This is a genomic window from Sphingopyxis sp. (genome assembly GCF_965279725.1).
GTDB lineage: Bacteria > Pseudomonadota > Alphaproteobacteria > Sphingomonadales > Sphingomonadaceae > Sphingopyxis.
In genome coordinates, this window is sequence record NZ_CBDIIL010000001.1 from 1 (window position 1) to 114259 (window position 114259).

General features: G+C 63.7%; 104 protein-coding genes, 1 tRNA gene and 6 pseudogenes (1 of these 111 cut by a window edge). 55 read left to right on the forward strand and 56 right to left on the reverse strand.

Features of this window, described 5'->3' with window-relative positions; translation table 11 throughout:
- Together ACQY6T_RS00005 and ACQY6T_RS00010 are read right to left on the reverse strand one after the other, a co-directional pair.
- A pseudogene (locus tag ACQY6T_RS00005) lies at positions 1-852 on the reverse strand (tetratricopeptide repeat protein); the annotation flags it as partial.
- Positions 853-892: 40 nt separating this feature from the next.
- A pseudogene (locus tag ACQY6T_RS00010) lies at positions 893-2549 on the reverse strand (electron transfer flavoprotein-ubiquinone oxidoreductase).
- 120 nt (positions 2550-2669) lie between these two features.
- On the opposite strand from ACQY6T_RS00010, the gene ACQY6T_RS00015 reads away from it, so the two are divergent.
- From ACQY6T_RS00015 to ACQY6T_RS00030, 4 genes are all read left to right on the forward strand, one after another.
- Positions 2670-3458 (forward strand): uracil-DNA glycosylase family protein, encoded by a 789-nt coding sequence (locus tag ACQY6T_RS00015; RefSeq protein ID WP_428626989.1) that lies wholly within the window; start codon positions 2670-2672, stop codon positions 3456-3458.
- Positions 3459-3461: 3 nt separating this feature from the next.
- Positions 3462-5225, forward strand: a complete 1764-nt coding sequence (locus tag ACQY6T_RS00020) for a transglycosylase SLT domain-containing protein (protein WP_428626992.1) — start codon at positions 3462-3464, stop codon at positions 5223-5225.
- A 10-nt stretch (positions 5226-5235) separates the two neighbouring features.
- Positions 5236-5760 (forward strand): molybdenum cofactor biosynthesis protein B, encoded by a 525-nt coding sequence (moaB, locus tag ACQY6T_RS00025; protein ID WP_428626995.1) that lies wholly within the window; start codon positions 5236-5238, stop codon positions 5758-5760.
- 150 nt (positions 5761-5910) lie between these two features.
- Positions 5911-6999, forward strand: a complete 1089-nt coding sequence (locus ACQY6T_RS00030; protein WP_428626997.1) for a PA0069 family radical SAM protein — start codon at positions 5911-5913, stop codon at positions 6997-6999.
- An 81-nt stretch (positions 7000-7080) separates the two neighbouring features.
- On the opposite strand, the gene ACQY6T_RS00035 is transcribed toward ACQY6T_RS00030, so the two are convergent.
- From ACQY6T_RS00035 to tpiA, 9 genes are all read right to left on the reverse strand, one after another.
- The gene (locus tag ACQY6T_RS00035) at positions 7081-8679 is read right to left on the reverse strand and encodes a long-chain fatty acid--CoA ligase (RefSeq protein WP_428628788.1); all 1599 of its coding nucleotides are present in this window, start codon (positions 8677-8679) and stop codon (positions 7081-7083) included.
- A 78-nt stretch (positions 8680-8757) separates the two neighbouring features.
- The gene (gene dnaE, locus ACQY6T_RS00040; RefSeq protein WP_428627000.1) at positions 8758-12246 is read right to left on the reverse strand and encodes a DNA polymerase III subunit alpha; all 3489 of its coding nucleotides are present in this window, start codon (positions 12244-12246) and stop codon (positions 8758-8760) included.
- A 174-nt stretch (positions 12247-12420) separates the two neighbouring features.
- Positions 12421-12897 (reverse strand): glutathione peroxidase, encoded by a 477-nt coding sequence (locus ACQY6T_RS00045; protein WP_428627002.1) that lies wholly within the window; start codon positions 12895-12897, stop codon positions 12421-12423.
- Between the two features lie 31 nt (positions 12898-12928).
- The gene (locus ACQY6T_RS00050; protein ID WP_428627005.1) at positions 12929-13606 is read right to left on the reverse strand and encodes an ABC transporter ATP-binding protein; all 678 of its coding nucleotides are present in this window, start codon (positions 13604-13606) and stop codon (positions 12929-12931) included.
- Complete coding sequence (locus ACQY6T_RS00055; RefSeq protein WP_428627007.1) at positions 13599-14849, reverse strand: lipoprotein-releasing ABC transporter permease subunit; 1251 nt, start codon at positions 14847-14849, stop codon at positions 13599-13601. The genes ACQY6T_RS00050 and ACQY6T_RS00055 overlap by 8 nt, the downstream gene beginning before the upstream one ends.
- Before the next feature lie 475 nt (positions 14850-15324).
- Entirely contained in the window at positions 15325-16008 is a 684-nt protein-coding gene (locus ACQY6T_RS00060; RefSeq protein ID WP_428627010.1) for a Crp/Fnr family transcriptional regulator, read from the reverse strand.
- Between the two features lie 30 nt (positions 16009-16038).
- On the reverse strand, positions 16039-17670 hold the full coding sequence (locus ACQY6T_RS00065; protein ID WP_428627013.1) for a CTP synthase: 1632 nt from the start codon (positions 17668-17670) through the stop codon (positions 16039-16041).
- 107 nt (positions 17671-17777) lie between these two features.
- Positions 17778-18224, reverse strand: coding sequence for a preprotein translocase subunit SecG (secG, locus tag ACQY6T_RS00070; RefSeq protein ID WP_428628791.1), 447 nt, complete (start codon positions 18222-18224; stop codon positions 17778-17780).
- 199 nt (positions 18225-18423) lie between these two features.
- Positions 18424-19170 carry a triose-phosphate isomerase gene (tpiA, locus tag ACQY6T_RS00075; RefSeq protein ID WP_428627015.1) on the reverse strand — a complete coding sequence of 249 codons (747 nt, stop codon included), beginning with the start codon at positions 19168-19170 and terminating at the stop codon, positions 18424-18426.
- Positions 19171-19349: 179 nt separating this feature from the next.
- Between tpiA and ACQY6T_RS00080 the strand changes: the two genes are divergently transcribed.
- The 10 genes from ACQY6T_RS00080 (at position 19350) to lexA (ending at position 30206) form a co-directional block, all read left to right on the forward strand.
- Positions 19350-21296, forward strand: a complete 1947-nt coding sequence (locus ACQY6T_RS00080; RefSeq protein WP_428627018.1) for a SurA N-terminal domain-containing protein — start codon at positions 19350-19352, stop codon at positions 21294-21296.
- Between the two features lie 2 nt (positions 21297-21298).
- Positions 21299-22816 carry an anthranilate synthase component I gene (trpE, locus tag ACQY6T_RS00085; RefSeq protein WP_428627021.1) on the forward strand — a complete coding sequence of 506 codons (1518 nt, stop codon included), beginning with the start codon at positions 21299-21301 and terminating at the stop codon, positions 22814-22816.
- A gap of 36 nt (positions 22817-22852) precedes the next feature.
- Positions 22853-23914 (forward strand): alpha/beta fold hydrolase, encoded by a 1062-nt coding sequence (locus ACQY6T_RS00090; protein WP_428627024.1) that lies wholly within the window; start codon positions 22853-22855, stop codon positions 23912-23914.
- A gap of 151 nt (positions 23915-24065) precedes the next feature.
- Complete coding sequence (locus ACQY6T_RS00095; protein WP_428627027.1) at positions 24066-24656, forward strand: anthranilate synthase component II; 591 nt, start codon at positions 24066-24068, stop codon at positions 24654-24656.
- A complete protein-coding gene (gene trpD, locus ACQY6T_RS00100) occupies positions 24653-25651 on the forward strand; it encodes an anthranilate phosphoribosyltransferase (RefSeq protein ID WP_428627029.1) in 999 nt (332 codons plus the stop codon). The genes ACQY6T_RS00095 and trpD overlap by 4 nt, the downstream gene beginning before the upstream one ends.
- Entirely contained in the window at positions 25648-26433 is a 786-nt protein-coding gene (gene trpC, locus ACQY6T_RS00105; protein WP_428627032.1) for an indole-3-glycerol phosphate synthase TrpC, read from the forward strand. Before trpD ends, trpC begins: the two co-directional genes overlap by 4 nt.
- A 321-nt stretch (positions 26434-26754) precedes the next feature.
- Positions 26755-27693 carry a homocysteine S-methyltransferase family protein gene (locus tag ACQY6T_RS00110; protein WP_428627034.1) on the forward strand — a complete coding sequence of 313 codons (939 nt, stop codon included), beginning with the start codon at positions 26755-26757 and terminating at the stop codon, positions 27691-27693.
- Between the two features lie 104 nt (positions 27694-27797).
- Complete coding sequence (moaC, locus tag ACQY6T_RS00115; RefSeq protein WP_428627036.1) at positions 27798-28271, forward strand: cyclic pyranopterin monophosphate synthase MoaC; 474 nt, start codon at positions 27798-27800, stop codon at positions 28269-28271.
- Positions 28268-29401 (forward strand): molybdopterin molybdotransferase MoeA, encoded by a 1134-nt coding sequence (locus ACQY6T_RS00120; protein ID WP_428627039.1) that lies wholly within the window; start codon positions 28268-28270, stop codon positions 29399-29401. The genes moaC and ACQY6T_RS00120 overlap by 4 nt, the downstream gene beginning before the upstream one ends.
- 124 nt (positions 29402-29525) lie before the next feature.
- Positions 29526-30206, forward strand: coding sequence for a transcriptional repressor LexA (lexA, locus tag ACQY6T_RS00125; RefSeq protein WP_428627041.1), 681 nt, complete (start codon positions 29526-29528; stop codon positions 30204-30206).
- Here the strand turns inward: lexA and ACQY6T_RS00130 are convergent.
- Positions 30160-32319, reverse strand: a complete 2160-nt coding sequence (locus ACQY6T_RS00130; protein WP_428627043.1) for a ComEC/Rec2 family competence protein — start codon at positions 32317-32319, stop codon at positions 30160-30162. The genes lexA and ACQY6T_RS00130 overlap by 47 nt on opposite strands.
- Before the next feature lie 96 nt (positions 32320-32415).
- Here ACQY6T_RS00130 and gltX point away from each other — a divergent pair.
- Positions 32416-33857 (forward strand): annotated as a pseudogene (gene gltX, locus ACQY6T_RS00135) (glutamate--tRNA ligase).
- 36 nt (positions 33858-33893) lie between these two features.
- A complete protein-coding gene (locus tag ACQY6T_RS00140) occupies positions 33894-35180 on the forward strand; it encodes a citrate synthase (RefSeq protein WP_428627045.1) in 1287 nt (428 codons plus the stop codon).
- A gap of 217 nt (positions 35181-35397) precedes the next feature.
- Here ACQY6T_RS00140 and ACQY6T_RS00145 read toward each other — a convergent pair whose 3' ends face one another.
- The 3 genes from ACQY6T_RS00145 to ACQY6T_RS00155 are packed head-to-tail and all read right to left on the reverse strand — an operon-like array spanning position 35398 to position 38970.
- A complete protein-coding gene (locus ACQY6T_RS00145) occupies positions 35398-36777 on the reverse strand; it encodes a sensor histidine kinase (protein WP_428627047.1) in 1380 nt (459 codons plus the stop codon).
- Positions 36774-37697, reverse strand: a complete 924-nt coding sequence (locus ACQY6T_RS00150) for a hypothetical protein (RefSeq protein ID WP_428627050.1) — start codon at positions 37695-37697, stop codon at positions 36774-36776. Before ACQY6T_RS00150 ends, ACQY6T_RS00145 begins: the two co-directional genes overlap by 4 nt.
- A 58-nt stretch (positions 37698-37755) precedes the next feature.
- Positions 37756-38970, reverse strand: coding sequence for a hypothetical protein (locus tag ACQY6T_RS00155; protein WP_428627053.1), 1215 nt, complete (start codon positions 38968-38970; stop codon positions 37756-37758).
- A gap of 129 nt (positions 38971-39099) precedes the next feature.
- On the opposite strand from ACQY6T_RS00155, the gene ACQY6T_RS00160 reads away from it, so the two are divergent.
- From ACQY6T_RS00160 to ACQY6T_RS00170, 3 genes are all read left to right on the forward strand, one after another.
- Positions 39100-39786: an SDR family NAD(P)-dependent oxidoreductase gene (locus ACQY6T_RS00160; RefSeq protein WP_428627055.1), complete on the forward strand. Its 687-nt coding sequence runs from the start codon at positions 39100-39102 to the stop codon at positions 39784-39786.
- 82 nt (positions 39787-39868) lie between these two features.
- On the forward strand, positions 39869-42595 hold the full coding sequence (gene gyrA / locus ACQY6T_RS00165; protein WP_428627058.1) for a DNA gyrase subunit A: 2727 nt from the start codon (positions 39869-39871) through the stop codon (positions 42593-42595).
- Positions 42592-42900 (forward strand): DUF952 domain-containing protein, encoded by a 309-nt coding sequence (locus ACQY6T_RS00170; protein WP_428627060.1) that lies wholly within the window; start codon positions 42592-42594, stop codon positions 42898-42900. Before gyrA ends, ACQY6T_RS00170 begins: the two co-directional genes overlap by 4 nt.
- Positions 42901-43116: 216 nt before the next feature.
- Here the strand turns inward: ACQY6T_RS00170 and ACQY6T_RS00175 are convergent, their stop codons facing one another.
- The 4 genes from ACQY6T_RS00175 to ACQY6T_RS00190 all read right to left on the reverse strand — a co-directional run bounded on the left by ACQY6T_RS00175 (position 43117) and on the right by ACQY6T_RS00190 (position 47439).
- Positions 43117-44418, reverse strand: a complete 1302-nt coding sequence (locus ACQY6T_RS00175) for an Hsp70 family protein (RefSeq protein ID WP_428627063.1) — start codon at positions 44416-44418, stop codon at positions 43117-43119.
- A gap of 185 nt (positions 44419-44603) precedes the next feature.
- Complete coding sequence (locus ACQY6T_RS00180; RefSeq protein WP_428627066.1) at positions 44604-45995, reverse strand: SPOR domain-containing protein; 1392 nt, start codon at positions 45993-45995, stop codon at positions 44604-44606.
- Between the two features lie 23 nt (positions 45996-46018).
- Positions 46019-46699 carry a hypothetical protein gene (locus tag ACQY6T_RS00185; protein WP_428627069.1) on the reverse strand — a complete coding sequence of 227 codons (681 nt, stop codon included), beginning with the start codon at positions 46697-46699 and terminating at the stop codon, positions 46019-46021.
- Between the two features lie 17 nt (positions 46700-46716).
- A complete protein-coding gene (locus tag ACQY6T_RS00190; RefSeq protein WP_088443538.1) occupies positions 46717-47439 on the reverse strand; it encodes a ParA family protein in 723 nt (240 codons plus the stop codon).
- A gap of 242 nt (positions 47440-47681) precedes the next feature.
- On the opposite strand from ACQY6T_RS00190, the gene ACQY6T_RS00195 reads away from it, so the two are divergent.
- Positions 47682-48920: an SPOR domain-containing protein gene (locus ACQY6T_RS00195; protein ID WP_428627073.1), complete on the forward strand. Its 1239-nt coding sequence runs from the start codon at positions 47682-47684 to the stop codon at positions 48918-48920.
- Between the two features lie 149 nt (positions 48921-49069).
- Here ACQY6T_RS00195 and bla read toward each other — a convergent pair whose 3' ends face one another.
- Positions 49070-49945: a subclass B3 metallo-beta-lactamase gene (gene bla, locus ACQY6T_RS00200; RefSeq protein ID WP_428627076.1), complete on the reverse strand. Its 876-nt coding sequence runs from the start codon at positions 49943-49945 to the stop codon at positions 49070-49072.
- Positions 49946-50155: 210 nt separating this feature from the next.
- Between bla and ACQY6T_RS00205 the strand changes: the two genes are divergently transcribed.
- On the forward strand, positions 50156-51040 hold the full coding sequence (locus ACQY6T_RS00205; protein WP_428627079.1) for a LysR substrate-binding domain-containing protein: 885 nt from the start codon (positions 50156-50158) through the stop codon (positions 51038-51040).
- Between the two features lie 359 nt (positions 51041-51399).
- Here ACQY6T_RS00205 and ACQY6T_RS00210 read toward each other — a convergent pair whose 3' ends face one another.
- Together ACQY6T_RS00210 and ACQY6T_RS00215 are read right to left on the reverse strand one after the other, a co-directional pair.
- Positions 51400-51687: a hypothetical protein gene (locus ACQY6T_RS00210; RefSeq protein ID WP_428627082.1), complete on the reverse strand. Its 288-nt coding sequence runs from the start codon at positions 51685-51687 to the stop codon at positions 51400-51402.
- A 50-nt stretch (positions 51688-51737) separates the two neighbouring features.
- Positions 51738-52298 carry a peroxiredoxin gene (locus tag ACQY6T_RS00215; protein ID WP_428627085.1) on the reverse strand — a complete coding sequence of 187 codons (561 nt, stop codon included), beginning with the start codon at positions 52296-52298 and terminating at the stop codon, positions 51738-51740.
- A 166-nt stretch (positions 52299-52464) separates the two neighbouring features.
- Between ACQY6T_RS00215 and ACQY6T_RS00220 the strand changes: the two genes are divergently transcribed.
- Positions 52465-53319: a TauD/TfdA dioxygenase family protein gene (locus tag ACQY6T_RS00220; RefSeq protein ID WP_428627088.1), complete on the forward strand. Its 855-nt coding sequence runs from the start codon at positions 52465-52467 to the stop codon at positions 53317-53319.
- On the opposite strand, the gene ACQY6T_RS00225 is transcribed toward ACQY6T_RS00220, so the two are convergent.
- On the reverse strand, positions 53316-53987 hold the full coding sequence (locus ACQY6T_RS00225) for a lysoplasmalogenase (protein WP_428627091.1): 672 nt from the start codon (positions 53985-53987) through the stop codon (positions 53316-53318). The genes ACQY6T_RS00220 and ACQY6T_RS00225 overlap by 4 nt on opposite strands.
- Positions 53988-54097: 110 nt before the next feature.
- Here ACQY6T_RS00225 and trmFO point away from each other — a divergent pair, with 110 nt between their 5' ends.
- Complete coding sequence (trmFO, locus tag ACQY6T_RS00230; protein WP_428627094.1) at positions 54098-55447, forward strand: methylenetetrahydrofolate--tRNA-(uracil(54)-C(5))-methyltransferase (FADH(2)-oxidizing) TrmFO; 1350 nt, start codon at positions 54098-54100, stop codon at positions 55445-55447.
- Positions 55448-55554: 107 nt separating this feature from the next.
- Here the strand turns inward: trmFO and ACQY6T_RS00235 are convergent, their stop codons facing one another.
- On the reverse strand, positions 55555-56022 hold the full coding sequence (locus ACQY6T_RS00235) for an EF-hand domain-containing protein (RefSeq protein ID WP_428627096.1): 468 nt from the start codon (positions 56020-56022) through the stop codon (positions 55555-55557).
- A gap of 138 nt (positions 56023-56160) precedes the next feature.
- Between ACQY6T_RS00235 and ACQY6T_RS00240 the strand changes: the two are divergent.
- Positions 56161-57069, forward strand: a pseudogene (locus ACQY6T_RS00240) (hydrogen peroxide-inducible genes activator).
- A gap of 105 nt (positions 57070-57174) precedes the next feature.
- On the opposite strand, the gene ACQY6T_RS00245 reads toward ACQY6T_RS00240, so the two are convergent.
- Genes ACQY6T_RS00245 through pgsA form a run of 3 tightly spaced genes read right to left on the reverse strand, consistent with a single transcriptional unit; the run spans position 57175 to position 58448 of the window.
- Positions 57175-57615: a molybdenum cofactor biosynthesis protein MoaE gene (locus ACQY6T_RS00245; protein WP_428627098.1), complete on the reverse strand. Its 441-nt coding sequence runs from the start codon at positions 57613-57615 to the stop codon at positions 57175-57177.
- Complete coding sequence (locus ACQY6T_RS00250) at positions 57612-57869, reverse strand: MoaD/ThiS family protein (RefSeq protein ID WP_428627099.1); 258 nt, start codon at positions 57867-57869, stop codon at positions 57612-57614. The genes ACQY6T_RS00245 and ACQY6T_RS00250 overlap by 4 nt, the downstream gene beginning before the upstream one ends.
- A gap of 6 nt (positions 57870-57875) precedes the next feature.
- Positions 57876-58448, reverse strand: a complete 573-nt coding sequence (gene pgsA / locus ACQY6T_RS00255) for a CDP-diacylglycerol--glycerol-3-phosphate 3-phosphatidyltransferase (RefSeq protein WP_428627100.1) — start codon at positions 58446-58448, stop codon at positions 57876-57878.
- Positions 58449-58595: 147 nt separating this feature from the next.
- Here pgsA and ACQY6T_RS00260 point away from each other — a divergent pair, with 147 nt between their 5' ends.
- Positions 58596-59867, forward strand: a complete 1272-nt coding sequence (locus ACQY6T_RS00260; RefSeq protein ID WP_428627102.1) for an MFS transporter — start codon at positions 58596-58598, stop codon at positions 59865-59867.
- Here the strand turns inward: ACQY6T_RS00260 and ACQY6T_RS00265 are convergent.
- The 3 genes and pseudogenes from ACQY6T_RS00265 to nadC form a co-directional block, all read right to left on the reverse strand.
- Positions 59864-60085 carry a hypothetical protein gene (locus ACQY6T_RS00265; protein ID WP_428627104.1) on the reverse strand — a complete coding sequence of 74 codons (222 nt, stop codon included), beginning with the start codon at positions 60083-60085 and terminating at the stop codon, positions 59864-59866. The genes ACQY6T_RS00260 and ACQY6T_RS00265 overlap by 4 nt on opposite strands.
- An 82-nt stretch (positions 60086-60167) precedes the next feature.
- Positions 60168-60824 carry a ribonuclease T2 family protein gene (locus tag ACQY6T_RS00270; protein WP_428627105.1) on the reverse strand — a complete coding sequence of 219 codons (657 nt, stop codon included), beginning with the start codon at positions 60822-60824 and terminating at the stop codon, positions 60168-60170.
- 53 nt (positions 60825-60877) lie between these two features.
- Positions 60878-61727: pseudogene (gene nadC / locus ACQY6T_RS00275) on the reverse strand (carboxylating nicotinate-nucleotide diphosphorylase).
- 103 nt (positions 61728-61830) lie between these two features.
- Between nadC and ACQY6T_RS00280 the strand changes: the two are divergent.
- The gene (locus ACQY6T_RS00280) at positions 61831-62964 is read left to right on the forward strand and encodes an NAD(P)H-dependent flavin oxidoreductase (RefSeq protein ID WP_428627107.1); all 1134 of its coding nucleotides are present in this window, start codon (positions 61831-61833) and stop codon (positions 62962-62964) included.
- A gap of 35 nt (positions 62965-62999) precedes the next feature.
- On the opposite strand, the gene ACQY6T_RS00285 is transcribed toward ACQY6T_RS00280, so the two are convergent.
- Entirely contained in the window at positions 63000-63449 is a 450-nt protein-coding gene (locus ACQY6T_RS00285; protein ID WP_428627110.1) for a peptidylprolyl isomerase, read from the reverse strand.
- Positions 63450-63616: 167 nt separating this feature from the next.
- Here ACQY6T_RS00285 and mgtE point away from each other — a divergent pair, with 167 nt between their 5' ends.
- Both mgtE and ACQY6T_RS00295 read left to right on the forward strand, forming a co-directional pair.
- The gene (gene mgtE / locus ACQY6T_RS00290) at positions 63617-65071 is read left to right on the forward strand and encodes a magnesium transporter (protein WP_428627113.1); all 1455 of its coding nucleotides are present in this window, start codon (positions 63617-63619) and stop codon (positions 65069-65071) included.
- A gap of 233 nt (positions 65072-65304) precedes the next feature.
- Positions 65305-65433 carry an entericidin A/B family lipoprotein gene (locus ACQY6T_RS00295; protein WP_088440733.1) on the forward strand — a complete coding sequence of 43 codons (129 nt, stop codon included), beginning with the start codon at positions 65305-65307 and terminating at the stop codon, positions 65431-65433.
- 22 nt (positions 65434-65455) lie between these two features.
- Here the strand turns inward: ACQY6T_RS00295 and tatC are convergent, their stop codons facing one another.
- From tatC to ACQY6T_RS00340, 9 genes are all read right to left on the reverse strand, one after another.
- Positions 65456-66265, reverse strand: a complete 810-nt coding sequence (tatC, locus tag ACQY6T_RS00300) for a twin-arginine translocase subunit TatC (RefSeq protein WP_428627115.1) — start codon at positions 66263-66265, stop codon at positions 65456-65458.
- Positions 66262-66654: a Sec-independent protein translocase protein TatB gene (gene tatB / locus ACQY6T_RS00305; protein ID WP_428627116.1), complete on the reverse strand. Its 393-nt coding sequence runs from the start codon at positions 66652-66654 to the stop codon at positions 66262-66264. Before tatB ends, tatC begins: the two co-directional genes overlap by 4 nt.
- Positions 66655-66686: 32 nt before the next feature.
- Positions 66687-66917 (reverse strand): twin-arginine translocase TatA/TatE family subunit, encoded by a 231-nt coding sequence (locus tag ACQY6T_RS00310; protein ID WP_428627118.1) that lies wholly within the window; start codon positions 66915-66917, stop codon positions 66687-66689.
- Positions 66918-66941: 24 nt separating this feature from the next.
- The gene (scpB, locus tag ACQY6T_RS00315) at positions 66942-67541 is read right to left on the reverse strand and encodes an SMC-Scp complex subunit ScpB (protein WP_428627120.1); all 600 of its coding nucleotides are present in this window, start codon (positions 67539-67541) and stop codon (positions 66942-66944) included.
- Positions 67538-68326: a segregation and condensation protein A gene (locus tag ACQY6T_RS00320; protein WP_428627122.1), complete on the reverse strand. Its 789-nt coding sequence runs from the start codon at positions 68324-68326 to the stop codon at positions 67538-67540. Before ACQY6T_RS00320 ends, scpB begins: the two co-directional genes overlap by 4 nt.
- 7 nt (positions 68327-68333) lie before the next feature.
- Positions 68334-69341 (reverse strand): beta-N-acetylhexosaminidase, encoded by a 1008-nt coding sequence (nagZ, locus tag ACQY6T_RS00325; RefSeq protein WP_428627124.1) that lies wholly within the window; start codon positions 69339-69341, stop codon positions 68334-68336.
- Positions 69342-69449: 108 nt separating this feature from the next.
- A complete protein-coding gene (locus tag ACQY6T_RS00330; protein ID WP_428627127.1) occupies positions 69450-70229 on the reverse strand; it encodes an SPOR domain-containing protein in 780 nt (259 codons plus the stop codon).
- Positions 70229-71956 carry an arginine--tRNA ligase gene (gene argS / locus ACQY6T_RS00335; RefSeq protein ID WP_428627130.1) on the reverse strand — a complete coding sequence of 576 codons (1728 nt, stop codon included), beginning with the start codon at positions 71954-71956 and terminating at the stop codon, positions 70229-70231. The genes ACQY6T_RS00330 and argS overlap by 1 nt, the downstream gene beginning before the upstream one ends.
- Before the next feature lie 134 nt (positions 71957-72090).
- Positions 72091-72762: a hypothetical protein gene (locus tag ACQY6T_RS00340; protein WP_428627132.1), complete on the reverse strand. Its 672-nt coding sequence runs from the start codon at positions 72760-72762 to the stop codon at positions 72091-72093.
- 161 nt (positions 72763-72923) lie between these two features.
- On the opposite strand from ACQY6T_RS00340, the gene ispH reads away from it, so the two are divergent.
- The 3 genes from ispH to rnhA are packed head-to-tail and all read left to right on the forward strand — an operon-like array spanning position 72924 to position 75327.
- Positions 72924-73910 carry a 4-hydroxy-3-methylbut-2-enyl diphosphate reductase gene (ispH, locus tag ACQY6T_RS00345; RefSeq protein ID WP_428627134.1) on the forward strand — a complete coding sequence of 329 codons (987 nt, stop codon included), beginning with the start codon at positions 72924-72926 and terminating at the stop codon, positions 73908-73910.
- Positions 73910-74872 carry a homoserine kinase gene (gene thrB / locus ACQY6T_RS00350; RefSeq protein WP_428627136.1) on the forward strand — a complete coding sequence of 321 codons (963 nt, stop codon included), beginning with the start codon at positions 73910-73912 and terminating at the stop codon, positions 74870-74872. Before ispH ends, thrB begins: the two co-directional genes overlap by 1 nt.
- Complete coding sequence (rnhA, locus tag ACQY6T_RS00355) at positions 74869-75327, forward strand: ribonuclease HI (RefSeq protein ID WP_428627139.1); 459 nt, start codon at positions 74869-74871, stop codon at positions 75325-75327. The genes thrB and rnhA overlap by 4 nt, the downstream gene beginning before the upstream one ends.
- A 95-nt stretch (positions 75328-75422) precedes the next feature.
- Here the strand turns inward: rnhA and ACQY6T_RS00360 are convergent, their stop codons facing one another.
- Positions 75423-76553 (reverse strand): NAD(P)/FAD-dependent oxidoreductase, encoded by a 1131-nt coding sequence (locus ACQY6T_RS00360; protein ID WP_428627141.1) that lies wholly within the window; start codon positions 76551-76553, stop codon positions 75423-75425.
- Positions 76554-76650: 97 nt separating this feature from the next.
- On the opposite strand from ACQY6T_RS00360, the gene ACQY6T_RS00365 reads away from it, so the two are divergent.
- The 7 genes from ACQY6T_RS00365 to ACQY6T_RS00395 all read left to right on the forward strand — a co-directional run bounded on the left by ACQY6T_RS00365 (position 76651) and on the right by ACQY6T_RS00395 (position 83722).
- Positions 76651-77133, forward strand: a complete 483-nt coding sequence (locus ACQY6T_RS00365) for an A24 family peptidase (protein WP_428627143.1) — start codon at positions 76651-76653, stop codon at positions 77131-77133.
- 54 nt (positions 77134-77187) lie between these two features.
- On the forward strand, positions 77188-78225 hold the full coding sequence (cpaB, locus tag ACQY6T_RS00370) for a Flp pilus assembly protein CpaB (protein ID WP_428627145.1): 1038 nt from the start codon (positions 77188-77190) through the stop codon (positions 78223-78225).
- A gap of 1 nt (position 78226) precedes the next feature.
- Positions 78227-79708 carry a type II and III secretion system protein family protein gene (locus ACQY6T_RS00375; RefSeq protein ID WP_428627148.1) on the forward strand — a complete coding sequence of 494 codons (1482 nt, stop codon included), beginning with the start codon at positions 78227-78229 and terminating at the stop codon, positions 79706-79708.
- A 25-nt stretch (positions 79709-79733) separates the two neighbouring features.
- On the forward strand, positions 79734-80378 hold the full coding sequence (locus tag ACQY6T_RS00380; RefSeq protein WP_428627150.1) for a CpaD family pilus assembly protein: 645 nt from the start codon (positions 79734-79736) through the stop codon (positions 80376-80378).
- Entirely contained in the window at positions 80375-81649 is a 1275-nt protein-coding gene (locus ACQY6T_RS00385) for a P-loop NTPase (protein ID WP_428627153.1), read from the forward strand. The genes ACQY6T_RS00380 and ACQY6T_RS00385 overlap by 4 nt, the downstream gene beginning before the upstream one ends.
- A 56-nt stretch (positions 81650-81705) precedes the next feature.
- Positions 81706-82674, forward strand: coding sequence for a type II secretion system F family protein (locus ACQY6T_RS00390; protein ID WP_428627155.1), 969 nt, complete (start codon positions 81706-81708; stop codon positions 82672-82674).
- A gap of 70 nt (positions 82675-82744) precedes the next feature.
- Positions 82745-83722, forward strand: a complete 978-nt coding sequence (locus tag ACQY6T_RS00395; RefSeq protein ID WP_428628794.1) for a type II secretion system F family protein — start codon at positions 82745-82747, stop codon at positions 83720-83722.
- Between the two features lie 58 nt (positions 83723-83780).
- Here the strand turns inward: ACQY6T_RS00395 and ACQY6T_RS00400 are convergent, their stop codons facing one another.
- Complete coding sequence (locus ACQY6T_RS00400; RefSeq protein WP_428627158.1) at positions 83781-84782, reverse strand: fumarylacetoacetate hydrolase family protein; 1002 nt, start codon at positions 84780-84782, stop codon at positions 83781-83783.
- A 58-nt stretch (positions 84783-84840) separates the two neighbouring features.
- A complete protein-coding gene (locus ACQY6T_RS00405; RefSeq protein ID WP_428627160.1) occupies positions 84841-85254 on the reverse strand; it encodes a hypothetical protein in 414 nt (137 codons plus the stop codon).
- A 148-nt stretch (positions 85255-85402) separates the two neighbouring features.
- Between ACQY6T_RS00405 and ACQY6T_RS00410 the strand changes: the two genes are divergently transcribed.
- The 5 genes from ACQY6T_RS00410 (at position 85403) to ACQY6T_RS00430 (ending at position 87765) form a co-directional block, all read left to right on the forward strand.
- Complete coding sequence (locus ACQY6T_RS00410) at positions 85403-86635, forward strand: sensor histidine kinase (protein WP_428627163.1); 1233 nt, start codon at positions 85403-85405, stop codon at positions 86633-86635.
- Positions 86636-86822: 187 nt separating this feature from the next.
- The gene (locus tag ACQY6T_RS00415; RefSeq protein WP_428627165.1) at positions 86823-87029 is read left to right on the forward strand and encodes a cold-shock protein; all 207 of its coding nucleotides are present in this window, start codon (positions 86823-86825) and stop codon (positions 87027-87029) included.
- Positions 87030-87032: 3 nt separating this feature from the next.
- The gene (gene infA / locus ACQY6T_RS00420) at positions 87033-87296 is read left to right on the forward strand and encodes a translation initiation factor IF-1 (RefSeq protein WP_428627167.1); all 264 of its coding nucleotides are present in this window, start codon (positions 87033-87035) and stop codon (positions 87294-87296) included.
- Between the two features lie 38 nt (positions 87297-87334).
- Complete coding sequence (locus ACQY6T_RS00425; RefSeq protein ID WP_428627169.1) at positions 87335-87475, forward strand: hypothetical protein; 141 nt, start codon at positions 87335-87337, stop codon at positions 87473-87475.
- Between the two features lie 50 nt (positions 87476-87525).
- A complete protein-coding gene (locus ACQY6T_RS00430) occupies positions 87526-87765 on the forward strand; it encodes a hypothetical protein (protein WP_088440754.1) in 240 nt (79 codons plus the stop codon).
- Here the strand turns inward: ACQY6T_RS00430 and ACQY6T_RS00435 are convergent.
- Positions 87762-89078, reverse strand: a complete 1317-nt coding sequence (locus ACQY6T_RS00435; RefSeq protein ID WP_428627172.1) for an aspartate aminotransferase family protein — start codon at positions 89076-89078, stop codon at positions 87762-87764. The genes ACQY6T_RS00430 and ACQY6T_RS00435 overlap by 4 nt on opposite strands.
- Before the next feature lie 242 nt (positions 89079-89320).
- On the opposite strand from ACQY6T_RS00435, the gene ACQY6T_RS00440 reads away from it, so the two are divergent.
- From ACQY6T_RS00440 to ACQY6T_RS00475, 8 genes are all read left to right on the forward strand, one after another.
- Complete coding sequence (locus ACQY6T_RS00440; RefSeq protein WP_428627173.1) at positions 89321-90667, forward strand: glutamine synthetase family protein; 1347 nt, start codon at positions 89321-89323, stop codon at positions 90665-90667.
- A 14-nt stretch (positions 90668-90681) separates the two neighbouring features.
- The gene (locus ACQY6T_RS00445) at positions 90682-91950 is read left to right on the forward strand and encodes an NAD(P)/FAD-dependent oxidoreductase (RefSeq protein ID WP_428627175.1); all 1269 of its coding nucleotides are present in this window, start codon (positions 90682-90684) and stop codon (positions 91948-91950) included.
- Entirely contained in the window at positions 91947-93290 is a 1344-nt protein-coding gene (locus ACQY6T_RS00450; RefSeq protein ID WP_428627177.1) for an aspartate aminotransferase family protein, read from the forward strand. Before ACQY6T_RS00445 ends, ACQY6T_RS00450 begins: the two co-directional genes overlap by 4 nt.
- Before the next feature lie 7 nt (positions 93291-93297).
- Positions 93298-94689, forward strand: a complete 1392-nt coding sequence (locus tag ACQY6T_RS00455) for a glutamine synthetase family protein (protein ID WP_428627179.1) — start codon at positions 93298-93300, stop codon at positions 94687-94689.
- Between the two features lie 92 nt (positions 94690-94781).
- Complete coding sequence (locus ACQY6T_RS00460; protein ID WP_428627182.1) at positions 94782-95888, forward strand: ABC transporter substrate-binding protein; 1107 nt, start codon at positions 94782-94784, stop codon at positions 95886-95888.
- A gap of 26 nt (positions 95889-95914) precedes the next feature.
- Positions 95915-96820, forward strand: a complete 906-nt coding sequence (locus tag ACQY6T_RS00465) for an ABC transporter permease (RefSeq protein ID WP_428627185.1) — start codon at positions 95915-95917, stop codon at positions 96818-96820.
- 292 nt (positions 96821-97112) lie between these two features.
- Positions 97113-97661 carry an ABC transporter permease gene (locus ACQY6T_RS00470; RefSeq protein WP_428627188.1) on the forward strand — a complete coding sequence of 183 codons (549 nt, stop codon included), beginning with the start codon at positions 97113-97115 and terminating at the stop codon, positions 97659-97661.
- A 164-nt stretch (positions 97662-97825) separates the two neighbouring features.
- A complete protein-coding gene (locus ACQY6T_RS00475; protein WP_428627191.1) occupies positions 97826-98920 on the forward strand; it encodes an ABC transporter ATP-binding protein in 1095 nt (364 codons plus the stop codon).
- A 128-nt stretch (positions 98921-99048) separates the two neighbouring features.
- Here ACQY6T_RS00475 and ACQY6T_RS00480 read toward each other — a convergent pair.
- From ACQY6T_RS00480 to ACQY6T_RS00525, 10 genes and pseudogenes are all read right to left on the reverse strand, one after another.
- Positions 99049-99973, reverse strand: a pseudogene (locus ACQY6T_RS00480) (DUF808 domain-containing protein); the annotation flags it as partial.
- A 17-nt stretch (positions 99974-99990) separates the two neighbouring features.
- Positions 99991-101364 (reverse strand): aspartate aminotransferase family protein, encoded by a 1374-nt coding sequence (locus ACQY6T_RS00485; protein ID WP_428627194.1) that lies wholly within the window; start codon positions 101362-101364, stop codon positions 99991-99993.
- Positions 101365-101549: 185 nt separating this feature from the next.
- On the reverse strand, positions 101550-101843 hold the full coding sequence (locus ACQY6T_RS00490; protein ID WP_428627196.1) for a gamma-glutamyl-gamma-aminobutyrate hydrolase family protein: 294 nt from the start codon (positions 101841-101843) through the stop codon (positions 101550-101552).
- On the reverse strand, positions 101782-102291 hold the full coding sequence (locus ACQY6T_RS00495) for a gamma-glutamyl-gamma-aminobutyrate hydrolase family protein (RefSeq protein WP_428627198.1): 510 nt from the start codon (positions 102289-102291) through the stop codon (positions 101782-101784). The genes ACQY6T_RS00490 and ACQY6T_RS00495 overlap by 62 nt, the downstream gene beginning before the upstream one ends.
- Before the next feature lie 92 nt (positions 102292-102383).
- Positions 102384-102460, reverse strand: a tRNA-Arg gene (locus tag ACQY6T_RS00500).
- Positions 102461-102504: 44 nt separating this feature from the next.
- Positions 102505-103032 (reverse strand): DUF1254 domain-containing protein, encoded by a 528-nt coding sequence (locus tag ACQY6T_RS00505; protein WP_428627201.1) that lies wholly within the window; start codon positions 103030-103032, stop codon positions 102505-102507.
- Between the two features lies 1 nt (position 103033).
- Complete coding sequence (locus tag ACQY6T_RS00510) at positions 103034-103609, reverse strand: DUF1214 domain-containing protein (RefSeq protein WP_428627204.1); 576 nt, start codon at positions 103607-103609, stop codon at positions 103034-103036.
- Positions 103610-103613: 4 nt separating this feature from the next.
- The gene (gene ppdK, locus ACQY6T_RS00515) at positions 103614-106274 is read right to left on the reverse strand and encodes a pyruvate, phosphate dikinase (protein ID WP_428627207.1); all 2661 of its coding nucleotides are present in this window, start codon (positions 106272-106274) and stop codon (positions 103614-103616) included.
- Positions 106275-106499: 225 nt separating this feature from the next.
- Positions 106500-108833: a glycine--tRNA ligase subunit beta gene (glyS, locus tag ACQY6T_RS00520; protein ID WP_428627209.1), complete on the reverse strand. Its 2334-nt coding sequence runs from the start codon at positions 108831-108833 to the stop codon at positions 106500-106502.
- The gene (locus tag ACQY6T_RS00525; RefSeq protein WP_428628797.1) at positions 108830-109711 is read right to left on the reverse strand and encodes a glycine--tRNA ligase subunit alpha; all 882 of its coding nucleotides are present in this window, start codon (positions 109709-109711) and stop codon (positions 108830-108832) included. Before ACQY6T_RS00525 ends, glyS begins: the two co-directional genes overlap by 4 nt.
- Positions 109712-109966: 255 nt before the next feature.
- On the opposite strand from ACQY6T_RS00525, the gene ACQY6T_RS00530 reads away from it, so the two are divergent.
- The 4 genes from ACQY6T_RS00530 to ACQY6T_RS00545 are packed head-to-tail and all read left to right on the forward strand — an operon-like array spanning position 109967 to position 112523.
- Positions 109967-110179 (forward strand): helix-turn-helix transcriptional regulator, encoded by a 213-nt coding sequence (locus ACQY6T_RS00530; protein WP_428628800.1) that lies wholly within the window; start codon positions 109967-109969, stop codon positions 110177-110179.
- Positions 110172-110609, forward strand: a complete 438-nt coding sequence (locus ACQY6T_RS00535; protein WP_428627210.1) for a hypothetical protein — start codon at positions 110172-110174, stop codon at positions 110607-110609. The genes ACQY6T_RS00530 and ACQY6T_RS00535 overlap by 8 nt, the downstream gene beginning before the upstream one ends.
- A gap of 43 nt (positions 110610-110652) precedes the next feature.
- Positions 110653-111627, forward strand: coding sequence for a TraB/GumN family protein (locus tag ACQY6T_RS00540; RefSeq protein ID WP_428627211.1), 975 nt, complete (start codon positions 110653-110655; stop codon positions 111625-111627).
- Between the two features lie 53 nt (positions 111628-111680).
- Positions 111681-112523 carry a TraB/GumN family protein gene (locus ACQY6T_RS00545; RefSeq protein ID WP_428627214.1) on the forward strand — a complete coding sequence of 281 codons (843 nt, stop codon included), beginning with the start codon at positions 111681-111683 and terminating at the stop codon, positions 112521-112523.
- 370 nt (positions 112524-112893) lie between these two features.
- On the opposite strand, the gene ACQY6T_RS00550 is transcribed toward ACQY6T_RS00545, so the two are convergent.
- Together ACQY6T_RS00550 and ACQY6T_RS00555 are read right to left on the reverse strand one after the other, a co-directional pair.
- Complete coding sequence (locus tag ACQY6T_RS00550; RefSeq protein ID WP_428627216.1) at positions 112894-113814, reverse strand: lysostaphin resistance A-like protein; 921 nt, start codon at positions 113812-113814, stop codon at positions 112894-112896.
- Between the two features lie 31 nt (positions 113815-113845).
- A protein-coding gene (locus ACQY6T_RS00555; RefSeq protein WP_428627218.1) for an AraC family transcriptional regulator crosses the window boundary here: on the reverse strand, positions 113846-114259 show its 3' portion. 411 nt of this gene lie beyond the right edge of the window; the window shows 414 of its 825 coding nt (coding positions 412-825); its start codon lies off the right edge, out of view — the gene reads right to left on this strand; its stop codon occupies positions 113846-113848.

Consider the following 114259-nt stretch of genomic DNA (forward strand, 5'->3'; position numbering starts at 1 on the left):
CGCCTCGACCAGCGTCGCGCGAACCGCCCAGTCCTGATCGTTCAGCCAAAAGGCCGCGCGCGAAAACAACAGCGGCACTTTCGTATTGCCGTTCGGTGTCCGCGCAAGGCCATCGGCGAGCAGTCCGAGCCACTGGGCGGCGCCAGCGCGCGGGGTCGAAACCGGCTGATCGGGAAGCAGCAGCATCGGATCCTCGCGCTGCCCCGACGCGATCGCGATCCGCCCGCGCAGCCGCTGCGCCGTGGCGCTCTCGCCCGCCTTGTCGAGCGTTGCGGCGAGACGCAGGCCGACGAGCTGGCTCGTCCGATCGGTCAGGATGATGTCATCGGTCAGCGCCGCCGCGTCGGCGCTGCGCTGCGTCGCCAGTTGCACGAGCGCAACCTGCAAGGTCAGCGCCGGTTCGGGGCGGGCGCGGTTGTTCACCGCCAACAAATGCCGTTCGGGCAGCTTTTCGCGCGCGCCAACGTCGATCCACGCATTGATCGTCGGCAGGATCAGCCGCGCGATCGTATCGGCGCCGGTCTTGTCGTTCCGCCCCGCCACATAATCGCGCGCAGCTTTCCAATCGGACCACCGCATCGCATCGACCAGCAACACCAACTGGGCATCAAACCGACGATCGCCACTGGCCCACAACTGCAAAGCGGCGGTTCGCGCTGCGGCCAGATCGCCCGCCTGGATCGCCTGCTCCAAAATCCGCCCGCGCACCCCGGGCAGGCCCGGCGCCAGGCTCGACACGTCGGTCAGCGCCGCCAGCGCCGCGGCAGGCTCGCCGCCTTCTTCGGCCAGCCGCGCCCGGACCAACGCGTTCAACGCCGCGCCGCCATCGTCCGCGGCCTGCACAGGGGTCACCGCCGCAAGCGCGCTGACAGCCAGAAACGCCTGCGCGAGCTTACATATTCGGGTAATTGGGGCCTCCGCCGCCTTCGGGGGTGACCCAGTTGATATTCTGGGTCGGATCCTTGATGTCGCACGTCTTGCAATGGACGCAATTCTGCGCGTTGATCACGAATTTGGGATCGCCCGTTTCTTCACCGACAATCTCGTAAACCCCCGCCGGACAATAGCGCTGCGCGGGCTCATCATAGAGCGGCAGGTTGTACGCGACCGGGATCGACGGATCTTTCAGCTGCAAATGGACCGGCTGATCTTCCTCATGGTTGGTGTTCGATACGAACACCGAGGATAGCCGGTCAAAGGTCAGAAACCCCGTCGGGCTTCGGATAGTCGGGCTTGGGCATCATATCGGCCCGGTACAGGCTCTCATTGTCCGGATGATGCTTCATCGTGAAGGGGACTTTGATCTTCAACGTTTCGAGCCACATCGTGATCCCCGACAGGATCGTCCCGCCCAGATCGCCCCATTTTTCGACAAGCGGCAGCACGTTGCGCACCACGCTCAGCTCTTTCTTGACCCAGCTGTTGTCATACGCCGCCTGATAGGCATCGAGCGTGTCGCTGCCGCGTCCAGCAGTCACCGCCGCGAACGCCGCTTCGGCCGCCATCATCCCCGATTTCATCGCGGTGTGGGTGCCCTTGATGCGCGGGACGTTCAGGAAACCGGCGCTGTCGCCGATCAACGCGCCGCCCGGGAACGCCAGCTTCGGCACCGACTGATAGCCGCCGTCGCTGATCGCGCGCGCACCATAGGACACGCGCTTTCCGCCCTTAAGGATTTTCGCGATCTCGGGATGCGTCTTCCACTTCTGCATCTCCTGGAACGGGGAGATGTGCGGATTTCGGTAGTTGAGCCAGGTGACGAAGCCCAGCGCGACCTGTCCATTCGCTTGATGATAGAGGAAACCGCCGCCATTGGCGTTTTCATCGAGCGGCCAGCCCTGCGTGTGGATGACGCGACCTTCGGCGTGGTTTTCGGGTTTGACGTCCCACAATTCCTTGACGCCAAGCCCGTAAACTTGCGGCTCGCAATCGGCGTCGAGCGCGAATTGCGGCTTCAAAATCTTGGTCAGATGCCCGCGCACGCCTTCGCCAAAGAAGGTATATTTCGCGTGCAGCTCCAGCCCCGGGGCATAATCGGCCTTATGGCTGCCGTCGCGCGCGACGCCCATGTCGCCGGTCGCGACGCCTTTGACCGAACCATCGTCATTGTAGAGGATTTCGGCCGCCGGAAAGCCGGGGAAGATTTCGACCCCCAGCCCCTCGGCCTGCTCGGAGAGCCAGCGGCACAGATTGCCCAAGCTGCCGGTATAGGTGCCCTTGTTGTGCATGAAACCGGGGGTGATGATGTGCGGCACCCCAATCTTCTTGGTCTTGGTCAGCACCCAATGCTGGTTGTCGTTGACCGGCACCTCGGCCATCGGGCAGCCTTGGGTCCGCCATTCGGGCAGCAGTTCATCGAGCGACTTCGGATCGATCACCGCGCCCGACAAGATATGCGCGCCGACCTCGGACCCTTTTTCCAGGATACAGACCGACAGCTCGCGGCCCGCTTCATTCGCCAATTGTTTGAGGCGGATCGCCGCTGAAAGTCCCGCCGGCCCAGCACCGACGATAACCACGTCATAGGGCATCGATTCCCGTTCGCTCACTTGGCTTACCCTTTCTGCCGTCCCGGCGCCGATCGTTCATCGTAAGCGGCGCTCATTCTGTCACGAAATGCGATGCCCGCCAATTGACGTGTCCGTCAACAGGCTGTTTTAACAAATCACATGGGTGGGTCACAATCAGCCTTGCTGGCGGAAAGCATAAGCGACTGGTGGTCGCTGGCGGGCGTTGACGCGCTCGTTGGCGAGGAACCGGCGGGCTGGCTCGTCCTGCCACCGGCAAATGACGCTGCGTCACCGCGGCCCAAGCCGACCATCGCCCCAGACCCCGAAGCCGCGCCCCTCCCCGCCATATTGCAGCGCCAAGAGGCGCCGCAACCGGTCGAAACCAAGGGACCGGTTGTTTTTCCCGACGCCTGGGACGAATTTCAGCACTGGCTCGCGACAAGCGACGATGTGCCGGGCAGTCAGTGGGATGCGCGCCGCATTTTGCCCGTCGGCCAGGCAGAAGCGCCGCTGATGCTGCTCACCGCCTGGCCCGAAATCGACGATCAGCGCGACGGCGCGTTGTTCACTGGCGCCCCGGGCCAGCTGCTCGATGCGATGCTGCTCGCGATCGGGACGACCCGCGACGCCTGCTATATGGCCAGCCTCGCCATCACCCGCCCCGCGGGCGGGCGCTGCGACGGCGCCGAGTCTGCCGAGCTCGACCGCTTGCTCTGGCATCATCTGCGGCTCGCCCAGCCTGCAAAGCTGTTGCTGATCGGCAGCGACATCGTCCGGATGGCCGCGGCAAGCGAATTGCCCGAAACCCGCGGAAAGTTACTCGATATTAACCAAGATGGCGGCAAGGTGGAGACGGTGGCTGTGGCGCATCCCGCGATGCTCCTGGCCCGGCCCGCGCAAAAAGCGGCGGCCTGGGACAGCCTGAAACTGCTCAACCGGGGACGTTGACAGATGACGATGATGACCAAGACTTTTATCTCATGCGCCATTTTGGCCGCTGCGATCGGCGCGTCGCCCGCTTTGGCGGTCGATGCAAACAGCCGCGATCTGGTGTCTGCGCCGCAAACGGTGCCAGATACCTTGTCGTCGAAACAGAAACAGCTCTACACGCAGGTGCTAACTGCCATTCGCGGCCAGCGCTGGGCCGATGCCAAGTCGCTGCTCGACAGCGCCGGAAATGGTCCACTGACCGATTTTCTGCGCGCCGAACTGCTGACCGCACCGAACAGCCCGCGCGCCGAAGTCGCCGACATCATGCCGATACTCTCGCGGTCGCCTTACCTGCCGCAGGCCGAACAGCTTGGCCGACTGGCAACGAAACGCGGTGCGACCGAATTGCCGACGCTGCCTTTTCAAGCGCGCCTCGCTTGGGCCGGCAGCGCGCCCCGCCGCCTTGGCGCCGATGCCGTCAGCGGCGATCCGGCGGCCGCGGCGCTTGCTCGTTCTATTCCCGATCGGATCAAGAATGATGATCCCGCGGGTGCCGAGGCCCTGCTGAATGCGGCGGCCGATCGGCTGACCCCCGAATCTCGAGACGAATGGCGCCAAAAAGTCGCCTGGTCCTATTATATTGAAAATGACGATGCGAGCGCGCTCCGCCTCGCCCTCGCCTGTACATCGGGCAGCGGTGCCTGGGCGACGCAGGGTGCTTGGGTGCAGGGCCTCGCCGCTTGGCGGCTGCGTGACTATCCGACCGCGCTCGTCGCTTTCGATCGCGTCGCAAAGGAAGCCCCCGACAGCGAGCAGCGCGCCGCGGCCTATTACTGGTCGGCGCGCGCCGCGATCGCCTCCGGTCAGCCCGCGTCGGTACAACCGCGCCTGCGCGCCGCCGCAGCCAACGAGGAAACCTTCTACGGCCTCCTCGCTGCCGAAACACTCGGCGTCGAAACGACCAGCCAGCGAGAGAATGTCCGCGCCGACCGCAGCGCATGGCGCGCGCTCGAAGAACTGCCCAACGTGCGCGCCGCGATGGCGCTAGCCGAGATTGGCGAGGATAAATATGCCGACGCCGTTCTGCGCCACCAGGCGCTGATCGGCGACGTTCGCCAGCACGATCAATTGCTTGCCATTGCGGGCGCCTTGAGCCTGCCCGAAACGCAGCTCTATCTGGCGCACAACACGCCGCAGGGCCGCAAACCCGCCGCACAAGCTCGTTATCCCCAGCCGAAATGGGAACCCAATGGCGGTTGGAAAGTCGACCCGGCGCTGGTCTTTGCCCACACGCTTCAGGAATCGCGCTTCCAGCGCGCCGTCGTCAGCCCGGCGGGCGCCTTCGGCCTGATGCAGGTCCGTCCCGGAACCGCGCGCGACATAGCGCGCTGGCGCGGCGACAGCGGAACCGGCGATCTTCGTATCCCCGCCGTCAACATGGATATGGGGCAAAGCTATCTGCAATATCTGAGCAAGGATCCGTCGACCGGCGGCCAGCTGCCCAAGGTGATCGCCGCCTATAACGCCGGTCCCGCCCCAATCGCGCGCTGGCAGTCCGAAATTCGCGATGGCGGCGATCCGCTGCTCTATATGGAATCGATTCCTTATTGGGAAACGCGCGGCTATGTCGGCATCGTACTGCGCAATTATTGGATGTACGAAGCGCAGCAGGGCAAGCCGTCGGTCAGCCGTGCCGCGCTGGCGCAAGGCAAATGGCCGCGCTTTCCCGATGGCAAGGATCGCACGCGGCTGACCTATGCTGGCGGCCTTAGCAACGCCGATTGAGAAGACGCTGATGCCGATTGACGAGAGCCTGGTTTTCAAGCCCGTTCGGATCGCGCTATTGACGATTTCGGACAGCCGTAGCGCGGCAGAGGACCGGTCGGGCGACAAGCTGGAAGAGCTGCTGACCGATGCGGGCCATATTCTGGCGGCGCGCGCGATCATCAAGGACGAAACCTCGCTGATTGTCTCGCGCCTCCACAACTGGATCGATGACCCCGACGTCGACGTCGTCATCACCACCGGCGGCACCGGTCTTACCGGCCGTGACGTGACCCCCGAGGCGCTGCACCGCCTCGATGGCAAGGACATCCCCGGTTTCGGCGAACTGTTCCGCTGGCTCAGCTACCAAATGATCGGCACCTCGACGATCCAGTCGCGTGCTTGCGCCGTCGTTGCGCGCGGCACCTATATCTTCGCGCTGCCGGGTTCGACTGGCGCCGTGACCGACGCCTGGGAGGGCATTTTGTCGACCCAGTTCGACAGCCGGCACCGGCCCTGCAATTTTGTCGAGCTGATGCCGCGGTTGCTGGAATAGCCGAACCCTGAAAACTTCGTCACCCCGGACTTGATCCGGCATCCATCCAGCTGCGGTGCAATGGACCCCGGATCAAGTCCGGGGTGACGAGGAGAATATTGCCGACTATTTGTTCTTTATTTGTTCTCATCGAACAGATAAACTCGCCCGGTGGAACCCACCAAACCCCTCCCCCCGATCTCCGGGCGCGGCGCCCCCGCCAACCCGCGCCCGACGCGCACAGGATCGCTCGACCGCGAGCTCGACGGAGACTGGCTCGACACCGCCGAACTGATCGACGGCACCCCGCCGCCGCTGCGCACCACGGTTACAGTCGAACATCCCAAGACGATCATCGCGCGCAACACGTCCCCCGACATTGGCTTCGACCGTTCGATCAATCCCTATCGCGGCTGCGAGCATGGCTGCATCTATTGCTACGCGCGCCCGACCCACGCCTTTCACGACCTGTCGCCCGGTCTCGATTTCGAAAGCCGCTTGTTCGCCAAACCCGATGCCGCGAAACTGTTGCGACTTGAATTGGCGAAGCGGGGCTATACGGCCGCGCCGCTTGCGATCGGCACCAACACCGACGGTTACCAACCGATCGAGCGCGAATGGGGCATCACACGATCGGTGATCGAGGTGCTCGCCGAGACGCGTCACCCGCTGCTGATCACCACCAAGTCCGACCGGCTGCTCCGCGACATCGATCTGCTGGCGGCCATGGCGCGCGACAATCTGGTGGGCGTCGCGATATCGGTAACGACGCTCGACGCGGGACTAGCGCGCACCCTCGAACCCCGCGCCCCGCACCCGCGCCGCCGCCTCGCCGCGATCCGCAAGCTGATCGACGCCGGGGTACCGACGCAGGTCAATATCTCGCCGATCATCCCCGCGATCACCGATCACGAGATTGAGGCGATCATGGCCGCCGCCGCGCAGGCGGGCGCGATCCGCGCCTCGTACATCCTGATGCGTTTGCCTTATGAGGTCGCGCCGCTGTTCCGCGCGTGGTTGGCGGCGCATTACCCCGACCGCGCCGACAAGGTGATGCATATGGTGCAGGACGTCCGCGGCGGCCGCGACAATGACCCCGGTTTCTTTACCCGGATGAAAGGCCAAGGCGTCTGGGCGCAGCTGATCCGCACCCGCGTCAAACGCGCCGCGCGCGAACATGGCATGGACCGACGTTTTCCGGCGCTCCGGTCGGATTTATTCAGACCGCCCGAGAGGGATGGCCAGATAGAGATGTTTTGACAAGGACGTCATCCCAGCGAAAGCTGGGATCGTCCGCGTTTCGGTTTGACGATAGCGACCGCAGATTTCGCTGTCGCGACGTCAAGCCCCCACCAGCGACTTCAGCTTATAATCCTTATAATCGTCGCGGATCTGGCGTTTCAAAATCTTGCCGGTTGCGGTGTGCGGCAATTCATCGACAAACACGATCTCGTCGGGCAGCCACCATTTAGCGATCTTGTCCTTAAGATATTCGACGATGCTCGCCTCGCTCACCTCGGAGCCAGGTTTCTTCACGATCAGCAGGATCGGCCGCTCGTCCCATTTGGGGTGATAGACTCCGACCGCTGCCGCTTCCTGAACGCCCGGCGCGCCGACTGCGGCATTTTCCAGCTCGATCGAGCTGATCCATTCGCCGCCCGACTTGATGACATCCTTTGCGCGGTCAGTGATCTGCATGACGCCGTCTGGGTGGATCACCGACACGTCGCCGGTGTCGAACCAGTCATCGGCATCGGTCGCGTCGGCATCGGCCTTGAAATAGCGCTGGATGATCCACGGCCCGCGGCATTGCAGCCGCCCACTCGTCACCCCGTCGTGCGGCAGGACATTGTCTTCATCGTCGACGATGCGGAGTTCGACGCCAAAGGGCGGGCAGCCCTGGCGCGCGACGACGTCGACACGTTCGTCAAAGCTCATCTCGTCCCAGTTCCACGGGCGTTTGCCCATCGTTCCGATGGGGCTTGTTTCCGTCATCCCCCACGCATGAGCGACATCGATCCCCGCCTTCATGAACCGTTCGATCATCGCGCGCGGGCAGGCAGACCCGCCGATGATGACGCGGCCAAGCTTGCCATATCCGATGCCCGCCGCGTCCATATGCGCAAACATCGCGATCCACACCGTCGGCACCCCGGCGCTGTGCGTCACGCCCTCGTCGTGCATCAGGTCGCACAGAACCTGCGCGTCATTGGTGGCGGAAAACACGAGCTTCGCGCCCACCGTCGCCGCCGCAAACGGAATGCCCCAGCTATTCGCATGGAACATCGGCACGATCGGCAGGATCACGCTGCGGTTCGCCATGTCGAACACGTCGGGCTGGATCTCGGTAATCGCGTGGATCACGTTCGAGCGATGCTCGTACAACACGCCTTTGGGATTACCCGTGGTGCCGCTGGTATAGCAAAGTCCGACGGGGTCGCGCTCATCGAGTTCGACCCATTGAAAACTGCCGTCCGCGGCATCGATCAGGTCGCGGTACGACAGATAGCCGTCCTGCGCCGGGGCATCGAACAGGACAAAATGCTCGACCGTCGGCAATTGGCCCCGCAATCGCTCGACGATCGGCAGGAACATCGCATCGAACAGCAGCACCCGGTCCTCGGCATGGTTGATGATATAAACCAGCTGCTCGTCGAACAGCCGCGGGTTCACCGTATGCATCACCCCTCCGATGCCAGCGCTGCCGTACCAGCTGACCAGATGATGGCCGTGGTTCATCGCCAGCGTCGCGATGCGGTCGCCCTTGGTCATGCCCAGCCCCGCCATCGCCGCGGCAAAACGCCGCGCATCATGCCCGACCTCGCCCCACGTCGATCGGGTCACGCTACCGTCAGCCCAGCGCGAGACGATTTCGCGTCCCGCATGTTCACGCGCGGCATGATCGATCAGGCTGGTGACCAGCAGGGGCTGGCTTTGCATTCCGGACATTGGGGCATTCCTCTCATCTTTTCCCAAGGGATAAGGCGAGCCGGACACTTTACGCAAGCGTGAAGCGGGTCAACGAACCCGAAAATCGCGAGGTGTGAGCAACGACAAGGCAGCATCGGTGACCCCCGCGACCGTTTCAAAACGCGCAACGACATCGGGGCCGAGCACGAAGCGACGGCCAAGGCAGATGCGAAGTTCCTCGCCGGTGTCGGGATCGTCGGTCACGATCGTTACGCGGCCGCGCGCATCGTCGCGCGTTTCGAGCAGCCGCGCCATTTCATCGATCGCCCCCGGCAATGCGACGCGGCACGTCAATGCCAGCGCCGCGGTCGCGGCAATCTCGGCCAGCGGTTGCGCGCCGCGCACGGTGACGCGCGGCGTCTCTTCACCCTCCAGCAGATCGAGTTCCACCGACAGGATGGCGCAGCCGCCATCGACCGCCAACGCCTCCAGCAACTTGCACGTCTGTTCGTCGAAACAGCTCGACTGAAATTGCCCGCTGCGGTCGGACAGCGTCAGGTTGAGGAAGCGGTTGCCGCGCTGCGAAACCCGCGCCTTGGCGTTTTCGACCATGCCGGCCATGATCATCGGGATACGCGTTCCCGGCGTCATTTCCACTTGGGAGCAGATGTCGCCATAGGTTCGCGCGCCGCGCGCCGCGACGATCGCTTCATATTGCTCGACCGGGTGCGACGAAAAATAGAAACCGAACGCTTCCTTTTCGCGCGTCATTCGCTCGGCGAGCGTCCATGGTTCGGCAGTAGGCAACTGCAGCACCGGCGCGACGTCGATATCGCCGCCGAACAATCCGCCCTGCCCGGTCGACCGCTCGTGCGCAGACGAATTGGCGCAGGCGAGCAGGCTTTCGGCGGCCGCATAAGCGCGAGGCCGGTTGGGCTCGACGCCGTCGAAAGCGCCCGATCCCGCCAGCGCCTCGATCTGCCGCCGGTTGAGCTGCTTGGGATCGATCCGTGCCGCAAAATCGTCGAGACTGGCAAAGTCGCCCTTCGCCTGCCGTTCGGCGACCAATGCCTCCATCGCCTTTTCACCGACCCCCTTCAGCGCGCCCAGAGCAAAGCGCACCGTCAGGTCGTCACCGCTCTGCCCGACCGAAAAATCGGCCTCACTTTCGTTGATCGACGGCGGTGCCACCGCGACGCCCGACCGGCGCATATCATCGATGAAGATCGACAATTTGTCGGTCTGGTGGCTGTCGAACGACATCGACGCGGCGAAAAACTCGTGTGGATAATGCGCCTTAAGCCAGGCCGTCTGATACGACAGCAATGCATAGGCCGCAGCGTGGCTCTTGTTGAAGCCATAGCCCGCAAATTTATCGATCAAGTCGAACAGCTCGTTCGCTGCCTTGGGGGCGATCTGGTTATGCTCGCCGCAGCCCTTGACGAAAGTGTCGCGCTGCGCGTCCATTTCGGCCTGGACCTTCTTGCCCATCGCGCGGCGCAGCAGGTCGGCGCCGCCCAGGCTGTAGCCGGCGAGGATCTGCGCCGCCTGCATCACCTGTTCCTGATAGACAAAGATGCCATAGGTTTCGGCGAGAATGCCCTCGAGCAACGGGTGTGGATAGGCGATCGCCTCGCGCCCGTTCTTGCGCGCGCCAAACAGCGGAATATTGTCCATCGGGCCGGGTCGATAAAGCGCGACGAGCGCGATGATATCGCCAAAATTTGTCGGTTTCACCGCCGACAGCGTCCGCCGCATCCCTTCGGATTCCAGCTGGAACACCCCGACAGTCTCGCCGCGCTGCAGCAGTTCATAGACCGCCGGGTCTTCCCACGCGAGCGTATCGAGATCGACGTCGATCCCGCGCAGCGCCAGCAACCGCCGCGCCTCTTTCAGCACCGACAGCGTCTTGAGCCCAAGAAAGTCGAACTTTACCAGCCCGGCGCTCTCGACATATTTCATGTCGAACTGCGTCACTGGCATGTCCGAGCGCGGGTCGCGATAAAGCGGCACCAGCTGGTCGAGCGGGCGGTCGCCGATCACCACACCCGCGGCGTGGGTCGAGCTGTGGCGCGGCAGGCCTTCCAGCTGGCGCGCCATGTCGAACAGGCGGCGCACCCCGTCGTCCTGCTTATATTCGGTCATCAGCTCGGACACGCCGTTCAATGCGCGCTCAAGCGTCCACGGATCGGTCGGATGGTTCGGCACCAGCTTTGCGAGCCGGTCGACCTGGCCATAGCTCATCTGGAGCACGCGTCCGGTATCCTTGAGCACCGCGCGCGCCTTCAGTTTCCCGAAGGTGATGATCTGCGCGACGGTATCGCGGCCGTATTTTTCCTGCACATAGCGAATGACTTCGCCGCGCCGTGTTTCGCAAAAGTCGATGTCGAAATCGGGCATCGACACGCGCTCGGGGTTGAGGAATCGTTCGAACAGCAATCCCAGCTTGAGCGGATCGAGATCGGTGATCGTCAGCGCCCACGCGACCACCGAACCCGCACCCGAACCGCGCCCCGGACCCACCGGAATATCCTGCGCCTTCGCCCATTTAATGAAGTCGGCCACGATCAGGAAGTAGCCGGGGAAACCCATTTGGATGATCACCCCGACCTCGAAATCGAGCCGGTCGATGTAGGCCTGGCGCTCTTCGGCAGTGAGGTCGGCATAGAGCGCCAGCCGCACATCGAGCCCGTCACGGGCGTCACGCGCCAGCTGCGCCGCCTCGGCCTCGCGGTCTCCCGCCAGGCTCGGCAGGATCGGCGCGCGGTTCGGCGCCATGAACGCGCAACGCTGCGCGACGATCAGGCTGTTGCGCATCGCCTCGGGCAGGTCCGAAAACGCATCCTCCATCGCCTCGGCGGGCTTCAGCCATGCCTCGGGGCTGCTGACGCGCCGATCGGTGCTTTCGACATAGGCCGACTGCGCGATACACAGCATCGCGTCGTGCGCGGGGTGGAATTGCGGTTCGACAAAGCTCGCCGGATTCGTTGCGACGAGCGGCAGCGCGCGGGCATAAGCCATGTCAATCAGCGCCGCTTCCGCCGCCATCTCGGCAGCGTCGCCGCGCCGCGACAATTCGATATACAGCCGCCCTGCAAACAGGGCTTCGAGCTGTTCGATATAATCGCTCGCCGCCGTTGCCTGCTCGCCCGCCAGCAGCCGCGTCAGCGCACCCTCGCCGCCGGCGGTCAGACAGATCAAGCCATCACTCTTGCCCGCCAGATCAGCCAGGGTGACATGCGGGTCCAATTCGATCGGGCGATCAAGATGCGCGGCGGACACCAGCGCGCATAAATTGCCGTAACCGGCGGCGTCCTGTGCATAAAGCGCCAGCCAATCGATCAGCGGCGCGCCGTTCGCCAGCCGCTGCCCTGGCCGCGCGACGCTGAGCAGCGCGCCGATGATCGGCTGCACCCCCGCCGCCTTGCACGCATCGCCGAACGCCATCGCGCCATAAAGGCCATTGCGGTCGCAGATCGCGATCGCGGGGAAACCGCGGTCGCGCGCGGCTTTCGCAATCGCTTTCGGCTCGATCGCCCCTTCGAGCATCGTATAGCTGGAAAAGACGCGCAGGGGGGAAAAGGGGCTGAAGGCCATGGCGGGGACGCTAACGCCGCGCAGATGATTCGACCATGGCCTCGATTCACAAAAACGTCATTGCGAGGAGCCCCGGACTTGATCCGGGGCGACGCGGCAATCTCCAGCTATCGTGGCCAATAAACGATGGCTGGAGATTGCTTCGCTTCGCTCGCAATGACGAGTTTTGCGAAGTTACCCCAGCAATTCCTCAATCTCTTTTCTGAGCTGCTCCGGTTTCGTCGTCGGCGCGTGGCGCGACACCACCTTGCCGTCGCGCCCGACCAGGAACTTCGTGAAATTCCATTTGATCCCGCTGCCGAGCAAGCCGGTCTTTTCCTTCTTCAGATGCTTGAAGATCGGATCAGCGGCATCGCCATTCACGTCGATCTTCGCCATCACCGGAAAGCTGACGTCGTAGGTCAGCGAACAGAAATTCGCGATTTCAGCCGCATCGCCTGGCTCCTGAGCACCGAACTGGTTGCAAGGAAACGCCAGGATCTCGAGCCCGCGGTCTTTGTAATCGCGGTACAGTTCCTCCAGCCCCTCATATTGCGGGGTGAAACCGCATTTCGACGCGGTGTTGACGATCAGCAGCACCTTGCCGCGATAATCCGCCATCGACTGGCTCGCCCCACCGGGCAGCGGCGCCGAAAGATCGTAAAGTGCCATTAGTCCATCCCCTGTCGATCAAGGCCGCAGCCTACGCCTCTATCCGCCCGTCGTGCAAGCGCAGCACGCGATCCATCCGCGCCGCCAGCCGCTCGTTATGCGTCGCGACCAGCGCTGCCGAGCCATGATCGCGCACCAGACTGACGAACTGGTCGAATACCCGGTCAGCGGTCGCCTCATCCAGATTACCCGTCGGCTCGTCCGCCAGAACCAGCATCGGTCGGTTTGCCAGCGCGCGCGCCACCGCGACGCGCTGCTGCTCGCCGCCCGACAGCTTGCTGGGCTTGTGCTGCAATCGCTCGCCAAGTCCCAACCGGCCGAGAAGCTCAGCGGCGCGTTCCTCGGCGTCGCGCTGCGCCGTCCCTCGGATCAGCTGCGGCAAGATCACATTCTCGATCGCATTGAAATCAGGCAGCAAATGATGGAATTGATAGACAAAGCCGATCTTTTCGCGCCGCGTCTTCGTCCGCTCGCCTTGATCATATTGAGTCACGTCGGCGCCGTCGATGCGGATCGTCCCGTCGAACCCGCCTTCGAGCAGCCCGACCGCCTGCAACATCGTCGACTTGCCCGATCCCGACGGGCCGAGCAGCGCAACGATCTCGCCGCGCTTCAGATGCGCATCGACGCCGCGCAGGACGTCGATCGTCACCTCACCCTGCGTGAAGCTGCGCTTGAGCGCGGTCAGTTCCAGGATCATGTCACTCATACCGCAGCACCTGTACCGGATCGGTGTTCGCTGCCTTGAACGCCGGATACAGCGTCGCGAGGAAGCTGAAGACGACGGCCATCAACGCGATGCCGGTAATCTCGAACGGATCGGGTTTCGACGGCAATTCGGTCAGGAAACGGATCGACGGATCCCAGAGCGGCTGCCCGGTCAGGAACTCAACCCCGCGGAGTACGCCGGCGCGGAAATAAAGCAGGCCAAAACCGAACGCCATGCCCATCAACGTCCCCGCGATGCCAATCGACAGGCCGATCGCCATGAAGATGCGCAGCACCGCGTCGCGCGGCGCCCCCATCGTGCGGAGGATCGCCATGTCGCGCGTCTTGGCGCGCACCAGCATGATCAGCGACGACACGATGTTGAACGCGGCGACCAAAACGATCAGCGACAGGATCACGAACATCGCCACGCGCTCGATCGACAGCGCCTCGAACAGGCTGGCGTTCATCGACCGCCAGTCGGAAACGACCGCCTGCGCCGCCACCTTTTCGGCAAGCGGTTTCAATATCTCACCGACCTTGTCGGGGTCGGTCGTCTTGATCTCGATCATCTGGACCTGATCACCGGTCAGCAGCAACAGCTGCGCGTCCTCCATCGGCATCACGACATAGGCCTTATCGAAATCATAAACGCCGATCTCGAAAATCGCCGATATGCGATAGCTGATTTCGCGCGGCACGGTGCCGAATGGTGTCGACCGGCCTGCGGGATTGATGATCGTCAGGTTCGACCCGACGGTGGCCCCCAGGTTGCGCGCCAGCTCGCTACCGATCGCGATATTGCCCGATCCGGGGGTCAGCGTATTCAGGCTGCCTTGCAGCACCTTGCCATTCAGCGTCTCGTTCTTGCGGATGTCGGGCACCAGCATCCCGCGCACCAAAATTCCCTCGACGCGTCCGCTGAAGGTACCGAGCAGAGGCTGCTCGATCAGCGGCGTGGCCGAAACGACGCCGGGCGTTGCCCTCGCCTGTTTCAATACGTCCTGCCAGTTGTCGATCCGCCCGCCGAACCCCTGCACCACCGCATGGCCGTTCAGCCCGACGATCTTGTCGAACAGGTCGGCGCGGACCCCGTTCATCACGCTCATCACGATCACCAGCGCGGCAACGCCGAGCGTGACCGCCATAAAGCTGAACGCCGCCGCGACAAAGATGAACCCTTCGCCGCGCTGCGGAAGCATATAGCGTTTGAAGATGGTGCGTTCGTAAGGACGCAGGATCATGGGGCGATGGGCCTTTGCGGCGCATGGGAAATGACACGCATGGCGCCGCTTTAAGCAGCAGCGGCGCGGCTGGCAATGGCCGCTGGCATGACGTCATCTTGCGACCGAGTCGCAGAATATGTTGCCCATCGGCCACAGCAGCGGCCAAAACGGCCGCCGAACGGCTTCCACAGCGTGACAAACCGCGCCCTTGCGCCTAGCCCGATGACTTCTGGATCAAGCGGCCCAAGGCCCGGTTTCAGGGAGTGCAGGCCTTTCGCCGGGTTTGCAACAAAAGGGGATGGCGGTGTTCGTCAACACGCGCCCGGGTTTCGCAAGAGGCCCGGGCGTTGTGATTCCGACGCTAAGCGTCGCAAATGCCCTTAATCCCATTCGTCATCCCGGACTTGATCCGGGATCCACGACTTCAGCGCGGCAGTGGATCCCGGATCAAGTCCGGGATGACGATGAGGACAGGGTCGGCTTCGGCCGCCTTCTACCCCTCGCTCTCGCTGATATCCTCCAGCATATCGGTATCGAGCACCCGCACCCGTCCCTGTTCGAGCGAGATGACCCCCGATTCCTCCCAGCTCCTCAGCTGGCGGTTGATGTGCTCGCGGCTCATGCCTGCGAAATTGCCTAGCTCGGTCTGGCTCAGCTCGACGCGATGCGACGCCTCGACGTCCTTGCGAATCAAGCGTTTAAGATAGCGCGCGAGCCGCGGACCCGACGCATAGGCGCGGTCGCTTTCGATCGTCTGGTCGGCGGTGCGCAGCCGCCGTGCGAGCTGTTGCATCAGCGACCAGGCGAAGTCGGGATGGCTCGCGGCAAAATCGCGCAGCGCATTGCGGCCGAGCTGGAGCGCGACGCCGGCGCTGGTGGCGACCACCGATGCGGTGCGTTCGCCGCCGTCTAACAGCGCGATCTCGCCCAGCACCGCGCCGGGTTCGGCGTAAGCGAGCACAATCTCCCGCCCGCCCGCGGTCAGCATCGACACCCTCGCAGTGCCTTCGGTCAGGATCAACAGGCTGTCGCCCGCATCGCCTTGGCTCAAAATCTCTTTGCCCTTGGTGAAATTCACCTGCACTGCGCGGCCGGCGAGGTCGGCCCAATCCTGAATCGACAGGCCGGAAAAGATACTGTCAGGGCCCTGCAATTCGGCAAGTTTCGCGTGATCCATGCCCCTAAAACCCCTTTATGCGACCGCCGCTTAGACCAGCCGGCTCTGCTTGACCGCCGCTTCGATGAAGCCCGCGAACAACGGATGCGGGTCGAAGGGCTTTGATTTGAGCTCCGGATGGAACTGAACCCCGATAAACCACGGATGGTCCGGCCGCTCAACGATTTCCGGCAACATGCCATCGGGCGACATGCCTGAAAAGACCAGACCGCCCTTTTCGAGGCTTTCGCGATAGGCGCCATTGACCTCGTACCGGTGACGGTGGCGCTCGCTGATGTCGTTCGCGCCATAAACGCTCGCGACATGGCTGTTCGGCGACAGCTTGGCCTCATAGGCGCCCAGCCGCATCGTGCCGCCCATGTCGGTATTGGCGCCGCGCTGTTGCAACCCTTCGGCGCTCATCCATTCGGTGATCAGACCAACAACCGGCTCGTCTGTTTTGCCAAATTCGGTGCTTGACGCATCGGCAATGCCGCTCGTGTTCCGCGCGCCTTCGATGCATGCCATCTGCATCCCCAGACAGATGCCGAAAAATGGTACGTTGCGCTCACGGGCAAAGCGCACGCTTGAAATCTTGCCTTCGGACCCGCGCTCGCCGAACCCGCCGGGGACTAGAATGCCGTGCAGCGGTTCCAGATTGGCGGCCAGATCTTCGTCGCGCTCGAACATTTCGGCGTCGAGCCAGCGGATATTGACCTTCACACGGTGCGCCATGCCGCCATGGACCAGCGCTTCGTTCAGCGATTTATAGGCATCAGGCAGCGACACATATTTGCCGACGACGCCGATGGTCACCTCACCCTCGGGATGCTGTTTGCGATCCATGATGTCGTACCAGCGCGACAGGTCGGGTGCCGGAGCGTCAACGAGGCCAAAATGGCGCAGCACTTCGCCGTCGAGGCCTTCGCCATGATATTGCACCGGCACCGAATAGATGCTGTCGGCGTCGAGCGCGGGGATCACCGCTTCCTTTCGCACGTTGCAGAATTGCGCGATCTTGGCGCGCTCGCCATCGGGCAACGGGCGTTCGCAGCGGCACAGCAGAATGTCCGGCTGGACGCCAAGCGACGCGAGTTCGCGTACGCTATGCTGGGTGGGCTTGGTCTTCAGCTCACCTGCGGCGGCGATGTACGGCACCAACGTAACATGGACCGACAGCGTCTTGTCGCGGCCCTCCTCATTACGCAGTTGACGGATCGCCTCGATGAACGGGAGCGATTCGATGTCGCCGACCGTGCCGCCGATTTCGCACAGAACAAAGTCGAGATCGTCCAGCTCGGCGCGTGCAAACGCCTTGATCGCATCGGTGACGTGCGGAATGACCTGCACCGTTGCACCCAGATAGTCCCCGCGGCGTTCCTTGGTGATGATGTCGCGGTAAATGCGGCCCGACGTCACATTGTCGCTCTGCCGCGCCGCAACCCCGGTAAAGCGTTCATAATGGCCCAGATCGAGGTCGGTTTCGGCGCCGTCATCGGTCACATAGACCTCGCCATGCTGGTACGGCGACATCGTGCCGGGATCGACGTTCAGATAGGGATCGAACTTGCGAATCCGGACGCGATAGCCGCGCGCTTGCAACAAAGCCGCGAGGCTAGCTGCCATCAAACCTTTGCCAAGCGAGGAGACCACGCCGCCGGTGATAAAAATGAACCGCGCCATGGGAGGAAAGACTTACTCAACGGGAGGGGGACGGCGCAAGCCGTCGAATCGCAAACGGCGGAAAATATTTCCGCCGCGCGGGTTTTGCCGGATGCCGAAGCTTCCGATTATTGCTTGGCGGGTGCCTGAGCGGGCGGCGGCGCGGTTTCTTGCGTCGCGGCAGCGGCGGCAGCGGCCAACGGATCATCGCTCACCGGGGCAGGAGCGGCGGCGGGTGCGCCCTGTGCGGGCGCTGCCGGACCCGTCAGCGACGACGTCGGCGCCGCGCCGCTTGTCTGCGCAGCCTTCGACAGCGACGTGTCGATCGTGGACCCGCTGCGACCGACCGAGGCCATCGCGGCGAGCAGGATCGACAGGCCGACAAACAGCGTCGCCAGGATGGTTGTTGCCCGGGTCATGAAATCCGCCGCGCCGCGCGCCGAAAGCAGGCCTGCAGGGCTGCCCCCGACACCCAGGCCGCCACCTTCCGACTTTTGCATCAGAATGACGCCGATCATCGCCGCGGCAACAAGCGCCTGGACGACGAGCACGAAGGTGAAAAGGCTGGACATCATATTTTCCCGAACTTGCGCCGCCTCACACGGACCGCGCCCGCGGCGCACATAGAGATGAAGCGGCTTGGCTTCAAGCCAAAGCATGCTTTGCCCACGCCTCCTATCCCGTTCGCGTCGAGCGAAGTCGAGGCACCAGTCGGACCAGCGGAAAGTCGGGGGCATCTCGACTTGGCTCGATGCAAACGGAAATATCGGTCGATTAAAGGCCCGCAGCCGCCGCAACAATCGGGACGAACTTCGCCGCTGTCAGGCTCGCACCGCCGACCAGCGCCCCATCGACATCGCCCGCGCGCAGCAACTCGGCGGCGTTGTCGCCATTGACCGATCCGCCATACAGGATCCGCATATCGTCCGCCGCACCGCCAAAGCGCGCCGCCAGCGCGCCGCGGATCGCACCATGCAGCGCCGCGACGTCGCCTACCGTCGGGACCAGCCCCGTGCCGATCGCCCAGATCGGTTCATAGGCGATCGCCAGCCGGTCGGCGGCAAAATCATCGGGAACCGATCCCGCAATCTGCGCCAGCACATAATCGATCGCCCCGCCCGATTCGCGAATTTCGCGCGGCTCGCCGACGCACAATATGACCGACAATCCGGCGCTCAGTCCCGCCTCGGCTTTGGCGCGCACATCGGCATCGCCCTCGCCGCATCCTTCGCGCCGCTCGCTATGCCCGACGATCACCACGCTGGCGCCCAGATCGGCCAGCATCGACGCCGCAACCGATCCGGTAAAGGCGCCAGAATTCTCGCTGTGGCAATCCTGACCGCCGACCGCCGCACCCGGCGCCGCCGCGACCAGCGCGCCAACCAGCGTGAACGGTGGGCAAATTGCAACATCGACCGCGGCATGGTTGGCCGCCGCGGCGAAGATCGCCTGCGCGTCGGCGATCGACGCCTTCACGCCGTTCATTTTCCAGTTGCCGACCACATATTTACGCCGTGCCATTGCTATGCCTCCCCCACTCTCCGGTTGCTGGTGAAGCCCTAGCGGCGCGCAAGGGCGATAGGCAAGCGGTGTGACGTCGCCGTGAAAAGCCCTTATCGCGCCTTGATGCACCGCCATCGCGGCTCTAAAGCAACGCCGATCCGCGCATCCCTGCGCCCCGCCGAAAGACTGTACGCCCCATGATTACTGCCATCCGCCGCATGTTCTCGTCGACCATCGGCAAATTCCTCGCCCTGGCTTTCGTTGTGCTCGTTGGCCTCGCCTTTGCGCTCGGCGATGTCACCGGCAATTCGAACTTCGGCGGGATCGGCGGCGCCAACGTCGCCAAGGTCGGCAGCGAGGAAATCGGTGTTGGCGAGCTGCGCGATCGCGTTCGCATGGCCTATAATCAGGCGCGCCAAAACCAGCCCGGGATGACGATGGCGGCGTTCGTCGAATCGGGCGGCCTCGACCAGGTGCTCAACCAGATGGTCGAGGGGCTGGCGTTCGACCAATTGGCGACCGCGATGGGCTTTGGCGTCAGCAAGCGGCTGGTCGATGGCCGTATCGCCGACATCCCCGCCTTTGCCGGTGTGTCGGGCAGCTTCGATCAGACGCGGTTCGAATCCTTCCTGCGCGAAAATGGTATGACCGAGACACAGCTGCGCCGCGATTTGCGCCAGCAATTGCTGATCGAACAGCTTGCTGCACCGATCGGCGCGATGCCGCGTCTGGCAACGGGCATGGCGCAGCCCTATGCCGCGCTCCTGCTCGAACAGCGCCGCGGCCAGGCGACCTTCATCCCCGCCAGCCCATTTGCGCCCACCGCAGATCCCGGCGATGCGGCGCTGAAAACATATCTCACGCAAAATGCGGCCAAATTCACCGTGCCCGAGCGGCGGGTGATTCAATATGCGCAGTTCGATAGCGCCAGCGTGCCGGTTCCGGCCGTCACCGACGCCGAAATCGCCAAAGTTTATAAGGATAATGCCGCGCAATATGCCGCGAGCGAAACGCGCCGCTTTGCGCAGGTCATCGCCCCCGACCAGGCGACCGCGAACGCGCTCGCGGCAAAGGTGCGCGGCGGCACGTCGCTCGCCGCCGCCGCGCAAGCCGCCGGCCTGACAGCCTCGACCACCGGCGACCTTTCGCAGTCGGCCTATGCCGCAACCGCGACCGCCGCCGCCGCCAAGACCGCCTTCGCAGCCAAGCGCGGCGACTTGATCGGACCGATTCAGACCGGCCTCGGCTGGAGCGTGGCACGTGTCGAGGACGTCACCGCGCGGCCCGCCAAAACTCTCGCCGACGCCAGCCCCGACATCCGCACCGAGCTCGCCAAGAACAAGGCGAACGAGGCAATCGTCGATTATTACAATATGATTCAGGACGCCGTGAACAGCGGCGCGTCGATCGAAGAAATCGCCGCCGACCGCAAATTGACGCTCGGCACCACCCCGGCGCTGCTGCCCAGCGGCCGCGTTCCCGGCCAGCCCGCCTACACGCTGCCTCCCGAACTCGCACCGCTGGTCAGCCAGGCATTTCAGGGCAGCTCGGAAGGCGAAGGCCAGCTCGCGACGCTCGTCGAGAACGAGAAATTCGCGGTCTATGCGGTGAAATCGATCATCGCCGCGGCGCCGCCGCCGTTCGCGCAGATTCGCGCCGACCTGCTGTCCGACTGGCGCTTTGCCCAAGGGCAAAAGGTCGCCCGTGACAAAGCCCGCGCGATCGCCAAGGCTGTCGAAGGCGGCCAGACCCTTGGCGCCGCCGTGGCCGCCGCGGGACCCAATATCGGCAGTGTCCAGCTGATCGGTGGGCGCCGCGGCGAACTTGGCCAGAATGGTCAGCCGGTGCCGCCCGAACTCGCGTTGCTGTTCTCGATGGCAAAGAACAGCGTGAAGACGCTCGAAATCCCCGGCAATCGCGGCTGGATGGTGATCGCGCTCGCCGATGTCGAGCGCCCCGATCCGAAGTCGATCGAACCGCAACGGGTCGCCGCGATCGCCCAGCCGCTCGCCCCCGCCTTTGGCAATGAACTGATCGAACAACTCGCCGCCGAAGCCCGGCGCCGCGCCGGGGTGACGATCAACAAGGAACTGGTCGAACAGCTGCGCCAAGAACTCACCGGCACCGCGCCGGTCGCCGAATAGGCGTGAGCCTCGAAGGCAAAGCCGCTGCGCTCGAAGCCTTGGCTGGCGGGCGCGGCGCGGTCGTGTGGCAGCGGCTGATTGCCGATATCGAAACCCCGGTGTCGGCGGCGCTCAAGCTAATCGAGCCGGGGCGCGGCGACTGGGTCCTCGAATCGGTTGAAAGCGGCGAGACGCGCGGGCGTTACAGTCTGATCGGGCTCGACCCCGATCTGATGTTCGAAGTCACCGGCGACGCCGCGCGGATCAACCGCGACTGGCGCCAGGACCGCGAGGCTTTCGAACCCCTCGCCGCTCCTGCGCTCCAGGCGCTACGCGACCTCGTCGCCGAATGCCGGTTCGACGTCCCCGACGGTTTGCCCAAGGCGCTGGCGACGCTCGTCGGCTTTTTCGCTTATGAAACCATCGGCCTCGTCGAGCGCATCCCGCGCGCGCCCGGCGCCGGGCTCGGTCTCCCCGACATGGTGTTCGTGCGCCCGACGACGATCCTGGTGTTCGACCGCCTCGCCGACGAATTGTTCCTGATCGCGCCGATCTGGCCCGACGCCGATGGTGCGCTCGATCGTATGCTCGAGGCGGCGCAGGACCGCCTCGATACCATCGCTGCGCGCCTGACGAGCGCCAGCGCGCACGCCGACCGCGCCGTCACCGCCGCGCAGCCCGCCGACATCGGGCCGAACGCCGCAACAACCCCGGCGCAATTCGCGGCAATGGTCGCGGCGGCCAAGGATTATATCGCGGCAGGCGACATTTTTCAGGTCGTGCTGTCGCAGCGATTCTCGACCCCGTTCGACCTGCCGCCGTTCGACCTGTATCGCGCGCTTCGCCGCATCAATCCCTCGCCCTTCCTCTATTTTCTCGACCTCCCCGGCTTTGCCTTGATCGGATCGTCGCCCGAAATCCTCGTGCGTGTCCGCGATGGCGAGATCACGATCCGCCCCATCGCCGGAACCCGGCCGCGCGGCCGCACCAGCGCCGAAGATGTCGAGAACCGCGAATCGCTGCTCGCCGATCCCAAGGAACGCGCCGAACATCTGATGCTGCTAGATCTTGGTCGCAACGACGTCGGGCGAGCGGCTATCGGTGGCAGCGTCGTTGTGACCGACAGCTACACCGTCGAATTCTACAGCCACGTCATGCACATCGTGTCGAACGTCATCGGCCGCATCGCCCCCGACAAGGACGCGATCGACGCGCTGTTCGCGGGCTTTCCCGCCGGAACCGTCAGCGGCGCCCCAAAGGTGCGCGCCTGCCAGATCATCGCCGAACTCGAAGCCGACGCCCGCGGGCCTTATGCTGGCGGCGTCGGCTATTTTGCTCCCGACGGCAATATGGACAGCTGCATCGTGCTGCGTACCGCGATCGTCAAAGATGGCGAAATGCATGTCCAAGCCGGCGCGGGCATCGTCGCCGACAGCGACCCCGCCTATGAACAGCGCGAGTGCGAAGCCAAGGCCGGCGCGCTGTTCGCGGCAGCGCGCGAGGCGGTGCGGTTGGCCGTGACGCCGGGATATGGGCAATAGCTTGACCTGAACCGGGCGTGCGCTAGCCTTCCCGCCATGCACAAAGCTCTTGCCCCGCTCGCCCTGCTGCTTGCCAGCCTTCCTGCCCACGCCCAAACCCCTGCAGGCGCCGTCGAGGGCGATGCGATCCTCAAGGATTTCAGCTTCACTAGCGGCGAAAAACTGCCCGAACTCAAAATGCACTACACCACCCTCGGCACCCCGCAGCGCGACAAACAGGGCCATGTCACCAATGCGGTCATGATCCTCCACGGCACCGGCGGCACCGGCAAACAATTTTTCCAGCCGCAATTCGCCGGCGAGCTGTTCGGCCCCGGCCAGCTGCTCGATACCGCGAAATATTACATCATCCTGCCCGACAATATCGGCCACGGCGGCTCGTCGAAGCCCAGCGACGGGATGCGAATGGCATTCCCCAAATATGACTATGACGACATGGTCACCGCGCAGCACCGGATGCTCACGGAAAAGCTCGGGGTGAAAAAGCTCAAACTGATCCTTGGCACTTCCATGGGTTGCATGCATGCCTTCGTCTGGGGGGAGACCTACCCCGGTTTCGCCGAAAAACTCGCCCCTTTTGCATGCTTGCCGGTCGAGATTGCGGGGCAGAACCGGATGTGGCGCACGCTGTCGATCGACGCGATCAAGGCCGATCCGCTGTGGCAGGACGGCAATTATACCACAGCGCCCGCCGCGGGATTACGCACCGCCGCCGCGCTTTCGATGATCGCGGGCGCCAATCCCTATGCGTTGCAGGTCCAATATCCGACGCGCGCGGCGGCCGAGAAATACAAGGACGAAGCCTTTGCCCGCACCTTTGGTCGCAATGACGCCAATGACGTGATTTATCAGCTTGATAGCTCGCGAACCTATAATCCTTGGTCCAATCTCGAAAAGATCAATGTCCCGACGCTGTGGATCAACTCGGCCGATGATTTCATCAACCCGCCCGCCTACGGCATCACCGAAAAGGCAGTGGCGCGGATGAAAACGACGCGGTTCATCCTGATCCCCGCGAGCCCCGAAACCAAAGGCCACAGCACCCACACCTGGGCCAAGTTCTGGAAAGACGATCTGGCGAAGCTGATGGCCCGGTAAGCCACCTAATCGTCATTCCCACAAAAGCGGGTTCCAGTTACGACGTTCGCGCGCTGGGTTCCCGCTTTCGCGGGAATGACGAAGTTTGGTTTGCGGGTCGAAAAGCTTCTATCCCTTCCCCCGCCACCCCAAAATCGTTACGGGCCACCCCATGATCCTCGTCATCGACAATTACGACAGCTTCACCTTCAACCTCGTTCATTATCTGATCGAGCTGGGCGCCGACGTGCGCGTCGAGCGCAACGACGCGCTGACCGCATCGCAGGCGCTGGCCAGCGGCGCCGATGCGATCCTGATCTCGCCCGGTCCCTGTACCCCGAACGAGGCGGGGATCAGCCTCGACCTCGTCGCCGCCTGCGCCGACGCCCAGCGCCCGCTGCTCGGCGTCTGTCTCGGCCATCAGGCGATCGGCCAGCATTTCGGCGGCACCGTCCAGCGCGGCCATCTGATGCACGGCAAGACGTCGCCGGTGTGCCACGACGGCAGCGGGCTCTACGCCGGCCTGCCCTCGCCGTTTCAGGCGACGCGCTATCACAGCCTGGAAGTCGTTGATATTCCCGACTGTCTGATCATCAACGCGACCAGCGACGACGGCGCGGTCATGGGTTTCCGGCACGCCGAGCTGCCGATCCACGGCGTCCAGTTCCACCCCGAAAGCATCGCGACCGAACATGGCCATGCGATGCTCGCCAACTTCATGGCCATCGCCGGGCTGCCTGTCGCGGCGCGGCAAGCCGCATGAGCCGCTTCGGCCCGCTGCCCGATCCCGCGCATTTGCTCGATCATGACGAAGCGGCGCAGGCGTTCGCCGACATCCTCGACGCGCGGACCAGCGAGGACGAGATCGCCCAATTCCTCACCGCGCTGTCCGATCGCGGCGAAACCATGGTTGAAATCGCTGCCGCGGCGCAGGCGCTACGCGACCGGCTGCTCCCCATCGATGCCCCCGTCGGCGCGATCGACGTGTGCGGCACCGGCGGCGACGGCCACCACACGCTCAACGTCTCGACCGCCGTGGCGATCGTCGTGGCTGCATGCGAAGTACCTGTCGCAAAGCACGGAAATCGCGCGGCTTCGTCAAAATCCGGCGCCGCCGACACGCTCGAAGTGCTCGGCCTCGACATGGAGCGCGCGGGGCGCCTTGCCGAAGCCACCCTCGCCGATCTCGGCATCTGTTTCCTCTTCGCCGCCAACCACCATCCGGCGATGAAGCGCATCCAGCCGATCCGTCAAAAGCTTGCCCGCCGCACCATCTTCAACCTGATGGGGCCGCTCGCCAACCCCGCGCGCGTCACCCGCCAGTTGATCGGCATCGCGCGGCCCGGCTATGTCCCTGTTTACGCCGAGGCACTGCACCGGCTCGGCACCGACCATTCGCGCGTCGTCTCCGGCGACGAAGGCATCGACGAACTCTCGCTCGCGGGCGGCAACGAGGTGGCGGTGGTCAATGCCGAAGGCGTATTCATGCAGCGCAGCCACGCCGCCGATGCCGATCTGCCGACCCACCCGATCGAGGCCATCCGGGGCGGCGATGCGGCGCACAATGCGAACGCACTGCGCGAACTGCTGCAGGGCACACCCGGCGCCTATCGCGATGCGGTTTTGTACAACTCCGCCGAAGCGCTCGTCATTGCGGGCGCCGCCGCAACGCTGACAGACGGCGTCGAGGAGGCCGCCGAAGCGATCGACAAGGGGCTCGCCAACGCGCTCCTCAACTGCTGGATCGCCTATAAATGAACAAGCTGACCCAGATTTTGGCCACCAAGGCCGAAGAAGTCGCCGCGCGCCGCGCGCTGCGCTCGCTCACCGACCTCGACACGATCGACGCCGGCCCGGTGCGCGGCTTCCACGCCGCCTTGCAGGCAAAAATCGACGCGGGCGGCTTCGCTCTAATTGCCGAGATCAAGAAAGCCTCGCCTTCCAAGGGATTGATCCGGGGCGATTTCAACCCCGCCGACCACGCCCGCGCCTATTCAGCAGGCGGTGCGGCCTGCCTGTCGGTGCTGACCGATGCCCCCTATTTTCAGGGCCACGAAGATTATCTCGTCGCCGCACGTGCCGCCTGCGCCCTTCCCGCGCTGCGCAAGGATTTCATGATCGACCCCTGGCAGGTCGCCGAAGCGCGCGCGATCGGCGCCGATGCGATCCTGATCATCGTCGCCGCACTCGACGACGGCGCAATGCAAGAGATCGAGGCCGCCGCGATCGACCGCGGCATGGATGTGCTCGTCGAAGTCCACGACGAGGCCGAACTCGACCGCGCGCTGACCCGGCTGCAATCGCGCCTGATCGGCGTCAACAACCGCGACCTGCGCACCTTCGAAACCGATCTCGGCGTCACCGAACGCCTCGCCAAGCTGGTTCCCACGGGTACGCTGCTGGTCGGAGAAAGCGGCATCGCCGCCCACGCCGACTGCCAGCGCCTCGCGGCCAGCGGCGTGAAAACCTTCCTCGTTGGCGAAAGCCTGATGCGCCAGCTTGACGTCACAGCGGCAACCAAGGCGCTGCTCGAGGGCTGATGTCCCCTTAGGGGGTGGGCGACCGGACCTTCGCCCTTTATCATCGCACCCGCGAAGGCGGGGGCCGCAAGCGGCCTTTTCCTGCTCCGCTGCGTAAACCGTCAGCCGCCCCCGACTTCGCGGTGAGCGACGGCAGACTTTGGTCGATTCCGGCCATCGCGCCATATCGAAACGAGTGATCGGTATTGCGCCGCACACCAAGTAACCGATTAAAGGGGATATTTAAACCTTTGCCGGGATTGGCACCGACAAACAGGATGATCCTTTAAATTTTGGCACGAAACGGATATATTCCTGCCTCTTAACCAGAGAGAAATGGCAATGGCTGGATTTGCTCCTCATCGCGACGGTATCTTTTATTTGACCGAAGGCGGCCAAGAGACCGAGATTCAGTATCGTCACGGCTACGATCTCCCCGAATTTGCCATGTATCCGTTGCTTGCCAACGACCAAGCGATGGCCGCTCTGAAGGATATGTACAGCCGCGTGCTCGACGTCGCTGCCGAGCATGGCTTTGTCGCGATGCTTTCGGGCCTTGACTACCGCGGCAGTCCGGACTGGGGCGCAAAGCTCGGCTATTCACGCGACAGGCTCGCCGATGCCATCGAACAGTCGATCGACTTCCTGCGCGACGTTGCACGATCTTATGCCGCACAGATCCCTGCCATTCTGATTGGTGGTCAGGTCGGTCCACGTGGCGACGCCTATTCACTCAACCAAACAATAACCGCCGACGAAGCGGAAGATTATCACGCGTTTCAGCTTGAAGTGCACCAACGTGCGAACGTGGATTTTGTCTGGGCGGCTACCTTTAACAACGTCCCGGAGGCGCTGGGCGTCGCGCGTGCGGCCGCACGGATTGGTCTGCCGATTGGCATATCCTTTACGCTGGACAGCAACCATCGCCTCAAATCAGGCCCGAGCCTGAAAGAAGCCATCGAACAGGTGGATAAGGAAGCGGGCGACGCGAGACCGGATTTCTACGGCATCAACTGCTCGCACCCGATCGAATTCGAACCCGCACTTGAACCGGGCGATTGGAGCAAGAGACTTCGCAGTCTGCGGCCGAACGCGAGCGCGAAGGACAAGATCGACCTCTGCAAGTTAGGCCATATCGAAGATGGCGATCCAGTTGACCTCGGCCAACGCATGGGCGCCTTGGCGCAACGCTTTCCTCAAATTGATATCCTTGGCGGCTGCTGTGGAACATGGGCGCCTCACCTCGATGAAATCGCTCGGAACGTGCGTCCATCAATATGAGCATGTGATCCGTCTCAACGCCGACTTTCGAGATGGCATCGACCAAGCCGCCTCCACCGCTATCTCCCCTTGCCTTTCCCACGCCACCTTGCTTCGCTCCCGCCATGACCCTCAAACCGACTCATCTCGATGACACCGGCGCCGCGCACATGGTCGATGTCGGCGCCAAGCCCGTGACCCAGCGCCGCGCCGTTGCCAGCGGTCGCATCACCATGTCGGCGGACGCGCTCAATGCGATCCGTGGCGGCAACGCGCCCAAGGGCGACGTGCTGTCGACCGCGCGCATCGCCGGGATCATGGCTGCGAAACGAACGGCCGATCTGATCCCGCTGTGCCACCCGCTGGCGCTGACCAAAGTCGGGGTCGACTTTGCATGGGAAGCCAAAGGCATCGCTGTCACCGCCACCGCCGCAACCTCCGGCCCGACCGGGGTCGAGATGGAGGCGCTCACCGCTGCGTCGGTCGCGCTGCTGACGCTTTACGACATGGCGAAGGCGCTCGACCGCGCGATGGTGATCGGCGACATCCGCCTGCTCGAAAAAAGCGGCGGCCGTTCGGGCGACTGGCGCGCCGAATGAGCGCGCCGCTGCCGGTCGAAGAGGCGCAGACGCGGCTGCTGGCGCTGCACGACCCGCTGCTTCCCGAAAAAATATCGTTTTCCGAATGCTTTGGCCGCTACACATCAAATGATGTCATCGCCCAGCGCGATCAGCCCGCCGCGCCATTATCGGCCATGGACGGCTATGCGATCCGCTTCGATGACCTCCCCGGCCCGTGGACCGTCGTCGGCGAAAGCGCCGCCGGAGCGGCGCCGGAACGAGCCGTGGGCACAGGCGAAGCAGTGCGCATCTTCACCGGCGCGATCGTTCCACAAGGCGCCGACACCATCATCGTGCAGGAAGATGTCGCTGCCGAAGGCGCCGCACTAACCCTGACAGGCGACGGCCCCGGCTCGCGCGGCCGCCATATCCGCGCCCGCGCGAGCGATTTCGCCGCGGGCGATTGCCTGCTCTCCGCAGGAACCCGCCTGACCCCGGGGGCGATCGCCGCCGCCGCGATGAGCGGCGCCGAACAGCTCGCGGTCGGTCGCCGCGCACGCGTCGCGATCCTCACCACCGGCGACGAACTCGTCCAGGCCGGACGGCCGCTGTCCGCGGGGCAGATCCCCGACAGCAACAGCCCGATGCTGTCGGCACTTCTCGCTGGCGAACCCGCGGTCGTCAGCCTGCCGCACCATATCCGTGATGACCGCGCGATACTAACCAAGGTTTTGAAAGATCTGGCGCGACGTCACGACGTCATCGTCACCGTCGGCGGCGCTTCGGTCGGTGATCATGACCATGTCCGCGGTTCGCTGCTGGATGCGGGCGGCCGCATCGATTTCTGGAAGATCGCGATGCGCCCCGGCAAGCCGCTGATCGCCGGGACGATCGGCGATGCCGTCCTGCTTGGCCTGCCCGGCAACCCCTCGTCGGCCTTCGTCACCGCGACGCTGTTCCTGCTCCCGCTCGTCCGCCACCTCGCTGGCGCGCGCGATCCGCTCCCCGCGATCCATCAGGCGCCGCTAACGACGGCCTTGGACGGCGGCGGCGGGCGCCGCGACTATCTGCGCGCGCGACTCGAAAACGGACGGCTCACCCCCCCTCATCGGCCAGGACAGCGGCATGACGCTGCCGCTGGCCGCGGCGAACGCGCTGCTGATCCGTGACATCGCCGCGCCGCCGCGCGACGCGGGCGACATGGCAGACTATGTCGTCATCGCTTGACAAGTCCCGCTCTGTTCCACTATCGTTCTCATTATGTCCGGTTCTGGTCCTGACGGAGGATGATCGATGTTGACCGCCAAGCAGCATGAGTTGCTCCATTTCATTCAGCAAAAGCTCGACGCGAGCGGCATTTCGCCGTCGTTCGAGGAGATGAAGGAAGCGCTGGGGCTGAAATCGAAATCGGGCATACATCGCCTGATAAGCGCTTTGGAAGAACGCGGTTTTCTCCGCCGCCTCCCCAATCGCGCGCGCGCCCTTGAGGTCATCAAGCTACCCGAAGGCAAGACGGTCGCCGCGCCGCCGCGCGAGAATGTCGTGCCGTTGCGCAAGCCCGCCCCCGCGATGCGGCCGATCGCTGCCAACGATATCGTCGAAGTGCCGCTGCACGGCAAGATTGCCGCCGGTGTCCCGATCGAAGCATTCGAGGAACATAATAACCTCTCGGTCCCCGCCGCGCTGCTCGGTTCGGGTGAGCATTATGCGCTCGAAGTGTCGGGCGACTCGATGGTCGAGGCTGGTATTTTCGACGGCGATTATGCGCTGATCCAGAAAGCCAACACCGCGCGTGAGGGCGATATCGTCGTCGCGCTCGTCGACGGGCAGGATGCGACGCTGAAATATTTCCGCCGCGAAGGTCCGATGATCCGGCTCGATCCCGCAAACAGCGCCTATGAGCCCCAGCGCTACCCCGCCGATCGCGTCATCGTGCAAGGGCGCCTGTCGGGACTGCTTCGTCGTTACCACTAAGCTGCTGCGGCTGACGCCACGGATGCGCGTCGCCGGCGCGCAGCGTGGCGACGGCCAAAGGCGGGTCATCGAGGTAGAGCGCGAGCCCGCCGGTTTCGGCCAGGCTGTCGCGATCGATCGTCAACCAGCGGCCGGCGCATTCGCGCGGCAACCAGCGGTCGCTGATCACGATATCAGCCGCGGCACAGGCCGCGGCCATGTCCGCGCCGTCGATCCGGTCGAGCCCGCGCGAGGCCAAGACGACATGGCGGTCGGCGCCCTCTCCCTGGCGCCAGCGACAGAAATCGCGATTGCATTCGACATGGTTGAGATCGGCCAGCGCCAACAGCGGGGTATCGACCCCCGCGGCTTCGGCCATCGTATCGCGGATATAATCGCCCGCGCGGTCGCGTAGCAGCGCATAGCCGCCGTCGGGCCGCGCCGCAGCGATATGGCGGCCGTCGCCAGTGATCAGCAAGTCGGGACGCGGCTGCGCAAGCAGCGTCACCATGCCGATGGCGAGCGGGACGACGCCAGCGCGGCGCCAACGCGTCTTCCACAGCAAGATCCACAGCCCGCCGAATATCGCGAGCGCGAAGCCCCACGGAGGAAAGACCGGCAATGTGGCAACCGCGCCGGGCGCACCCGCCACCCAGTGCGCCAGCGCAATCAGCGCCTTCAGCGCCTGCTCGGCGATCCACCAGAAGGGTGCCCCCAGTCCGACACTGTCGAACAGCAGCGCGAGCGCTTCGGCGGGCATGACGACAAAAGTTGTCAGCGGGATCGCGATGACATTGGCCAGTGCGCCATAAAGTCCGGCCTTGTGGAAATGGAACAGCGCGATCGGGGCCAGCGCCGCCTCGACCACCAGCCCGGTCAGGATCAGGGCGCCGATGCCGCGACCCAACCGGAACGCCCATGGTTCCTCGCGCCGCGCGACATATGCCTTCATCCAGCGGCTCTCGTGCAGCGCGACGATCGCCGTCACCGCGGCAAAACTCAGCTGAAAACTCGGCCCCGCCAGCGCCTCGGGCCGCCACAGCATGACCAGCAGCGCGCCCGCCGCCACCAGCCGCAGCGTCAACGCTTCGCGCCCGAGCAGAAACGCGACCAGCACCAGTAGCGAGGCGATAAAGGACCGCAGCGTCGGCACCTCGGCCCCGGCGAGTAAAGTATAACCGCCGCCCGCCAGCGCCGCGGCGGCGGCGGCAAGCGGCAAGACCCAGCCACGCAGCGCCAGCCGCCGACTGAGAGCCAGCAGCCGCATCGCAAGCAGCATCGTGAAACCCACGACCGCAGTGACATGCAGCCCGCTGATCGACAGCAGATGCGCCAGCCCGCTACTCCGCATCGCTTCGTCGTCGGCTTCGCTGATCGCGCCGCGGTCACCGGTGACCAGCGCCGCAGCGACACCGCCTGCCGATCCTTCGACCCGGCTGTGGATATGCCGCGTCAAACGCGGACGCAGCGGCGGCTGCGCTTTATCGGCCCCGGACGTCCGTGCGATACTGCCGATCACCGTCCCGACCGCGCCCAACCCGTCGAACCACGCCCGCCGCGCAAAATCATAGCCCCCCGGCAGGCTGGCCGTCGGCGGCGGCATCAATCGCGCCCGCAACCCGATCCGCTCGCCGGGCAACAGCATCGCGGCCTGATCGTCGGTCGCGGTCAGGCGCAGCTGCGGCGGCAGGTCGGCGCGGGCGTGCGGACGGACGATCAACCGCACCTGCCCGCGCGCTGGCTGTGCATCGACGCGTTCGATCTGCGCCGAAAACTGGTGGTCACCGGATGCGCCAGCACCGGCGCGGCCACCCACAGCGCGCGGCCCCAGATCAGCAGCATTCCCGGCGGCGATCACGGCGCAGCCGATGGCGATCGCCCGGCCGGACCGGGTCTGCCACCCGAGCAACAATCCCGCCAGCAGACCCGCCGCGAGTGCCAGCAGCGCACCGATCCAGTGCATCGCGGTCGGCAATGCCAGCCACAGTGCAATCCCGGCACCCAGCGCGACGGGCAGCCACAACGCGATCCGCTCGCGCTCGACCTCCAGCCGCGCCTCCAGTGTATCGATCAGGTTGCGCCGGACCCGCGTCCAGCGCCCGGAAATCGACGTTTGAAGCTGCCTTGTCGCCATGCTAGGGGCTGCCCCCAATCCCCGTCCCGCCATGCTTTCCTGGCGCGGGCAAAGTGAGTGAAAGAGGCCTTGGTGGCAACCGATATTGGAACCAGTTTGACCGCAGCGACCTCCGAGGCAACCGGCACCGACGTGGTGACGCGTTTCGCCCCTCGCCAACGGGTTTCCTGCACATCGGCGGCGCACGGACCGCGCTGTTCAACTGGCTGTTCGCGCGCCACCACGGCGGCAAATTCCTGCTGCGGATCGAAGACACCGACCGGGCGCGATCGACCGATGCCGCGATCGATGCGATCGTCGACGGCATGCAATGGCTCGATCTCGACTGGGACGGCGAAACGGTGTTTCAATTCGCCCGCGCCCCCCGCCATGCCGAGGTCGCGGCCGATCTGCTCGCCAAGGGCGAAGCCTATCGCTGTTACCTGACCCAGGACGAACTCGCCGCGATGCGCGCCGAGGCGCAGGAAAAGCGCCTGCCCTTCCGCGTTCGCAGCCCGTGGCGCGACCGAAACGACGGCGACCCGTCGATTCCGCACGTCGTCCGCCTGCGCGCGCCGCAGGAAGGCGCAGCGACGATCGCCGACAAAGTCCAGGGCGAGGTCACCGTCCAGAACGCCGAGCTTGACGATTTTGTCCTGCTGCGCAGCGACGGGACGCCGACCTACATGCTCAGCGTCGTCGTCGACGACAATGATATGGGCGTCACCCACGTCATTCGCGGCGACGACCATCTCAACAATGCCTTTCGCCAGCTCGCGTTGATCCGGTCGATGAATTGGCGCGAACCGGTCTATGCGCATGTCCCGCTGATCCACGGCGCCGATGGCGCGAAACTGTCGAAACGCCACGGCGCGCTGGGCGTCGATGCGTATCGCGACGAAATGGGCTATCTGCCCGAAGCGGTGAACAATTACCTGCTCCGCCTCGGCTGGGGCCATGGCGACGACGAGATCATCAGCCGCAGCCAGGCGACCGAGTGGTTCGATCTGGCGCATGTCGGGCGCTCGCCCTCGCGCTTCGATTTCAAGAAGCTCGAAAATCTCAACGGCCATTATCTGCGCGAGGCCGACGATGAACGGCTGGCCACGCTGGTGGCGCCGCGGGTCGAGACGCTGATCGGCCGTGCACTCGGCGCCGCCGAGCGTGCGGTTCTGACCCGCGCCATGGAATCGCTCAAACCCCGCGCCAAGACGCTCGACGAAATCGCCGATGGCGCGATGTTCCTGTTCCAGCGCGATCCGTTGCCGGTGGACGAAAAGGCTGCCGAGGTGCTAAAGGCCTCACCCGAAGGCTTGCTGGCTGCCGTGACGCAGCGGCTGCGCGGGTTGGACCAATGGACGACAGAAGAGCTGGATGCAGCCGTGCGGGCCGAGGCCGAAGCCGCCGAATTGGGGCTCGGAAAATTGGCTGGACCATTACGCGCTGCACTAACCGGCCGAACCGTTTCCCCAGGGATTTTCGACGTGCTGTTGTTGCTCGGACGTGATGTCAGTCTGGCGCGACTTGACGCAGCGCAACATTATCCGGCAGGGGCGTAGCCATTCTCTCTCCGCCGTCAGAACAGGGAAAATAATATGACCGATCAGACCGCAAAAATTACCCTGGGCGACACCACCGTCGACAGCCCCGTCCTGTCAGGAACAGTGGGCCCCGACGTCATCGACATTCGCAAGCTCTATGCGCAGACCGGCGCCTTCACCTACGACCCCGGCTTCACCTCGACCGCAAGCTGCGAATCCAACCTGACCTATATCGACGGCGACGAAGGCGTTCTGCTTCACCGCGGCTATGCGATCGGCGACCTCGCCGAAAATTCCAGCTTCATGGAAGTCTGCTACCTGCTGCTCAATGGCGAACTGCCGAGCGCCGACGAGCTTTCGACCTTCGACACCACGATTACCCGTCACACGATGCTGCACGAACAGTTGTCGACCTTTTATCGCGGGTTCCGCCGCGATGCGCACCCGATGGCCGTCATGTGCGGCGTCGTCGGCGCGCTCAGCGCCTTCTACCCCGATTCGACCGAGATCCACGATCCGCATCAGCGGATGATCGCCAGCCACCGCCTGATCGCCAAAATGCCGACGATCGCCGCGATGGCGTATAAATATTCGGTTGGTCAGCCCTTCGTCTATCCCGACAATTCGTTGAGCTACACCGGCAATTTCCTGCGCATGACCTTTGGCGTTCCCGCCGAACCCTATGAAGTGAACCCGGTCGTCGAACGCGCGCTCGACCGCATCTTCATCCTCCATGCCGATCACGAGCAGAACGCATCGACCTCGACCGTTCGTCTCGCCGGCTCGTCGGGCGCCAATCCCTTCGCGTGCATCGCGGCGGGAATTGCCTGTTTGTGGGGTCCGGCGCATGGCGGCGCGAATGAAGCCGCGCTCAACATGCTGCGCGAAATCGGCCGCCCCGAACGAATTCCCGAATATATTGCGCGCGCCAAGGACAAGGACGATCCGTTCCGCCTGATGGGCTTTGGCCATCGCGTCTATAAAAACTACGACCCGCGCGCGACCGTGATGCAGAAAACCGTGCGCGAAGTGTTCGACGCGCTCAAGGTCAACGACCCGGTGTTCGAGGTCGCGCTGCAGCTCGAGGAAATGGCGCTCAACGACCCCTATTTCGTCGAGAAGAAGCTGTTCCCGAACGTCGATTTCTATTCGGGCGTGATCCTGTCGGCGATCGGTTTCCCGACGACGATGTTCACGGCGCTCTTTGCCCTCGCCCGCACCGTCGGCTGGGTCGCGCAGTGGAACGAAATGATCTCCGACCCCGCCCAGAAAATCGGCCGCCCGCGCCAGCTGTACACCGGCCCGACGCATCGGCCCTACGTCGCGGTCGACAAGCGCTGATCGGACCATATGCCAGAAACGAAAAAGGGGCCGTGCCGCGGCCCCTTTTTTTACCGCTAACGACCAATTGCTGACCTATATTGTCGTCATCCCGGACTTGATCCGGGATCCATCCGCCCTCTAAGTATAGGCGGTGCAAGGCCGCATGGACCCCGGATCAGGTCCGGGGTGACGAAGATATGAGGGCAGCTTCCCACCCCAAAAGCGACACCGCCGCCTAAGCGACATCCCGCGCCGGCAAGCTCAGCGTGAAACGCGCGCCCTGCCCCGGCGCACTATCGACCGTCAGATCGCCATCCATTGCGCGCGCCAGGCGCCTTGCGATATATAGCCCTAGACCCGAACCGCCGCTGTCAGTGCGGCCCAGCCGCTCGAATTTCTCGAACACCACCGCCTGCTGCTCGGCGTCGATCCCCTGTCCCTGGTCGGCGACGGTGACCATCGCGCGGTCACCTTCGCGGTTCACGCGGATCCATATCAGCGAATTGTCGGGCGAGTAACGGATCGCATTGCCCAGCAGGTTGAGCAGCACCTGCAGCACCCGGCGGAACTCGCCGGTAGCGGGAGCCTTGTCGTCGGTGCGCGGGGCGTCGATGCGGATGCCCTTTTCCTCGGCCTTCATCCCCAGCAGTCCAACCGCGCGGCGGGCCAGATCGCCCAGGTCGATTTCGTCACGCGCCGCCTTGAACCCGGGGCGCTCGATATTCTGCAAGTCGGCCAGGTCATCGACCAGCCCCAGCAAATGCCGCCCCGCATGGGCAATATCGCCCGCGTACCGCGCGTAATCGGCGCGGATCGGTCCGTCGAACTGGCCCGAGATCGTTTCGGCGGTCGCGATGATCCGGCTGAGCGGTCCGCGCAGCGCGCCGTCGATCCGCCGTCCGAATTGCGGATCGGACAAAGGCAGCGATCCGAAAGCCGGATCCATCAGGGCGGCGGGTGCCGGTGCGGTCTCGGTCGTTACGTCGGTCGGCGCGGCCACGCCGCGAAAGCCAGTGAAACGCCCGGCGGCGTCGAACAGCGCATCGCCCGCCAGCGTCATCGCCGTGCGACCTGCGGGGCCGTCGGCCTGCACATGCTGGCCCGTAAACCGCGACTGCCGCGCCAATGCGCGCAGCACCGGAAAGCGGCCATCCGTGTCGGGTTGCAGCTCGAACAGTTCGGACAGCGAGCGCCCTTCCCAATCGGCGGGAATGGCGCGTGCATCGTCCGCCGCCCGCAGCGCCACCATGCGCAATTGCTGATCGCATTCCCAAGTCCAGCCATGCGGCACCACCGCATGGTCGTCGATCGCCGGAATTTGCGGCTGCGCGACGGGCCGGGTCCGCCAGTCGCTGATCTCCAGGCTCGCGCCATCGGCGTCGGGGATGATCCGGACGAGCGCATGAATGTCGCTATGATCGTCAGCGGCCTGCAAGGGTCGGCTGATATCGCGGTGCAACCGCTGCGCCAGCGCGACAAGCCGCGCCAGATGCGGCAGCGCCAGCGGCTTACCGAGCCCCGCACCGGCGCGCTGTTGCAGCCGCAGCAGCGGCGCGTCGGCGCTCACCAGCGCGCCCGACCGGTCGATCCGGCCGCGAATCATCCGCTCGCTCATCGCGTGCTCCGCCCCGGCGCCAACAACTCGCCATAATCGCGCGCGCCGTCCTCGGCGACCGCGCGCGCCGGCAACATCGCCAACGACGCTTCGAGCGGCACCAGTGCGGTACGATCGAGGTGCAGCGGCGCGAGCAGCGACGGCAGAGCTGCGGCTTCTGCCGTCAGCAGCGCCAGCGCCATATCGTCATAGCGGCGGTGGTGGGCCGCGGCGGCAAGCGCGATCAGCGTCGGCCAGTCGTGCCGAGCAATGGCTTGCGCCGCAACCTCGGGCAGTGCGGCACCCAACAGGTCGTGATAGGCCAAACCCGCGTGGGCAATGCCCGTTTCATCGGCCTGCCGCTCGGTGGCTGTCCGCACCGCTTCCCCCAACTCGGCGGCGCGCGCTTGATCGGTGCTGACCGCGGCCAGCCGCCACGCTGCAATGTCCAGCAGCAACGCCCGCAGAACGTCACCATCCAGGTCGGCGATCGCCAACGCGGGGTGTCCCAAGGCATCGAAGCGGCGCCGGTCGGCGATCTGCAGCGTCAGATAAGCGCGGTCGATGTCGGACAGCGGCGCGCCGACCGGTGGCGCCTCCACACTTGCGTCGTCGGCCTCGGTCAGGATCGGCGGTGGACTGGCGCGCTGCGCCGACAATTCCCGCCAGCGATGTTCCTCGGCGCGGGCAAAGCAGAATCGCGCCAGTCGCTCGGCACCCGGCAATCCGCCGCGCAGCCATTCGCGCCACAATTGGGCCGGATCGATACCGGGGTCGAGCCGCGCCGCGACATCGGCAACCAACCGGCGCGCAATGCCCAGCGACAGCGCGCGTTGCTCCTCGGTCAGCCGCCCCGCGGCGGGCGCCGCCAGATAATCCGTCAGTTCGCGCAAGCGCGCTGACAGCGGATCGATGCCGGACGAGGAGACGGAGTCAGTCATGCACGATCGCGAATAGCAGGATGGCGTTAATACGCGCTAAACCTTGAAGCGCTTTGTATTAGCGCGCTTCCGGGCGCCGCGCCAAGCGCAGCCAGAGCAGAATTTGCAGCAGCGCGAGCAGCGGCAGGATCGCGAACATCAACGAAGCGAAACCGAACAGCAGCGCGGGCGCCAGCATGATCCACGCCTGATCGGCATCGGGAAGCAGCCAGTGGAAGCGACGCCGCTCGCCTGAATCCTCGTACAACGACCGCGCGAGCAGGATCGTCGCGGCAAGGCATGGCGCCAATGCTGCTTCGGAAAACAGCGGCATCCGGTGTCCCGGTCCTGTCAGCGAGACCAGCCAAGGAAAGACTGCGAGCAAGATCCATGCGAACGTGCGAATGACGTCGCGCACCCGGTCTTGCGCCGCACTTTCGGCGCGAAACGCCGATAGAAAGCGCATTGCGGTCAGGCCCAGTCCGCCCAGGATCGCGACCAGCGCCCCCGCTGCTGCCAGCCCGCTCGCCGCCAGCCCCGCAACCGCCAGCCAGAGAAAGGCGGTTAGATAGGGGAGGTAGCGCGCCGTGGTCGGCGATTTGACCAGCAACGGACCCGCGAGCCGGATCAGCGGCATCATGATCGCCGACCGGCCAAATCCCATCCCGCCATATTCGACCTGTTGCAGGCTGGATTGCTCGATCAATGCCGCCGTCGGCCGATCGGTGACGATCGCGATCTCGCCCTGTTCGAACAGCGCCGGTTCGCAATAAAGCCGCCGCGATCCCGCCTGCACCGCGAGCCGCAGGAGGGTCAGCATCATGTCCCATTCGCCGGGCATCGCAGCGAGTTCGGCGACCATCGGTTCCGAAATCGACGCCAGCCCGCCCCAGCGCCGCGTCGCGTCGATCCGCTCGAACCCCTGCGTCAACGGCGTGTCGCCGGTGACGAGGATCGCTGGCGCGCCGGGCTTGGCGATCGCCGCATAATGCGTCCCGCCGGCGCGCAGCCCGTCGGCGACCAGGATGATACGGTCATCGCCCTGCACCAGCCCCATCAGGTCTGCCGCCGCGCGCACCGGGGTCACTTTCAATCCGCGGCGGCGGATGCGGTCGCAGGTGGCGAGCAAGTCGGCGGGTACCGCACCGACCGCGACCGCAATCTGGGTCACCCCGACATCGGCCAACCGCGCGGCCTGCCGCTCGATCAGCGTTTCGCCGGCCACCGTGACAAGCGCGCGCAACCCGCCATCGGGCAAGGCTTCGCTGGCGCCGATCAGCGCAATCAGGGCCATCGGCGGGCGCAATGATGTTGAGAAGCCACGGCTCACCGTCATATGGTGCCGAACCGGTTTGGCAAGCATCGCTTGTCGCGTAGCGATCGCGCGTGATACCGCGCCAGTGTGACGGATCGCGGATCAGCAGTGATTATCGGGGCTTCGGGCGGTATCGGCGCCGCGCTCGTCGACGCGCTGCACGCCAATGGCCGCCATGACGTCATCCACGCTTTCGCGCGCGCATTCCCCGCGGCGCAAGCGATCGACATCACCGACGAGGCATCGGTGGCCGCCGCAGCAGCGCTGGTTGCCCACGGCGGGCCGCCGCCGCGACTGGTGATCGTCGCCACCGGCCTGCTCCACGCCGACGGGCAGCATCCCGAACGGCGGCTGGCCGACATCGACCCCGACTGGATGGCGCGCAATTTCGCCGTGAACGCGGTCGGCCCCGCGCTCGTTGCCAAATATTTCCTGCCGCTCATGCCGCGCAGTGGGCGCACCGTGCTGGCCATGTTGTCGGCGCGGGTTGGCAGCATTGGCGATAATAGAACCGGCGGCTGGTACAGTTATCGCGCCTCGAAAGCCGCGCTCAACCAGCTGGTCCGCGGCTTTGCGATTGCCGAGGCGCGGCGCAATCCGGACGCCCTTGTCGTCGCGCTGCATCCCGGCACCGTCGATACCGGCCTGTCGGCGCCATTCCAGCGCGCGCTGCCCGCCGGAAACCTGACCACGGCGCCAACCGCCGCCGCCAATCTGCTGCGGACGATCGATGCGCTGACAGCCGCCGAAACCGGCCGGATTTTCGCGTGGGACGGCAGCGAAATCATTCCCTGAAAACCGACCGAATCGCTGGCCTTTCCCTGCTCCATGGGCTAGGAAAAACCCACCTCCCGAAAAGCAGAAAAAAGGCCGGGTCTTGACCGAAGAAAATACGCCGACGCCGCCGTCCGAGGACGGTATTTCGCCGATCAACATCGTCGACGAAATGAAGACAAGCTACCTCGATTACGCGATGAGCGTGATCGTCAGCCGCGCGCTGCCCGACGTGCGCGACGGGCTGAAGCCGGTGCACCGGCGCATCCTCTATTCGGCGTATGAAAGCGGCTATGTCGCGGGCCGCCCCTATCGCAAATCGGCGCGTATTGTCGGCGACGTGATGGGTAAATATCACCCGCATGGCGACAGTTCGATCTACGACGCCCTCGCGCGCATGACGCAGGACTGGTCGATGAGCGTGCCGCTCGTCGATGGTCAGGGTAATTTCGGCTCGATGGATCCCGATCCGCCGGCGGCGATGCGCTACACCGAATCGCGCCTCGCGAAGGTCGCGAACATGCTGCTCGGCGATCTCGACAAGGACACCGTCGATTTTCAACCGAACTATGACGGTTCGGAATCCGAACCCACCGTCCTGCCCGCGCGCTACCCCAATCTGCTCGTCAACGGCGCTGGCGGCATCGCGGTCGGCATGGCGACCAACATCCCGCCGCATAATCTGGGCGAAGTGATCAACGCAACGCTCGCGACGATCGACAACCCCGAAATCACCCTCGACGAATTGATGGCGATCATCCCCGGTCCCGATTTCCCGACCGGCGCGCTGATGCTGGGTCAGGGCGGCGCGCGCAATGCCTATGCCACCGGCCGCGGATCGGTGATGATGCGCGCGACGCACATCATCGAAGAAGGCAGGAACGACCGCCAGTCGATTGTATTGACGTCGATTCCGTTCCAGGTCGGCAAGTCCGGGCTGGTCGAAAAGATCGCCGAAGCGGCGCGCGACAAGCGCATCGAGGGTGTTTCCGACATTCGCGACGAATCAAATCGCGAGGGCGTCCGTGTCGTCATCGAGCTCAAGCGCGACGCGACCGCTGAGGTCGTGCTCAACCAGCTGTGGCGCCACACCCCGGCGCAGTCGAGTTTCCCCGCCAACATGCTCGCGATCCGCGGCGGCCGCCCCGAAATGATGGGGCTGAAGACGATCCTGTCGGCGTTTATCGACTTCCGCGAGGAAGTGATCACGCGCCGCTGCAAGTTCGAATTGAACAAGGCGCGCGATCGCGCCCATATCTTGCTTGGCCTCGTCGTCGCGGTCAGCAATCTCGACGAAGTCGTCCGCATCATCCGTGGTTCGTCCAGCCCGGCGGCGGCGCGAGACGCATTGCTCGCCCGCGAATGGCCGATCGGCGACATCGCCCCCTATATCCGCCTCGTCGAAGCGATCGACGGCGAGATGGACGCCAGCTCGAGCTATCGCCTGTCCGAAGTTCAGGTCAAGGCGATCCTCGACCTCCGCCTGCACCGCCTGACGGCGATCGGACGTGACGATATTGCCAAAGAACTCAAAGAATTGGCGGACGAGATTGAGGGGTTGCTTGCGATCCTTGCCGACCGTGAAAAGCTTTACGCCGTCATGCGCGAAGAGTTGATCGCGGTCCGCGACGAATTCGCCAAACCGCGCCGCACCCAGCTTGCCCCCGCCGCCGACGGCATCGACGACGAAGATCTGATCGAGCGCGAAGAGATGGTCGTGACCGTCACCATGGACGGCTATATCAAACGCACCACCCTCGACAGCTTCCGCTCGCAGCGCCGCGGCGGCAAGGGCCGCGCCGGCATGGCGACCAAGGACGAGGATGTCGTCACCGAGATGTTCGTCACCTCGACGCACACCCCGGTGCTGTTCTTCTCGACCCTCGGCAAAGTGTACCGGATGAAAGTGTGGCGCCTCCCCGAGGGTGGCCCCGCAACGCGCGGCCGCCCGATGGTCAATCTGCTGCCGCTCGGCAAGGACGAGACGATCTCGACCGTTCTCCCGCTGCCCGAGGACGAGGCCGAATGGGGCAAGCTCCACGTCATGTTCGCCACGGCAAAGGGCAGCGTGCGGCGCAACAGCATGGACGCCTTCACCAACGTCCCCTCGAACGGCAAGATCGCCATGAAGTTCGAAGGCGAGGACGAGGACGACCGGCTGATCGGCGTCGCGCTGCTCGACGAAAGCGACGATGTGCTGCTTGCAACGCAGCAGGGCAAGGCGATCCGCTTTGCCGGCGACGATGTCCGCGAATTCCAGAGCCGCAATTCGACCGGTGTCCGCGGCATGCGCCTGGGCGCTGGCGACGAGGTCATCTCGCTCTCGATCCTCCACCGCGTCGGCACCGACAGTGAAGAACGCGACGCCTATCTGCGCGCCGCGCCTTGGAAAGATAACGAGAATGAATCGACGCTCGACGCCGACCGCATGGCCGAACTCGCGGCGCGCGAACAGTTCATCCTGACCGTGTGCGCCAACGGCTATGGCAAGCTGTCATCGGCCTATGAATATCGCCGCACCGGCCGCGGTGGCCAGGGCATCACCAACATCGACAATATCGCCCGCAACGGCCTGGTCGTCGCCAGCTTCCCTGCCACCAAGGGGCATCAATTGATGCTGGTGACCGATCAGGCGAAACTGATCCGCATGGGCCTCGATTCGATGCGCGTCATCGGCCGCGGGACCGCAGGCGTCCGCCTGTTCGATGTGTCGAACAACGAACATGTCGTGTCGGCCGCGCTGATCGAGGAAAGCGACGAGGTCGAAGTCGAAGGCACCGAAGGCGAAGCGCCCGAAGCCGAAGCGGCGACGGATGGCGCGCCCGAATGACCGCCGCAACCGCCTTCAAAGTTCTGACCCATCAACAATGGTTGGATTTCGAACGCGAACGCGTGTTCCGCGGCGCGCCGGTCGACATTGCCGACGGCTATATCCACCTGTCGACCGCCGACCAGCTTGAAGCGACAATCGCAAAGCATTTCGCGGGCCAGACCGGCCTGATGATCGCCGAGGTCGACCTGATCTGCCTCGGCGACGCGATCCGCTGGGAAGAAGCTCGCGGCGGCGCGTTGTTTCCGCATATCTATGCGGAATTGCCGATCCACGCGGTGGTGAGCTTGCAGAAGCGGGATTGAATCGAACCAATAGACGAGCGGCGTCCTACCGATCGACGGTCCAAGCGGATGGCCGGAATGGGGTGGGAAGCTGCCCTCATATCTTCGTCATCCCGGACCTGATCCGGGGTCCATGCGGCCCTGCACCGCCTATACTGAGAGGGCGGATGGATCCCCGATCAAGTCCGGAATGACGACAATATAGGTCAGCAATTGGTCGTTAGCAGCCAAACCCCTTCAAGCCGCCCATTCCGCCGGATCGTCATCCTCGCCAATCAGTGCTAGCCCATGTGCGATCGACGTCAGCTCGCCACCCGTCGCGATCCGCTCTGCCCCGAAACGCCGTTCGAACAGCGCGCTGATCGCGGGGATCAGCGACGATCCGCCGGTCAGGAACACGCGGTCGATATCCTCCGCCGCAACCCCTGCCCGCGCCAGCGCTATGTCCATCGCGGCTTCGATGCGGCGCAGGTCGTCGGCGATCCACTGTTCGAAATCGGCGCGGCGCACCTCGGCGGCGATCTCCACCCCTTCGCCGGTAAAACGAAACTCAGCCTGCTCATCGTCCGACAACGCGCGTTTGAGCCGCCCGACCGCATCGTAAAGCGGAAAGCCCTGCTCATGTTCGATCAGCGCGATCATCCGGCCGATCGGTTCGGGGTCGACCGCATCACGTTGCAGACGCTCTAGCTCAGCCAAGGTGCGGCGGTTGCGCATCAGCGCCAGCCGCGACCAGTCGGCGAAATCGGCGAAATAACCGCCCGGAATCTCGAGCAGCTTGTCGAACGAGCGATACAGGCCGCCCTTGCCGAGCAGCGGCAGCACCAGCCGGTCGACGATGCGGTAATCGAACCGGTCGCCCGCGATCCCGATCCCCGACGACGCCAGCGGCACACAGCGGCGGGGACTCCCGGGCGCCGCGACGCGGACGATCGAAAAGTCGGTCGTCCCGCCGCCGAAATCGGCGACCAGGATCGTCGCGGGTTCGGTCAGCCGCGCGGCATAGCTGTGCGCGGCGCCCAGCGGTTCATGCACATAAAAGATCTCGGTGCCAAAAGCCTCCAGCATCAGGTCATAGCGCTGGCGCGCCAGCACCGGGTCGGGCCGCGCCCCCGCATATTCGACCGGCCGCCCGACGATCACCCGCCGCGGCAGCACGTCGAGCCGCCCCCCGGCGTGCGCGACCAGCCGTTGCAGGAACAATCGTCCCATATCCTCGAACCGATAGGGCTTGTTGAAAATCAGCGCCCGTTCGAACGACGCGCTCGCGGCGACACTCTTGAACGACTGGACGAAACGGCTGTCGAGCGGCGACTGGAGATATTCGGCGATCGCCCACGGCCCCGCCTCGTGCGCGACCCCCTGCAACGCGCGTTCCTCTTCCCAGAAACACAGCGCCGACCGGAACACCGCGCCGGTTGCTTCGTCGCCCGCAAACTCGACCAGATCGGACCCACCCTGCCCATCGGTCAGCGCGACCACCGTATTGGTCGTCCCGAAATCGAGCCCGAGCGCGGTCGCCGTCGCGTTGCTGGTCATGGCGGATTCCTATGGGTTAGCGGGGGCGGCCCTATTGCACGCGGTGGGGCCACGGGCAAGGCAGTGGCCGTCCCGGGGAGCCGCCTCGCCGATCCTCCCCACCATCCCCCAACAGAAAAAGGGCGCTGCCATCGCTGGCCCCGCCCTTTTTCCGTGGATCCCGCCGACAGGCTGGGAAACGCAAATTACCTCGAAGCAAGCCGCAACGGGCTGGCCTTTGCCGCCCACTGGATGCTCTCGCTGCCGCCCATCGCGCGGATGAAGCAGGTCTGGCCGTGCGCCTTCAGTTCGTTGCACAGGCTCGTCGCATCGGCGCGCGTTGCCAGACCATTGACGGTCAGGCGATAGAAGGTGCGGCCCTTGACCGTCGCGGCGTGGCTCGACGCGGGGAAATTGGCTAGCATGGCGCTGCGCTTTTTCAAACCGCCCCATTTTTCCTTGGCAATGCCAAGGCTGTCATAGGCGCCCAGCTGGACTGCCCAGCCGGAGGGCTTTTTAGCGTTGAAGGCCATCGCCTTGGGGATCAGCACGGTGGCCAGTTCCAGCGCCTGCTGCTGTGCCGGACGAATGCGCCCCTCGTTCGCAACGCGCGGGGCGGCGCGATAGGGGGCGGCCTCGGCCAGAATGACCTCGCCCGCGGCCTGCGGCTGCGGCAATTCGGTGACCGGCACGACGCCATCGGCGGTGCGTTCAGGCATCGGCAGTTCAACACTGCGAATGGCGTTTCCGGCATCGGCCAAGACCGGCGGCGGCGGTGCATAGGCTGCAACCGGCGCCGGGTCAGCGCTCGCCAGTTCGGCGGCAGGGGCCGCTTCGGCCATCTGCGTCTCACCAAAATTGCTCAGCGCCAGCCGAACCGGCATCCCGGCGTCCTGCTGCGCCTTGGTGCCGATCAGGCTGGCGACGCGCAGCTGTGCGTTCGGCGATTCGGCCAGTTTCGACCATTCCATCATCCGCGCTTCCAGCTTGGCGGGCGACAGGTCTTGCGATGCCAGGATTTGCGCCTGCGCCCAGCGGCCCGACAGGGCAAAGGCGAGCGCCAGATTCTGCCGCGTCCGCGCGCCGGCGTCGGGCGCCCGCGCCGCATCGGTCAGCACATAGATCGCGCCCTCGCTATCGCCGGCCAACGCCAGCGCCAGCCCGATGTCCGACGCCGGTACCGTGTCGCGATGTGCCTGAAGCAGCGAAATCGCGTCGGCGCTCTTGCCCTGCGCAATCTGCGCCAGCGTCAGCGCGATGATCGTGTTGCTGTCGGTCGCGCCCAATTCCATCGCTTCGGTCAGTGCGGTGCTGGCCGAGGCAAAGCGGCCGTCGTTGAGGTAAGCCTGCCCCAGCAGCGCGCGATAATCGGCGTCGCGCGGGCTTGCAGCAACCGCGGTTTCGGCCAAGGCCACCGCCTTGCTGACCTTGCCAGCTTCGAGCGCGGCGCGCGCCTGGTCGGCCGATTTGGCGGCGACGGCGGGCGTGCCGGCAGCGCGTGACGGCGCATTGGCCATTGCGCCCATCCCGCTGCATCCGGTGGCGACGCTCAGGATAAAGCCCGAAACGGCGAGGTTCATCAGCATATTGCGGTTCATTACAGGGTCCCCCTTGGACTGGTTCAGCGCGGCATCGTCTGGCGCGTCGGACGCGCCGCCGGCAGGCGGCTCGCCATCGCGTCGATTTCGGGCAGCGTGGACAGATATTCGTCGAGCAGGTCGGTCAGGATCACCTGCGACGACCGGTTCGTCACCGCACTCGCGAGCCGCAGCCGCAGATGGCGTTCGGCGTCGAGCCGCAGCGTGAAGGCTGCCTTTTCGCGCGCACGGAGTGCACGCGGCGCTTTTTCCTTCGTCGGCTTCGGCACGGGACGCGCTTCGACCTTGCGCGCAACTGCGGCGACGCGGTCGATCAGCGATTCCTGCTGGCGGACGATTTCGGGAACTTCGTGCGTTTCAGCTTCAAAAGCATCGGCGCCAAAGTCTTCGGCCGCATAATCTTCGGCAACCGCATCGGTCAGTTCGTGGCCGACGCTGTCATCGACAGCATGTTCGGCCTCGACATTATGCGCCAGCACCGAACCGGTCAGCAAAGGCTTCAGGTCGAGCATCCGCGCCGGTTCGCCCGACTGATCGGGGTCGACGTCATAGCCCATGTCGTTCCACCCCAGGTCGTCATAACCGGTGGAATTGACGGGTGCGGGGCCACTGCCCAGCGGCTGGCGGCGCATGGCGGGACGCGCGCCGCCCTTGCGGGCCAGCAGTCCGGCGCTCAGCGATGCGAGAGGTTTGGGTTCGCCCATGGTTCCGATCCCTCCCGTCACTGGCCAGCGATGCGGCGGCCAAAGCCACCACCCATCGGGCGGACTGCGCCATAATTGCCCTGCGTCGGGATGGGCGCGGCAAAGATGGTGCGACGGAAATTCTTTTCGAGCCGGTCGCTCATATAGGTCCACAGCTGACGGATCTCTTCAGCCGAGCGGCCGTTCGGATCGACTTCCATCACCGTGCGGCCATCGATCATCGACGCGGCGTAATCGGTGCGGTGGTGCAGCGTAATCGGGGCGACCGTGCCGTGCTGCGACAGGGCAACCGCGGCTTCGCTGGTAATCTTGGCTTTGGGCGTCGCCCCATTGACGACGAACACCAGCGGCTTGCCGGCGCGTTCGCACAGATCGACGGTGGCGCCGACGGCGCGCAGATCGTGCGGGCTGGGACGCGTCGGGACGACGATCAGCTCGGCAACCGAAATCACGCTCTGGATCGCCATGGTGATCGCCGGCGGCGTATCGATGACCGCGAGTTTAAAACCCTGCTGGCGCAGGATTTCCAAGTCCGAAGCCAGCCGTGCAACGGTTGTCTGGGCAAAGGCCGGAAGATCGGTTTCGCGCTCGTTCCACCAGTCGGCAAGCGACCCCTGCGGATCGATATCGATCAGAACGACGGGTCCTGCCCCAGCAAGCTGAGCCTGTACCGCAAGATGCCCCGAGAGGGTCGTTTTACCCGACCCGCCCTTTTGTGAAGCCAATGCCAAAACGCGCACAGCTGTCCCCCTAAAAACCACGAATTGGCGGTGGAATGCCATGCAGGGCGCTAAAATTGAGTTAACGATGATAAAAAGAAGGTGAACAGCCTGCTCGCCATCATGGTTAACAAGGCTTAAACAGAGACTTGTGCCGAAATGGATCAGATATGGCGCAAGGCACAGGTTGCTAACGCGGTGTTAGCCAATTCAAGCTAAGAAACAGCTGGGGACTGCTGCGATGCACGTCATTGGAGAATAAGATGCGACCATTCCGCACCGCCGTTTCGCTGGGACTGCCGCTGATTGCGGCAACGATGTTGACCGCGCCCGCCCATGCCGACGTCAAGGACGGCGTCGATGCGTGGCAGCGGGGCGACTATCAGGGCGCCGTCGCCGAGTGGCGCCCCGCCGCGCTCGCCGGCGACGCCGATGCACAATTCAACCTGGGTCAGGCGTATAAACTTGGCCGCGGCGTCCCGACCGACCTGGCGCAGGCCGAAAGCTGGTATCGGCGCGCCGCCAAGCAAGGGCATTTGCAGGCCGAGGACAATCTCGGCCTTGTCCTCTTCACCGCCAACCGCCGCGATGAAGCGATGCCTTTCATCATCCGATCGGCCGAACGCGGCGAACCGCGGGCGCAATATGTCCTCGGCACCGCCTTTTTCAACGGCGATCTGGCCGCGCAGGACTGGCCGCGTGCCTATGCCCTGACCAAACGCGCCAGCGACGCCGGGCTCGGCATTGCCTCGGCGCGCCTGGCCCAGCTCGACGGCCTGATCCCGCTCGACCAGCGCCAGCGCGGTCTGGCGATGCTGCCCGAGATTGAAAAGAATGAAGCGCGCGCGCGCCTGTCGGCGGTCAACGCTGCGGCGCCGCCCGCGGCCAAACCCCAAGCACCCTCGCCGATCAAGACCGCCAGCCTGCCCCCCTCGACGCCCGGCACCAGCTATACGCCGCCGCCGGTCATTGCCACGCCTGCGCCGCCGCCCGCCGTCCGCCCGGTGGCGCAACCGATCCGCAGCGTCGATGTGCCGCCATCCCCCGCCGCCAGCGCCGCGGCGGCTGCGGCGGCACAGGCCACCGCCGACGCGCAAGCGGTCGCCGCGTCGAACGCGCAGCCCGGCACAACTTATACCGCACCGCCAGAAAGCGGCGAGTTGCCGCCGGCGCCGCCACCGGCAAAGCCAGCCAAGCCAAAGCCGCCCGCCAATAAAGATCCGATCACTGTCCTTGAAACGCCGACCCCCGCCCGCGCCGGCGGCGGCACCAGCCCGTGGCGCGCCCAGCTCGGCGCCTTCGGTGTCGAAGCCAATGCGCGAAACCTCTGGACGTCGCTCGGCAAGAAACACCCCGCCGTCGCCGAACGCCAGCCGATTTACCTCAAGACCGGCAAGGTCACCCGCCTTCAGACCGGCGGCTTCGCCAACAAAGGCGAAGCCAACAACTTCTGCGCCGCGCTCGCCAAAAGCGGACAGGCGTGTCTGGTCGTCGATAAATAAACGGAAAATCCTCCCTGTGACGAAGTCATGGGGGGGCCGCTCGCGAAGCGAGTGGTGGAGGGCCAGCGACGGCAGCGCTAAAGCCCCTCCGTCAGTCCTGCGGACTGCCACCTCCCCACGGCTTCGCCGCAGGGAGGATCGAAACGCACCTACTCCGCCTTCTCCGCCGCCAACCGCTTCGCCAGCGCCTGGCGCGACCGATCGGCATAGGCGCGGCACGCCCCCGGCTTGGCATTATACCGCCCCTCGCCCGCATTGTCGGGGTGCGCCGAAATCAGGATGTCGCATCTCAGCGCCTCCATCGTCCGATGACTTTGCGCAAAGCCCGCCACAAACGGCGCTCCCGCGGCGCTGCTGAACTTATACTCGTCGGAAGACACCGGATTCAGGCTCGACGCAAACACGACCACCTTACATGCCTTGCCCCCACCGTCATCGGCGCACGCCTGCCAGCTCCAGCTCATGCTGCCCATCGTGTGACCCGGCGTCGCATGCGCGGTGATCCCCACCTTGCCCAGCGTCAGCACCTCGCCATCCGCCATCACGCGCATCGGCGTGGTCACTGCTGGCCAGCTTCCGCCATAGGCCAGCTGCGGATCATCGGCAGCATGCTTGCCCAGTTGCAATCCCTCGGCCCCGCGCGCGCTCGCCACCACCGTCGCGCCGGTGTCGCGCGCCAGTGCGGCGAGCCCGCCAGCGTGGTCGAAATGCGGTTCGGTGCTCAGAATAAATTTGATGGCTTTGGGGTCGAACCCCAGCTTGCGGACATTGGCCAGGATCGCCGGCGCCGCCTGCGGCAGCGCGCCGTCGATCAGGACCAGCCCGTCGCCCGTGTCGATCAACGCGACGCTCAAGCCGCCGAAACCGACCAGATAGCTGTTACCATAGATTTTCTCGGGCAGCGCCGGCGCCAGCCATTCGGCCGATCGCGACGTCGTAATCGGTTGCGTCAACGGGTCGACCGGCGGGACCGGCGCTCCACTTGCTGCCGCGAGCCATACCAACAGGCTGATTGCTTCGAACATCCTCGTCTCCTTTCGCACCAGAATGCCAAGCCGGGACGCAGCCAACAAAGCATCATTTCTCGACAAAACCATGAGAATTTTTCATACATTTCGTCATCCCGGAATCGATCCGAGATTCAAAGCCATCGCCGCCGCATCGACCCCGGATCAAACCTGTCCTGAGCAGGTCGACGGGTCCGGGGTGACGAGGCGAAATAGGTCGAGATATACATGGACCGCGCCCAGCTGCCCCTCAACGCCCTGCGCGCTTTCGATGCCGCCGCGCGCCACCTCAACTTCACCCGCGCAGGGATCGAACTCCACGTCAGTCAGGGCGCGGTCAGCCATCAGGTCGCGCAGCTAGAGCGCCGCCTTGGCACCCGCCTGTTTCATCGCCTGCCGCGCGGGCTGGCGCTCACCGACGAGGGGCAGGCACTCGTCCCGGTGGTCGCCGACGCGTTCGACCGCGTTTCGGCAACGCTCGATCAATATGCCGGCGGTCATTTTCGCGAGGCGCTCAAGGTCGGCGTCGTCGGCACTTTCGCGACGGGTTGGCTGCTGCCCCGCCTCGACGCCTTCGCCCGCGCGCATCCGGCCATCGACCTGCGAATTTCAACCAACAACAACCGCGCAGACTTGGCGGGCGAGGCGCTCGACTACGCGATCCGTTTCGGCGACGGCGCGTGGCACGGCACCCATGCCGAGCCCTTGTTCGCCGCACCGCTGGCGCCGCTGTGCACTCCCGCGATCGCCGCCCGGCTCAAAACCCCCGCCGACCTGATCCCCGAACGCCTGCTCCGCTCATACCGCGCCGACGAATGGGCGCTGTGGTTCGGCGTCGCGGGCGTTCCCGCCCCCGTGCTGCGCGGCCCGATGTTCGACAGTTCGGCGCTGATGGTGTCGGCGGCGACCGCAGGGCTTGGCATCGCCCTCGCGCCGCCCGCGATGTTCAACCGCGAACTCGCGTCGGACCTGCTCGTCCAGCCCTTCGCGACGTCCATCGACGCCGGCCGCTACTGGCTCACCCGCCTGATGTCGCGAACGGAAAGTGACGCGATGATCGGCTTCAGGGATTGGCTGACCAACGAAATCGCGGGCGAAGTGCGGCCGACATGATTGCGTGAGTGATCGTCTGCTTAGGGGTGGGAAGCGGACATCTCGAATTTCGTCATTCCCGCGAAAGCGGGAACCCAGTTGCGACGCAGGCTCGCTGGGTTCCCGCTTTCGCGGGAATGACGAAGGGAGGACGCGGCAACGGTCACAATCGGTCGAAAGTCGCCATATCCCTTTTCCGTTCGTGTCGAGCGAAGTCGAGACACCCATCGACCGTGCGCCACGCCGAGGGGCATCTCGACTTCGCTCGATGCGAACGGGGTAGGTAGGGCGGCTAATGGTCGCTAGCTGCCATCTTACCCAAATTGGTAGCAGATGGCGGGAAAAGGGTGGCAAGCGAGTGGCCCGTCATTGAATGCGGCTTATAATCCAGTAAGCTTCGCGGCGATCAGGATCGTAAGCGCAAACATAATCCCGTTGAATGCGGCGCAAAACCAAAAGAGATAGGGATTTTCCGTGCGATGGCCTGCCAAGTAACCGACGCCTGGTGCTTCCATCGTCCCGGTATGAATGCCTACCCAAAGATAACGCCCAAAGAAGGCGCTGCAGGCAAGCACGACCGCCGTCTGCATTGTCACGCCCAGATCGCCAAAGTTGAAAACGGCAAGCGCTAGGGCGATGGCGAAAGCAGCGAGCAAGAGATAACGCATTATGGCTTTATGCCTAAATCGGCGAACGTCCGCAATTGGTCGAAACCGGCCTAGCGTTGCTTGGCCTTCCAAGCCCGCACCGCCGCCATCGTTTTCTCGATATGGGCCTGCGGTTTGCTGTCGGTATAGCTCAGCAGGATCGTGCCGTTCGGCGCGATAACGAACGACGTCCGGTTGGACAGCATTCTTCCGTCAGCAGCTCGGTTGGCGGTGTCATACTGCGCCGCGACCTTCGCGCCCGGATCGGCCGCGACCGCAAATTTGTCGCGGCACTCTGACTTGGAAAATTCGGCGACGCGCTCGATGTTGCCGGCGGTGACGCCGACGACGCGGGCGCCCAGCCGATTGAAGTCGGGGCTCGCTTCGGCAAAAAGATGGGCCTCGACGGTGCAGCCGGACGTAAAGGCAGCGGGGAAGAAATAGAGCACGACCGGCCCCTTCCTCAGCGTCTGTTTCAACGACAGACTGAAGGGCTTGCCGCCCTGCGCTGCATTCAACGTGAAGTCGGGCGCCTTGGCACCCTGTTGCAGCGCGGCGATGCTCTGCACTGGGAGCGCCACAAGCGACAGCCCAAGTCCAAGCGACATCGCAATTTTCATCAGCGTTTTCATCTGGCTCTCCGCCTCGAACAGCGGAAGGCTGCTCCGCCATAACAGCTTTACAGCTATATTCGCCGCTACGGAGAAAAATATGCCGGCGGATAGGCTGCGGTGCATGGCCGATGGAGCTCAGCCGCTTCCAATTGACCTCGCTTCCCGATCGGCGCAGCATCCGCCCATGACGCTCAACATCATCCCTAGCGGCCAGTCCTGCGGCGCCCACATCACCGGCATCGACCTCACCCGACCGCTCGCCCCAGACACCGTCGCTGCCATCCGCGCCGCCTGGCTCGACCATCATGTCCTCGCCTTCCCCCATCAAAAGATGAGCGACGACGATCTCGAACGCTTCACCCAATATTTCGGCAGTTTCGGCGACGATCCCTTCATCAAGCCCATCCCGGGCCGCAGCCACGTGATCGCGGTGAAGCGCCGCGCCGACGAAACGTCGCCGTTGTTCGCCGAAAACTGGCACAGCGACTGGAGCTTTCAGGCGCGGCCGCCTGCCGGCACCTGCCTGTTCGGGATCACCATTCCGCCCGTCGGCGGCAACACCGATTTCTCGAACCAGCATTCCGCGCTCGACGCGATGCCCGATGTGCTCCGGGCAAAGATCGAAGGCCGCAACGCGGTCCATAGCGCGCGCGGCGGCTATGCGCCGTCGGGCATGTACGGCACAGGTGACCCAAAGGGACCAGGCGGCCGCAGCATGGACATCAGGTCGGGCGACGAAGCGCTGGCAACCCAGACCCACCCCTTCATTCGCCAGCATCCCGAAACGGGCCGCGAGGGGCTGTTCGGCTGCGCTGGATATATCATGGGCATCGAGGGCATGGACGATGCCGAGGCGCTGCCATTTTTGTACGAACTGCTGCAATGGCAGGGGCGCGAAGAATTTCGCTACAGCCATGTCTGGGAACCAGACATGCTGATCCTGTGGGACAATCGATCGGTCCTGCACCGCGCCACCGGCGGCTACGACGGCCATGACCGCCTGCTCCACCGCACCACGATCGCGGCGTGGGAGGGTTAGGTTTTCGCCTCGCGCGACAGCGTACTCACCACACCCCACGCGATCAGCGCCTGCCCGCCGAAATACAGCGGCCAGACCAGCCACATCGTGACGTCCTTCGACAACGCCCCGCCCTCTCCGGCAAAGATGAACAGGTCGCTGGAGAGGAAGGCCATCGCGCCGATGCCGGTGCGATAACGCGGAAAGCGGCTGGTCCATGCGGTTGCGGCCATGATCGCGACGCCGCCGGTATAGGCGATCGCCGCGCCCATCAGCGCCGCCTCCGCACCGTGCGTCAGCCCCCATGCGATCACCAGCGCCGATGGCACCAGCACCCACGCCAGCAGTGTCTGCGATCCCGTCAGGCTAGGCCGCCGGTTGCGCAGATACAGGATGATCGCGATCAGGTGCCCGGTCGCGAACGCGGCAGCGCCTGCCAGCATCCCGACCGCATCGAGCAGCCAGTCGCCCAGCGCGCCGAACGCCAAGACCGCGGCGATCAGCTTGCCATCGGTGCCGCGGGCATTGGCGGCGGCCCAGATCGCCAGCAAACCGACCCCCGACGTCTTCCACGCCCAGATCGCTGGCCCATCAAGCCGCAGATACACCGCGGCGAAAAAGCTGATCCCACCGACGAGTGCTGCCAGCCACACCACGCGCGCGCGATCCCAACGCAGTTCCTCGGTCATTTTCCGCCCCTTTGCTTCTGGCCCGCAACATGTCAGAGGCTCCCCAGCCCCTTTGGTCCATCGCCGCCCTAACGCGGTGGGGACTGTGCGCAAGTCAATGGAAACGGTAAATGACGGAATATGACGTTCATATCATCGGCGGCGGCCTCGCCGGGTCCGAAGCCGCATGGCAACTCGCCGAAGCGGGCTTTCGCGTCCGCCTGTCCGAAATGCGCGGCGGCGGCGACATGACCCCAGCGCATCAGGGCGACACGCTCGCAGAGATGGTGTGCTCGAACAGCTTTCGCAGCGATGATGGCGACAGCAACGCCGTCGGCCTGCTCCACCGTGAAATGCGCACCCTCGGCTCGATCATCATGCGCGAGGCCGATGTCCACAAGGTGCCTGCGGGATCAGCGCTCGCGGTCGATCGCGACCTGTTTTCAGGCGGCGTCACCCGCGCGCTCGAAAATCACCCCAATGTTAACATCGTCCGCGAACGCATCGACACGCTGCCCAGCGCAGGCCTGACGATCGTCGCCACCGGCCCGCTGACCGCCGCCAGCCTGGCGTCCAGCATCGGCGCCGCGACCGGCAAGGACGCGCTCGCCTTCTTCGACGCCATCGCGCCGATCGTCTATCGCGACAGCGTCGACATGGACATCGCGTGGATGGCCAGTCGCTGGGACAAGGTAGGGCCGATCGGCGACGGCAAGGACTATATCAACTGCCCGATGGACAAGGATCAATATCACGCGTTCGTCCAGGGTCTGGTCGACGGCGACAAGACCGAGTTCAAGGAGTGGGAAACCAACACCCCCTATTTCGAAGGCTGCATGCCGATCGAAGTGATGGCCGAACGCGGTCCCGAAACCTTGCGCTTTGGCCCGATGAAGGGCGTCGGCCTCGACAATCCCCGCACCGGGCGCTGGCCCTATGCGGTGGTCCAGCTGCGCCAGGACAATGCGCTCGGGACGCTGTGGAACATGGTCGGTTTCCAGACCAAGCTGAAACATGCCGCGCAGGTCGAACTGTTCCGCACCATCCCCGGCCTCGAAAAGGCCGAGTTCGCGCGTCTCGGCGGGCTCCATCGTAACAGCTTCATTCGCTCGCCCGAATTGCTCGATGCGCAGCTCCGCCTCAAATCAGCGCCGCATATCCGCTTCGCCGGACAGATCACCGGCTGCGAAGGCTATGTCGAAAGCGCCGCCATCGGCCTGATCGCGGCGCGCTTTGCCGCCGCCGAACTCGCCGGCCGCGATCTGGCGCCGCCGCCGGGCGATACCGCGCTGGGCGCTTTGCTCGGCCATATCACCGGCGGCGCCGACGCCGCGAGCTATCAGCCGATGAACGTCAATTTCGGTCTCTTCCCGCCGCTCGCCGAGGATGTGCGAAAGAAGGATCGCAAGCTCGGCTACACCGCGCGGGCGGGTGCATCACTGGCGGAGTGGATGAAGGTCGCCGACGGCATCGCGGCATAATTCCCGTCGTTGCTAGCGAAGCGAAGCGATCTCCAGCTATCGACCTTGTTCAAGGATGATCGCTGGAGATTGCTGCGTGGCTGCGCTCCTCGCAATGACCGGTCGGGTCAACAATTGCACTTCGGCTTCACCGCCCGTTTCGGCGCCGTCGTCGCGAACTCGCTCCGCGTCAAATCGCCCGATTTGTCGCCATCGGCGCCGACAAAGCGCTGCCCGGTCGCCGCCGCCCATTCCTCGAATGTCAGCAAATTATTGCCGTCCTTGTCGAGCTTGCGGAACGCTGCGGTGCGCGACGACATCAGCTCGACTCGGCTGATCCGGTCGTTGCGGTCGCGATCAAAGCGGTTGAAACGCCGCTCTTCGCGCGAAGCTTCCTTTGCCGCCGGCAAGGCGGGCGGCGCCGGGCCGCGCTTGGGGGCATTGGCGCCGACTTCGGGGATCGCGGGCAGGCCCGGCGGCGGCTCCGGCAACACCTCTTCCTCGGCGATCTGGGTGTACCCCGCCCACATAAACAGGCCGCCGGTCAGCAGCAGGGCGCTCGCGACGCCACCAATCAGAAAACGGGAAATAGCCATCCGCGCCCCTCCACCATCGCTTTATGCGACTGGCTATCATGGCACGCCCGATGCCAGCAACAGACGTCACCAAAACGGTGACGAATATTTATCGACGCGATTGTTCAAAAGCCCCGTCATCATTGCTATATCCGATCAATGCAAAATTACTTCCCGACGCTGAAACAGATGCAATATCTCGTCGCGCTGCACGAACATGGCCATTTCGGCCGCGCTGCCGATGCCTGCAACGTCACCCAATCGACGCTTTCGGCGGGAATTCGCGAGCTCGAAACCTTGCTCGGCCAGACGCTGGTCGAGCGCACCCGCCGCGTCGTGCGCTTCACCGGTCTCGGCAACGCCATCGTAGAAAAGGCCCACCGCGTTCTGCGTGAGGCCGAAGAACTGGCTGACATGGCCGCCGCCGCGGCGGCACCGCTGGTGGGCGAACTCAGGATGAGCGTCATCCCGACGATCGCCCCCTTCCTGCTTCCCGGAATGTTGCGCCTGCTGCGCAAAGAGCGCCCGGCGCTCAAGCTGTTCCTGCGCGAAGAGCCCAGCGCACAAGCATGCGAATCGCTGCATCACGGCACCGTCGACTGCGTCCTGCTTGCCCTCCCCTATGGCTGCGGTGACGTGGAGAGCGAGGAATTATTCGACGACGCGCTGTTCGTTGCCTTTCCCGGCGACCAGTCCGAAGACTTGCCCGCGATGGTCAGCGCCGACCAGCTCGATCCGGCGCAGATGCTGATGCTCGAGGATGGCCATTGTTTGAAGGACCACGCCCTCGCCGCCTGCAACCGCCCCGAACTGCGCGCCGGGGGCGCGGATGATGGGGACGTCGCTGCACACGCTGGTCCAGATGGTGGACAATGGCCTGGGCATCACGAGTGCTGCCGGCAGATGGCAATCGAAGCCGGCATCCTCGACCATACTGACATCGACACGCGGCCGCTCGATTCGGATCATGACTGGCGGACGATCGCACTGGTGTGGCGCAAGGGCAGCCCGCGGGCCGACGAGTTCAAGATGCTGGCGGATATTTTTCGCAAGCATCGGGCGGGTTGAAAACATTCCCATTCCCCGTTCGTGTCGAGCGAAGTCGAGACACCCCTCGTTAGCGCACGGCCTCCCGGTGTCTCGACTTCGCTCGACACGAACGGAAATAAAGGGTCAATCCCACCGCTCCGCGCGCGCGCCGTCCCCCTCGCGCGGCTCGACCCACGCCACTCGCCCATCGGCAAACGTCTCGCGCTTCCACAGCATCACGTCGGTCTTTAACCGGTCGATCAGAAACTCGCACGCCGCCAGCGCCTCGCTGCGGTGCGGGCTGCTTGCGAGCACGAGCACGATCGTTTCGCCCGGCGCCATCGCGCCGACGCGGTGGATCAATGTCAGCGCCGACAGCTGCCAGCGATCGACCGCAGCATGTGCCAGATCCGCCAGACCCGCTTCGGTCATCGCCGGATGATGGTCGAGGAAGAGTTCGGTCAGGTCGCCCTCGCCGCGCACCCGCCCGATGAAACTGGCGCTCGCCCCGTGGCCGCCTGCATCGTGGAGGTCGAGTTCGGTCGAAATGTCGATCGCCTCGGGCTGGACCGCAACGCGGATCATCCGCCGGTCACCGGCGGGAACAACGCGACCTCTTTCGCCCCAGCGAGCGGCGCGTCGGGGCCCATCATTACGCCGTCGATCGCGGCGCGGATGCGGTGCGGCTCGGCAAAGGCCAGCGCGCCGGGGACGTCGCGCGCGGCCAGCCAGGCCAGCAGCGCGGCCAGATCGACAACATCGGCGGGAATTTCGACCACCTCGTCGGCGACACCCATTCGCTCACGCACCCAGGCGAAATAGGAGATAGTCAGCGCCATGCGCGCTCAATCCATATGCTTCAGGCCGACGCGCAGATAATCCCAGCCGGTAATCACCGTCAGCACCGCGGCGCCCCACAACGAGACGAGCCCGATCGTCTTCACCCACATGATCGCGGGCAGAGCGCCAGCCAGGATCAGCGCGCCGAACGATACGAGCTGAAAGGCCGTTTTCCACTTGGCCAGCTGGGTAACCGGCATCGACACCTGCAACGTCGCCAGAAACTCGCGCAGCCCCGACACGATGATCTCGCGCAACAGGATCATCAGCGCCGCAATGACATGATAACCGGTGATGTCGCGGGTAAAGACCAGAAGCAGGATGACCGCCGCAATCATGATCTTGTCGGCAATGGGATCAAGGAAAGCGCCGAGCCGCGACACGATTCCGCGCGAGCGTGCAACATAACCGTCAAAATAATCGGTAATGCCCATCAGGCAGTAAAGGACAAAGGCGAGCGCATAGTCGACCGGTTTCGGCTGGTGCGATCCTTCGACCACCCCGGGCCACAGCAGGAACAACAGAATGGGCACCGCCAGGATGCGCGACAATGTCAGGATGTTCGGAAGACTGAGCATGATCCCTGATTCCCGCCGATGCGGCGCGCTAGTTCCAAAATGGGCTTTGACCCTGCCTGCCCTAACCGATAAGCCCCCCACGCGACAACAATATTGCCGTGATGTTCCGGCGTTGTCCGATTGTCAGGCTGCAAAAGTGGATTTTCAATGACCGGTTCCTTTGCGCTGATGAAGCAACGCCGGTTCCTGCCCTTGTTCGCGACGCAGTTCCTCAACGCCTTCAACGACAATTTCTACAAGATGACGATGGTCATCCTCGTCACCTTCACCATCTACAAGGATCCCGAGACCGAGGCGTGGTTCAATGCCTTGGCCGGCGGCCTGTTCATCCTGCCCTTCTTCCTCTTTTCGGCGCTCGCGGGACAACTCGCCGACAGCACCGACAAGACAAAGATGATCCGTCTGATCAAGACCGCCGAGATCGCGATCATGATCGTCGGATCAGTCGGCATCTGGTTCCACAATGTGCCGCTGATGCTGCTGGGCCTGTTCGCAATGGGCGTCCATTCGACTTTTTTTGGGCCGATCAAATATGCCATCCTGCCGCAGCATCTGAAGGATGACGAGGTTCTTGCCGGCACTGGCTGGGTCGAGGCGGGAACCTATATCGCCATCCTCGGCGGCACGATCGTCGGGGGCCTGACGCCGCCGCATATCGCGATTCCCGGGATCATTACGGTTGCGATCATCGGCCGACTGACTGCCAACTATGTTCCGTCGGCTCCGCCTGAGACCGAAGCCAACGGGTTGGTCATTGATTTCAATGTCTTTCGCTCGTCATGGCGGCTGGTCAATTCGACGATGCATATCCCGCGGCTGTTCCTCGCGATCGTGTCGATCAGTTTTTTCTGGGCGATCGGCGCTATTCTGGCCGCGCAATTCCCTCCGCTCGTCAAAAATGCGCTCGGCGGTGACAATACCGTCGCGACGATGTTCACCGCGATCTTCTCCGTTGGCGTCGCGATCGGCTCGATCGTCGTCAACAGGCTGCTGAGGGGTCATGTTTCGGCCCGCTTTTCGCCGGGATCGGTGATTGTCATGGGCCTGTTCGTGCTCGACTTGTGGTGGTCGGTCACCCATTGGGTTCACGCCGACGGCGTCCTGATGAACTGGCGCGCATTCCTGTCGCTGACCGCAGGCGATCGCATCATTATCGATCTGCTCGGCATCGCGATCGCGGGCGGCATGTTCGTCGTCCCGCTCTATGCCTTTCTGACCACCACCGTCGCCAAGTCACAGACGGCGCGCACCATCGCCGCGAACAACATCGTCAATTCGGGCTTCATGGTCGCTGCCGCGCTGTTGCTCAGCGTGCTGATCGGCATGGGTCTGACCATCGGCGATACGCTGCTGATGGTCGCGGTCATGTGTCTGCTATCTGCCGTGTTGGCGTGGAAGCTTCATAAAGCCTGCGATTAGATCAAAAACATCATCGTCGCGGTAAAGAAAACCGCGAAACTCTGCAAAAACAACCGCAGGTCGCTGCCCGCAAAGATCGAGACCGGTTCGCGATGCGCCGCGATCGCGCTGCGCAATTCGCCCTGCCAGTCGACGGGCGCGCTCAGCCGCGCGATCGTCAGCTGGCGCGCGCCATGTGCCTGAATACGGCGACGAATATCGATATGATCCGAGTCCATACCCGCAAACTATGCCGGTCTTAACGACTTGGTAAGGTTAAAAGATCGTTAACATACGGCCCGTGTCAAATCGGCACAGCGACTAGCCTTTCGGGATGGGCCGCACCCGCACCGGCCGGGGGTCGCGCGCGCCAACCTGAAACGGCTTGCACCGTTGTGGCCGCATCCGCGGTCCTAGACACAACCGTACTTCGTCGAGCCAGCCCTGCCGGTCGATCGACACCGCGATCATAGGTTCGGAAATCCCGGAGTTGGCAGCGGCAAAGGCGCGGCGGATGCTGCCGGCGGTTTGGGGTGTCGCCGCCAACGCCCGCATACCGGGAAAGCGAACCGCCCGGAACAATATCTCGGCCGATCGGAAATAGGCCGCCGGATGCGGGCTCATGCAGGTGCCATGTTTGGCCCATTCATGCTGGAGCAGCTGCGCTGACGGCGTCATGCACAGATGCTGGCGCAGCACCGGTTGCGGAACAATCTTAGCCGGGCGGCACCATTGCGGATAACCCGGCGTGTCGGTTTCCGGCCACAGCCCGTGAAGCACCCAGCCGAATCGGCCGTTCTCGCCCGAGCATTGAAAGCGATCGCGCGCATCGCGCGGATTGCGGACATCGGCGCAATGTTGCGGCGACCAGCTTAGGCTAAGCAGGTACCCCGTCGTCGGCGGTTTGCGCACCGGTTCGCCGCGCTTGGGCTGTTCGAGGCGCGGCACCGAAATCCGGTCGGGTATCTTGCAGACCAAAGCCTGCCCCTGAAACCGCAGTCAGCGCGAGGAGCAGGCCTAGTGCAGCGACGCTAGACCAGCGCAAAGTCGAGCCCGACGTCCGCGGCCGGCGCCGATTGCGTCAGCCGTCCGACTGAAACAAAGGTCACGCCCGTTTCGCCGATCGCGCGGATCGTGTCGAGCCGGACCCCGCCCGACGCCTCGGTCGGTACCTGACCACCGACGATAGCGACACATTCGCGCAGCTCGTCCAGCGTCATATTGTCGAGCAGCAGGTGCGTGGCCCCCGCCCCTAGCGCCGGGACGACCTGTGCCACACGATCGACCTCGACGATGATGCTGGCGATCCCGGCGGCGACGGCGCGGCGCACCGCTTCCTCGACCGAGCCCGCCACTGCGACATGATTGTCCTTGATCATCGCGGCATCCCACAAACCCATGCGATGATTGGTCGCGCCGCCCATCCGCGTCGCATATTTCTCCAGCACCCGCAGCCCGGGGATCGTCTTGCGCGTATCGAGGAGCGTCGCGCCGGTTCCCGCCAGCGCGTCGACATATTGGCGCGTCATCGTCGCGATGCCCGACAGATGCTGAACCGTGTTGAGCGCCGATCGCTCGGCAGTCAGCATCGCCCGCGCGTTGCCCGACAGGCGCATCAGGTCACTGCCGGGCACAACCTGCGCGCCTTCCTCGACCAGTATCTCGATCTCCATGGCAGGTTCGAGCGCGCGAAAGAAAACTTCGGCGATCGGCAATCCAGCAACGGTGATCGCATCGCGGCTGTCCATCGTCCCGCCAAAGCGCGCATTCCGCCGGGATCGTCGCCATCGACGTGATATCGCCCCCCGCTCCCAGATCTTCGGCCAAGGTGGCGCGAACAAAGGCATCGAGGTCGAAATCGGGCAGGGAAAAATCGGTCATGCGCCTGCGATAATGGGCGGCACCAGCAAATCAACTTGACGTTTACGTCAACTAGCGCTGACATGCACGCTACGCGGCACTTTCGCCAACATCCGGAGGCCCCATGCAATCCCCCATCTGCGCGATGCTCGGCATCGAATTCCCCCTGCTCGCCTTCTCGCACTGCCGCGATGTCGTGGTCGCGGTATCCAAGGCTGGCGGCATGGGCGTCTTCGGCGCCGCATCGCTGCCGCCCGAACGGCTGGAAGAGGAGCTGGCATGGATAGACGCACACATTGGCGGGCGTCCCTATGGCGTCGACCTGATCGTCCCGAACAGCTTTGCCGGCAAAGGTGAAGAGAAAGCCGCTTCGCCTCCGATTCCCGATGCGCATAAGGCGTTCATTGCGGGCCTGCTCCAAAAGCATGGCGTCGACGACAGCGACCTGTCGCTGTCCGGCGCGGCGCGCAGCAGCCTGGGCGACAATATGAGCGACGACGGCGCTGCACGCCTGCTCGAGGTCGCGTTTCGCCATCCCATCGCCTTGATCGCCAACGCACTTGGCGTACCGCCGCCGTTGATGCTCGAACTCGGCAAACGCCATAATGTCCCGGTCGCAGCGCTGGTCGGCACCCGCGACCATGCGCTGGCACAGGTGCGCGCGGGCGTGGACATTCTGGTCGTTGCGGGCGGCGAAGCTGGCGGCCATTGCGGCGAGGTTGCGACGATGGTGCTGGTTCCCGAGGTTGCGGCCGCTGTCGAGGCCGTCGGCGCGACCACGCCGATCCTTGCCGCAGGCGGTATCGTCACCGGGCGCCAGATGGCCGCAGCGATGGCGATGGGCGCGCACGGCGCTTGGACCGGATCGGTCTGGCTAACGACTGCCGAAGCCGAGACCAATCCGGTGGTGAAGGAAAAGATGCTGCTCGCCAGTTCGCGCGACACGGTGCGCTCGAAAAGCCGAACCGGCAAACCTTCGCGCCAGCTCCGCTCGCCCTGGACCGACGCCTGGGAGGCCGAGGGCGCGCCGAAACCGCTGCCGATGCCAATGCAATCGCTGGTCAGCGAACCGCCGCTGCGCAAGGTCGATAAGTTGGCTGAAGGCGGTCATGAAGGCGCCAAGGCGTTGGCGACCTATTGGGTTGGCCAAGGCGTCGGGCTGATGAACGAAGCCATGGGGGCCGGTCAGGTCGTTCAAGAGTTCAAACAGGACTGGGTAGCCGCTTGCGAACGGCTGAACGGATTTATCAGCGAATAGACAAAAAAATCCCCGCCGAAGCGGGGATTTTCAGATCAGCTAACCGTCGCCTTGACGATCTTGCCGGGTTCGCGCGGCGGCTCGCCCTTGGGCAGCGCGTCGACATTTTCCATGCCTTCGATCACTTCGCCCCACGCGGTGTACTGATTGTCAAGGAAGCGCGCGTCGTCGAAGCAGATGAAGAACTGGCTGTTCGCGCTGTTCGGATTCTGCGAGCGCGCCATCGAACAGACGCCGCGGACGTGCGGCTGGGCATTGAATTCCTGCGGCAGGTCGGGCAGCGGGCTGCCGCCCATGCCGGTGCCGGTCGGATCGCCGCCCTGCGCCATAAATCCTGGGATCACGCGGTGGAAAACGACGTCGTCGTAAAAGCCGTCGTTTGCCAGCTGGGTAATGCGTTCGACATGCAGCGGCGCAAGGTCGGGACGCAGGCGGATGACGACATCGCCGGTCGATAGCGAAAGGGTGAGGGTCTGGTCGGTCATGATCGGCTCCTGTGGAAAATAATGGCGGTGCCATAGCGAGGCACGCCGCCAAAGCCACGCATTAATTGCCGCCAGCGCGTTCGCGGCGTTGCCATGTGGCGGCACCGGGCCTAGGGAAAGGCACGGCCCACGGGCTGATTGCCGGCACAGACAGGGAGGACCGCGCGATGGATAAACGCGAAGATTCCCACTCCCCCGAAGACATGGTCTTCACCGATGACCGCGACCGCGAAGCCGCCCCGCGCGAAACCGACACCGAGCTGGACGCGGACGATCGGCTGAAGCCCGAATTCGTTCGCGACGTCATCGAACTGGCAGAGGCCGGCGAAGGCGAAGCCGCGCGCGAGCGCATCGGCCGCCTGCATCCCGCCGACATCGCCGATCTGTTCGAACTCGCGCGCAGCGACGAGCGCCCGATGCTCGCCGCGGTGCTGGGCAACATGCTTTCCGCCGACGTTCTGGCGGAAATGAATGATTATGTTCGCGAAGAGCTGATCGACCTGCTCGCGCCGGAGCAAGTGGCCGAACTCGCCGCTGAACTCGATACCGACGATGCCGTCGCGATCATCGAGGACATGGAGGCCGACGAACAGCAGGCCGTGCTCGACGCGATGGAGCCCGAAGATCGCGCCGCGATCGAGGACGCCCTGTCGTTCCCCGAGGAATCTGCCGGCCGCCTGATGCAGCGCGACCTTGTCGCGGTCCCCGAGCACGTGACCGTCGGCGACGTGATCGACCGGCTGCGCGAAGATACCGCGCTGACCAGCGATTTCTGGGAAATCTTTGTCGTCGATCCGATGCACCGCCCGGTCGGTTCTTGCCAGCTTAGCTGGATATTGCGCACCCCGCGTGACATCGCGATCAGCGATGTAATGAAACGCGAGCAAACGCTGATTCCGGTCGACATGGATCAGGAAGAGGTTGCGCTGCGCTTTCAGAAATATGCGCTGATCTCGGCAGCGGTCATCGATCGTGGCGGCCGTCTCGTCGGCATGATCACGGTCGATGACATCGTCCACATCATTCAGGAAGAAGCGGGCGAGGATATCCTGCGCTTGTCTGGCGCCGGTGATGGCGACATCAACGAGCCGATCCGCGAAACCTATAGCGCGCGGGTCCGCTGGCTGATCGCGAATTTGGGTACCGCGCTGCTTGCCTCGTCGATCGTCGGTTTTTTTGGTGGCGCGATTGAACATATGGTCGCGCTTGCGGCACTGATGCCGATCGTCGCCGGGGTCGGCGGCAATGCCGGAACCCAGACGCTCGCCGTGACGGTGCGCGCGCTCGCGATGAACCAGCTCACCGATTCGAACAGCTGGCGCGCGATCCTGCGCGAAATGAAGATTGCGCTGCTGAACGGTGGTACGATTGCGTTGATCGCAGGTTGCGCGACCGCACTATGGTTCGCCAATCCGCAACTCGGCGCAGTGATCGCTGCCGCTATGGTGGTGAATATTTTCGTCGCGGGGGTCGCCGGGGTTGCGATCCCGTTGCTGCTTGACCGGCTCGATCAGGATCCAGCGGTCGCGAGCTCGATTTTTGTCACCATGACCACCGATTCCATGGGCTTTCTGGCCTTCCTCGGGCTCGCAGTGCTCAGCGGCCTTACCACTATGAGCTAATCAAGCTTTTGGAATTGCAAACAGATTTCGGCATCTGGAAAAAAGTTCGAAAAAAAATTCACAGCGCGCATTTTTTTCGGGAACTTATCCGACATTTGGCTCGTTTCCCATTCGAGCAGCGATCATCGCCCCCCCGCAGCGCTGCTCAGCAACATTGGCCCGACCCGCATTTCCCTCCCCCCCTCGAAAGCGTGTCGGGCCATTTTGCATCCCCATCCAGAGAGGTTTGAAAAATGACGAGTTTTCGCGCAATCATTCTCGCCGTTTTGGCAAGCGTCGCCGTCACCGGCTGCAACACCGTTAAGGGTGCAGGCCGCGATATCGAATCGGTTGGTCAGGCTGGCAGCGACGCGATCGACTGATCGGACAAAATCTCCGCTTACCCTAAGCCTCTTCGAGAGGCTCGACAGGCGCCTCTTCGGCGCCTGTTTTGCGTCGCCGCTGGGTAAACCAGATCGCCAGCAACGACATTTCGTACAAAAATACCAGCGGCACGGCGAGCAAAAGCTGGCTGAGAATATCGGGCGGCGTAAAGACCGCCGCGATCGCAAAGGCCGCAACGATCATATAGCGCCGCGCCGAAACCAGCTGTTCGCGCGTGACCAGCCCGGAACGCTCGATCAGCATCAGCAGGATCGGCAACAGGAACGCGATGCCGAAGGCCATGATGAATTGCATCGTAAAGCTGAGGTAGTTGCCGACCGACGGCAACGCTTCCTGCGTGATGCCGCCATAATTGCCCTGATACCCGAGCAGGAATTTAAGCGCGATCGGGATGGTGATGAAATAAGCGAAGCTGGCGCCGATGGTGAACAGCACCGGCGTCGCGAGCAAAAAAGGCAGCAGCGCGCGCTTTTCCTGCTTGAACAGGCCCGGCGCGACGAATTTCCACAGCTGGTTGGCGATCACTGGAAAAGCGATCATCATCGCCGCGAACAGCGCCACCTTGATCTCGACAAAAAACGCTTCGAACAACTGGGTATAAATCAGCTTGCCCTGTCCAGCGCGCACAAGTGGCTGGACGAGGATGCCGAAGATCGGCCTGGCGAAATAGAGGCAGACGCCAAAAGCGAGCCCGATCGCCAACAGCGATTTCAGCAATCGCGAGCGCAGTTCGACAAGATGGTCGAGCAGCGGCATCTTGCCGCCGGCGCCGTCATCATCCCCAGCCGTGGCGGGCGTTTCCGTGGTCATGGCAACGGACCATCCCGCGGCGGTATCGCATGGGTTTCGGGCGCGGCGGCGGCGGCCGACTGGTCGGCGTCCTGATCGATTTTCTCGGGCGACGCAGTCGTCGCACCAGGCGTCGCGGGCTGGGACGGCGGCGACGAACCAGCGCCATCGATCCGCGGGAACTCGCGCATGATCGCGTCATTCTGCTCGCGCCATTGCTTTTCAAGCTCTTCCAGCTCGGCCTCGCGCATCATCGTGTCGAGCCCGGACCGGAAATGGCGCGCCATACCGCGCGCCTTGGCCATCCATTTGCCGACAAAGCGCATCGCCTTGGGGAGGTCCTTGGGGCCGATGACCACCAAGGCCACCACCACCACGAGCAACAACTCGGTGGGCGCAACATCGAACATAAACTAAAGTTCCCCCCGCAAGCGGACGGCGATCAGAGCTTGTCGTGCTCAGGGGTCGCCGTCGACATCGGGGTGGCGTCGGGCGCGCGCTGGCCCTCGATATGCTTGGTTGCAGGCGGCACATCGTCTTCCGACATGCCCTTTTTGAAGCTTTTGATGCCCTTGGCGACATCGCCCATCATGTCGGAAAAGCGGCCCTTCCCAAACAGCAGCAGGACAAGAATCCCGACCACGAGCCAGTGCCAGATGCTGAAGCTACCCATCTAAATTCTCCTTGAAGGGCTCATCTAGGCCTCTTCGCCATCTTTTACTAGGTCCAGCTCGCCCATCGCGTCGTCAAAAGCAAGATCAACCGGATCGAGCAGGCCCGCCGCGCGCAGATCGTCGATACCCGGTAAATCCTTGCGGCTGCTAAGGCCGAAATGCTGCAAAAATGCGTCGGTCGTCTTGTAGATCAGCGGCCGTCCCGGCACTTCGCGGCGCCCCGCAGGCGCAATCCACTCGGCCTCCATCAGCACGTCAAGCGTCCCCTTCGACGTCTGGACGCCGCGGATCGCCTCGATTTCGGCGCGGCTAACGGGTTCATGATAGGCAACAATCGCCAAGACCTCGGCGGCGGCGCGCGACAATTTGCGCGGATCGTCGCGCTCGCGGCGGAGCAGATGCGCCAGGTCGGCCGGGGTCTGAAAATGCCAATGGCCGCCGCGCTCGACCAGCTCGATGCCACTGCCCGCGTGGCGCGCTGCAATCGCCTGGATGAACGCGCGCACCTCGCCCACCGGCATTTCTTCGCCCAGTCGCGCCGCGACTTGCCGCGCATCGAGCGGCTCGTCGCTGGCGAACAGCATCGCCTCTATCGCGCGTTCGCGGTCATCGATCGGGTTCATAAGGCGGCTTGTCCCATGGCGGCGGCTTTTAGATAAAGCGGTTCGAACGCACCCGCCTGCCTCAAATCGACGCGGCCCTGTCGCGCCAGTTCGAGCGCGGCGACGAAACTAGACGCGATCGCCGAGCGCCGTAGCGGACCATCATAGTCGGGCGGCAGGAAATCGGCGAGCTCCGCCCAGTCGAGCTTGATCCCGATCATCCGCTGCAGATGCTGAAGCGCGGCGTCGAGGGTGATCACCGGGCGCCGCGACACCATATGCACGACCGGTTCGGCGCGGAGCTTGACCTGGCCGTAGGCCGACAACAGGTCATAGAGGCTGGCATCCCAGCGGCGCAATTTGACGTCGCGCAACCCCTCTGGCTTGGCGCGCAGGAAAACGTCGCGCCCGATACGGTCGCGCGCCAGCAACCGCGCCGCCGCGTCCCGCATCGCTGCCAGTCGTTGCAACCGCAGTTGCAGGCGCAGCGCGAGTTCGTCGGGCGAGGGATCCTCCAGCGGATCCTTGGGCAACAACAGCGCCGACTTCAGGTAGGCGAGCCACGCCGCCATCACCAGATAATCAGCCGCAACCTCCAGCTTCAACTCGCGCGCTTCGGCGATGAAGGTCAGATATTGTTCGACCAGTGCGAGGATCGAAATCTGCTTAAGATCGACCTTTTGACTGCGCGCGAGCGTAAGCAGGAGATCGAGCGGCCCCTCCCAGCTTTCCAGCGACAGCTGCAGCGCGTCGTCGCGTTCGGACGCCGCCGGCGCGCTTTCGAATTCGAGCGCCAGTTCGTCCATCGCCCGCTCAGGCAACCGCGAGCAGCGCGTCGCGCTGGTCGACGAGGGTTGCAAAGGCGCGTTCATCGCTATCGCCGCTGACGCGGTCCATCGCACCTTCGAGCCGCGCCCGCGATACCGTGCTGATCGGGTCCAGCGAATTGGCGATGCCGACCATGTCGTCCATCTTGCCCCAGCAATTGAGCGCGATGTCGCAGCCCGCGGCGACCGCGGCGGCGGCGCGCGACGGGACGTCGCCTGACAAGGCCTTCATATCGAGATCGTCCGACATCAGCAGGCCGTGGAAGCCAATGCGCTGACGGATGACGCTGTCGATGATGATCGGCGACAGGGTGGCGGGGCGATCCGGATCCCACGCCTCGAACACGACATGGCACGTCATCGCCATCGCGGCATCGCGCAGCGCTGCAAACGGCGCCAAGTCGGTCTGCAAATCGCGATCGGATGCGGTGACGACCGGCAGGGCTTCGTGCGTATCGAGCATCGCACGGCCATGGCCCGGGATATGCTTGACGATCCCCACGACCCCGCCATCCTGAAGCCCGCCCAGAATAGCACGGCCCAATGCCGCAACGCGCATCGGTTCGCTGCCGAGCGCACGGTCGCCGATGACGTCGCTGGCGCCAGGCTGACGCACGTCGAGCAGGGGCAGGCAATCGACGTTGATGCCGACTTCGGCCAGCATCGCGGCGAGCGCCATGGCGTTGAGCCGCGCCGCCTCGATCGCACTCGCCGGCGCCCGATCGTAAAGCGCATCGAAGGTGGCGCCGCTCGGGAACGGAGGCCATTCGGGCGACTTCATCCGCGCTACGCGGCCCCCCTCCTGATCGATCAGGACTGGCACATTGGTCCGGCCGTCAAGCGCGCGCAATTCGTCGGTCAAGCGCCGCAGCTGCGCACGGTTTTCGATATTGCGCCCGAACAGAATATAGCCCGCAGGATCACTGTCGCGAAAAAATGCGCGCTCGTCGTCGGTGAGGGTCAGTCCCGACAAGCCGAAAATAGCGGGTATCATCGTGCATCAACCTCCATCGGCCGGCGCCCCCTCAATCGGCAACCAAGCCAAGCAACATGGCATAGCGGCGGCTTTGCACCAACGGAGTCTGCGGCCAAGCGAGCCGAATCAGCGAACGATGACGCAATTTTCACCAGCGACGCGCAATTTTCCGCACAAATTCGAGGCGTTAGCTGCCGTTCCGGCCGACACGCGCAGCCGATAGACGGTGCCATCACCGACTTTCGTCGGCGACACGGACTTATTGAGGTCAGCAAGATAGGCAAAACGCTTCGACAGACTCGCCCACGCTTTGGCGGCGGCAGCGTCGCTGCTGAACGCGCCGAGCTGGATCATCGCCGAACCTGTAGCAGCCGGTGCCGTCTTGGCAGCGGCTTCGGGCGTCTTGACCGATGTGGCTGCAGGTTTCGGCTGCTCTTTCACGGCGACGAGCGCCGGCTTGGCTTTCGCTTTCGCTGCCGCAGCCTTATCCGCCGCCGCTTTGGCGCTTGCCGCTTCGCGCTCCTGCGGGGTCACCGCAGGTTCTTCTGGCATCCGCGTCGGATCAACCTTACCCGCAGGCTCGGCGCCTTCGCTGGCCGAAAAGCTGGCATCGCCCTCGCCTTCGAAGGTCTTGGCGCCGTCGCTCTTCGGCGCGACCTTATAGTTGCCGTCCTGCGCGGCGATCAGTTCGCCCTTGCCGCGCGCGCCGCCGTTCTGGACCCACCACAGACCGCCAAGCACGGCGCCGATCAGCAAGAGGCCCCCCAGCACCATCACCAGCAAGCGGGTGGGCGAAACTTCGCCATCCTCTTCGATACCATCGGCGGCTTCGAGCCAGGGCAGACGGTCTTCACTCTCCAGCCCCAGTCCTGCATCGCCCTGGTCGGCGTTCTTGTCCTCGGCCATCAATTCATCTCCTCGAGCGCCTCAACCCCCATCAGGTGCAGCCCGTTGCGGATAACCTGCCCGATTCCGTCGGCCAAATAAAGCCGCGTCGCAGTCAATTCGGGATCCCTGTCGACGACGATCCGCAGACCAGGATCGTCGTTGCCCAGATTATACCACGCGTGGAACCCCGCCGCGACGTCGGCCAGGTAAAAAGCGATCCGGTGAGGCTCGCGCGCCTGCGCCGCCGATTCCACGATCCGCGGGAACTGGGCGAGCAATTTCACCAGCCCAAGTTCATGGGCGTTAAGCCGGTCGGGCGCAGCGGCGGGCAGGTCGATGCCGGCATCCTCGGCTTTTTTCCGAAGCCGCGAGATACGGGCGTTTGCATATTGCAGATACCACACCGGATTATCGCGCGACGCCTCGACCACCTTGGCAAAGTCGAAATCCATCTGTGCGTCGGCTTTACGCGTCAGCATCGTGAATCGCACCGCATCCTTGCCAACCTCATCGACGATGTCGGCAAGCGTGACGAAATTGCCCGCGCGCTTGGACATTTTGAACGGCTCGCCATTTTTAAGCAGGCGGACCATCTGCACCAGCTTGACGTCGAACTTCTTCTTGCCACCGGTCAAGGCAGCAACGGCCGCCTTGATCCGTTTGACCGTACCCGCATGGTCGGCGCCCCAGATATCGATCAGTTCGTCGGCGTCCTGGCTCTTTTGGAAATGATAGGCGAGGTCGGCACCGAAATAGGTCCAGCTGCCATCCGATTTCTTGATCGGGCGATCCTGATCGTCGCCGAACCGCGTCGAACGGAACAGTGGCAACTCGACCGGCTCCCAATCCTCGGGGGTTTCCCCCTTCGGCGCTTCCAGGACGCCATCATAGACAAGGCCATTTTTGCGTAGCCATGCCTCGGCCTCGTCGGGCTTGCCCGCCGCCTGCAGTTCAGCTTCGGATGAAAACAGGTCGTGATGAATGCCAAGCTTGCCAAGATCGGCGCGGATCATGTCCATCATCGCGCTGACCGCTTCGGCGCGGAACAGCCCGAGCCAGGCGCTTTCAGGCGCGCCAACGAAGCGGTCCCCATATTCCACCGCAAGTTTGTCGGCGACCGGCATCAGATAATCGCCGGGATACAGGCCCTCGGGGATTGCGCCAATGTCTTCGCCAAGCGCTTCGCGGTACCGCATATGGACCGAACGGGCGAGGACATCGACCTGCCCACCCGCATCGTTGACATAATATTCGCGGATGACCGTGTGCCCTGCATATTCGAGCAGCGCCGCAAGCGCGTCACCGACCACGGCGCCGCGGCAATGGCCGACGTGCATCGGTCCGGTCGGGTTGGCCGACACATATTCGACATTGACGCGCCGCCCCTGCCCCATCGCCGAACGGCCATAATCACCGCCTTCGGCATGGATTAACGCCAGTTCGTCACGCCAGCTGCCGTCAACAAGACGCAGGTTGATAAAGCCGGGTCCGGCGACACTCGCCTCGGTCACTTCATCGAGCGTGGTGAGTTCGGCAACCAGCAGGTCGGCGAGCGCGCGCGGGTTCATCCCGGCGGGCTTGGCAAGCACCATCGCGGCGTTGGTGGCGACATCGCCATGTGCCGGGTCGCGCGGCGGTTCGACGCTGATCGCGGCGCGGTCCAGCCCGGCGGGTAAGGCGTCGCGAGCGGTCAGCGCATCGAGCGCGGCGTCGATATGGTTGGAAAAGCGGCTGAACAGGGTCACGGGCTGGGCCTATCTTCGATCAGGAAAGTCTTGCGCGCGCCCTATCGCAGCTGGACAGGCGCGAAAAGCCCCGCGTCGCCCGATCGGCGCGCGGGGCATGATAAAGCGCACGGCGCGAACGCGCCGCCGCGGTCCTATCGTCGGACGTTATATTCAAGCTGTTCCTGCGTCAGCTGGAAACCGATCAGCAGTTCAAAGCTGGCGCGCTGCACCGCTGCGCGCACTTCGGGCTGGCTGAGCGGATCGATCGCGGCGTCCTGGTCGCCCGCCTTGCGCTTGCGCGTGATGCGTTCCTGAATGTCGGCGGGCAGCGTCGCAGCGGCGCGATCGATATAGGCCGACGCCTGCGCCTTGCCGGTGCCGCGCGTCTGCCCTTCGGCAAAAGTGACAACAACATTGCCCAGTCGTTTGGCAACAACCGCGGTGCCGCCCTGCAGGACGGTACCATAATATGGCAAGGTCACCGAGCGTGCCGGACCCGCGTCGCGGCGCGTGGCGACGACGTCGAAACTGGCCAGCTGATAGACCTTCTCGCTGGCGTCATTGCACTGCGGAGTGACGTTGGTGATGGCGGCAACGACATCGATGGCGCGGGCATCGCGGCTGGTTGCCGGATCAAACAAGGTGATGTCGCCGGTGTGCAGCGGCACCGCGACCGCCGGACAGGCGCTGCGTGTGGCGGTGATGCCGACGCCGCCCGCGACGTCGATTTCATTGTCCTTCGCACAACCCGCCGCCGTCGCCATGGCTGCCGTGCCGCAGAGCACGGTCAGAAATTTACGTGACGGGAGCGAAATGGACATCATGATAATCGGGCTTTCCAAACAGTCGTGCCAATGCGGCCTTGGCGCAAGCGGACGGTTGATCCCGCTTCATGCGCGCCGCTTCTTATCGGTGCGATGAACGCGGCGCAACACGGACGAACTTCTTTACCCGAAGCCGCATGCTGCGCTAGAGCGCCCTCATCATGAACGCTCCCCATCCGACAACGCGAACCAATGGCGACGAAACCGCAAAACTCAGGGTTTTGATCGCAGCCCCGCGCGGCTTTTGCGCGGGGGTCGATCGCGCGATCCGCATCGTCGAACTGGCGATCGAGCGCTTTGGCGCGCCAGTCTACGTCCGGCACGAAATCGTCCACAACCGGTATGTGGTCGATAGTTTGAAAGCACTGGGGGCGATTTTTGTCGAATCGCTCGACGATGTACCCGACGGCGTGCCGGTGGTGTTCAGCGCCCATGGCGTCCCGAAAGCAGTACCAGCAAAGGCCGATCTGCGCGGGCTCGACTATATCGACGCGACCTGTCCGCTGGTGTCGAAGGTCCATCGTCAGGCCGAACGCGCGCATGAGATGGGGCGCCATATCATCTTTGTCGGCCATGCCGGACATCCCGAAGTCATCGGCACGCTGGGCCAATTGCCCGACGGCGCGATGACATTGGTCGAATCGGTCGACGATGTCGCGGCCCTCTCCCCGCACGATCCCGCCACGCTGGCCTTTCTGACCCAGACCACCCTGTCGGTCGATGACACGCGCGACATCGTCACCGCGCTGCAACATCGTTTCCCGACCATATCGGGACCGCGCGGCGAGGATATTTGTTACGCAACCTCAAACCGGCAGGATGCGGTTAAGGCCATCGCGGGCGAGTGCGACCGCATGATTGTGATCGGCGCACCGAACAGTTCGAACAGTCTGCGGCTGGTCGAGGTTGCGCAACGTATGGGAACGCCCGCACATCTCGTCCAGCGCGGCACCGATGTCGAGCCCGCCTGGCTGACCGACATCGCGACGCTGGGGATTACGGCCGGCGCCAGCGCGCCCGAAACCCTCGTCCGCGAAGTCATCGATGCAGTCGCCGTACATCGACGAATTATTGAGGACGTGGTCGTAACGGCCGAGGAAAATATGGTGTTCAAGCTGCCGCGCGGGCTTGAACCGACGTCTGTCTGATGGCCGTATATACCCCCGTCGATCCCGACGATCTTGCCGCGCTGGTCGCGCGTTACGACATTGGCAGTGTGCTGTCGTGCAAGGGCATCGCAGAGGGGGTCGAGAACAGCAATTTCCTGCTCGAAACGACCGGCGGGCGTTTCATCCTTACGCTTTACGAAAAGCGCGTGAGTGAAGGCGACCTGCCTTTCTTCGTCGACCTGCTCGATCATCTGGCAGCCAGCGGCTCGCCGGTCCCGGCCATGATCCGCGACCGCGATGGCGTGGCGGTCCAGCAGATTTCGGGGCGCGCGGCCTGTATCATCCAGTTTCTGTCGGGCATCTCGCTGACCCATCCTTCCCCGGCCCAATGCGAGGCGGCGGGCGCAGCGCTTGGCGCGATGCACCGGGGACTCGAAGGCTATGGCGGGGCGCGAGCGAACAGCATGGGCCATCGTCACTGGCATGCCGTCGCGGCGGCGACCGGCGATCTCGACGCGGTGCAGCCCGGTTTACAAACGATCGTGACAGACGAGCTTGCATTTGTGGACGCCCATTGGCCAACCGACCTGCCGGCACATGTCATTCACGCCGATCTGTTTCCCGACAACGTGTTGATGCTCGGCGACCGGGTTAGCGGCCTGATCGACTTCTATTTCGCCGCCAGCGATTTCCGTGCTTATGATCTGGTGATCACCCATGCGGCGTGGACATTTTCTGCCGATGGCAGCCGCTGCGACCCGGCGCTCGCGCAGGCCTTGATGCGAGGCTATGCAAGCGAGATCGCCTTGACCAGCGCCGAGATTGCCGCATTGCCGCTGCTCGCGCGCGGTGCTTCGCTGCGCTTCTTGCTGACGCGCGCGCATGACTGGGTCCATACCCCCGCCGACGCGCTCGTTACGCGCAAGGACCCATCGCCCTTTCTTGCCCGATTGCTGCGCTATCGCGCCGCTGACGCCGCCAGCCTGTTCGCCGCCGCATGACCGATGCTCCGGCCAAAACCGTGATCGTCGCAACCGACGGGGCGTGCAAGGGCAACCCTGGCCCCGGCGGCTGGGGCGCGGTGCTGCGCTGGGGCGATGTGGTGAAAAAACTGTCGGGCGGAGAGCCCGACACGACGAACAACCGCATGGAGTTGATGGCAGCAATCGAAGCGTTGGCCGCGCTCAAACGTCGCTGCAACGTCGAATTATCGACCGACAGCGTCTATGTACGCGACGGCATCACCAAATGGATTTTCGGCTGGCAGAAGAACGGCTGGAAGACCGCAGCGAAGAAGCCCGTCGCCAATGCCGATCTGTGGCAACGCCTGCTCGCCGAAGCCAAGCGCCACGACATCGAATGGCTGTGGGTCAAGGGTCACGCCGGGCATGGCGACAATGAGATTGCCGATCAACTCGCAAGCGATGCCGCGCTAGACGTTACACGAACGCGCTGAACGCCCGCGCGCTGGCCCTCATTCGGCTTCGCGAGCTTTCGCGCCGGTCTTGTTTTTCAGGATCGATGCGATAGCGCGCAACCCGCTAGATCGCGTCAGGAAAAACGCGACGCCGCAAATGGTGCCGGATCGACCGTGCCGATCGGGCCTGCGGCTGGGGGAGCACCAAGCTGCGCCGCAAGCAGCGCCGCGATCGCAGGGGCGGTCTGGATACCAAAGCCGCCTTGCCCGGCACACCAGATAAAGCCGGCCTGGTGCGGATCGCTGCCAAACACCGGGATGCGATCGGGCGCAAAACTGCGCAGTCCGGCCCATTTTCGCTCGACAGCAGCGATCGGCCAGTCGACGACCGCTTGCAAGCGCTCGATCGCGATCGCAACGTCAATCTCGTCCGGCGCCGCATCATGGGGTTCGACAGGGGTTTCGTCGTGCGGGCTGAGCCAGACGCGCCCTTCGCTTTCGCCCTTGAAGTAAAATTCGCCGCCGACGTGGATAACGAGCGGCAGTTCAGCGGGTACCGGCACGCCCAACCGAAGCTGGAGCACGGTGCGGCGATACGGCTGGATGCCCAATGGGGCGACGCCGCAGGCGGCGGCGACCTGGTCCGCCCAAGCGCCGGCGGCGTTGACGATCAACGCGGCGTGAATCGATTGCCGATCAATCTGGACCTCCCATCCACCCTCGATCCGGCGTGCCGACTGCAGCGGCGCGCCCGTCACCACGATCGCACCGGCACGCCGCGCGGCACGAAGATACGCAGCGTGGAGTGCGCCGACGTCGATGTCGCTGCATGCGTCCTCATACGCCGCTTCGCTCCATTCGGAACGGACGCCCGGTATTTTATCGGCGATCTCCGGCCCCGCCATCCGCACCACATCGACACCTTTCGCGGCAAATTCGGCGGTAAAGGCATCGACCGCGGCGGCCTCCGAGCGCTGGCCGATCGTCAACGCCGTGCGCGGCGATAGGAAGCTATGTTTGGAAAATTCTGGCGGCGGGCGATCGAGGGTCGCAAAAGACGCTACCGACAAAGGTCGCACGCGCGCTCCGCCATAAGTCTCATGCCAGAAGGCGGCGGAGCGACCCGTGGCGTGATAGCCCGGCGTATCTTCCGCCTCGATCACCATCACCCGGCGCCATGGTGCGAGCGCGGCGGCCAGGCTGGCGCCGGCAATACCCGCGCCGACAATCAGCACGTCGATGGCGGAAGGCGGCGCGTCGGTCATGCCCCGCCGCATATCCATTGGCCCGCGGAATGCAAGCCGCGCGGCCCCGATCGCTATGGTTACTCTTTGGTAAGTCATGTTGCCTAGGAGGATGCCGATGGATAGCGGCACGATCTCCTTTGGCCTGATGGCCATCCTTGGCCTGTTGATGATCGCCGCGGCGATCAGCGACCTCAGGACGCGGACTATCTCCAACGAACTCAACGCCGCGATAGCGTTGCTCGCGATCCCCTTCTGGATCGCGAGCGGCCTTGAGCTATGGCCCGATATTCCGACCCAGTTCGGCGCCGCCTTTGCGGTCTTCCTCGTCTTTGCCGGATTTTTCGCGATCGGCGCGATGGGCGGCGGCGATGTGAAGATGATCGGCGCGGTGATGCTTTGGATCCCTTTGCCGCTATTCCCGCCCATGCTGACCGTCATGGCGTTGGGCGGCGGGATCCTTTCCGCAGTGATGCTCATCCATTTGAAATTGCGCCGGTCCGACAAGCCCGTGGAGGTTCCGTATGGGGTCGCCATCGCCGTGGCGGGACTTTGGGCGCTTCACCAACAATATCTTAACCAGTTTCAGGCTATGGGTTGAACCTGAGGGCAAACACCGCCGTGTCCGGCTGGTGTTAGGAGGCGAAAAATCGTCATGGATACGCGAAAGATTATGCTGATCGTCGGCGCGCTGGTCATTGCGATCGGTGCAGCATTCGGAGTCAACCAGATGATGCGCGGAGCCTCGACTCCGGAAGCTCGGGCTGCTGCGGCGCCTGAGATTACCGGTCCGATGATTCTGGTCGCAACGCGGCAGTTGCCGGTGGGGACGATCATCGGCCCCGACAGCTTCCGCTTTCAGCCTTGGCCGAAGGAGCTGGTCGAGAAAGCCTATTTCATGAAGGAAAAGACCGACGTCAATACGTTGGTAGGCACCGTCGTACGCTATCCGATCACCGCCGGTCAGCCGCTGACTCAGGGCGCACTTGTCCATCCCGACGATCGCGGATTCCTTGCGGCGGCGCTTGGCCCCGGCATGCGTGCCGTGACAGTCAAGGTCAGCCAGGAGCAGGGTGTAGCCGGCTTCGTCTTCCCGGGGGACCGCGTCGACGTGCTGCTGGCCCAGACCATCGAGGTCAAAGAAGGCAGCGCCTATCCCGACGACCAGATTTTCACCGCCGAAACGATCGTGCGCAACGTCCGCGTGCTTGCCACCGATCAGCGCTACGACGCCGAGGACGAAACCGGCAAGACCCCGGTTCGCACCTTTGGCTCGGTAACGCTCGAAGCGACGCCGGACCTCGCCGAACGCATCGCGGTTGCGCAGAGCATGGGCAAATTGTCGCTCGCTCTGCGTCCGCTGGCCGAAAGCAGCGGCGAGCTGGAAGCGGCGATCGCGTCGGGCGAAATCAACGTTCCTTCAAAGGGCGGCACCGAAGCCGAACGACGTATGCTGGCGCAGGCTCAGGCACGCCCGGTCACGTCGAAGACGGCGACGACCGGCGGCGACGTGTCGCGCTTCTGGATCCCGGTAAGCGGCCGTGTCGGCGGCGGATCTCGTCCGCAGCAACAGGCAGGCGGCGCTCCGTCCGCTCCTGCAGGCGGCAATTATGGACCGTCGGCGCCCAGCGGACCGGTGGTTCGCGTTACGCGCGGCGACAAAGTGACCGAAGTTTCGGTTGGGGGTAAGTAAGATGAACAGCAAAGCCAATTTCAAGGCAGCGGCAATGGCCCGCACCCTGGCCATCGGCCTGGTGGCGGCCACCCTGATCTCTGCTCCGTTACAACAAGCGGCAGCGCAGGCGACGCAGAATGCCAGCAGCAGCATCGACCTGTCGGTCGGACGCGGCCGCCTGATCAGCCTTCCCGCGGCCATGACCGACATCTTCGTCGCCAACGACGAAGTTGCCGACGTCCAGGTCCGCTCGGGGCGCCAGCTCTATATCTTCGGTAAAAAGCCGGGCGAGACGAGCATCTATGCAACCGACGCCAGCGGCCGGGTCGTTTTCTCGACCGTCGCCCGCGTCGGCAACAATATCGAGACGATCGACCAGATGCTGTCGCTGGCCATGCCCGAAGCGAGCATTTCGGCGAACACGATGAACGGCTTCGTGCTGCTGACCGGTACGGTTCAGTCGCCCGACGACGCCGCCGAGGCCGAAGTTCTGGTCCAGGCCTTTGTAGGAGAAGGTACGAAAGTGCTCTCACGCCTGCGCACCGCCACACCATTGCAGGTCAATCTGCAGGTCCGTATTGCCGAAGTGAACCGGTCGCTGGTCAAGGAAATGAGCGGTAACGTACTCACCCGCGATACCGACGGCCCCTTGGGCAACGGTTTCCTTGGCGGAGTTTTTGGGGGTCGTTCTGCCGGCTCGATCACCACCGATGCGAATGGCAACACGACTTATAACATCACGACCCCGTCTGGCACGCGCAGCCTGGCCGGTGCGGGCCGGCTGTTCGGTCTCGACCTGATCGCCTCGCTGGATCTTGGCGAACGGTCGGGCATGGTGGCGACTCTTGCGCAGCCGAACCTAACCGCGATTTCCGGCGAGACCGCCGACTTCCTGGCCGGCGGTGAATTCCCCGTCCCGATCCCCGGCAACCTTTCCGGCACGACGATCGAATACCGCAAATATGGTGTCAGCTTGGCCTATACGCCCACTGTGCTGTCAAACGGCCGCATCAGCCTGCGCGTCCGCCCAGAGGTTTCCGAGCTTTCGACCGAAGGCGCGATTGAACTCGACGGTTTCCAGGTGCCCGCGCTGACCGTTCGCCGCGCCGAAACGACAGTCGAGCTGGGATCGGGCGAGAGTTTCATGATCGCCGGTCTGATGAACAACCGCTCGATCGGCGCGATCGACAAGATGCCGGGCCTTGGCGACGTGCCGTTGCTCGGCATGTTGTTCAAATCGGACAGCTTTCGTCGCGGGGAGACCGAGCTGGTCATCGTAGTAACCCCCTATCTGGTCCAGCCGGTGTCGGCAAACGACATCAAGCTGCCGACCGATGCCTTTCGGGATGCCAACGATCTGCAACGGTTGCTTCTTAACCAGACGGGCGACGGCGTGACGGGCGGCGAGCGGCCGAAACCGCGGCTCGATACCAATGTCGGCGACGCCGATCGCCCACGCGGAAGCAGCAGTGACGCTGCGCCCGGCTTTAGCATCAAGTGATGTGCAGGATTTCAGGAGCAAAGTGATGAAGAAAATCGCAACTTGGACGGTCCTGGCCTTGAGCACATCGCTCGCCGGATGCTCGGGCGCCGCTTACAGCAATCGCAGCCTCGATTCGGTCCATCAGCCCGTTGTGCGCAACGCCATCCACCAATTCGACGTTGCCGCCTCCAGCGGCGAACTGCCGCCCAGCGAACAGGGACGCCTGCAAGGTTGGTTCGACGCGATGGGGGTACGCTACGGCGACCGCATTTCGATCGAGGATCCGTCAGTCTATGGCGCCAGTTCGGCGCAGGCGACGGTTCGTTCGATGGTCGCGCGGCGCGGCCTGCTGATCAGCGAGGATGTACCCGTGACGACCGGCGCAGTGCCGCAGGGTTACCTGCGCGTCATCGTGACCCGCGCGTCGGCCCTTGTTCCCGGCTGCCCCGATTGGTCCAGCAAATCGTCGATCAATCCGGCCAATGCGACATCGGCGAACTATGGCTGCGCGACCAACAGCAATCTGGCTTCGATGGTCGCCGACCCGAACGATCTGATCAAGGGCGCCCGCAACGACCGCCACGATCCTTCGGCGGCAACGCGCGCGATCAAGACTTACCGCGAAAAACCACAGACGGGCGCAGGCGAGCTGCGTGGCCAGTCAACCAGCGAAGGAGGTGGCAAGTGAACGCTCCGTTCAAATCAGCGGGACTGCGTGATCCCTTCAGCGCCTTTGTCTGCGACGATGATACGCTGGAGTTGATCCGCGCCGCGGCCAACGACATGGGCTGGCCGATCGAAAAATGTAACAAAGGCGGGCTGCGCAACGCCGTACAGTCGCTGTCGGTGTCCGCCAGCCCGCATATCCTGTTCGTCGATATGTCCGAATCGGGCGACCCGATCAACGATATCAACGCGCTTGCCGAAGTGTGCGAGCCGGGTACGGTCGTGATTGCGGCCGGCCAGGTCAACGATGTGCGGCTGTACCGCGACCTGTTGTCGAGTGGTATCCAGGACTATCTGTTGAAGCCGCTATCGCTTGAACAGGTTCGCGAATCGCTGACCATGGCACAGGCCATGCTGACGGCGCCGAAACATGCGGACATGCTCGACGACAAACCGCACCACATGATGGCCGTGGTAGGTGTACGCGGCGGAGTGGGTGCGTCGCTGGTATCGACTTCGCTTGCTTGGGCGCTGAGCGACCAGGCCGGTCGCCAGACGGCGCTGCTGGACCTCGACGTCCATTTCGGTACCGGCGCACTGACGCTTGACCTCGAGCCCGGTCGTGGCCTGATAGACGCGATCGACAATCCCAGCCGCATCGATGGCCTGTTTATCGAACGGGCGATGGTGCGCGCATCGGACAAGCTCAGCCTGCTGTCGGCGGAAGCGCCGATCCATCAGCCGGTGATGACCGACGGGTCGGCCTTCTTCCAGCTGGAAGAAGAGCTGCGCAACGCTTTCGAAATGACGATCGTCGACCTCCCGCGCCAAGTGCTGATCCCATTCCCGCATCTGGTGTCAGAAGCGGGAACGATCCTGCTGGTCAGCGACGTGACGCTTGCCGCCGCGCGCGACACGATCCGCCTGCTGTCCTGGTTCAAACAAAATGTGCCCGGCGCCCGCGTGGTATTGGTGGCTAACAAGTTCCAGAATGCGATCGGTGAATTGTCGCGCAAAGAATTCGAGTCTTCGATCGAACGCCATATCGATGTCCTCATTCCGTTCGACCCGAAACTGGTCAGCCAGTCGGCGAAACTCGGCAAATCCTATGCCGAGGTTTGCAAGGGAACGAAGGCGGCGCAGGTGTGGAGCAATTTGATGCGCCTGATCCTCGACGGCGCCGATATTGAAGCCGAAGAGGCGCAAGCTGCTGCGGCCAAAGGCAAGTCCGGCGGTTCGCTGCTCGGCAAGCTTGGGCTGATGACCAAAAAGAACGCGAAACAGGCGGCGTGACGACCCGCGTGCCGGGGCGTCACCACCATCAGCGATAGAAGCGGACATCTGCCGACATGAACTTGCCAGTCATCCTTATCATTGCAGGGGCCTTCCTGGCCTTTGTGCTGCTCGTCATTCTGCTCGGCGGACCTTCGGTCGGCAAGGCAAAGACGCGACGACTGGCGATGGTCAAGGATCGCCATGCGGCCTCGACCGAGGCTGTGGTGGCGGCGCAAATGCGCAAGACCGTCCAATCCGCCGGTCGGGGCGGCACGACGATGACCAGCCTGATGCCGCGCCGCGAAGAAATGGAAAAGCGACTCCGCCGTACCGGCAAGGGGTGGACGCTCTCCCAATATATGTTCGCGTCGATGGGGCTGTTCGTTATCGCGACCGGCGGTTTGCTCGCGGTCCGCGCGCCGTTCATGATGGCCGCGATGGTCGGGTTGTTTTTAAGCCTCGGCTTGCCGTACCTTGTCGTCGGCCGCACCATCAAAAAGCGCGTTGCCAAATTCACGACCCGCTTTCCTGACGCGATCGACCTGCTCGTCCGTGGCCTACGGTCCGGCTTGCCGGTCACCGAAACCTTTCAGATCGTGAGTCAAGAAGTTCCCGGACCGGTGGGTGAGGAATTTAAGGGCGTCATCGAACGCATCCGCATCGGCAACACGATGGAAGCCGCATTGCAGGAAACCGCAGTGATGCTGGGAACGCCAGAGTTTCAGTTTTTCTGCATCACCATTCAGATCCAGCGCGAGACGGGCGGCAATCTGGCCGAGACGCTGTCCAATCTGTCCGAAGTGCTGCGCAAGCGCGCGCAGATGAAATTGAAGATTCGTGCCATGTCGTCCGAAGCGAAAGCTTCGGCCTATATCGTCGGCGCGCTGCCCTTCTTCGTCTTTGGTGTCGTCTGGTCGATGAACCCCAGCTATTTGGCCGGTTTTTTCGTCGAACAGCGGCTGATAATTACCGGTCTTGGCGGCCTGATCTGGATGAGTATAGGCGCAGGGATCATGGCCAAAATGATCAGTTTCGAAATCTGAAGGGGCAGAACCAGTGAACAGCAGCCTGCTTCTCACCGCCTTCACCGGCGCGCAGACCGGCCCGACGCTGATGGGCGTCGATGTCATCTGGGCGGGCACATTGCTCGCCGCGGTCGGGGTATTCGCGGTGCTTTTCGCTATCTACGGCGCGCTGACCGTGCGCAATCCGATGACCAAGCGGGTCAAGGCGCTCAACGAGCGCCGCGAGCAGTTGAAAGCAGGCATCACCGCATCGACCGCGAAACGTCGCGCTAAGCTGGTCCGCAAGAACCAGCATGCCGACAAGATGCGCACCTTTCTGGGCAAGCTCCAGGTGTTGCAGGAAGGGCAGATCAAGGAAGTTCAGCAAATGCTGGCGCAGGCCGGGATCCGGTCCAAAGATCTGGCCGTCGCGGTGATTTTTGGCCGCCTGGTTCTGCCGATCGTCTTTGGCGGCCTTGCCGCCTTCCTGATCTACGGCCTCGATATGTGGCCCGACCTGACATCCTTCAAGCGTTCGGGTGCGACGATGGTGGCGCTCGTGCTCGGCTACAAAGCACCCGACCTGTTCGTGCAGAACAAGCGCTCGAAGCGGACCGATGCGATCCGCAAGGGACTTCCCGATGCGCTCGATCTGCTCGTGATCTGCGCCGAAGCGGGCCTGACCGTCGACTCAGCTTTCTCGCGCGTGTCGAAGGAACTCGGCCGGGCCTATCCCGAACTGGGTGAGGAATTTGCGCTGACGTCGATCGAACTCGGTTTCTTGACCGAACGCCGCCAGGCGTTCGAGAATCTAGCCTATCGGGTCAATCTGGAATCGGTGAAGGGTGTGGTCACGACCATGATCCAGACCGAGAAATACGGTACGCCGCTGGCCTCGGCCTTGCGCGTGCTGTCGGCCGAGTTCCGCAACGAACGCATGATGCGCGCCGAAGAAAAGGCCGCGCGCCTCCCCGCGATCATGACGGTGCCGCTGATCCTGTTCATTCTGCCGGTGTTGTTCATCGTCATTCTGGGTCCGGCAGCATGTTCGCTGAAGGATGCAATGTCCGGCGGCAGCTTCGGCTGATTGCCGCGGCGGAAACCTGAATATGAAAAGGGCGGGGTCATTCCCCGCCCTTTTCATTTCATATCACCTGCTGTTCGACCGCACCAAATATGCTGTGATGGCGTTCGTCATCCATCCAGATGCGGACCGTGTCGCCCTTTTGCATGAACGGCGTCTTGGGTTCGCCTAGCTGGATCGTTTCGACCGTCCGCACTTCGGCGAGACAGCTGTAACCCAGACCGCCCTCGGCGATCGGCTTGCCGGGGCCGCCGTCGGCATCGCGGTTCGACACCGTCCCCGAACCGATGATCGTGCCGGCACCCAAATCGCGCGTCTTCGCCGCATGGGCAATCAGCGCGCCAAAATCGAACGTCATGTCGACCCCGGCATCGGCGCGGCCCAGCGGCTGGCCGTTAAGATCGACACACAGCGTACCGTGTAGCTTGCCATCCTTCCAGCGTTCGCCCAGCGCCGCAGGGGTCACGAAAACGGGCGACATCGCGCTCGAGGGCTTCGACTGGAAAAATCCGAACCCCTTGGCAAGTTCTCCGGGAATCAAGCCGCGCAGCGACACGTCGTTGGTCAGCCCGACCAGCAGAATCTTGTCGCGCGCCGCAACCGCGTCGATGCCCGCCGGTACATCGCCCGTCACGACGACCACTTCGGCCTCCATATCGCAGCCCCACGCGGCATCAGCGAGCGGGATTGGATCGCGCGGGCCTAGAAACGCATCGCTGCCCCCTTGGTACATCAGCGGATCGTGCCAAAAGCTGTCGGGCATTTCGGCGCCGCGCGCCTGCCGTACTAATGCGACATGGTTTACATAGGCGCTGCCGTCAGCCCATTGATACGCCCGCGGCAACGGCGACGCGGCCTCGCGCTCGTGGAACCGCTCCTTGGGGATCGCGTCGTGATTCAGATCTTCGGCCAGCGCCGTGAGACGCGGCGCGGCATAGGCCCAATTGTCGAGCGCAGCCTGTAAAGTCGGAACGATGTGACCGGCGTCGGCATACCAGGCCAGATCGTCCGAAACGACGACGAGACGGCCGTCGCGGCCCTGTTTGAGCGAAGCTAGTTTCACGAAAACTCCTTTGGCTGACGACGCGGCTGAACCGACATCGCCTGCTAAGGAGCGAAAATCAGCGCGACGTCGTGATCGAAGCGAAACAGGTAAAGCCGCTCTGCCCCGCCTGCAAGCGCCGGATGTACTGCAGATACGCCTGCGACTGGTTGTACGTCGTGCCAGGCAGCGTCTGACCGCGGAACGCACGCTTCACTTCTTCGCCCGTAAAGGGCCGCAACGCGCCCGGAAACGCACCTTTGGTCCCCGGCGGTACCAGCTTGCCCTGGGTATCGATGAAATTTCCGGCACCGCCCGGGCCAGGAACCGGGATCTGGCAATTCATCAGCGACACCGCCGTCTGCGCAAAGGCGGGACGGATCGTCAACGCCGCCGACACGCCCACCGCGCCCAGCGCCAGCATGCGCCGCCGCGAGGGAATGGCATCACCCGTTTCAACGGTGTTCTCGGTCGGAATTTCGCTCTTATCCATGCCCGGCGCATAACCCAATGAGGACGCAAGGAAAAGCAAAACACCTCTTCCGACCTTTTACATCCCGGTTTGGGACATCCGCCGCGCAAGCGTTAACGCTCGCAAACGGCCTTGCGCCCGCCCCTCTCTTCGTGCGAGGCGGCGGACGATGTTCGACCGCCTGTCCAGCCTCGTCATTGCGCTCACCATGATCGTCATCGCGGCGATCTTTGCCGCGTTGACCGGCGGCGATGCGGTGGCGATCGCGATCATGACCATCGCCGGCTTCGTCGCCGCCGTCACAGTTTACCGCGCCCTTCCGGCCGCGCTGCCCGATCGATCAAGTACCATCCCACCGCACGCCGAAACCGCACCGGCGTCGCTGCTTCGTCATCCCGATTTTGCGCATTGGGTCGATCAGGAAAAGGAACCTTTGCTCGGCACGGCGGACAATATCGTTACCATCGCCAACGATGCTGCGATCAGGCTGCTGGGGCGGCATATCGTCGGTGCGGACGTCCGGACCGCAATCCGGCACCCCGGCGCGACCGATTGGCTATCGCGTATTCAAGACAATACGCCGCTCGAGCCGGTCAATCTGATCGATTTCCCGCGGCCCGGTCAGCGCTGGACGATGCGGATCGCTGAGCTTTCGGGCAGCGAATATATCATCTTCCTTTCCGATCGTTCGGCGATCGACGCCGCCGACCGCATGCGTTCCGATTTTGTCGCCAATGCCAGTCACGAGCTTCGCACACCGCTTGCCGCGATCCTGGGCTATGTCGAGACGCTACAGGAAATGAATGGCGAAACCGACGCGCCGACACGTGACCGCTTCCTCGCGATCATCGAGCGCGAAGCGCGCCGAATGCAGCAATTGGTGATCGATCTGTTGTCGATCTCGCGGGTCGAGGCGGATCGCTTTCGGCGACCGACCGCGACGGTCGATCTGGCCGCGATCATGCGCACCACGATAGCGCAGCTCAGCGATAGCGAGCCGGCGCGCGCGAAAGATTTGACCGCAAAGCTGGGCGACGGCGCGCAGCCCATGCTGGGCGACGAAGCCCAACTCAGCCAAATGGCGCACAATATCATCTCGAACGCGATGAAATATGGCCATGCCGGAACGCCGGTGACGGTTGAGCTGGCACGGGAGGGCCGCCGCGTTCGCCTGTCAGTCAGCGACCAAGGCGACGGCATTGCGCCCGATCACCTGCCGCGTCTCACCGAGCGATTCTATCGCGTCGATGAAGCGCGCAGCCGCTCGGTCGGCGGGACGGGACTGGGTCTGGCAATCGTCAAACATATCGGCGAGCGTCATCAGGGGCAACTCGATATCGATAGCGAAGTGGGCAAAGGAACCCGGGTTTCGGTCACGTTTCCGCTGCTCATGGACAACTGAACACCCGCGTTCGAAAGCCTGAATCCGGGGTTATCCTTGACTTTTGGCGTCTTAACGCCTATCTGTGGGAGGCTATCGTCGCTTACGACGGATTTTGTTGCCGCAACGGCAGGACCTTCCTTCCTCACGCTTCCTGGCGCTGCCGATATGAATCGGCGGTAACTCCGCTTCCGTGAAAGGAACGACTATGCCCATCGGCACCGTAAAATTTTTCAACACTGACAAAGGCTATGGCTTCATTGCCAACGAGGATGGTTCGGGCGACAGCTTCGTCCATATCACTGCCCTCGAACGGGCCGGAATGTCGACGCTGAACAAAGATCAGCGCGTTTCTTACGAGCTAGAAACCGACCAGCGCGGCAAAGTGTCCGCCGTCAACATCCAGTCGGCCTGATCTTTGGCCAAAGAGGAACTTCTGACCCTCGACGGCCAGATCGATGAGATCCTTCCCGACGGTCGCTTTGGCGTGACGTTGGAAAATGACCATCGGATCATCGCTTACACGGCAGGCCGGATGCGACGTTTTCGTATCCGGTCGGTCGTTGGCGATGCCGTTCGCGTCGAAATGACGCCTTATGACCTGACCAAAGGCCGTATCGTGTATCGCGATCGCGGCGCCGGTCCGGCTGGTAGCGGTCCGCGCAAGGGCAACCGGCGCTGACCCCCCAATAACAAAAACATCAATGAATACAGGATAATATGAACTTAATTTCTAACAGCTTCCCTTCCCTCCTCCGCCCCTATGCCGCGATCGACGCGCCGGCGCGGAAGTCCATCCGGCGATCGCCGACCCTGTCGCAAAACGAACTGCGCCGCCTGATCGCCCAGATGATCGACTAAACCCACTCCGACCGACCGACTTACCCACCCCAGACCGAAGGATATCCGCCATGTCGAACACCAGTGACTTCTATCAGGCTCAGGCGGATAAATGCGCGGTTGACGCGGCGGCCAGCACCTTGTCGCAGGTTCGCGACCGCAATCTGCGCGCCGAACAGGCGTGGCGCACGATGGCTGAACGTCTGGTCCAGACCGAAGCGACGCGCGCCCGTCAGGTCGCTGCAACCGCGGCAAAGGCCGAGGCGAATGCCGAAGCCGCCGCGATGCAGATGGACGACCTGGACCGTTAATCGACCGCGTTGAGCAGGTCGGCGATCTTGCCAAAAATTTCGTCGATCTGCGCCTTCTCGACGATCAGGGGCGGCGACAGGGCGATGATGTCGCCCGTCGCGCGCACCAGCAAGCCATTGTCGAAACAGGCGTGAAACAGCTCCATCGCGCGCGCCGTCGGCGCGCTCGGGCGGGACTCGAGTTCAATGCCCGCGACGAGGCCGATCGTGCGGACGTCAATCACGTGCCGCTTGCCTTTCAGGCTATGCGCCGCATCTTCCCAATAGCTGCCGAGTTCGCCCGCGCGGTCGAACAGCCCGTCGCGCGCGTATAAATCAAGCGTCGCCAGCCCCGCGGCGCTGGCGAGCGGGTGGCCCGAATAGGTGTAGCCGTGGAACAGCTCGATCCCCGCATCGACGCTGTCGAGCACGGCGTCGTGCAGCTCGCGCTTCACCGCCACGGCACCCATCGGCACCGCCGCATTGGTCAGCCCTTTCGCCATCGTGATGATGTCGGGCGTCACCCCCCACTGTCCAGCCGCCGTGGCGCCGCCGACGCGGCCAAAGGCGGTGATCACCTCGTCGAAGATCAGGATGATGCCGTGCTTGTCGCATATGTCGCGCAGCCGCTGGAGATAACCGACCGGCGGCACCAGCACCCCGGTCGACCCCGCCATCGGTTCAACGATCACCGCCGCGATCGTCTCCGCCCCATGCAGATCGACGAGCCGCTGCAGGTCATCGGCCAGTTCGGCACCGTGCTGCGGAAAGCCGCGCGTGAAGGCATTGCGCGCGATGTCGTGGGTGTGGCGGATATGATCGACACCAGGCAGGCCGCCGCCAAAGGCACGGCGATTGTTGACCAGCCCGCCGACGCTGATCCCGCCAAAACCGGTGCCGTGATAACCCCGCTCGCGCCCGATCAGCCGGGTGCGCGTACCCTGCCCCTTCGCCCGTTGGATCGCGAGCGCAATTTTCAGCGCGGTATCAACCGATTCGGAACCGCTGTTGGTGAAGAATATCCGGTCCAGGCCGTCGGGCATCAGCGCCGCAATCCGCTGCGCGAGTTCGAATGGCAGCGGGTGGCCAAGCTGAAAGGTCGGCGCGAAATCGAGCGTCGCCGCGGCTTTGGCGATGGCGTCGGTGATTTCGACGCGGCAATGGCCAGCGTTGCTGCACCACAGCCCCGACGTCCCGTCGAGGATATTTCGCCCGTCGCCACTTTGATAATACATGCCGCTCGCCGATACCAGCTGGCGCGGGTTCGCCTTGTACGCTCGGTTGGCGGTAAACGGCATCCAAAAAGCTGCCAGCGGATCATTCTCGCCCTTCATCGCCATCGTCTCCTTGCCGGGCGCCTCGATATCGCCGACCCTCGCCTTCTTGACGACGAGGCGCCCGCGCGGTCAAGCCCGGTCGGCGCAGATTGAAGCGTCGCCGATTTCGCGCAAGCAAAGAAACGAGCATATAATCATGCCGAAAGTGGCCGATTAGCGCCCCCCTCTGGCGCTGCGTCCAACCTTGCGATACGCTGCCATCGCACAACGGGCCAACTCCTCGGCCCAATCGGGGGCTCATGTCAGTCAATCTGGAACAATGGATCAGCGACCATAAGATCGACGAAGTCGAATGCATCGTCCCCGACATCAACGGGGTTCAGCGCGGCAAAGTACTGCCGGCCAAAAAGTTCCTGGCATCGGTGAAGGACAAATCGCTGCGCATTCCGGGCAGCGTGTTCATCTGCACGATCGATGGCCATTATCCCGAAGACATCGACGACATCTGGGACAAGGATCCCGACAAGATTTTGGTCGCTGACCCCAGCACGATCTGCGTTGCGCCGGGGTTCAAATCCCCCACCGCCTTCGTCATTGCCGACGTGCTCAACCGCGACGGCAGCGAGGTCGATATCGCGCCGCGCACCATCCTGAAAAAAGTGCTCGCACTCTATGCCGAAAAGGGCTGGCGCCCGGTCATCGCGCCCGAGGTCGAATTTTACCTGGTGTCGCAGAATGTCGATCCCGACTTTCCGCTGACCCCGCCGACCGGCCAGTCGGGGCGCAGCGAGTCGGCCAGCCAGCCTTACGGTCTGGAAGCGATGAACGAATATGAGGATATCATCGATCATATCTATGACGATTGCGAGCTGATGGGGCTCGATATCGACACGATGATCCACGAAATGGGCGCCGCGCAGCTGGAGGTCAATTTCGAGCATGGCGACCCGCTGCGGCTCGCCGACGAGGTGTTCCTGTTCAAGCGCGTGGTGCGCAACGTCGCGAAACAGCATGATGTCTATGCGACCTTCATGGCCAATCCAATGGCGGGTCAGCCCGGCAGCGCGATGCACATCCACCAGTCGGTCGTCGACGCGGCGACCGGCAAGAACCTGTTCTCGACCGCCAACGGACGCGACAGCGCGATGTTCCGCAGCTATATCGCCGGACTGGTGCGCTACATGCCGCAGATCGCGCCGCTATGGGCGCCCAACGTCAACAGCTTCCGCCGCATGCGCCCTGACAGTGCGGCGCCGATCAACGTCCAATGGGGCGAGGACAATCGGTCGTGCGGGTTCCGCGTCCCGATTTCGGACAAGGCGAACCGCCGCGTCGAAAATCGCCTGCCGGGCGCCGACAGCAACCCCTATCTGGCGATCGCGGCATCGCTCATCTGCGGCTATATCGGCGTCGTCGATCGCATGGTTCCGGCCAAGTCGATCACCGGCAGTGCGTACAACCGTGCCCGCACCCTGCCCCGCACGCTCGAAGCCGCGCTTGATCGTTTCAGCTCATGCAAAAAGGTCCGCAATTTGCTCGGTGACGATTTCTTCGAAATCTTCTTTGCGGTGAAGGATTATGAGCTGTTCAATTACCAATCGGTCGTATCGAGCTGGGAACGCGAACATCTGTTGATGCGGGTCTGACCCGCGCGCCAGACATGACCGACCCGCTCGCCAACAGCTATTATGCCGCGACCGCGCATCCGTGGCGGTCGACCTATACAATGGGCGAAGACCTATCGTTCGACGTCGCCGTCATCGGCGGCGGCTTTACCGGGCTGTCGGCCGCGTTGGCCTGCGCCGAGCGCGGTTTTTCGGTGATCCTGATCGAGCGTGTGCATATCGGCTTCGGTGCGTCAGGCCGCAACGGCGGGCAACTGATCCCTGGACTGCGCTGGTCTGCGTCCGAACTGGAGGCCGAATTTGGCCGCGAGCGCGCCGATGCGCTGTTCGATCTCTGCTGGCGAGATAACCGGGTGGCGGCGCGGATCGCCAAGCATGGCATCGATTGCGACCTGAAAACGGGGCATCTCGAAGCAGCGTGGACGCCGAAGGATTTCGATTCCATGCGGCGCGAGGCGGATTATCTCGCGTCGCGCTTTGACTATCAGAGTAAAGTCGTAGCGAAACAGGATATGGCGGATCATATCGCCAGCCCGCTCTATCACGGTGGCATCCATGATCTGCAAGGCGGGCATTTCCACCCCCTCAACTATGCGATTGGCCTTGCGCACGCTGCCGAAGATGCAGGTGTTTGCATCTGGGAAGGTCAGCGCGCTTACGAGATCACCGATACGCCCGACGGCCTCGGTATCATGACCGATCGGGCGCATATCGCCGCGCGCTATGTCATCGACGCAACCGACAGCTGGATTGTCAACGTCGAACCCGACCTCGGCCGCTACACCGTGCCGATCATGAACTATAATATCGCGACCGCGCCGCTTGCGAACGCCGATGCGCTACTGCCCGGCGACGCCGCGGTCGCCGACAGCCGGTTCGTGCTGAACTATTTCCGCCTGTCCGCCGACAAGCGCCTCATCTTCGGCGGCGGCGAGCGCTATTCGCAAACGCCGCCTGCCAACATTGCAGCGTTCGTGAGGCCGTTCATGGCACAGGTATTTCCGCAGATCGCCGATGTCCCGATCGATTATGGCTGGAGCGGCGCGGTGGCGGTGACGATGAACCGGCTGCCGCATATCGGGCGGCGCGGAAACGTCTTTTACGCGCATGGGTTTTCGGGGCATGGCGCGCTGGTAACGACGCTCGCGGGCGAACTGGTTGCCGAAGCCATGGCGGGAACGGCGGAGCGCTTTGATGTGCTCGCAAACCTGCCCTCCCGCCCCTTCCCCGGCGGCAAGTGGCTACGCCAGCCGCTCGCGACGCTGGGACTGCTTTACTACGCCATGAAGGACAAGCTGGGGTGATCGCCGACGCCGCGATTACACGCATGGCGGCCCGCGAGGCTGAACGCTTCCGCGCTGCCAACCCGCGCGCCTTCGCGCATGAAGCGGCAGCAAAGGGCTGGTTCCAGTCGGTGCCCTTCCACTGGATGCGCGATTGGCCCAGCCCGGCGCCGATTGTGGCGGCGTCCGCGAAGGATGCGACGCTCACCAGCATCGACGGCCAGACCTATGATGATTTCTGCTTGGGCGACACCGCGAGTCTGTTCGGTCATTCGCCCCCCGCACTGGCAGCAGCCCTGGCGAAGCAGGCGAGCGAAGGGCTGAGCTTCATGCTCCCCACCGAACGCGGCGCGGCGCTATCGCATCAGCTGGCGGCGATGTTCGGCTTGCCTTTATGGCAGGTCACGACGACGGCGAGCGAGGCCAATCGTGCGGTCATCCGCTGGTGCCGCGGGATCAGCGGGCGGGCGAAAATCCTGACCTTCAACGGTGCCTATCATGGCGCGGTCGATGATGCGTTCGTTGATCTGAAGGACCGCCAGCCGGTCATGCGCGCCAGCTTGGTCGGGCAGGTCCATGATCTGCGCGACACGACGACGGTGATCGAGTTCAATGACGAGGAAGCGCTCGAAGCCGCGCTGCGCGGCGGCGATATTGCCTGCGTCCTGGCCGAACCGGTGATGACCAATGTCGGCATGGTGCGCGAAGCGCCCGGTTTTCTCGCGACGCTCCGCAGGCTCTGCGACGAGACCGGCACCCTGCTGGTGTTCGACGAAACGCACACGATCTCGTCGGGTTATGGCGGCCATGGCGTCACGCATGGTCCGGCTCCCGATTTGATCGTCGTCGGCAAATCGATCGGCGGGGGCGTGCCGTGCGCGGTCTATGGTTTCAGCGCCGAGGTGGCGGTCCGCATGGCCGCACTCAATCGATCGCGCCCGCCGGGACATAGCGGCATCGGAACCACATTGTCGGCCAACGCTCTCGCGATCACGGCGATGGACATAATGCTGTCGGAGGTCATCACGCCTGCCGCCTATGACCACATGCTCAACGGCGCGGCGCGGCTCGTTACCCGCCTTGAACAGGAAATCACGGCCGCCAATCTCGACTGGCACGTGACCCAGATCGGCGCGCGCGTCGAATTCCTCACCTGCCCGACCCCGCCGCGCAATGGCGGCGAGGCGAAGGCCGCGATGCAGGCCGAACTCGAAGCGGCAATCCATCTCTTCCTCGCCAATCGCGGGATTTTGCTGGCGCCGTTTCACAATATGATGTTGGTGAGCCCGGTTACCGGCGACGACCAGATCGACCGGCTGGTCGGCGCCTTTGCCGACTGTGTAAGCGCGTTGAAGGAGTAGAGGGGCGATGTCGAAGTCATCGGGCGTTGTGGCACCGCGGTCGGAGGCCGAAGCGTTTTTCAAGGCCAATCCTGAGGTCGATTCGATCGAGATGATCTACACCGACATGGGCGGCGTGCCGCGCGGCAAGCGGCTGCGCCAGCATGAGGTGATGGCGGTTTATGAAAGCGGGCGGATGTTCCCCGGATCGATCACCGTCGTCGATATCACCGGACAGGACACGGTCGAAACCGGACTCGTCTGGGAGGATGGCGACGCCGACCGGTCGATGAAGCCGATCCCCGGCACATTGGTCCGTACCCCCTGGGGGGGCGATCATGCCGCGCAGTTTCTCGTCGATTTCTACGAGCTTGACGGCACCCCCCACGACCTCGATCCGCGCCATGTGCTGGGCGGCGTGATCGACCGCTTCGTCGCCGATGGGCTGACCCCGGTGCTCGCCGTCGAGCTGGAATTCTACCTCGTCGATCCGCGCCGCGCGCGCGACGGCACGGTGCGCCCCGCCCGCCCCGGCTACAGCCGCGACGCGCCGCGTAATGTCGAGGTGTACGGCCTGCGCGAACTCGACGATTTCCGGCCCTTTTTCGACGCGCTCTATGCCGCGACCGACGCGCAGGACATTCCGCTGGAAAGCGCGATCTCCGAATTCGCGCCCGGCCAGTTCGAGCTGACGCTGCGCCACAAGCCCGACGCACTGCGCGCCTGCGACGATGCCATCATGTACAAGCGGCTCGTGAAAGCGGTGGCGCAGCAGCAAGGCCTCGAGGCGACCTTCATGGCCAAGCCGTTCGCCGAGCAGGCGGGCAGCGGCATGCACATCCATGTCTCGATCAACGATGCCAACGACACCAATATCTTCGCGAGCGAAGACCCCGAGGGCACGCCCGCACTCCGCCACGCGATCGGCGGGATGATCGGCAGCGTCGGCGATGGCTTTGCGCTCTTTGCCCCGCACGCCAACAGCTATCGCCGGTTCAAGGCGAACAGCTACGCTCCCGTCGCGCCGACCTGGGGCGTCAACAACCGCACCGTATCCTTCCGCATCCCCGCCGGCCCGCCGCCGAGCCGCCACGTCGAACATCGCGCCTGCGGTGCCGACGCCAACCCCTATCTGGCGGTCGCCGCGGTCCTGGCGGGCATGCATCATGGCATGACAAACCAGACCGACCCCGGCGCCGCGGTCGTCGGCAACGGCTATGACCGCGACAATAGCGGCGACGACAAGCCGCCGTCGAACTGGTTCGCCGCGGTCGACCGATTCCATGGTTCAACGCTGATGCGCGACTATCTGGGGACGCGCTTTGTCGACATGTTCAGCATCGTCAAACGCGTCGAACAGGACCGCTATTTCGGCGTCGTGCCGACGCTCGATTACGATTGGTACCTCCGCAACGCATGAATCTTTCAAAGATTCGTGTTGCGGTGCAAAATAACCTCTTTCCAAGCCGGTCTTATTGAGTCAGCTTGACGTCATCAACAGGGAGGCTCTTCATGGATCTGAACGAACTGCTCGCACAAGGCCGAGGCCGCCGCTCGCTACTGCAAGGGCTGGGGGTCGCGGCGATCGGGATCAGCTTCGGCGGCCTCGCGGCGTGCAGCAAAGGCGAAGGCAAGAAGCTCGCCAATGGCGAAGAGGCCACGCTCAACTTCTATAACTGGGACACCTATATCGGCGAGACGACGCTCGACGATTTCAAGGAAACGTCCGGTGTCGAAGTGAAGATGGACCTGTTCGACAGCAACGACGTGCTGTTCGCCAAATTCAAGGCGGGCAACCCCGGTTATGACGTGATCGTGCCCTCGAACGACTTTGTCGAGCGGATGGCGCGGGCGAACATGCTGGAGGCACTCGACCATAGCCAGATCCCGAATATGAAGAATATCGATCCGACCTTTATCGACGTCGATTACGACAAGGGCCGCAAATTTTCGATGCCATATACCTGGCTCGCGCTCGGCATCGGCTATCGCAAGTCGAAAGTGAAGACGAAGCCCGACAGCTGGAAGGTGCTGTTCGACAGCCCCGAATATGCCGGCCGCATTTCGTGGCTGTCCGAAGCGGGCGACATGTTCCGCCTCTATGGCAAATATCTTGGCAAATCGGTCAACGCGCTGACCCCCGCCGACATCGCGACGATCGAGGCGATGATGATCAAGCAAAAACCGAATGTGAAGAATTTCCACGTCGATGACGGACAGGATCTACTGCTCAAGGGCGATATCGACCTGGTGCTCGAATATAATGGCGACATTGCACAGGCGATGACCGAGGACGACGACATCGATTTCGTCGTGCCGAAGGAAGGCAGTCAGCTTAATTCGGACAACCTCTGCATCCCCAAGGGTGCGCCGCATCCCAAGAACGCGCACGCCTTCATCAACTATCTGCTCGACGGCGAAGTCGACAAGAAGATCACCGAGACGATCCTTTATCCGACGCCTAACGCCGCGGCCAAGGCGCTGATGCCTGACAGCTACAAAAATAATCCGGTAATCTTCCCGCCCGCCGACGTGCTGGCGAAATGCGAATATGCGAAGTTCAATGCCGAGCTTCAGCCGCTGTACGAAGAAGCTTTCACACGGGTACGGGCGGCCTGATCGGCTGAAAAAGGGGGCGCCGGGGGGTGGCAGAACAGGATTGGAAAACCAGCAAGCGGGTTTTCGCGGCGGTGTCGCTGCCGACTTTGTTCTGGGTTGTCGTTTTCTTTGTCATTCCGATGCTTATCGTCTGGCAGTACAGCTTTGGCGAAAAAGTCGGCGACACCGGGTTCGAATTTTCGGGCACCCTCGACAATTACAAGCGCGCGACCGAGTGGCTCTACCTCACCATTTTCGGCAAGAGTTTCGCGGTCGCGGCGCTCGTCACCCTGATCTGCCTGATCATCGGCTTTCCCGTCGCAATGGCGATCACCTTTGCCAGCGAGAAATGGCGGCCGTGGCTGCTGCTTGGCATCATGCTCCCCTTCTGGACCAATTTGCTGATCCGCACCTATGCGCTGATGATGCTGCTCGGCACGCAAGGGTTCGCGAACAAGGGGATGGGCGCCCTGTGGGAAGGGACGAGCTGGATCAAGACGCTCGTCGGGTTGCAGCCGCTGCCGACATGGGAGCCGGCGCAGCTGCTCTTCAACAATTTCGCCGTCGTGTTCGGACTGGTCTATGTCCACCTGCCCTTCATGGTCCTGCCGCTTTATGCGGCGCTCGACCGGCTCGACCGCAGCCTGATCGAGGCCAGCCTTGACCTCGGCGCCGGGCATTTCCGTACCATCATGCGGATCGTAGTGCCGCTCGCCGCCCCCGGCATTGTGGCGGGCGTGATGATCACGCTCATCCCCGCCCTCGGCGCCTATTTGACCCCCGATTTGATGGGCGGGACCGACAGCCAGATGATCGCCAATGTGATAGAGCGTCAGTTCAAGAAGGCGAATGACTGGCCGTTCGGCGCCGCCCTTTCTTTCCTGCTTATCTATGCGATGTTCGCGTTGATCGCGATCCAGTCGATGCGCAAGAAAGTGCCGGAGGTTCATTGATGGCAATCTTCGCCAGAACCCCTGTCGCGCCGCTCGAATATAGCCGCAAGCTCTGGATGCGGCTTTGGGTCGGCATCGTAATGCTGTTCCTCTACGCACCGCTGATCGTGCTGATGATCTTCAGCTTCAACGACAGCAAGCGCAACGTCGTGTGGCGCGGCTTCACCACCAAATATTATGAAAAGGCGCTGGCCAACGACCAACTGGTCGAGGCGCTAATCAACTCGCTGACCATCGCGGCGCTGGCGACGCTGGCCAGCCTCATTCTCGGCACGCTGGCGGCGGTGCTGCTGTGGCGGTTCCGGTTTCCGCTCAAGGGCGCGATCGACGGGACGATCTCGCTGCCGATCATCGTACCAGAAATCTGTCTGGGCGTTGCATTCCTGATGTTTTCGCCGCCGTCGATTGGCCGACCGATCTGGCCTGGCCGTTCAATCTGGGCGCGATCACGATCGCGCATATCACCTTCTGCTTTCCGTTCGTCACGATGGTGGTGCGGTCGCGCCTTGCGAACTTCAACCGCGAGCAGGAAGAGGCCGCCAAGGATCTGGGCGCGAGCGAGTGGCAGGTGTTTCGCGATGTGCTGATCCCGCACATCAAGCCCGCGCTCGTCGCCGGCGCGCTGCTGTCGTTCACGCTCAGCCTCGACGATTTCGTCATCACCTATTTCACCAGCGGGCCCGACACGATCACCTTCCCGGTCAAAGTCTATTCGATGGTCCGTTTCTCGGTGACGCCCGAGGTCAACGCAGCGTCGACCTTGCTCATCATCCTGACCGTCATCCTGACCTTCATCGCGCTGAAGGCCCAGGGCGTAAAAGCCATTGCGGAGACGCATTGATGCACGTCCCTTTTCGTGATCGCTCCCTTTCACCGTTCGCATCGAGCGAAGTCGAGATGCCCATCGTAGGCGCATGCCCTCAAGGTGTCTCGACTTCGCTCGACACGAGCGGAACCAGGACCATCTCATGACCGAAACAGCCAAACCAATCATCCAGATCCAGAATGTCACGAAAGCGCTTCGGCAAGGTGGCCGCGGTCGACAATGTCAGCCTCGACATCAACGCGGGCGAATTCTTCGTCCTGCTCGGCCCGTCGGGGTGCGGCAAGACGACCTTGCTGCGGATGATCGCGGGTTTCGAGCTGCCAACCGAAGGCAAAATCCTGATCGACGGGCAAGACATGGCAGGCATCCCGCCTAACAAGCGCCCGGTGAACATGGTGTTCCAGAGCTATGCGGTCTTCCCACACATGAGCGTCGCCGACAATGTCGCCTATGGATTGAAGATCGCCGGGGTCAAGGGCAGTGAGATCAAGGACCGCGTTGCCGAGGCGCTGGAACTGGTCAAACTAGGCGGGTTCGAAACGAGGATGCCCGACCAGATGTCGGGGGGCCAGCGCCAGCGTGTCGCTCTCGCGCGTAGCCTGATCATGCGCCCGAAAGTCTTGTTGCTCGACGAGCCGCTGTCGGCGCTCGACGCCAAGCTGCGCGCGCAGATGCAATTCGAGCTCGCCGACCTGCAGGATCAGGTCGGCATCACTTTCGTCACCGTCACGCACGACCAAGACGAAGCGCTGTCGATGGCAAGCCGGATCGGCGTCATCAACAAGGGCGAAGTGGCGCAGCTTGCGACCCCGTCGGACCTCTACGAATATCCATCCAACCGTTTCGTCGCCGACTTCGTCGGCTCGGTGAATATCTTTGAGGGCAAGCTGACCCTCGACGATCCCGACAAGGCGGCCGTCGATTGCCCCGGGCTCGGCAAGGTCTATCTGAACCACGGCGTCACCGGCCCGCACGGCGCCGACGTGTGGATCGCGCTGCGTCCCGAGAAAATCTATCTCCACGTCCCCGGCGAGGGCAAAGCGGTCAAGGCAGCGGCCCAAGACGCCCCCGACGGTTACAATTTCGCGCGCGGCAAGATCAAGGGGATGAGCTACCTCGGCGACATCACGCTGTTTGAGATCGAACTGGAATCTGGCGCGCGCATCCGCGTGTCCCGCCCCAACCTCTCGCGCCACGACCAGGAAGATTTCACCTGGGACGACAAGGTCAGCATGCACTGGCGCGCGGATAGCCCTGTGGTTTTGCTGGGATAATCTCTCATTTCGTCATTGCGAGCGAAGCGAAGCAATCTCCGGCCAACAGCATCGCCTGCCGATGGCAAAGGAGATTGCTTCGTCGCTACGCTCCTCGCAATGACGAAATCAGTCAGTGCGTCGCCATCTTTTCTTCGCAAAAAATGCAGCAGACCGACGATCACAGCGCCCAACAGCAGCCCGAAAATGCCGTCGCCGGTGGCCTTGATCAGCCAGGTCCCACAGTCCTTCGAGCGGCAGGCCGCCGGCGACTGACTGTGCCAGCGCCTCCAGCGCCTCGGCGATACCGCCGATGTGATATTCGTGCAGCCCGTGCAGGAAAATCTGCCCGCCGACCCACAGCATCGCCGCGGTACCAATCAGGGCGAGCGCAGCCAGCAGCTTGGGCATGAAAGCCACAAGCCCCCGTCCGATTGCCTTGCGCGCGTTATTTCCTTCTTTCGCCATGTGGAGCCCAATGTCGTCCATCTTCACAATCAGTCCGACGACGCCATAGACCGCGATGGTAATTGCAACCGCAACCACCGCGAGCGTCGCGGCGCGCATCGCGAAATGTTCGTCGATCACTTCGTTGAGCGCGATGACCATGATTTCCGCCGAGAGGATGAAGTCGGTCCGAACCGCGCCCTTCACCATCAATTCCTCATGATCCTTGTCTGCGACGATTTCGGCGTCTTCGGCGAGGCTGGTCTTGTCCTGCTGCAGCGAATGCAGCACCTTTTCGGCGCCTTCGTAGCAAAGATAGGTGCCGCCGATCATCAGCAGCGGCGTGATCGCCCACGGCACGAAGGTAGAGAGCAACAACAGCGCCGGCAGGATCAGCACCAGCTTATTGAAGATCGACCCCTTGGTGATCCGCCAGATGATCGGCAGTTCGCGGTCGGGCGTAAAGCCGGTGACATAGCGCGGCGTCACCGCGGTATCGTCGACCACCACCCCTGCGGCTTTCACCCCGGCCTTCGACGCGGCGGCGCCGATGTCGTCGATGCTCGCGGCGGCCACCTTTGCAATCGTGGCAATGTCGTCGAGCAGGGCAAAAAGGCCGGAGGGCATAGGGAGAGGGTCTTTCTTTAGAGGCCGCGGAGTTTCGGCAGCACCTCATCGAGAGATTTGCGGATGATGGCAACCATCTCGTCGATCTGTTCGGTCGAAATGATCAGCGGCGGGCACATCACCAGGCTGTCGCGGATGCCGCGGACCATCAGACCGTTCGCAATACACGAATCGCGCGCCATCGGCCCCGCCGTCCCCTCCGCACCGCCGAAGCGCGCGCGCGTTGTCTTGTCGGCGACGATCTCGACCGCGCCAAGCAAGCCGATCGAACGCGCCTCGCCGACGAGCGGATGATCATTCAACGTCGCCAGCGCTTTGGCCAGATGCGGTCCGGTAACGCTGCCGGTACGTTCGACCAGCGCTTCGCGCTCAATGATCTCGATATTCTTGAGGGCGACTGCCGCCGCCACCGGATGCCCGGAGTAGGTGAAGCCGTGAACGAAATCGCCGCCGGTCTTGAGCACGTCGACGACATGCGCCGCGACTGCGGTGGCGGAGATCGGCAAATATCCCGACGACAGCCCCTTCGCCATCGGCATCAGGTCAGGGGTGAAGCCCATCACCTCATGCCCCCACATCTTGCCGGTGCGCCCGAACCCGCAGATCACTTCGTCGGCGACGATCAGCAAGCCATATTTGCGCGCCACTGCCTCGACTTTGGGCCAGTATCCCTTGGGCGGAATGATCACCCCGCCGGCGCCCTGCACCGGCTCGCCGATGAAAGCGGCGCAATTTTCGGGACCGACCTCGAGGATCCGATCCTCGATCGCCTGGACACAGGCGTCGCAGAACTCCTCCTCGGTCATTCCCTGCCCTTCGTTAAAGGCATAGGGTTGGCGGACATGTTCGACGCCGGGAATCGGCAGGTCGCCCTGCGCATGCATCGCCTTCATTCCGCCGAGCGAGACCCCTGCGACGGTCGATCCGTGATAGGCGTTCCAGCGGCTGATAAAGACGGTGCGCTTGGGTTCGCCCTTCAGCTTCCAATAATGGCGCACCATGCGGAAAACCGTGTCATTGGCTTCGCTGCCCGACGCATTGAAGAAGATGTGCGGCAGGCGCTGGCCGGTCAGTTCGGCAATCTTCGCGGCGAGCATCACTGTCGGCGGCGTCGCGGTCTTGAAGAAGGTGTTGTAAAAGGGCAGCTCACGCATCTGCGCCGCCGCCGCCTCGACCAATTCCTCGCGGCCATAGCCGACATTGACGCACCACAGGCCCGCCATGCCGTCGAGGATGCGATGGCCGTCGCCGTCGTGGATATAGCAACCCTCAGCATGGGTGATGATGCGGCTGCCGCCGAGCTTTTCGATTTCTGCCCAGTCGGCTTGGGCGGGCAAATGATGCGCGACGTCCAGACGGCGCAGTTCGGCGATGTCGTGATTGCGGGGCATATGAAAACTCCTGACGTTCTGAAAACCGTTCGCATCGCGCGAAGTCGAGATGTCCCTCGAACTTGCGCTGCGACGATGGGTGTCTCGACTTCGTTCGACACGAACGGAGAAGAGCACTTCGGTTTTCGATCAAGGTGAGAAGCTGATCCGCGCAAGATAGCGGTCGTAGCGGGTGACGCGGCAGTTCATAATTCGCCTCTTAACGCACGGCCCAAGAGGTGGAAATAGGTCTGGCTTTCGGCGCTATCGTCGGTCGCCCATTCGGGATGCCATTGAACCGCGAGCAGCGGCGCGCCGTTCGGCCGGGCGCTATAGGCCTCGACGAGGCCGTCGGGTGCGCGCGCCTCGACCGTCAGCCCCGCGGCGAGCTCGCCGACCCCCTGATAATGTACAGAATTCACCTCGAGCGTCGGAGCATCATAGGCCACCGCCAGCAGCCCGCCCGCGACCAGATCGACCGGGTGGCGATGGTCGAACATCGCATCGAAATCGGACTCGTCGGGGCGCATGATGGAGCAGCAGCTGCGCGCTCGCCGACGTATCGCGCCGCAATGTGCCGCCCAGCGCGACATTGATTTCCTGAAAGCCGCGGCAGATACCGAACAAAGGCCGCTGCGCCGCGATCACCGCCCCGACAAGCTCGATCATCATCCGGTCGCGATCGGGATCGAACGGCCCCTCACCCGGCTCCGCGTCGCCATAACGCGTCGGCTCGACATTCGATGGCGTCCCGGTCAGCAACACTCCGTCAAGCCGTCCAACGACCTCTTGCGCGCGCATATAATCCGGCAGCGAAGGAATGATCAGCGCCGCGCAATCGGCATATTGCATCGCCGCGATCGCATAGCGGTTCATCACCGCCTGTGCGGTTTCGACGCCGACAATGCGGTTGCAGGCGATGATGCCAAGGACGGGGCGCGCGGTCATGTCGCATTGCTGCCGATTTTCGTCGAACGGCGCCAGCGGAATCTTCGACGAACAGCTGCCCGGGTGGCAACATATCCAGCGATTTAGGGAAATGGTGCACCCGGAGCGATTCGAACGCCCGACCCCCAGATTCGTAGTCTGGTGCTCTATCCAGCTGAGCTACGGGTGCGTGGAGCAGCGCCTTTACGGGGCGTCGCGTGGGGGCGCAACCCCCTATTTCAGCTTTGTGACCACCCGGCAGGACGATTGGCGGCGTACCGCATCGAGCCCGCCGATTTCGGAAGGGTTTTTCAGCAGCAAACGGATCAGCGCGATGCCGCGATCATGGTTGGTGCGGACGATCTCGGCGCCCGCCGGTACGGACTGGCCTTCGCGCGCAACGATGATTCGAAAGGGCCGCCCTTTCGCCTCGACGTCGTTGCGGACAAAAATCACGTCGGTCGCGGCGTCAAAAATGCTGAGCGAGCTATAGCGTCCGGGAACGGGGGTCATGTCAATCGCCAGCGGCCCCGCCGACAGGTCATAGGGGCAGCTGGAATAGGCCAGATCAGGGCTGGGCCGCACCACCGGCTGGCGCGCGGGCGTCGCCAGATTGCCATAGGACATCGTGTTGATACCGCCCTGCCCCAGTCGGTCCATCGCGATGCCCATCAAGCCATAGGGAATGTAAGCGATCGCTGCATAGGCCGCGGCCGCGGCAACAATCAGGCCGAGAACGAGGGGGCCAAGCCAGTTTCGCATCTCAGCAGCCCTCCTTCACAATAGCCGGCAACAACGCTGTTGCCGGGTCGGCGCGAAACGCCTGTTCTGGATTATACATCCGCAAGGTCAGGTGAAAGGGCTGGCCCTTTGTCCCGGGCAGCCAGGCGCTGTCGGCTGGCTTGGTTGGCGAAATGGTAACCCGCCATTCGCCTTTGGCATCGAGCGCGACATTGGCGCCGTTGACCGACCAGATATTCGCCGGATTGGCAACCAGATAGCCCGCTTCGTTATAGATCGTGACGCTCCACCAACGCGCGTCGAGCGGCTTGCCCGATAGGCGGTACCGGCAATTGCCGTCGAGCGGTGCACCCGCCGCGTCAGTCTTTGCCGACCAATAGACGGTTTCCTTGGCGGGTAGCGCGAGCAGGCCCGCGCGCGCGACCATCGCACGTGTCACAGGGTCGGTGGTCTTGGTTCCATAGCCGAGCGATGTCGTCCACGACCCGTTCGAGATCTGGCCATCGCCAAGGCTGCCGCCGGTCAGCCACCAAGCCGCACCCAGCCCCACCGCGATCCCGCCCATCAGAGTGATCGCATAGCGGTGCCAGCGCTTCATCGCCCTATCCCTTTTTCAACGCCGCCTGTGCTGCCGCCAGCCGTGCAATCGGCACACGGTAAGGCGAGGCGCTGACATAGTCGAGACCGGTCTGTTCGCAGAAATGGATGCTCGGCGCGTCGCCGCCATGCTCGCCGCAAATGCCGAGTTTGACGTCGGGGCGCGTCTTGCGTCCGCGCTCCGCCGCCAGTTCGATCAGCTGCCCGACGCCCTCGACATCCAGGCTGACGAACGGGTCGGTCAGGAAGATGCCCTTGTCGACATATTGGGTCAGGAAGCGCCCTGCGTCGTCGCGGCTGATGCCGATCGTCGTCTGCGTCAGGTCGTTGGTGCCGAAGCTGAAGAACTCGGCGGTTTCGGCGATCTCGCCCGCCATCAGCGCGGCGCGCGGCAGTTCGATCATCGTGCCGACGAGGTATCCGATCTCGCGGCCTTTTTCGGCAAACACCGCCTTGGCCTGGGCGTCGACGACCGCCTTCATCAGGTCGAATTCGCGGCGCGTCGCGACCAAGGGGATCATCACCTCGGGGATCGGCGCCGCGCCGGTTTGGACGGCGACGTCACACGCCGCCTCGAAAATCGCGCGCGCCTGCATCTCGTATATTTCGGGGTAAGTCACGCCAAGGCGGCATCCGCGATGGCCGAGCATCGGGTTGAATTCATGCAGTTCGTTGGCGCGCGCCTTCAACGCCTCAATCCCAACCCCGGCAGCCGCGGCGACATCGGCAAAATCCTCTTCGCGCGTCGGTAGAAATTCGTGAAGCGGCGGATCGAGCAGGCGGATGGTGACCGGCAGCCCCGCCATTACCTGGAAAATCCCGGCAAAGTCGGCGCGCTGTTCGGGAAGCAGTTTCGCGAGCGCGACCCGGCGGCCCGCCTCATTTTCAGCAAGGATCATCTCGCGCACCGCAGTGATCCGCGCCGCGTCGAAGAACATATGTTCGGTGCGGCAGAGGCCAATACCTTCGGCTCCGAAATCGCGCGCGACTTGAGCATCTTGGGGAGTTTCGGCGTTGGCGCGCACCTTCATGCGGCGGACCTTGTCGGCCCAGACCATCAGAGTGCCGAAATCGCCAACGAGTTCGGGAAGCAGGGTCGGAACCTCACCCGCCATCACTTCGCCGGTCGATCCGTCGAGCGTCAGGATATCGCCCTCGCGCAATTCGCGGCCGCCAACGCGCAGCACGCGCGCATTGCCGTCGATCGACAGCCCGCCCGCGCCGGAGACGCACGGGCGGCCCATACCGCGCGCGACGACCGCCGCGTGGCTAGTCATCCCGCCGCGCGCCGTCAAAATGCCCTTTGCCGCGTGCATGCCATGGATGTCTTCGGGGCTGGTTTCAACGCGGACGAGGATCACCGCCTCGCCCATCGCGGCGGCTTTTTCGGCGCTGTCGGCGGTGAACATGATCATACCCGACGCCGCGCCTGGGCTGGCGGGCAGCCCCTTGGTCAACACATCACGCGGCGCCTTCGGATCGAGCGTCGGGTGGAGCAGTTGGTCGAGCGCGCCCGGATCGACGCGGCCGACGGCTTCTTCTTCGGTAATCAGCCCCTCGGCGACCATATCGACCGCGATCTTCAGCGCCGCCTTTGCGGTGCGCTTGCCCGACCGGGTTTGCAGCATCCACAGCGTCCCGCGCTCGACGGTGAATTCGATGTCCTGCATGTCGCGATAATGGCGCTCAAGCGTGTCGAACACCTGGCCAAGCTCGGTGAAGGTCTCGGGCATCGCCTCTTCCATCGACAGCGGCTTCGCCCCCGCCGTCTCGCGCGCCGCTTTGGTGAGGTACTGCGGTGTGCGAATGCCAGCGACGACGTCTTCGCCCTGCGCATTGATCAGCCATTCGCCATACCAGGCATTGGCGCCGGTGGCGGGATCGCGGGTGAAGGCGACGCCTGTGGCCGATGTGTCGCCCATATTGCCGAACACCATCGCCTGAACGCTCACCGCGGTGCCCCATTCGCCAGGGATCGAATTGATCCGGCGATAAACTTTCGCGCGGTCGCTTTCCCAGCTGGCGAACACGGCACCGACGGCGCCCCACAGCTGGTCGTTCGGATCCTGCGGGAATGGGGCGCCGGTCTCGCGTTCGACGATCGCCTGATATTCCTTGACCAGCGCCTGCCAGTCTTCGGCCGACATCTCTGTGTCGAGGTAAAAGCCGCGGTCTTCCTTGGCGATTTCCAGCGCTTCCTCGAACTCGGCGTGGTCGAGGCCCATGACGACGTCGGCATACATCTGGACGAAGCGGCGATAGCTGTCCCACGCGAAACGCGGATCGCCCGACGCTTCGGACAGGCCAACGACGGTCTTGTCGTTGAGCCCCAGGTTAAGGACGGTGTCCATCATCCCCGGCATCGACACGCGCGCGCCCGAGCGGACCGAGACGAGCAAAGGATCGGCGGGGTCGCCGAACTTCTTGCCCGTGATGCCTTCGATGTGGGTGATACCCGCGGTGACCTGTTCGATCAGGCCCGCGGGGAATTGTTCGCCATTGGCGTAATAAGCGGTGCAGACGTCGGTGGTGATGATCAAGCCCGGCGGCACCGGCAGACCGATCGAGGCCATTTCGGCGAGGTTCGACCCCTTGCCGCCCAGCAATTCCTTCGAACGCTCGGCCGTCGTCGCCGCGCCGCCGAACAAATGCACCATCGTCGTCATGTCGTACTCCTGCTGCCCCGGGGAGGAGGTTGCGGCTGGATAGGGTGGAGAAGGCTTATCGTCGATTCAGTTTTACTTCGTTCGTCTCAAGCGGCCCACCCCACCCCCGTTTGTGTCGAGCGAAGTCGAGACACGCTCTTGTTTACCCGCGGCGTCAAGGTGTCTCGACCCTTCGACTGGCTCAGGACGGGCTTCGCTCGACACGAACGGAATGATAGGTTGGCCTTACCCTTCGATCTTCGAGAAATCGGCAACGCCATGCACCGCGCCGGTAAATCGGGCGAGCAGGCCGAGCCGATAGGCGCGCACCGCTTCGTCGGGATCATTGACCATCACGCCATCGAAAAACGCATCAATCGGCGCGCGCAGCGACGCGAGCGCGGCCATGGCGTCGGTGAAGCGTTCTTCGGTGACGGCGGCGGAGGCAGCGAGTTCGGCGGTGTCTAGCGCGGCAAGGAGTGCCTGATCCACAGCCGTCGCCCCAGCGAAAGCTGGGGCCGCCATCGTCGGCGCACCATCGTCAGCGATCCCAGCTTTCGCTGGGATGACGGTATCTTTGCCCGCCTGCTTCAGGATATTCGCCGCGCGCTTGTAGCCAGCGAGCAGGTTGGTGCCGTCATCGGTTGCCATAAACGCTTGGAGCGCCTTCACGCGCGCGAGGAGGCGGACGAGATCATCCTCGCCGCCAAGCGCGAACACTGCGTCGATGAGGTCGTGACGGACACCGGCTTCGCGTTGCTGGACTTTGAGGCGGTCGGCGAAGAAATCGAGCAGTGTGGGCAACGTCTTCTTGTGCCTAATAATTGGCTCGCCCATCTGCTCAACGAAGTAGCCGGCGTACTGGTCAAAGTACGGCTGCAGATCGGGCTGCGTGCGTTTCAATTCGGCGCTGCGCTTTGTAACCAACCCCTCCACCGGCGCTTCAGGAAACTCGGGCCAAATCTTATCAAAAAAACGCGCAAAAAGCGGATCGCTTTCGCGACGTTTTTTAACTGGCTGATTTCCCAACTCAATGATGGCCGATCTAATGACCTTTGCCAGATCTATCCGAATACCAGTCGCGAAAATCTGAGCAATTATGGCAAGCGCCGCGCGGCGAAGAGCAAACGGATCTTTGGATCCGGTAGGGGGCATTTCATAAGAGAAGAAGCCAGCGAGCGTATCAAGTCGGTCCGCTAAGCTCACAGCCACCGTTACCGGCGCGGTCGGGACGTCATCGCCCTGCCCGACCGGCTTGTAATGATCGCGGATCGCGTCGGCGACCGCATCGGGCAGCCCTTCGGCGCGGGCGTAATAGCCGCCCATCAGGCCTTGCAGTTCAGGGAATTCGCCGACCATTTCGGTGACGAGGTCGGCCTTCGCCAGCTCCGCCGCTTGCCGCGCGAGCGCGGGGTCGCAATTCGGGACGATGCCTTCGCTCGCCAGCCACTCGGCCAGCTTCGCAACGCGCTCCACCTTGTCGGCCACCGTCCCCAGCTTCTCGTGGAACGTGATCCGGTCCAGCCTCTTCGCATGATCCGCCAGCGTGGTCTTGCGATCCTGCTCCCAAAAGAAGCGCGCATCCGAAAGCCGCGCCGCCAGCACCTTGCGGTTCCCCGCAACAATCTCTGCCCCGCCATCGACCGCATCGATATTCGCGGTGCAGACAAAGCCGTTCGCCAGCCTGCCCGCTGCATCGTTCACGACGAAATATTTCTGGTTCACGCGCGCCGTCAGCTGGATGACCTCGGGCGGCACTTCCAGAAACGCTTCGTCGAAACGCCCCAGCAGCGGCACCGGCCATTCGGTGAGGCCGGCGTTCTCGATCACCAGCCCCTCGTCCGCGACGAGCGTCAGACCGGCGTCGGCCGCAGCCTTTGCGGCACCATCGCGGATGATGGTCTGGCGTTCCTCATGGTCGACGATGACGTGGCAGGCGCGCAGCTTTTCGGCATAGTCCGACGCCGAGCCGATGGTGATTTCGCCCGGGCAGTGAAAACGGTGGCCGCGCGTCGCATAGCCCGACGCAATCCCGCCAACTTCACACGGAAGCAGCTCTTCACCAAAGATCGCGACGATGCCCGACAGCGGGCGGACCCAGCGCAGGCTTTCGCTGCTCGCGCTGTCCTTGCCCCAGCGCATCGATTTGGGCCAGGAGAAGGCGCGGATGATCGCGGGGATCGCCTCGGCCAGCACCGCGGCGGTGGCGCGGCCGGGTTTGTCGATCACCGCGAAATAGACGCCGTCGCGGTCTTCGAGCTGGTCCTGCGTCAACCCGGTCTTGCGGAGGAAACCTTCGAGCGCCTGCGGCGGCGCGCTGCTGCGCGGGCCTTTGAGTTCTTCGCTGACCGCGGCGGTCGCTTCGGGCAGATCGCGTGCGATCAGCGCGAGGCGGCGCGGGGTCGACCAGATGGTGAGGTCGCTGGCTTCGAGGCCCGCAGCAGCGAGCTGCGCCCGGAACAGCTTTTCGAGTTCGGCGCGCGCACCGGCCTGCATCCGAGCCGGGATTTCTTCGCTGCGCAGTTCGAGAAGAAAGTCGGCGCCTTTGTTGGCCGCGCCGGAAGCAAGCCGGTCGCTCATAGCGTCCACCCCGGATATTTCGCGGTCCATGCGTCCGACTGGCTGTCGATCCACGCCTTGCAGCTGCCCTTTGCCAGATCGCGGACGCGGGCCATGTAGTTGGCGCGTTCCTGCACGCTGATGACGCCGCGCGCCTGGAGCAGGTTGAACAGGTGGCTCGCCTCGATCGCCTGGTCATAGGCGGCGAGCGCCACGTTCGCTTCGATCGCGCGCTGACATTCGGCCTCGGCGGCCTTGAAGCCCGCAAACAGGCTATCGGTGTCGGCGACCTCGAAATTCCATTTCGAGAATTGCTTTTCATTCTCGAGGAACACGTCGCCATAGCTGACCCCGGGCACGTCGCCCACGGGGTCGGAAAAGCGCAGGTCGTACACATTGTCGACATTCTGGATATACATGGCGAGGCGCTCGAGCCCGTAAGTCAGCTCGCCCGCGACGGGCTTGCAGTCGAAGCCGCCCATCTGCTGAAAATAGGTGAACTGGGTGACTTCCATCCCGTCGCACCAGACTTCCCAGCCCAGCCCCCACGCGCCGAGCGTCGGGCTTTCCCAGTCATCCTCGACGAAACGAATGTCATGGAGCAGCGGGTCGATGCCGATCGCGGCGAGGCTGCCCAGATATTGGTCCTGCAGGTCGGCGGGCGACGGCTTCAGGATCACCTGATACTGGTAATAATGCTGGAGCCGGTTCGGGTTCTCGCCATAGCGGCCGTCGGTCGGGCGGCGGCTCGGCTGGACATAGGCGACGTTCCATGGCTCGGGACCAAGGCTGCGCAACGTGGTCGCGGGATGGAATGTCCCTGCCCCGACGCGCATGTCATAGGGCTGCAGGATCGCACAGCCGCGCGCTGCCCAATAGGCGTGCAGCGTCAGGATCATGTCCTGAAAGCTTAAGGGTTTCGTCTCCGCCGCCTCGGCCACTATCCGCTCTTTCGCAGGTGCAACAAGTGTCGCCGCCCTTGGCGCAGCGGGCTCGCAGGGTCAAGGCTCGCGGCATGTGGATGTTGGCGAAAGTGCCGCGGTGCGCGACATCGCGCGGCAAATGTCAGGTCTTGTTGACACAGTCAGCGAATCATGTCATTTAGTCATGGACACCTGACATACGGTCAGTGTCGCATGACAACGGGATTGACGATGAACAACCAGCTGAAGGTGCTGCGCGCGATGCGGAACTGGAGCCAGGCCGAACTGGCTGACCGGCTCGACGTGTCGCGGCAGGCGGTTAATGCGATCGAGACGGGGAAATACGACCCGTCGCTGCCGCTCGCGTTCAAGCTGGCGCGGTTGTTTGCCATGCCGATCGAGAAGATTTTCGACGATGGCTTTGAAGGATGCGATGATGACTGAAGCCGATACCATCAAGCCGAGCCGCCGCGCGTCGCCGCGCCAGCGCCGCTACCGCTTCGCGCTCGGCTTTGCCGCGGTCGTCGGCGGGATCGTCGGCGGCTGGATGGTGGCCGACCAGCCTGCGGGCCGCGACGGCCTAGAAATGGCGTTCAACGGTTCGCTCAGCACGAGCTTCGCGATGGGGGCATCGCTGTTCTGGATACTCGGTCTCGCGATCTCGATGACCATCTATCACCGCGCGATCGACGATCATGAAGAACGGGCGTGGCTGTGGGCCGGACTGATCGGCTGGTACGCCTTTATCGTTCCGGCACCGGTCTGGTGGGTGCTGCACCGCGCCGACCTGGCCCCGCCGGTCGATGCGATGCTGCTGTTCCTCGTGTCGATGGTCGTCAATGCCATTGTCTGGGCGTGGCTGAAATTTCGCTGATTTTCTCTCTCCCCTTCCCTATCCCCTCCGGCCATAAGGGCCAATGAAGAAAGGTAATTTCCCGATGAAGACGTGGTTCAAGATGCTCGCCTCCACCTGTGCAGTCATCCCGTTTGCCCAGTGCGCGGTATTGCCGGGCAGCAATGTTGCTTCGGCCGCCGAGCCTGCCGCCGTCGTCGCGCCGGCAACTGCCGCGCCCGCCACGACCGACGCCGATCCGGCTTTGTGGGTGGTCAAGGACGACGACACGACGATCTATTTGTTCGGAACCGTCCATGTGCTGAAACCCGGCCTGAGCTGGTTCGACGAGGCGGTGAAAACCGCGTTCGACAAATCGGACGAGATGATGCTGGAAATCGTTATGCCCGAGGATCAGGCCGCGGTTGCCAAGACGATGATGCCGCTCGCCCTGGACACGACCGGCAAAACGATCCCGTCGCGCCTGACCGCCGACGAGCTCAAGGCCTATCAGGCGGCGATGGTCAGCGTCGGCCTGCCCGCCAACGCCTTTGACAGCTTTGAACCCTGGTTTCCGGCGATGACGCTGTCGGTGCTGCCGCTGACCAAGCTCGGCTACGACCCCGAGCAGGGTGCCGAAAAGCTGCTGACCGGATTTGCCAAAGCAGGCGACAAGCCGATCTCCGGGCTCGAAACGTTGGAAGAGCAGCTCGGCTTTTTCGACAAGCTGCCCGAAACCCAGCAGGTTGCGTTCCTGAATGCGGTGGTCAAGGATCTCGACAAGCTGGGGCCGACACTCGACAAGATGGTTGTGCTGTGGGCGAAGGGCGATCCCGATGGGCTGGCGGTCGCGATGAATGAAAGCATGGCAGCGACCCCCGAAATCGCCAAGACGCTGTTGTGGGATCGGAACCAGCGCTGGGCGGATCAGATCAAGACGCGGATGGACCAGCCGGGGACCGTCTTTATCGCGGTCGGCGCGGGCCATCTGGCCGGCGAGAAGAGCGTCCAGGATTATCTTAAGACGCGCGGGCTGACAGCCACGCGGGTCGAATATTGAGCGCCGAAAGGCATTTTCACGGACATTGGGGTCGTCGCGTTGCGGCGACCCTTTTGCCGTTGTTGCTGATCGGCTGCGGCACCGACGAACCCGGTCCGCAGGCCCGGCCAGCGATGTGGCTGGTCACCGACGGCGACACCCGCATCTATCTGCTCGGCACGATGCACGCCCTGCCGCGCGGCACCGACTGGAACGAGGGCAAAGTCGCGGCAGCAACCCGCGCCGCCGATGAACTGGTGATGGAATTGTCACCCGCCGAACTGGCCGCCGCGGGCGAGATTTTTCAGAAACTGGCCCCGCGCACGGCGCCGCTGGCGATCGAAAAGCGGCTCTCGGGCGCGGCGCTGGCCGGCTACCGCGCGCTGGAAGACAGCGGCAGCGGATTTGATGGCGAGAAATTGGATGACTGGGCGGTGATGGTGCTGATGGGTCAGCGCGTCGCCCGTAACGCCGACCTGTCCCCCGCCGACGGCGTCGAAACCGGCCTGACCGAAGATTTCAAGGCGGCTGGCAAACCGATCGATGGGCTGGAGACGGCGCAGGCGCAGCTCATGCTGTTCGAAACGCTCGACGCGCCGACCCAGCGCGCGCTGCTGACCCGCGCGGCAAAGGGGTCGCCCGACGCGGCCAGGAAAGTAAGCGCGCTGACCGCCGCCTGGGGTCGCGGCGACATCGCGGCACTGGAAAAGGTGATCAACGACGATGTCGATGCGGTGCCATCGGCGCGCAAGGCGATCATCACCGACCGCAACCGGCGCTGGAGCGCGTGGGTGCAGAAACGGATGGAGCGGCCGGGGACGGTGCTGATGGCCGTTGGCGCCGGGCATCTGGTGGGGACGGACGGGGTTCCGGCGATGCTGGATGCCGCAGGGATAAAGGTGACGCGGGTGCAGTGACCTGGCGGCTTTCGGTTGTCTGTTTTGGAGTGGGGTTCTGACTGTCTGATTTTGGGCAGGAAATTGCGAAAGCTGCCGTTTCCAATTCGCCAACCACCACGTCGGTTCAGACGGTTGGCATAGCTCAGCGCCGTATCCCAAACCCTGTTCGCTTTTGATTGAATCAGCAGCTGGGTCTCGAATCATTGTTTTCCGCCTTTTCCGAGCCGTTCGGTGTTTCCACCTCACTTGAAAAGGCTCTGGGCACAGAATTCGGCGAAATCTCAGCGGGCCAAGTCCGTCAGGGCGCTGACGGCCTTTTGCAGGTGGCACTGTCGGGCTCGGTCATCTTACCGACCTGCCGTTCCCGGAGTCTTGCGGAGCGAAACGGCTAGGGTTGGTGTCGTGAATGTGGTGGGTCGATTCCGTTTCGTCCGCGCGACCTTGCAAGCAACAGAAGGCTCAGGCTCGCCACAGTCAATAGGGCAAGCGTAAACACACTCCCCTCCGGTCCTTCCCCGCCACCATTGAGATAGGCGGACCCGACAGGCACCATTTTCACCACCAGAGCGGGCAGACCGGTATCCAAACCCGTAATCGGCACGTCAAAGCCGGTGCCCCCAAACCAGTTCCAGCCGACGTGCCAGCCCATCACCCCCCAGATCGAATTCGAACGACGCACCCAGGCGCAGGCGAAAATCGCGAAGATGAAGGTCATGACCAACGCCAGCACCGTTGCTCTAGGCGAAAGGTGAGCAAAGGTGAAAGCGGCGGACGACAATATGAAGGCGGCCGTCATGTTCCAACGCCGCATGATGGTTGAAAACAGCCAGCCGCGAAAAACATACTCCTCCACGCTTGCTTGCACAGCGAAGCCGGCGAGCAACAGGGCGATCCAGCCAAGCGCAGCAGGGCTGGCAAAGGCGGGGGCCAGATCAGCGACACGGTATCCGCCGGAAAGGGCTATCGCCGTCACGATCGCCCCCATCATCGCGATGCCAACGGCCAGTCCGGTCAGGAACTTTTTGAGCCCCCCTTCGCCGCAAAGTCCGGCACTGGCGAGGCTTCTCTTTTCGACCCAGCGAACCCAGCCAGATACCGCCAGCCCTACGGCGATGAACGAAACCAGCATCAGGAAAAAGCCCAAGGGCCCGCGCGGGGGACCCATCGGCTCCGTAAAGCCGAGATATGCGAGTCCGAGATCACCCGGCAACATGCTGATGACAAGAAGGAAAATGCAGATAAAGGGTGCGGCGATACCCGGCGCAATCCAGCCCTTGGCCGGCTCGTCGGAAAAGATCATCTGTGTCATGCCGCCTGAGCTACCCGCTGGCAGCGGACGGCTATAGAATGATCGTGCGGAACAAGTCCGAGCGAAGCCACTCTTTTGGCGTGAGACCAACTGCTTTGCGGAATGTGCGGCCAAAATGGCTCTGATCGGCAAACCCGGCGCCGTGCGCAGCATCGGCCAGCGTCGCGCCTTTGCGCAAGAACTGTTTGGCAAGATCGACCCGTCGGTGCTGCAGATAACGATAAGGGCTGGTGCCGAGCAATGCCCGGAAGTCACGCGAAAGCTGCCAACGGTCGCAACCGGTCACTTGCTCAAGTTGATCGAGTCGCGCACCGAAAACGACGGCGGCTTCGAGAAATTCGCGCGCCCGCATCACGGCTGTTCGGTTGGCGAGCCTCACAGTTGCCGCCCTGCCAGCCGCATTGTTCATGGCATGGGCCAGATCGTAAAGCGCGTCTTCATAGGC

What these genes read in the sequence shown, in the direction of transcription:
- ACQY6T_RS00015 (WP_428626989.1), top strand. Translation starts at nt 2,670, where the DNA reads ATGGGTGGGTCACAATCAGCCTTGCTGGCGGAAAGCATAAGCGACTGG.
- ACQY6T_RS00020 (WP_428626992.1), top strand. Translation starts at nt 3,462, where the DNA reads ATGACGATGATGACCAAGACTTTTATCTCATGCGCCATTTTGGCCGCT.
- moaB (WP_428626995.1), top strand. Translation starts at nt 5,236, where the DNA reads ATGCCGATTGACGAGAGCCTGGTTTTCAAGCCCGTTCGGATCGCGCTA.
- ACQY6T_RS00035 (WP_428628788.1), bottom strand. Translation starts at nt 8,679, where the DNA reads ATGCAAAGCCAGCCCCTGCTGGTCACCAGCCTGATCGATCATGCCGCG.
- dnaE (WP_428627000.1), bottom strand. Translation starts at nt 12,246, where the DNA reads ATGGCCTTCAGCCCCTTTTCCCCCCTGCGCGTCTTTTCCAGCTATACG.
- ACQY6T_RS00045 (WP_428627002.1), bottom strand. Translation starts at nt 12,897, where the DNA reads ATGGCACTTTACGATCTTTCGGCGCCGCTGCCCGGTGGGGCGAGCCAG.
- ACQY6T_RS00050 (WP_428627005.1), bottom strand. Translation starts at nt 13,606, where the DNA reads ATGAGTGACATGATCCTGGAACTGACCGCGCTCAAGCGCAGCTTCACG.
- ACQY6T_RS00055 (WP_428627007.1), bottom strand. Translation starts at nt 14,849, where the DNA reads ATGATCCTGCGTCCTTACGAACGCACCATCTTCAAACGCTATATGCTT.
- ACQY6T_RS00060 (WP_428627010.1), bottom strand. Translation starts at nt 16,008, where the DNA reads ATGGATCACGCGAAACTTGCCGAATTGCAGGGCCCTGACAGTATCTTT.
- ACQY6T_RS00065 (WP_428627013.1), bottom strand. Translation starts at nt 17,670, where the DNA reads ATGGCGCGGTTCATTTTTATCACCGGCGGCGTGGTCTCCTCGCTTGGC.
- secG (WP_428628791.1), bottom strand. Translation starts at nt 18,224, where the DNA reads ATGATGTCCAGCCTTTTCACCTTCGTGCTCGTCGTCCAGGCGCTTGTT.
- tpiA (WP_428627015.1), bottom strand. Translation starts at nt 19,170, where the DNA reads ATGGCACGGCGTAAATATGTGGTCGGCAACTGGAAAATGAACGGCGTG.
- ACQY6T_RS00080 (WP_428627018.1), top strand. Translation starts at nt 19,350, where the DNA reads ATGATTACTGCCATCCGCCGCATGTTCTCGTCGACCATCGGCAAATTC.
- ACQY6T_RS00090 (WP_428627024.1), top strand. Translation starts at nt 22,853, where the DNA reads ATGCACAAAGCTCTTGCCCCGCTCGCCCTGCTGCTTGCCAGCCTTCCT.
- ACQY6T_RS00095 (WP_428627027.1), top strand. Translation starts at nt 24,066, where the DNA reads ATGATCCTCGTCATCGACAATTACGACAGCTTCACCTTCAACCTCGTT.
- trpD (WP_428627029.1), top strand. Translation starts at nt 24,653, where the DNA reads ATGAGCCGCTTCGGCCCGCTGCCCGATCCCGCGCATTTGCTCGATCAT.
- trpC (WP_428627032.1), top strand. Translation starts at nt 25,648, where the DNA reads ATGAACAAGCTGACCCAGATTTTGGCCACCAAGGCCGAAGAAGTCGCC.
- ACQY6T_RS00110 (WP_428627034.1), top strand. Translation starts at nt 26,755, where the DNA reads ATGGCTGGATTTGCTCCTCATCGCGACGGTATCTTTTATTTGACCGAA.
- moaC (WP_428627036.1), top strand. Translation starts at nt 27,798, where the DNA reads ATGACCCTCAAACCGACTCATCTCGATGACACCGGCGCCGCGCACATG.
- ACQY6T_RS00120 (WP_428627039.1), top strand. Translation starts at nt 28,268, where the DNA reads ATGAGCGCGCCGCTGCCGGTCGAAGAGGCGCAGACGCGGCTGCTGGCG.
- lexA (WP_428627041.1), top strand. Translation starts at nt 29,526, where the DNA reads ATGTTGACCGCCAAGCAGCATGAGTTGCTCCATTTCATTCAGCAAAAG.
- ACQY6T_RS00130 (WP_428627043.1), bottom strand. Translation starts at nt 32,319, where the DNA reads ATGGCGACAAGGCAGCTTCAAACGTCGATTTCCGGGCGCTGGACGCGG.
- ACQY6T_RS00140 (WP_428627045.1), top strand. Translation starts at nt 33,894, where the DNA reads ATGACCGATCAGACCGCAAAAATTACCCTGGGCGACACCACCGTCGAC.
- ACQY6T_RS00145 (WP_428627047.1), bottom strand. Translation starts at nt 36,777, where the DNA reads ATGAGCGAGCGGATGATTCGCGGCCGGATCGACCGGTCGGGCGCGCTG.
- ACQY6T_RS00150 (WP_428627050.1), bottom strand. Translation starts at nt 37,697, where the DNA reads ATGACTGACTCCGTCTCCTCGTCCGGCATCGATCCGCTGTCAGCGCGC.
- ACQY6T_RS00155 (WP_428627053.1), bottom strand. Translation starts at nt 38,970, where the DNA reads ATGGCCCTGATTGCGCTGATCGGCGCCAGCGAAGCCTTGCCCGATGGC.
- ACQY6T_RS00170 (WP_428627060.1), top strand. Translation starts at nt 42,592, where the DNA reads ATGACCGCCGCAACCGCCTTCAAAGTTCTGACCCATCAACAATGGTTG.
- ACQY6T_RS00175 (WP_428627063.1), bottom strand. Translation starts at nt 44,418, where the DNA reads ATGACCAGCAACGCGACGGCGACCGCGCTCGGGCTCGATTTCGGGACG.
- ACQY6T_RS00180 (WP_428627066.1), bottom strand. Translation starts at nt 45,995, where the DNA reads ATGAACCGCAATATGCTGATGAACCTCGCCGTTTCGGGCTTTATCCTG.
- ACQY6T_RS00185 (WP_428627069.1), bottom strand. Translation starts at nt 46,699, where the DNA reads ATGGGCGAACCCAAACCTCTCGCATCGCTGAGCGCCGGACTGCTGGCC.
- ACQY6T_RS00195 (WP_428627073.1), top strand. Translation starts at nt 47,682, where the DNA reads ATGCGACCATTCCGCACCGCCGTTTCGCTGGGACTGCCGCTGATTGCG.
- bla (WP_428627076.1), bottom strand. Translation starts at nt 49,945, where the DNA reads ATGTTCGAAGCAATCAGCCTGTTGGTATGGCTCGCGGCAGCAAGTGGA.
- ACQY6T_RS00205 (WP_428627079.1), top strand. Translation starts at nt 50,156, where the DNA reads ATGGACCGCGCCCAGCTGCCCCTCAACGCCCTGCGCGCTTTCGATGCC.
- ACQY6T_RS00210 (WP_428627082.1), bottom strand. Translation starts at nt 51,687, where the DNA reads ATGCGTTATCTCTTGCTCGCTGCTTTCGCCATCGCCCTAGCGCTTGCC.
- ACQY6T_RS00215 (WP_428627085.1), bottom strand. Translation starts at nt 52,298, where the DNA reads ATGAAAACGCTGATGAAAATTGCGATGTCGCTTGGACTTGGGCTGTCG.
- ACQY6T_RS00220 (WP_428627088.1), top strand. Translation starts at nt 52,465, where the DNA reads ATGACGCTCAACATCATCCCTAGCGGCCAGTCCTGCGGCGCCCACATC.
- ACQY6T_RS00225 (WP_428627091.1), bottom strand. Translation starts at nt 53,987, where the DNA reads ATGACCGAGGAACTGCGTTGGGATCGCGCGCGCGTGGTGTGGCTGGCA.
- trmFO (WP_428627094.1), top strand. Translation starts at nt 54,098, where the DNA reads ATGACGGAATATGACGTTCATATCATCGGCGGCGGCCTCGCCGGGTCC.
- ACQY6T_RS00235 (WP_428627096.1), bottom strand. Translation starts at nt 56,022, where the DNA reads ATGGCTATTTCCCGTTTTCTGATTGGTGGCGTCGCGAGCGCCCTGCTG.
- ACQY6T_RS00245 (WP_428627098.1), bottom strand. Translation starts at nt 57,615, where the DNA reads ATGATCCGCGTTGCGGTCCAGCCCGAGGCGATCGACATTTCGACCGAA.
- ACQY6T_RS00250 (WP_428627099.1), bottom strand. Translation starts at nt 57,869, where the DNA reads ATGGCGCTGACTATCTCCTATTTCGCCTGGGTGCGTGAGCGAATGGGT.
- pgsA (WP_428627100.1), bottom strand. Translation starts at nt 58,448, where the DNA reads ATGCTCAGTCTTCCGAACATCCTGACATTGTCGCGCATCCTGGCGGTG.
- ACQY6T_RS00260 (WP_428627102.1), top strand. Translation starts at nt 58,596, where the DNA reads ATGACCGGTTCCTTTGCGCTGATGAAGCAACGCCGGTTCCTGCCCTTG.
- ACQY6T_RS00265 (WP_428627104.1), bottom strand. Translation starts at nt 60,085, where the DNA reads ATGGACTCGGATCATATCGATATTCGTCGCCGTATTCAGGCACATGGC.
- ACQY6T_RS00280 (WP_428627107.1), top strand. Translation starts at nt 61,831, where the DNA reads ATGCAATCCCCCATCTGCGCGATGCTCGGCATCGAATTCCCCCTGCTC.
- ACQY6T_RS00285 (WP_428627110.1), bottom strand. Translation starts at nt 63,449, where the DNA reads ATGACCGACCAGACCCTCACCCTTTCGCTATCGACCGGCGATGTCGTC.
- mgtE (WP_428627113.1), top strand. Translation starts at nt 63,617, where the DNA reads ATGGATAAACGCGAAGATTCCCACTCCCCCGAAGACATGGTCTTCACC.
- ACQY6T_RS00295 (WP_088440733.1), top strand. Translation starts at nt 65,305, where the DNA reads ATGACGAGTTTTCGCGCAATCATTCTCGCCGTTTTGGCAAGCGTCGCC.
- tatC (WP_428627115.1), bottom strand. Translation starts at nt 66,265, where the DNA reads ATGACCACGGAAACGCCCGCCACGGCTGGGGATGATGACGGCGCCGGC.
- tatB (WP_428627116.1), bottom strand. Translation starts at nt 66,654, where the DNA reads ATGTTCGATGTTGCGCCCACCGAGTTGTTGCTCGTGGTGGTGGTGGCC.
- ACQY6T_RS00310 (WP_428627118.1), bottom strand. Translation starts at nt 66,917, where the DNA reads ATGGGTAGCTTCAGCATCTGGCACTGGCTCGTGGTCGGGATTCTTGTC.
- scpB (WP_428627120.1), bottom strand. Translation starts at nt 67,541, where the DNA reads ATGAACCCGATCGATGACCGCGAACGCGCGATAGAGGCGATGCTGTTC.
- ACQY6T_RS00320 (WP_428627122.1), bottom strand. Translation starts at nt 68,326, where the DNA reads ATGGACGAACTGGCGCTCGAATTCGAAAGCGCGCCGGCGGCGTCCGAA.
- nagZ (WP_428627124.1), bottom strand. Translation starts at nt 69,341, where the DNA reads ATGATACCCGCTATTTTCGGCTTGTCGGGACTGACCCTCACCGACGAC.
- ACQY6T_RS00330 (WP_428627127.1), bottom strand. Translation starts at nt 70,229, where the DNA reads ATGGCCGAGGACAAGAACGCCGACCAGGGCGATGCAGGACTGGGGCTG.
- ACQY6T_RS00340 (WP_428627132.1), bottom strand. Translation starts at nt 72,762, where the DNA reads ATGATGTCCATTTCGCTCCCGTCACGTAAATTTCTGACCGTGCTCTGC.
- ispH (WP_428627134.1), top strand. Translation starts at nt 72,924, where the DNA reads ATGAACGCTCCCCATCCGACAACGCGAACCAATGGCGACGAAACCGCA.
- thrB (WP_428627136.1), top strand. Translation starts at nt 73,910, where the DNA reads ATGGCCGTATATACCCCCGTCGATCCCGACGATCTTGCCGCGCTGGTC.
- rnhA (WP_428627139.1), top strand. Translation starts at nt 74,869, where the DNA reads ATGACCGATGCTCCGGCCAAAACCGTGATCGTCGCAACCGACGGGGCG.
- ACQY6T_RS00360 (WP_428627141.1), bottom strand. Translation starts at nt 76,553, where the DNA reads ATGACCGACGCGCCGCCTTCCGCCATCGACGTGCTGATTGTCGGCGCG.
- ACQY6T_RS00365 (WP_428627143.1), top strand. Translation starts at nt 76,651, where the DNA reads ATGGATAGCGGCACGATCTCCTTTGGCCTGATGGCCATCCTTGGCCTG.
- cpaB (WP_428627145.1), top strand. Translation starts at nt 77,188, where the DNA reads ATGGATACGCGAAAGATTATGCTGATCGTCGGCGCGCTGGTCATTGCG.
- ACQY6T_RS00375 (WP_428627148.1), top strand. Translation starts at nt 78,227, where the DNA reads ATGAACAGCAAAGCCAATTTCAAGGCAGCGGCAATGGCCCGCACCCTG.
- ACQY6T_RS00380 (WP_428627150.1), top strand. Translation starts at nt 79,734, where the DNA reads ATGAAGAAAATCGCAACTTGGACGGTCCTGGCCTTGAGCACATCGCTC.
- ACQY6T_RS00390 (WP_428627155.1), top strand. Translation starts at nt 81,706, where the DNA reads ATGAACTTGCCAGTCATCCTTATCATTGCAGGGGCCTTCCTGGCCTTT.
- ACQY6T_RS00395 (WP_428628794.1), top strand. Translation starts at nt 82,745, where the DNA reads ATGGGCGTCGATGTCATCTGGGCGGGCACATTGCTCGCCGCGGTCGGG.
- ACQY6T_RS00405 (WP_428627160.1), bottom strand. Translation starts at nt 85,254, where the DNA reads ATGGATAAGAGCGAAATTCCGACCGAGAACACCGTTGAAACGGGTGAT.
- ACQY6T_RS00410 (WP_428627163.1), top strand. Translation starts at nt 85,403, where the DNA reads ATGTTCGACCGCCTGTCCAGCCTCGTCATTGCGCTCACCATGATCGTC.
- ACQY6T_RS00415 (WP_428627165.1), top strand. Translation starts at nt 86,823, where the DNA reads ATGCCCATCGGCACCGTAAAATTTTTCAACACTGACAAAGGCTATGGC.
- ACQY6T_RS00425 (WP_428627169.1), top strand. Translation starts at nt 87,335, where the DNA reads ATGAACTTAATTTCTAACAGCTTCCCTTCCCTCCTCCGCCCCTATGCC.
- ACQY6T_RS00430 (WP_088440754.1), top strand. Translation starts at nt 87,526, where the DNA reads ATGTCGAACACCAGTGACTTCTATCAGGCTCAGGCGGATAAATGCGCG.
- ACQY6T_RS00435 (WP_428627172.1), bottom strand. Translation starts at nt 89,078, where the DNA reads ATGAAGGGCGAGAATGATCCGCTGGCAGCTTTTTGGATGCCGTTTACC.
- ACQY6T_RS00440 (WP_428627173.1), top strand. Translation starts at nt 89,321, where the DNA reads ATGTCAGTCAATCTGGAACAATGGATCAGCGACCATAAGATCGACGAA.
- ACQY6T_RS00445 (WP_428627175.1), top strand. Translation starts at nt 90,682, where the DNA reads ATGACCGACCCGCTCGCCAACAGCTATTATGCCGCGACCGCGCATCCG.
- ACQY6T_RS00455 (WP_428627179.1), top strand. Translation starts at nt 93,298, where the DNA reads ATGTCGAAGTCATCGGGCGTTGTGGCACCGCGGTCGGAGGCCGAAGCG.
- ACQY6T_RS00460 (WP_428627182.1), top strand. Translation starts at nt 94,782, where the DNA reads ATGGATCTGAACGAACTGCTCGCACAAGGCCGAGGCCGCCGCTCGCTA.
- ACQY6T_RS00475 (WP_428627191.1), top strand. Translation starts at nt 97,826, where the DNA reads ATGTCACGAAAGCGCTTCGGCAAGGTGGCCGCGGTCGACAATGTCAGC.
- ACQY6T_RS00485 (WP_428627194.1), bottom strand. Translation starts at nt 101,364, where the DNA reads ATGCCCCGCAATCACGACATCGCCGAACTGCGCCGTCTGGACGTCGCG.
- ACQY6T_RS00490 (WP_428627196.1), bottom strand. Translation starts at nt 101,843, where the DNA reads ATGTTCGACCATCGCCACCCGGTCGATCTGGTCGCGGGCGGGCTGCTG.
- ACQY6T_RS00495 (WP_428627198.1), bottom strand. Translation starts at nt 102,291, where the DNA reads ATGACCGCGCGCCCCGTCCTTGGCATCATCGCCTGCAACCGCATTGTC.
- ACQY6T_RS00505 (WP_428627201.1), bottom strand. Translation starts at nt 103,032, where the DNA reads ATGCGAAACTGGCTTGGCCCCCTCGTTCTCGGCCTGATTGTTGCCGCG.
- ACQY6T_RS00510 (WP_428627204.1), bottom strand. Translation starts at nt 103,609, where the DNA reads ATGAAGCGCTGGCACCGCTATGCGATCACTCTGATGGGCGGGATCGCG.
- ppdK (WP_428627207.1), bottom strand. Translation starts at nt 106,274, where the DNA reads ATGACGACGATGGTGCATTTGTTCGGCGGCGCGGCGACGACGGCCGAG.
- glyS (WP_428627209.1), bottom strand. Translation starts at nt 108,833, where the DNA reads ATGAGCGACCGGCTTGCTTCCGGCGCGGCCAACAAAGGCGCCGACTTT.
- ACQY6T_RS00525 (WP_428628797.1), bottom strand. Translation starts at nt 109,711, where the DNA reads ATGATCCTGACGCTGCACGCCTATTGGGCAGCGCGCGGCTGTGCGATC.
- ACQY6T_RS00530 (WP_428628800.1), top strand. Translation starts at nt 109,967, where the DNA reads ATGAACAACCAGCTGAAGGTGCTGCGCGCGATGCGGAACTGGAGCCAG.
- ACQY6T_RS00535 (WP_428627210.1), top strand. Translation starts at nt 110,172, where the DNA reads ATGACTGAAGCCGATACCATCAAGCCGAGCCGCCGCGCGTCGCCGCGC.
- ACQY6T_RS00540 (WP_428627211.1), top strand. Translation starts at nt 110,653, where the DNA reads ATGAAGAAAGGTAATTTCCCGATGAAGACGTGGTTCAAGATGCTCGCC.
- ACQY6T_RS00550 (WP_428627216.1), bottom strand. Translation starts at nt 113,814, where the DNA reads ATGACACAGATGATCTTTTCCGACGAGCCGGCCAAGGGCTGGATTGCG.